The 115343-nt window shown below is 39.9% G+C and carries 114 protein-coding genes, 1 tRNA gene, 1 pseudogene, 2 riboswitches and 1 other annotated feature (2 of these 119 only partly in view); of the genes and pseudogenes, 23 read left to right on the top strand and 93 right to left on the bottom strand.

Annotated elements, in window-relative coordinates:
• A protein-coding gene (locus tag ACWODM_RS00995) for a cation:proton antiporter (protein ID WP_455319492.1) crosses the window boundary here: on the bottom strand, window positions 1-284 show its 5' portion. 916 nt of this gene lie to the left of the window's left edge; 284 of the gene's 1200 nt are visible here — the first part of the coding sequence; the start codon lies at window positions 282-284; the stop codon falls past the left edge of the window.
• A 118-nt stretch (window positions 285-402) separates the two neighbouring features.
• A riboswitch (Fluoride riboswitch) is annotated at window positions 403-464 on the bottom strand.
• A 290-nt stretch (window positions 465-754) separates the two neighbouring features.
• Complete coding sequence (locus tag ACWODM_RS01000; RefSeq protein ID WP_455319493.1) at window positions 755-1246, bottom strand: AAA family ATPase; 492 nt, start codon at window positions 1244-1246, stop codon at window positions 755-757.
• Window positions 1247-1893: 647 nt separating this feature from the next.
• Between ACWODM_RS01000 and hemW the strand changes: the two genes are divergently transcribed.
• The 4 genes from hemW to ACWODM_RS01020 all read left to right on the top strand — a co-directional run bounded on the left by hemW (window position 1894) and on the right by ACWODM_RS01020 (window position 5946).
• Complete coding sequence (gene hemW / locus ACWODM_RS01005) at window positions 1894-3051, top strand: radical SAM family heme chaperone HemW (RefSeq protein ID WP_455319494.1); 1158 nt, start codon at window positions 1894-1896, stop codon at window positions 3049-3051.
• A 74-nt stretch (window positions 3052-3125) separates the two neighbouring features.
• Window positions 3126-3902 (top strand): HAD family hydrolase, encoded by a 777-nt coding sequence (locus ACWODM_RS01010; RefSeq protein WP_455319495.1) that lies wholly within the window; start codon window positions 3126-3128, stop codon window positions 3900-3902.
• Between the two features lie 156 nt (window positions 3903-4058).
• Complete coding sequence (locus ACWODM_RS01015; RefSeq protein ID WP_455319496.1) at window positions 4059-5120, top strand: CAP-associated domain-containing protein; 1062 nt, start codon at window positions 4059-4061, stop codon at window positions 5118-5120.
• Between the two features lie 13 nt (window positions 5121-5133).
• A complete protein-coding gene (locus ACWODM_RS01020) occupies window positions 5134-5946 on the top strand; it encodes a DUF2785 domain-containing protein (protein WP_455319497.1) in 813 nt (270 codons plus the stop codon).
• A gap of 65 nt (window positions 5947-6011) precedes the next feature.
• Here the strand turns inward: ACWODM_RS01020 and ribF are convergent, their stop codons facing one another.
• From ribF to ACWODM_RS01110, 18 genes are all read right to left on the bottom strand, one after another.
• Window positions 6012-6947, bottom strand: a complete 936-nt coding sequence (gene ribF, locus ACWODM_RS01025) for a riboflavin biosynthesis protein RibF (protein ID WP_455319498.1) — start codon at window positions 6945-6947, stop codon at window positions 6012-6014.
• 7 nt (window positions 6948-6954) lie between these two features.
• Entirely contained in the window at window positions 6955-7884 is a 930-nt protein-coding gene (truB, locus tag ACWODM_RS01030; protein ID WP_455319499.1) for a tRNA pseudouridine(55) synthase TruB, read from the bottom strand.
• Between the two features lie 293 nt (window positions 7885-8177).
• Window positions 8178-8525 carry a 30S ribosome-binding factor RbfA gene (gene rbfA / locus ACWODM_RS01035; RefSeq protein WP_455319500.1) on the bottom strand — a complete coding sequence of 116 codons (348 nt, stop codon included), beginning with the start codon at window positions 8523-8525 and terminating at the stop codon, window positions 8178-8180.
• Window positions 8526-8564: 39 nt separating this feature from the next.
• Window positions 8565-11135: a translation initiation factor IF-2 gene (gene infB, locus ACWODM_RS01040; RefSeq protein ID WP_455319501.1), complete on the bottom strand. Its 2571-nt coding sequence runs from the start codon at window positions 11133-11135 to the stop codon at window positions 8565-8567.
• Between the two features lie 12 nt (window positions 11136-11147).
• A complete protein-coding gene (locus ACWODM_RS01045) occupies window positions 11148-11450 on the bottom strand; it encodes a YlxQ-related RNA-binding protein (protein ID WP_455319502.1) in 303 nt (100 codons plus the stop codon).
• Complete coding sequence (gene rnpM / locus ACWODM_RS01050) at window positions 11443-11739, bottom strand: RNase P modulator RnpM (protein ID WP_455319503.1); 297 nt, start codon at window positions 11737-11739, stop codon at window positions 11443-11445. Before rnpM ends, ACWODM_RS01045 begins: the two co-directional genes overlap by 8 nt.
• 16 nt (window positions 11740-11755) lie before the next feature.
• Window positions 11756-12880 (bottom strand): transcription termination factor NusA, encoded by a 1125-nt coding sequence (nusA, locus tag ACWODM_RS01055; protein WP_455319504.1) that lies wholly within the window; start codon window positions 12878-12880, stop codon window positions 11756-11758.
• A gap of 20 nt (window positions 12881-12900) precedes the next feature.
• A complete protein-coding gene (rimP, locus tag ACWODM_RS01060; RefSeq protein ID WP_455319505.1) occupies window positions 12901-13374 on the bottom strand; it encodes a ribosome maturation factor RimP in 474 nt (157 codons plus the stop codon).
• A 162-nt stretch (window positions 13375-13536) separates the two neighbouring features.
• Complete coding sequence (locus ACWODM_RS01065; protein WP_455319506.1) at window positions 13537-13878, bottom strand: DUF2752 domain-containing protein; 342 nt, start codon at window positions 13876-13878, stop codon at window positions 13537-13539.
• Window positions 13863-14312: a DUF4234 domain-containing protein gene (locus tag ACWODM_RS01070; RefSeq protein ID WP_455319507.1), complete on the bottom strand. Its 450-nt coding sequence runs from the start codon at window positions 14310-14312 to the stop codon at window positions 13863-13865. Before ACWODM_RS01070 ends, ACWODM_RS01065 begins: the two co-directional genes overlap by 16 nt.
• Window positions 14313-14895: 583 nt before the next feature.
• Window positions 14896-15093: a helix-turn-helix transcriptional regulator gene (locus tag ACWODM_RS01075; protein WP_455319508.1), complete on the bottom strand. Its 198-nt coding sequence runs from the start codon at window positions 15091-15093 to the stop codon at window positions 14896-14898.
• A 93-nt stretch (window positions 15094-15186) separates the two neighbouring features.
• The gene (locus tag ACWODM_RS01080) at window positions 15187-15642 is read right to left on the bottom strand and encodes a pyridoxamine 5'-phosphate oxidase family protein (protein WP_455319509.1); all 456 of its coding nucleotides are present in this window, start codon (window positions 15640-15642) and stop codon (window positions 15187-15189) included.
• On the bottom strand, window positions 15632-16243 hold the full coding sequence (locus ACWODM_RS01085; RefSeq protein ID WP_455319510.1) for an ECF transporter S component: 612 nt from the start codon (window positions 16241-16243) through the stop codon (window positions 15632-15634). The genes ACWODM_RS01080 and ACWODM_RS01085 overlap by 11 nt, the downstream gene beginning before the upstream one ends.
• A gap of 143 nt (window positions 16244-16386) precedes the next feature.
• Window positions 16387-16513: riboswitch (FMN riboswitch) on the bottom strand.
• 210 nt (window positions 16514-16723) lie between these two features.
• Window positions 16724-17422, bottom strand: a complete 699-nt coding sequence (locus ACWODM_RS01090) for a TIGR00266 family protein (protein ID WP_455319511.1) — start codon at window positions 17420-17422, stop codon at window positions 16724-16726.
• Between the two features lie 107 nt (window positions 17423-17529).
• Window positions 17530-19464, bottom strand: a complete 1935-nt coding sequence (thrS, locus tag ACWODM_RS01095; RefSeq protein ID WP_455319512.1) for a threonine--tRNA ligase — start codon at window positions 19462-19464, stop codon at window positions 17530-17532.
• 360 nt (window positions 19465-19824) lie between these two features.
• Complete coding sequence (locus tag ACWODM_RS01100; RefSeq protein ID WP_455319513.1) at window positions 19825-20001, bottom strand: 2-hydroxymuconate tautomerase; 177 nt, start codon at window positions 19999-20001, stop codon at window positions 19825-19827.
• 74 nt (window positions 20002-20075) lie between these two features.
• The gene (locus tag ACWODM_RS01105; protein WP_455319514.1) at window positions 20076-20483 is read right to left on the bottom strand and encodes a GNAT family N-acetyltransferase; all 408 of its coding nucleotides are present in this window, start codon (window positions 20481-20483) and stop codon (window positions 20076-20078) included.
• Window positions 20484-20494: 11 nt separating this feature from the next.
• Window positions 20495-20863, bottom strand: a complete 369-nt coding sequence (locus ACWODM_RS01110) for a DUF488 domain-containing protein (RefSeq protein ID WP_455319515.1) — start codon at window positions 20861-20863, stop codon at window positions 20495-20497.
• Between the two features lie 75 nt (window positions 20864-20938).
• On the opposite strand from ACWODM_RS01110, the gene ACWODM_RS01115 reads away from it, so the two are divergent.
• Complete coding sequence (locus tag ACWODM_RS01115) at window positions 20939-21544, top strand: NUDIX hydrolase (protein ID WP_455319516.1); 606 nt, start codon at window positions 20939-20941, stop codon at window positions 21542-21544.
• Between the two features lie 18 nt (window positions 21545-21562).
• On the opposite strand, the gene ACWODM_RS01120 is transcribed toward ACWODM_RS01115, so the two are convergent.
• From ACWODM_RS01120 to ACWODM_RS01170, 11 genes are all read right to left on the bottom strand, one after another.
• Window positions 21563-22162, bottom strand: a complete 600-nt coding sequence (locus ACWODM_RS01120) for a DJ-1/PfpI family protein (RefSeq protein ID WP_455319517.1) — start codon at window positions 22160-22162, stop codon at window positions 21563-21565.
• A 54-nt stretch (window positions 22163-22216) separates the two neighbouring features.
• Window positions 22217-23680: a UDP-N-acetylmuramoyl-L-alanyl-D-glutamate--2,6-diaminopimelate ligase gene (locus ACWODM_RS01125; RefSeq protein WP_455319518.1), complete on the bottom strand. Its 1464-nt coding sequence runs from the start codon at window positions 23678-23680 to the stop codon at window positions 22217-22219.
• Window positions 23681-23848: 168 nt separating this feature from the next.
• Window positions 23849-24379 (bottom strand): GNAT family N-acetyltransferase, encoded by a 531-nt coding sequence (locus tag ACWODM_RS01130; protein ID WP_455319519.1) that lies wholly within the window; start codon window positions 24377-24379, stop codon window positions 23849-23851.
• 16 nt (window positions 24380-24395) lie between these two features.
• Window positions 24396-25322 (bottom strand): 3-oxoacyl-[acyl-carrier-protein] synthase III C-terminal domain-containing protein, encoded by a 927-nt coding sequence (locus ACWODM_RS01135; protein ID WP_455319520.1) that lies wholly within the window; start codon window positions 25320-25322, stop codon window positions 24396-24398.
• Window positions 25309-26607 carry a F390 synthetase-related protein gene (locus ACWODM_RS01140; protein WP_455319521.1) on the bottom strand — a complete coding sequence of 433 codons (1299 nt, stop codon included), beginning with the start codon at window positions 26605-26607 and terminating at the stop codon, window positions 25309-25311. The genes ACWODM_RS01135 and ACWODM_RS01140 overlap by 14 nt, the downstream gene beginning before the upstream one ends.
• The gene (locus tag ACWODM_RS01145) at window positions 26600-27403 is read right to left on the bottom strand and encodes an MBL fold metallo-hydrolase (protein ID WP_455319522.1); all 804 of its coding nucleotides are present in this window, start codon (window positions 27401-27403) and stop codon (window positions 26600-26602) included. The genes ACWODM_RS01140 and ACWODM_RS01145 overlap by 8 nt, the downstream gene beginning before the upstream one ends.
• Window positions 27378-28355 (bottom strand): NAD-dependent epimerase/dehydratase family protein, encoded by a 978-nt coding sequence (locus ACWODM_RS01150; protein WP_455319523.1) that lies wholly within the window; start codon window positions 28353-28355, stop codon window positions 27378-27380. Before ACWODM_RS01150 ends, ACWODM_RS01145 begins: the two co-directional genes overlap by 26 nt.
• A 4-nt stretch (window positions 28356-28359) precedes the next feature.
• A complete protein-coding gene (locus tag ACWODM_RS01155; RefSeq protein ID WP_455319524.1) occupies window positions 28360-29610 on the bottom strand; it encodes a glycosyltransferase in 1251 nt (416 codons plus the stop codon).
• The gene (locus tag ACWODM_RS01160) at window positions 29561-30208 is read right to left on the bottom strand and encodes a hypothetical protein (RefSeq protein WP_455319525.1); all 648 of its coding nucleotides are present in this window, start codon (window positions 30206-30208) and stop codon (window positions 29561-29563) included. Before ACWODM_RS01160 ends, ACWODM_RS01155 begins: the two co-directional genes overlap by 50 nt.
• Complete coding sequence (locus tag ACWODM_RS01165) at window positions 30201-31346, bottom strand: glycosyltransferase (protein WP_455319526.1); 1146 nt, start codon at window positions 31344-31346, stop codon at window positions 30201-30203. Before ACWODM_RS01165 ends, ACWODM_RS01160 begins: the two co-directional genes overlap by 8 nt.
• Window positions 31347-32123, bottom strand: a complete 777-nt coding sequence (locus ACWODM_RS01170) for an SDR family NAD(P)-dependent oxidoreductase (RefSeq protein WP_455319527.1) — start codon at window positions 32121-32123, stop codon at window positions 31347-31349.
• A 194-nt stretch (window positions 32124-32317) separates the two neighbouring features.
• Here ACWODM_RS01170 and helD point away from each other — a divergent pair, with 194 nt between their 5' ends.
• Window positions 32318-34588, top strand: a complete 2271-nt coding sequence (gene helD, locus ACWODM_RS01175) for an RNA polymerase recycling motor HelD (protein WP_455319528.1) — start codon at window positions 32318-32320, stop codon at window positions 34586-34588.
• A 36-nt stretch (window positions 34589-34624) separates the two neighbouring features.
• On the opposite strand, the gene cls is transcribed toward helD, so the two are convergent.
• The 3 genes from cls to ACWODM_RS01190 form a co-directional block, all read right to left on the bottom strand.
• Window positions 34625-36193: a cardiolipin synthase gene (cls, locus tag ACWODM_RS01180; RefSeq protein ID WP_455319529.1), complete on the bottom strand. Its 1569-nt coding sequence runs from the start codon at window positions 36191-36193 to the stop codon at window positions 34625-34627.
• Between the two features lie 89 nt (window positions 36194-36282).
• Complete coding sequence (locus tag ACWODM_RS01185; protein WP_455319530.1) at window positions 36283-36921, bottom strand: hypothetical protein; 639 nt, start codon at window positions 36919-36921, stop codon at window positions 36283-36285.
• Window positions 36922-36973: 52 nt separating this feature from the next.
• Window positions 36974-37840 carry an aminoglycoside 6-adenylyltransferase gene (locus ACWODM_RS01190; RefSeq protein WP_455319531.1) on the bottom strand — a complete coding sequence of 289 codons (867 nt, stop codon included), beginning with the start codon at window positions 37838-37840 and terminating at the stop codon, window positions 36974-36976.
• Window positions 37841-38019: 179 nt separating this feature from the next.
• Here ACWODM_RS01190 and ACWODM_RS01195 point away from each other — a divergent pair, with 179 nt between their 5' ends.
• Window positions 38020-38400, top strand: coding sequence for a hypothetical protein (locus ACWODM_RS01195; protein WP_455319532.1), 381 nt, complete (start codon window positions 38020-38022; stop codon window positions 38398-38400).
• Here ACWODM_RS01195 and ACWODM_RS01200 read toward each other — a convergent pair.
• The 12 genes from ACWODM_RS01200 to ACWODM_RS01255 form a co-directional block, all read right to left on the bottom strand.
• Window positions 38389-41151, bottom strand: coding sequence for an HD domain-containing phosphohydrolase (locus tag ACWODM_RS01200; protein WP_455319533.1), 2763 nt, complete (start codon window positions 41149-41151; stop codon window positions 38389-38391). The genes ACWODM_RS01195 and ACWODM_RS01200 overlap by 12 nt on opposite strands.
• Window positions 41152-41438: 287 nt before the next feature.
• Window positions 41439-41840 (bottom strand): GNAT family N-acetyltransferase, encoded by a 402-nt coding sequence (locus ACWODM_RS01205; RefSeq protein WP_455319534.1) that lies wholly within the window; start codon window positions 41838-41840, stop codon window positions 41439-41441.
• Between the two features lie 124 nt (window positions 41841-41964).
• Window positions 41965-42684, bottom strand: a complete 720-nt coding sequence (locus ACWODM_RS01210) for a YebC/PmpR family DNA-binding transcriptional regulator (RefSeq protein ID WP_455319535.1) — start codon at window positions 42682-42684, stop codon at window positions 41965-41967.
• A 96-nt stretch (window positions 42685-42780) separates the two neighbouring features.
• On the bottom strand, window positions 42781-43947 hold the full coding sequence (locus ACWODM_RS01215; protein WP_455319536.1) for a nucleotidyltransferase: 1167 nt from the start codon (window positions 43945-43947) through the stop codon (window positions 42781-42783).
• Window positions 43948-44301: 354 nt separating this feature from the next.
• The gene (locus ACWODM_RS01220; protein WP_455319537.1) at window positions 44302-45030 is read right to left on the bottom strand and encodes a class I SAM-dependent DNA methyltransferase; all 729 of its coding nucleotides are present in this window, start codon (window positions 45028-45030) and stop codon (window positions 44302-44304) included.
• A gap of 2 nt (window positions 45031-45032) precedes the next feature.
• Window positions 45033-45374 carry a ribosome silencing factor gene (gene rsfS, locus ACWODM_RS01225; protein WP_455319706.1) on the bottom strand — a complete coding sequence of 114 codons (342 nt, stop codon included), beginning with the start codon at window positions 45372-45374 and terminating at the stop codon, window positions 45033-45035.
• A gap of 32 nt (window positions 45375-45406) precedes the next feature.
• Entirely contained in the window at window positions 45407-45994 is a 588-nt protein-coding gene (gene yqeK, locus ACWODM_RS01230) for a bis(5'-nucleosyl)-tetraphosphatase (symmetrical) YqeK (RefSeq protein ID WP_455319538.1), read from the bottom strand.
• Entirely contained in the window at window positions 45984-46610 is a 627-nt protein-coding gene (locus tag ACWODM_RS01235; RefSeq protein WP_455319707.1) for a nicotinate-nucleotide adenylyltransferase, read from the bottom strand. Before ACWODM_RS01235 ends, yqeK begins: the two co-directional genes overlap by 11 nt.
• Before the next feature lie 30 nt (window positions 46611-46640).
• Entirely contained in the window at window positions 46641-46952 is a 312-nt protein-coding gene (gene yhbY / locus ACWODM_RS01240; RefSeq protein WP_455319539.1) for a ribosome assembly RNA-binding protein YhbY, read from the bottom strand.
• A 49-nt stretch (window positions 46953-47001) separates the two neighbouring features.
• On the bottom strand, window positions 47002-48111 hold the full coding sequence (gene yqeH, locus ACWODM_RS01245; RefSeq protein WP_455319540.1) for a ribosome biogenesis GTPase YqeH: 1110 nt from the start codon (window positions 48109-48111) through the stop codon (window positions 47002-47004).
• Window positions 48111-48635, bottom strand: coding sequence for a YqeG family HAD IIIA-type phosphatase (locus ACWODM_RS01250; protein ID WP_455319541.1), 525 nt, complete (start codon window positions 48633-48635; stop codon window positions 48111-48113). Before ACWODM_RS01250 ends, yqeH begins: the two co-directional genes overlap by 1 nt.
• Before the next feature lie 243 nt (window positions 48636-48878).
• Window positions 48879-50339, bottom strand: a complete 1461-nt coding sequence (locus ACWODM_RS01255; protein WP_455319542.1) for an amidase — start codon at window positions 50337-50339, stop codon at window positions 48879-48881.
• 203 nt (window positions 50340-50542) lie between these two features.
• On the opposite strand from ACWODM_RS01255, the gene ACWODM_RS01260 reads away from it, so the two are divergent.
• Window positions 50543-51742 (top strand): argininosuccinate synthase, encoded by a 1200-nt coding sequence (locus tag ACWODM_RS01260; RefSeq protein WP_455319543.1) that lies wholly within the window; start codon window positions 50543-50545, stop codon window positions 51740-51742.
• A gap of 18 nt (window positions 51743-51760) precedes the next feature.
• Window positions 51761-53134, top strand: coding sequence for an argininosuccinate lyase (gene argH, locus ACWODM_RS01265; protein WP_455319544.1), 1374 nt, complete (start codon window positions 51761-51763; stop codon window positions 53132-53134).
• 38 nt (window positions 53135-53172) lie between these two features.
• Here the strand turns inward: argH and ACWODM_RS01270 are convergent, their stop codons facing one another.
• The 17 genes from ACWODM_RS01270 to fabT all read right to left on the bottom strand — a co-directional run bounded on the left by ACWODM_RS01270 (window position 53173) and on the right by fabT (window position 69122).
• Window positions 53173-53694: an acyl-CoA thioesterase gene (locus tag ACWODM_RS01270; RefSeq protein WP_455319545.1), complete on the bottom strand. Its 522-nt coding sequence runs from the start codon at window positions 53692-53694 to the stop codon at window positions 53173-53175.
• Window positions 53695-53841: 147 nt separating this feature from the next.
• Complete coding sequence (locus tag ACWODM_RS01275) at window positions 53842-55539, bottom strand: methyl-accepting chemotaxis protein (protein WP_455319546.1); 1698 nt, start codon at window positions 55537-55539, stop codon at window positions 53842-53844.
• Between the two features lie 292 nt (window positions 55540-55831).
• Window positions 55832-57814, bottom strand: a complete 1983-nt coding sequence (locus ACWODM_RS01280) for an alpha-amylase family glycosyl hydrolase (RefSeq protein ID WP_455319547.1) — start codon at window positions 57812-57814, stop codon at window positions 55832-55834.
• Window positions 57815-57898: 84 nt separating this feature from the next.
• The gene (locus ACWODM_RS01285; protein ID WP_455319548.1) at window positions 57899-58486 is read right to left on the bottom strand and encodes a DUF1349 domain-containing protein; all 588 of its coding nucleotides are present in this window, start codon (window positions 58484-58486) and stop codon (window positions 57899-57901) included.
• 120 nt (window positions 58487-58606) lie between these two features.
• Window positions 58607-59296: an amino acid ABC transporter permease gene (locus ACWODM_RS01290; protein ID WP_455319549.1), complete on the bottom strand. Its 690-nt coding sequence runs from the start codon at window positions 59294-59296 to the stop codon at window positions 58607-58609.
• An 11-nt stretch (window positions 59297-59307) separates the two neighbouring features.
• Window positions 59308-60156: a transporter substrate-binding domain-containing protein gene (locus ACWODM_RS01295; protein ID WP_455319550.1), complete on the bottom strand. Its 849-nt coding sequence runs from the start codon at window positions 60154-60156 to the stop codon at window positions 59308-59310.
• A gap of 192 nt (window positions 60157-60348) precedes the next feature.
• Entirely contained in the window at window positions 60349-61134 is a 786-nt protein-coding gene (locus ACWODM_RS01300; protein WP_455319551.1) for an acetyl-CoA carboxylase carboxyl transferase subunit alpha, read from the bottom strand.
• Window positions 61127-61999 carry an acetyl-CoA carboxylase, carboxyltransferase subunit beta gene (gene accD / locus ACWODM_RS01305; protein WP_455319552.1) on the bottom strand — a complete coding sequence of 291 codons (873 nt, stop codon included), beginning with the start codon at window positions 61997-61999 and terminating at the stop codon, window positions 61127-61129. Before accD ends, ACWODM_RS01300 begins: the two co-directional genes overlap by 8 nt.
• Window positions 62000-62010: 11 nt before the next feature.
• Complete coding sequence (locus ACWODM_RS01310) at window positions 62011-63375, bottom strand: acetyl-CoA carboxylase biotin carboxylase subunit (RefSeq protein WP_455319553.1); 1365 nt, start codon at window positions 63373-63375, stop codon at window positions 62011-62013.
• A 7-nt stretch (window positions 63376-63382) separates the two neighbouring features.
• Window positions 63383-63802, bottom strand: coding sequence for a 3-hydroxyacyl-ACP dehydratase FabZ (gene fabZ / locus ACWODM_RS01315; RefSeq protein ID WP_455319708.1), 420 nt, complete (start codon window positions 63800-63802; stop codon window positions 63383-63385).
• Window positions 63803-63813: 11 nt separating this feature from the next.
• The gene (gene accB / locus ACWODM_RS01320; protein WP_455319554.1) at window positions 63814-64290 is read right to left on the bottom strand and encodes an acetyl-CoA carboxylase biotin carboxyl carrier protein; all 477 of its coding nucleotides are present in this window, start codon (window positions 64288-64290) and stop codon (window positions 63814-63816) included.
• A gap of 2 nt (window positions 64291-64292) precedes the next feature.
• Window positions 64293-65528 carry a beta-ketoacyl-ACP synthase II gene (gene fabF / locus ACWODM_RS01325; protein ID WP_455319555.1) on the bottom strand — a complete coding sequence of 412 codons (1236 nt, stop codon included), beginning with the start codon at window positions 65526-65528 and terminating at the stop codon, window positions 64293-64295.
• 15 nt (window positions 65529-65543) lie between these two features.
• Window positions 65544-66281: a 3-oxoacyl-[acyl-carrier-protein] reductase gene (gene fabG, locus ACWODM_RS01330; protein WP_455319556.1), complete on the bottom strand. Its 738-nt coding sequence runs from the start codon at window positions 66279-66281 to the stop codon at window positions 65544-65546.
• An 80-nt stretch (window positions 66282-66361) separates the two neighbouring features.
• Window positions 66362-67285: an ACP S-malonyltransferase gene (gene fabD / locus ACWODM_RS01335; RefSeq protein WP_455319557.1), complete on the bottom strand. Its 924-nt coding sequence runs from the start codon at window positions 67283-67285 to the stop codon at window positions 66362-66364.
• 143 nt (window positions 67286-67428) lie between these two features.
• Window positions 67429-67653 (bottom strand): acyl carrier protein, encoded by a 225-nt coding sequence (locus ACWODM_RS01340; RefSeq protein ID WP_455319558.1) that lies wholly within the window; start codon window positions 67651-67653, stop codon window positions 67429-67431.
• A 49-nt stretch (window positions 67654-67702) separates the two neighbouring features.
• Window positions 67703-68671 (bottom strand): beta-ketoacyl-ACP synthase III, encoded by a 969-nt coding sequence (locus ACWODM_RS01345; RefSeq protein ID WP_455319559.1) that lies wholly within the window; start codon window positions 68669-68671, stop codon window positions 67703-67705.
• A gap of 10 nt (window positions 68672-68681) precedes the next feature.
• Window positions 68682-69122: a fatty acid biosynthesis transcriptional regulator FabT gene (gene fabT / locus ACWODM_RS01350; RefSeq protein WP_455319560.1), complete on the bottom strand. Its 441-nt coding sequence runs from the start codon at window positions 69120-69122 to the stop codon at window positions 68682-68684.
• A gap of 278 nt (window positions 69123-69400) precedes the next feature.
• Between fabT and ACWODM_RS01355 the strand changes: the two genes are divergently transcribed.
• Window positions 69401-70321: a GIY-YIG nuclease family protein gene (locus tag ACWODM_RS01355; protein ID WP_455319561.1), complete on the top strand. Its 921-nt coding sequence runs from the start codon at window positions 69401-69403 to the stop codon at window positions 70319-70321.
• Window positions 70322-70353: 32 nt separating this feature from the next.
• Here the strand turns inward: ACWODM_RS01355 and ACWODM_RS01360 are convergent, their stop codons facing one another.
• From ACWODM_RS01360 to ACWODM_RS01375, 4 genes are all read right to left on the bottom strand, one after another.
• On the bottom strand, window positions 70354-70584 hold the full coding sequence (locus ACWODM_RS01360; protein WP_455319562.1) for a YkuJ family protein: 231 nt from the start codon (window positions 70582-70584) through the stop codon (window positions 70354-70356).
• Window positions 70585-70668: 84 nt separating this feature from the next.
• Window positions 70669-71547, bottom strand: a complete 879-nt coding sequence (locus tag ACWODM_RS01365; RefSeq protein WP_455319563.1) for an NAD(P)-dependent oxidoreductase — start codon at window positions 71545-71547, stop codon at window positions 70669-70671.
• Window positions 71548-71619: 72 nt separating this feature from the next.
• Window positions 71620-72849 carry a glycosyltransferase family 4 protein gene (locus ACWODM_RS01370; RefSeq protein WP_455319564.1) on the bottom strand — a complete coding sequence of 410 codons (1230 nt, stop codon included), beginning with the start codon at window positions 72847-72849 and terminating at the stop codon, window positions 71620-71622.
• A 298-nt stretch (window positions 72850-73147) separates the two neighbouring features.
• A complete protein-coding gene (locus ACWODM_RS01375; RefSeq protein ID WP_455319565.1) occupies window positions 73148-74188 on the bottom strand; it encodes a linear amide C-N hydrolase in 1041 nt (346 codons plus the stop codon).
• Between the two features lie 163 nt (window positions 74189-74351).
• Between ACWODM_RS01375 and ACWODM_RS01380 the strand changes: the two genes are divergently transcribed.
• Window positions 74352-74942 (top strand): TetR/AcrR family transcriptional regulator, encoded by a 591-nt coding sequence (locus ACWODM_RS01380; RefSeq protein ID WP_455319566.1) that lies wholly within the window; start codon window positions 74352-74354, stop codon window positions 74940-74942.
• 27 nt (window positions 74943-74969) lie between these two features.
• Here the strand turns inward: ACWODM_RS01380 and ptsP are convergent, their stop codons facing one another.
• From ptsP to ACWODM_RS01395, 3 genes are all read right to left on the bottom strand, one after another.
• Window positions 74970-76697, bottom strand: a complete 1728-nt coding sequence (gene ptsP / locus ACWODM_RS01385) for a phosphoenolpyruvate--protein phosphotransferase (protein WP_455319567.1) — start codon at window positions 76695-76697, stop codon at window positions 74970-74972.
• Window positions 76697-76963, bottom strand: coding sequence for a phosphocarrier protein HPr (locus ACWODM_RS01390; protein ID WP_455319568.1), 267 nt, complete (start codon window positions 76961-76963; stop codon window positions 76697-76699). The genes ptsP and ACWODM_RS01390 overlap by 1 nt, the downstream gene beginning before the upstream one ends.
• Window positions 76964-77135: 172 nt before the next feature.
• Complete coding sequence (locus tag ACWODM_RS01395) at window positions 77136-77324, bottom strand: hypothetical protein (RefSeq protein ID WP_455319569.1); 189 nt, start codon at window positions 77322-77324, stop codon at window positions 77136-77138.
• A 217-nt stretch (window positions 77325-77541) separates the two neighbouring features.
• Here ACWODM_RS01395 and ACWODM_RS01400 point away from each other — a divergent pair, with 217 nt between their 5' ends.
• The 3 genes from ACWODM_RS01400 to ACWODM_RS01410 all read left to right on the top strand — a co-directional run bounded on the left by ACWODM_RS01400 (window position 77542) and on the right by ACWODM_RS01410 (window position 80603).
• Window positions 77542-79764 carry an AAA family ATPase gene (locus tag ACWODM_RS01400; protein ID WP_455319570.1) on the top strand — a complete coding sequence of 741 codons (2223 nt, stop codon included), beginning with the start codon at window positions 77542-77544 and terminating at the stop codon, window positions 79762-79764.
• 136 nt (window positions 79765-79900) lie between these two features.
• Window positions 79901-80206, top strand: a complete 306-nt coding sequence (locus ACWODM_RS01405; RefSeq protein WP_455319571.1) for a DUF1827 family protein — start codon at window positions 79901-79903, stop codon at window positions 80204-80206.
• A gap of 160 nt (window positions 80207-80366) precedes the next feature.
• Entirely contained in the window at window positions 80367-80603 is a 237-nt protein-coding gene (locus tag ACWODM_RS01410) for a hypothetical protein (protein WP_455319572.1), read from the top strand.
• A gap of 22 nt (window positions 80604-80625) precedes the next feature.
• On the opposite strand, the gene ACWODM_RS01415 is transcribed toward ACWODM_RS01410, so the two are convergent.
• The 9 genes and pseudogenes from ACWODM_RS01415 to ACWODM_RS01455 all read right to left on the bottom strand — a co-directional run bounded on the left by ACWODM_RS01415 (window position 80626) and on the right by ACWODM_RS01455 (window position 88862).
• Complete coding sequence (locus ACWODM_RS01415) at window positions 80626-81231, bottom strand: DUF3885 domain-containing protein (protein WP_455319573.1); 606 nt, start codon at window positions 81229-81231, stop codon at window positions 80626-80628.
• Between the two features lie 158 nt (window positions 81232-81389).
• The gene (locus tag ACWODM_RS01420) at window positions 81390-82970 is read right to left on the bottom strand and encodes a peptide chain release factor 3 (RefSeq protein WP_455319574.1); all 1581 of its coding nucleotides are present in this window, start codon (window positions 82968-82970) and stop codon (window positions 81390-81392) included.
• A 160-nt stretch (window positions 82971-83130) separates the two neighbouring features.
• On the bottom strand, window positions 83131-84072 hold the full coding sequence (locus ACWODM_RS01425; RefSeq protein WP_455319575.1) for a threonine ammonia-lyase: 942 nt from the start codon (window positions 84070-84072) through the stop codon (window positions 83131-83133).
• A gap of 12 nt (window positions 84073-84084) precedes the next feature.
• Window positions 84085-84471, bottom strand: coding sequence for a hypothetical protein (locus ACWODM_RS01430; RefSeq protein WP_455319709.1), 387 nt, complete (start codon window positions 84469-84471; stop codon window positions 84085-84087).
• A 4-nt stretch (window positions 84472-84475) separates the two neighbouring features.
• The gene (locus ACWODM_RS01435; protein ID WP_455319576.1) at window positions 84476-85090 is read right to left on the bottom strand and encodes a hypothetical protein; all 615 of its coding nucleotides are present in this window, start codon (window positions 85088-85090) and stop codon (window positions 84476-84478) included.
• Window positions 85091-85104: 14 nt separating this feature from the next.
• Window positions 85105-85558, bottom strand: a pseudogene (locus ACWODM_RS01440) (MarR family winged helix-turn-helix transcriptional regulator).
• Window positions 85559-86038 (bottom strand): YbaK/EbsC family protein, encoded by a 480-nt coding sequence (locus ACWODM_RS01445; RefSeq protein WP_455319577.1) that lies wholly within the window; start codon window positions 86036-86038, stop codon window positions 85559-85561.
• A gap of 197 nt (window positions 86039-86235) precedes the next feature.
• Entirely contained in the window at window positions 86236-87609 is a 1374-nt protein-coding gene (locus tag ACWODM_RS01450; RefSeq protein ID WP_455319578.1) for a hemolysin family protein, read from the bottom strand.
• A 122-nt stretch (window positions 87610-87731) separates the two neighbouring features.
• Window positions 87732-88862, bottom strand: a complete 1131-nt coding sequence (locus ACWODM_RS01455; protein WP_455319579.1) for an AI-2E family transporter — start codon at window positions 88860-88862, stop codon at window positions 87732-87734.
• A 111-nt stretch (window positions 88863-88973) separates the two neighbouring features.
• Between ACWODM_RS01455 and ACWODM_RS01460 the strand changes: the two genes are divergently transcribed.
• The 5 genes from ACWODM_RS01460 to ACWODM_RS01480 all read left to right on the top strand — a co-directional run bounded on the left by ACWODM_RS01460 (window position 88974) and on the right by ACWODM_RS01480 (window position 93980).
• Window positions 88974-89414: a GNAT family N-acetyltransferase gene (locus tag ACWODM_RS01460; protein WP_455319710.1), complete on the top strand. Its 441-nt coding sequence runs from the start codon at window positions 88974-88976 to the stop codon at window positions 89412-89414.
• A 68-nt stretch (window positions 89415-89482) separates the two neighbouring features.
• Window positions 89483-89714 (top strand) — a binding site (T-box leader).
• Window positions 89715-89759: 45 nt separating this feature from the next.
• The gene (locus tag ACWODM_RS01465; protein WP_455319580.1) at window positions 89760-90959 is read left to right on the top strand and encodes an MFS transporter; all 1200 of its coding nucleotides are present in this window, start codon (window positions 89760-89762) and stop codon (window positions 90957-90959) included.
• A 540-nt stretch (window positions 90960-91499) separates the two neighbouring features.
• Window positions 91500-91586: transfer RNA gene (locus ACWODM_RS01470), tRNA-Ser, on the top strand.
• Between the two features lie 301 nt (window positions 91587-91887).
• Window positions 91888-92673, top strand: a complete 786-nt coding sequence (locus tag ACWODM_RS01475; RefSeq protein ID WP_455319581.1) for a hypothetical protein — start codon at window positions 91888-91890, stop codon at window positions 92671-92673.
• Between the two features lie 26 nt (window positions 92674-92699).
• Complete coding sequence (locus ACWODM_RS01480; protein WP_455319582.1) at window positions 92700-93980, top strand: DNA/RNA non-specific endonuclease; 1281 nt, start codon at window positions 92700-92702, stop codon at window positions 93978-93980.
• Window positions 93981-94088: 108 nt separating this feature from the next.
• Here ACWODM_RS01480 and ntdP read toward each other — a convergent pair whose 3' ends face one another.
• The 3 genes from ntdP to recX form a co-directional block, all read right to left on the bottom strand.
• A complete protein-coding gene (ntdP, locus tag ACWODM_RS01485; RefSeq protein ID WP_455319583.1) occupies window positions 94089-94622 on the bottom strand; it encodes a nucleoside tri-diphosphate phosphatase in 534 nt (177 codons plus the stop codon).
• Between the two features lie 92 nt (window positions 94623-94714).
• Window positions 94715-95878 (bottom strand): A/G-specific adenine glycosylase, encoded by a 1164-nt coding sequence (gene mutY / locus ACWODM_RS01490; RefSeq protein ID WP_455319584.1) that lies wholly within the window; start codon window positions 95876-95878, stop codon window positions 94715-94717.
• Window positions 95868-96650, bottom strand: coding sequence for a recombination regulator RecX (gene recX, locus ACWODM_RS01495; RefSeq protein WP_455319585.1), 783 nt, complete (start codon window positions 96648-96650; stop codon window positions 95868-95870). Before recX ends, mutY begins: the two co-directional genes overlap by 11 nt.
• 102 nt (window positions 96651-96752) lie before the next feature.
• Between recX and rlmD the strand changes: the two genes are divergently transcribed.
• Window positions 96753-98132, top strand: a complete 1380-nt coding sequence (gene rlmD, locus ACWODM_RS01500) for a 23S rRNA (uracil(1939)-C(5))-methyltransferase RlmD (protein ID WP_455319586.1) — start codon at window positions 96753-96755, stop codon at window positions 98130-98132.
• Window positions 98133-98161: 29 nt separating this feature from the next.
• Here rlmD and ACWODM_RS01505 read toward each other — a convergent pair whose 3' ends face one another.
• A complete protein-coding gene (locus tag ACWODM_RS01505) occupies window positions 98162-99007 on the bottom strand; it encodes an Rgg family transcriptional regulator (RefSeq protein ID WP_455319587.1) in 846 nt (281 codons plus the stop codon).
• A gap of 85 nt (window positions 99008-99092) precedes the next feature.
• On the opposite strand from ACWODM_RS01505, the gene ACWODM_RS01510 reads away from it, so the two are divergent.
• Window positions 99093-100673 carry an ATP-binding cassette domain-containing protein gene (locus ACWODM_RS01510; protein ID WP_455319588.1) on the top strand — a complete coding sequence of 527 codons (1581 nt, stop codon included), beginning with the start codon at window positions 99093-99095 and terminating at the stop codon, window positions 100671-100673.
• Between the two features lie 57 nt (window positions 100674-100730).
• On the opposite strand, the gene ACWODM_RS01515 is transcribed toward ACWODM_RS01510, so the two are convergent.
• The 9 genes from ACWODM_RS01515 to rpsB form a co-directional block, all read right to left on the bottom strand.
• Window positions 100731-105068 (bottom strand): PolC-type DNA polymerase III, encoded by a 4338-nt coding sequence (locus tag ACWODM_RS01515; protein WP_455319589.1) that lies wholly within the window; start codon window positions 105066-105068, stop codon window positions 100731-100733.
• Window positions 105069-105176: 108 nt separating this feature from the next.
• Window positions 105177-106883 (bottom strand): proline--tRNA ligase, encoded by a 1707-nt coding sequence (locus ACWODM_RS01520; RefSeq protein ID WP_455319590.1) that lies wholly within the window; start codon window positions 106881-106883, stop codon window positions 105177-105179.
• Between the two features lie 43 nt (window positions 106884-106926).
• Complete coding sequence (rseP, locus tag ACWODM_RS01525) at window positions 106927-108192, bottom strand: RIP metalloprotease RseP (RefSeq protein WP_455319591.1); 1266 nt, start codon at window positions 108190-108192, stop codon at window positions 106927-106929.
• A 237-nt stretch (window positions 108193-108429) separates the two neighbouring features.
• Window positions 108430-109233 (bottom strand): phosphatidate cytidylyltransferase, encoded by an 804-nt coding sequence (locus ACWODM_RS01530; RefSeq protein WP_455319592.1) that lies wholly within the window; start codon window positions 109231-109233, stop codon window positions 108430-108432.
• Window positions 109230-110030 (bottom strand): isoprenyl transferase, encoded by an 801-nt coding sequence (locus tag ACWODM_RS01535; RefSeq protein ID WP_455319593.1) that lies wholly within the window; start codon window positions 110028-110030, stop codon window positions 109230-109232. The genes ACWODM_RS01530 and ACWODM_RS01535 overlap by 4 nt, the downstream gene beginning before the upstream one ends.
• 188 nt (window positions 110031-110218) lie before the next feature.
• Window positions 110219-110776 (bottom strand): ribosome recycling factor, encoded by a 558-nt coding sequence (frr, locus tag ACWODM_RS01540; RefSeq protein ID WP_455319594.1) that lies wholly within the window; start codon window positions 110774-110776, stop codon window positions 110219-110221.
• A gap of 1 nt (window position 110777) precedes the next feature.
• Complete coding sequence (gene pyrH / locus ACWODM_RS01545; RefSeq protein ID WP_455319595.1) at window positions 110778-111500, bottom strand: UMP kinase; 723 nt, start codon at window positions 111498-111500, stop codon at window positions 110778-110780.
• A 144-nt stretch (window positions 111501-111644) separates the two neighbouring features.
• Window positions 111645-112526, bottom strand: a complete 882-nt coding sequence (gene tsf / locus ACWODM_RS01550; protein ID WP_455319596.1) for a translation elongation factor Ts — start codon at window positions 112524-112526, stop codon at window positions 111645-111647.
• Between the two features lie 105 nt (window positions 112527-112631).
• Complete coding sequence (gene rpsB / locus ACWODM_RS01555) at window positions 112632-113414, bottom strand: 30S ribosomal protein S2 (RefSeq protein ID WP_455319597.1); 783 nt, start codon at window positions 113412-113414, stop codon at window positions 112632-112634.
• A gap of 267 nt (window positions 113415-113681) precedes the next feature.
• On the opposite strand from rpsB, the gene ACWODM_RS01560 reads away from it, so the two are divergent.
• A complete protein-coding gene (locus ACWODM_RS01560; RefSeq protein WP_455319598.1) occupies window positions 113682-114152 on the top strand; it encodes a GNAT family N-acetyltransferase in 471 nt (156 codons plus the stop codon).
• 194 nt (window positions 114153-114346) lie between these two features.
• Window positions 114347-114811, top strand: a complete 465-nt coding sequence (locus ACWODM_RS01565; RefSeq protein WP_455319599.1) for an arginine repressor — start codon at window positions 114347-114349, stop codon at window positions 114809-114811.
• A 159-nt stretch (window positions 114812-114970) separates the two neighbouring features.
• Here the strand turns inward: ACWODM_RS01565 and ACWODM_RS01570 are convergent, their stop codons facing one another.
• Window positions 114971-115343 carry the 3' portion of a YfcC family protein gene (locus tag ACWODM_RS01570; RefSeq protein WP_455319600.1) on the bottom strand. The gene runs 1079 nt beyond the window's last position, so the window shows 373 of its 1452 coding nt (coding positions 1080-1452); its start codon lies beyond the right edge, outside the window; its stop codon occupies window positions 114971-114973.

Below are 115343 nucleotides of genomic sequence, written 5' to 3' on the forward strand. Positions count from 1 at the left end.
TCGAAAGTAGCTGGTACAAAGCTGAGCAACGCAGCTGGTCGCCCGACTTTTTTCAACTCTCGAAGATTCAGTGACAAGCCGGCTCTAGTCAGAATAATGATCAAAATGATCTGTCTGATATCTCCAGAGATCTCAAGAAGGGCTGGCTGCAATATATTGAAGGCCGATGGTCCCATAATAATTCCTGCAAAAATAAATCCAATCAAGCTGGGAACATTTATTTTTTTGCTTATCCAGTCAATAATAACTCCTGTAAAAATAATAAGGGCAATACTTGTTAACATATAAAAACCACGATCCTTCCGTTCATCTAATTGATGTTCTCTGTAAAAGAAAGTACAAAAAAAGCCTGCAGCATACAGCAGTCTATTTCAGTAGAAAAGCTCACTAAATAAACTATTGTATACAGCAGGCGCCATCAGCCCTTTCAGGCAGTTATAGGGAGCACCCTCCCTTTTAGCTATCTTAGCATTTTCAGCTGATGAACTCAATAACAAATCCTCTGACAAATTAACCACGCATAAGATCTATAATACTTTTATTCTATCTTCTTAACTGTTCCATTACGTGAACGTAGCTTTTCTCTATAATATGCATTTCGTCACCTAGTTGTTCAGCAATATACTCCATTGTTGCTCCTTCAAGAAGCAATCGACTTGCATGGATATAACTTAATAGCCGATGTATATTTATATTTCAATATTGTTGGATTAAAAATTGAAAGTAAAAATAAATTTTCTAGTGTACATTATTTCTATTGATCAAAAGATTCTAATATAAATGAGAAGCTTTCCTCAATAGTCATCTCTTCGTGGATAATTTTTTCATTCTTAATGTCTAAAATATCATTTGTTTTCCACCATCGTTTCATGTCTTCTATGCTAAAATCTTTGTGGTTAGATTTTGTTTGATGTCTCTTTAAAGTTTCTTCAAATGAAACATCATAATAAAAGGCATGTACGGACTCGAAGTTTATAAATAATTCTGAAAGCATTTTTCCGTACCATTCCGTGTACAAAATTCCTTCAATAATAACGACTTCACAGTGTTGCGAACCATATTCAGCCATTTTTTTAATTAAATCAATAGCTAAATTATTTTGACCATCCTTAACTCGTACAATTTCACGTCGAATGACATCTTGAGCGAGTAACATTGTTTTTAATCCAAAGTGCTGTTGAAGTTTACTCGCTATAGTCGATTTTCCGCTTCCAGAGTTTCCACGGATAATAATTAATTTTGCCAAAATATCCCTCCTTATTTTTCTAATGTTCCATAACCGTATCTTTTCAGTAAATATTTGGCTTCTAAAGATAGATTTTTTCAAAAATTTAAATTTACTATTTTTTTCATTAGTTTAACAGTTAATCGCATGTTTTTAACAAGTGAAAGATAATTTTCATCTCAAATTTTAGAGAGAATATTGTCATCTTAAATAATTCATAGTATATCTTGTAGCAACATTTTTTTCTTATTATTACTAGATATTGTTTGTCATTCCTTTAATTTTATAAATATTGTGCCAAACTTCTTCATTTATCATTACTATTTGACCTTTCTATAAACTAATAATTAATACTCCAATACTTTTTATGATAAGGTAGGCGTCACAGGTTCAAATCCCGTCGTTGACTTAAATATAATCATGAAAAATCGTACTGCCGTTCTTTGGTGGTGCAATTTTAATGACAAACTTGAGACAAATCAAGAGGTGAAAAGCAAAAAAAAAGTGTCAATCTTTCATTTTTATATTATAGAAACAATTCCCGTTACTAAAGGAATTTCTTCAATTTCTATAAAATTTACTTTATCAAACAAAACCTTCTTCACACTAGCTTATTTCATTTATTTCTGCCTATCCTTTGTGTTACACTGTGATTCGGAGGTTACTAGATGCAAACAAAAAATTCAACCAATGTTTCTGCTTATATCCACATCCCTTTTTGTGAGCATATTTGCTATTATTGTGATTTCAATAAAGTCTTTTTGGAAGGACAGCCAGTCGATGAGTATATCCAATGCTTATTGAAGGAAATTGAACTTACGCTGGCGAATCATCCAGCCGATACTTCAGAAACAATTTATATTGGTGGGGGTACACCAACCTCACTTTCCGCCTCACAACTAGATGTTTTGTTAGAGGGAATCCATCGATTGATGCCTACGGATACCACAAAGGAATTTACCGTAGAAGCAAATCCTGGTGATTTAACCGAAGAGAAACTACATGTGATGAAATATCATGGAGTTAATCGTCTATCTATGGGGGTGCAGACTTTCAATAATCGTCTGCTAAAAAAAATTGGACGCAAACACTCTGCTGAAGATGTCTACGAAACCGTTCATTTATTAGAAAAAAATCAATTTGACAATGTCAGCATCGATCTAATCTATGCATTGCCTGGTCAAACACTGGAAGACTTTCGTGACACTCTCCATCGGGCGATCGACCTAGGTCTCCCCCATTACTCGATGTATTCTTTGATCTTAGAGAACAAAACCATGTTTATGAACTGGGTTCGTCAAGGTCGCATAGAGCTTCCTTCTCAGGAAATCGAATCACAAATGTTCGAAGAGGCGATCGAAGCAATGACAAAATCTGGACACATCCAATATGAAGTCAGTAACTTTGCTCTCCCTGGTAAAGAGTCACAGCATAATTTGGTCTACTGGAACAATGAGAATTATTATGGATTTGGTGCCGGAGCGAGTGGGTACTTAAACAATATTCGCTATAAAAATTTTGGTCCGATCCAACATTACTTGAAGCCACTGCGTAACAATCAGCTACCCGTCATCGAGACAGAAAAACTGACAGTCGAAAACCAAATCGAAGAAGAAATGTTTCTTGGTCTACGAAAACTGGAAGGCATTTCTCAACAACATTTTTTGAAAAAATTTGATCGAAACTTTATGGATGTTTACAAAGATGTTCTTCCTTACTTGATCGAACAGGACTGGCTGCAGATCAATGGTGACCGGATTCAATTGACGCAAAAAGGTTTGTTCATTGGCAATGATGTTTTTGAAAAATTTCTACTTTCAAAATAAATCTCTCTACAAAGCTAGGATCGACCACTGAACTTTGCTATACTGAAAAAAATACCGTAAAAAGGAGCAATTCAATGATCACGACTATCTTTTTTGACTTGGACGATACCCTGTTATGGGACAAAAAAAGTATTAAAACAGCCTTTGAAGAAACCTGTAAAAAAGTTTCTGACGTAGATGGAGCTCTGCTTGAAGCAGCTGTCCGTGAAGAAGCGACCCAGCTTTATCAAAGCTACTCCACCTATCCCTTTACTCAAATGATTGGAATCAATCCTTTTGAAGGTCTTTGGGGAACATTTGATGATCCAGGAGAAGATTTTCAAACAATGCATCAATTGATCCAAAATTACCAGATTGCTTCATGGACTAAGGGCTTATTAGCGTGTGGTATCAACGATCCTGAATTAGGTGAAAAATTAGCTCAGACCTTCGTCATCGAACGGAAAAAGTATCCGATCGTTTATTCAGATACTTATCCTGTTTTGGATAAGTTGAAAGATAACTATCAGCTATTACTATTGACAAACGGTTCCCCTTCATTACAGCAAACAAAACTAACGATCACTCCAGAAATCGCAGCATATTTTGACCATATCATCATTTCAGGAGATGTCGGTGTCGGCAAACCCGATCCGAAAATTTTCGATTATGCATTGAACAAGGCCCAAGTTGCTGCTGAAGAAGTCGTGATGATCGGCGATAATTTAATGACAGATATTCTAGGAGCGAATCGGACAGGCATCCAAAACATTTGGATCAACCATCATCAACAGACAATCACTGACGTTCAGCCTACTTTTGAGGTCGCTTCACTCAAAGAAATCCTACCAATTATTGAAAAAATCAGCTGAATAACAACCGGACTCACAAGGTAACTATCCTCGTGAGTCCTTTCTTTTTTTCCTAACCGCCCTTTTTCAATTTATTTCTAAACAAACTGACAAGTTACTATCTTTTTTCTTTATATATAAGGTATAGTTAAATCAAAGAAGTGCAGATGAAAGGGGTTGATCCATATCAAAACATTTAAAAAATGGCTGGTAAGACTGTTGCTGATAGGTCTGCTTGTTTTTACTTTCCCTCTATGGAAACAGCCCTTCATCTCTGGCTGGACATTTGTAAAGAAAAGTGCCACAGAAGCCTTACTTACGGCTTTAGATGAAGGTTCAGACACCGACTCTACGGAAATAAAGACCGCGTTGGAAATCCCAGAATCGCAACTGTTTTCCATCGCAAATATCGAGATCGGTGAAAGTCGTGGAAAAGTAGAGGACACTTACGGTTCTGCTGTCAGAGAAACTCTCAACGAATACAATGTTTCTTGGTCTACCTATCATCAAAACTATCAGGAATTCTTTCTTGCAGCTTACGACGAAAACAATGTCGTTCGAGGTCTCTATACCAATCAGGACTTACTCGCTTCTCAAACACAACTCAAATTAGGCAGTACAAAAGCTGAAGTCAGAGCTGAACTGGGCGAACCAGAGACAGCCATCCGTAAAGGTTTGTTCAACTATTTAATTTCTAGCGAAGGTGAATACGATGTTTTCCATCTGGACAATAATTTTGTGACCTTCTTCTATGATCTGTACGATGAAGAAAAAGTAACCGCAGTCCAGATCATCGAAGAACAGCTAGAAATAAATAAAAATCAGCTTTATACCTCTTCCTCTGCCGAGTTGATCTCAGGTTTTGAATGGCAGTTGTTTGACTTGACCAATGCCACACGCGTAAAACACGGACTCTCTATCTTGGACTGGTCGGAACAAGCACAGCACACTGCGCAAAAACACAGCGAAGATATGGCCACCAACAACTTTTTCGATCACACCAACCTCAACGGTCAGTCTCCATTTGATCGTATGGCAGAAGACGGAATCACATATGTATTGGCAGCTGAAAATTTGGCCTACGGACAACCTAGCAGTATTTTTGCTCATCAAGGTTTATTAAATTCAAGTGGGCATCGAAAAAATATTTTAAATGGAGATTTCTCAAAACTAGGGATTGGTGTTCGTTTCAATCAAGAGGATCAGCCATTTTTCACTGAATTATTTTATCTGGAATAGAAAAGGAGTTTACATGAAAAAACAATTATTGGAGAAGCAACAGGACGTAACCCCCTGTTTTTCAAACGAGGAAGTCTATTGGCTTCTTGAGCATATCGGACATCCAGATCCCAGCATTAGAGATAGTCTGATCTACAGTACGATTGCTAGAGGAATTTCAAGTGATCTTTTTACAGAAGAGCAGTACCAGCTGATGGCAGTAGTAAGTATGGATAAACATCTTGTAGGACATCAGTCAAATAAACGATTGCCTGCCACACTAGTACGTAGCTTTTCAGCATTGTTGAATACTCTTCTTGTCTATGCGGACGCCACTTCTGATTCTCGCTACTATCAACTTCTGTCCACCGAACAGCGCCAGTATTTCTTTGACTGTTCCCTGACGTTTTTAAAGCAGGAACAGGATTTCACCGATCACAGTCCAGAATATGGCTGGGTACACGCTTTTGCTCATGGAGCAGATTTTCTTGCTCAGACAGTCGCACATCCTTTATTCCCCAAAGAAAATATCTCGTCTGCTTTTGATCTGTTGCTGCAAATTTTAAAAACACTCCCTCATGCTTTTGCTGCTGGCGAAGAACGGCGACTTGCAACTCCCGTATACATTGCACTTCAACAAGAGAAAATCTCTTCTGAGGAATTGGCTCACTGGCTGGATCAAGTCGATTTTCCGACTGACGCAGATACGGGAAACGTGCTTGACTATGATCGTTTTCGTTGTTTTAAAAATTTTCTGGCAGCTATCTATTTCCAACTGGAATCTTCTGACCAAATGTCAAACGCAGTAAAAACTGCGCTTATGGAGCGCTTAAAAAATTATTTTTAAGACAACAAAAAGTAGCTCTAGTTGAAATTAGAGCTACTTTTTGTTTCTTCGCTTCGATTAGTTGACTATTCAAAATACTTACGGGTATCTTCTTCATCCTGTTTCAACTGCTGAATGAGTGCTTCGGCTCCATTAAAAGCTACTTGACCTCTCAAAAAATGATTCCATCTGACCCGAACACGTTCTCCATAAATATCCTGATCAAAATTTAGAATATAGACTTCAACTGTCAGTTGACGCCCTTTTTCAAAAGTGTCATTGTGTCCGATTGATCCCATTGAAGGATACCACTTATCTCCGATCTGGATCTCAGTAACGTAGACACCCTCTTTAGGCAAACGCGTAGTTACTTTAGGCTTGATATTGGCTGTTGGAAATCCCAATGTCCGACCGCGTGCATCTCCGTGTACGACCGTACCATCGATCTCGTATACATAACCTAGCAATTCTGTGACAGCTTCCATCTGACCCGCATCCAAATTTTCTCGAATACGTGTGGAGCTGATTTTATGCCCGTCCATGCTCTCTTTAGGTACTGTTACGATCTCAAAGCGATCCTGACTATAGTCAGACAAGCAATTCATATTGGCGATTGCTTTGGGTCCGTAGGTATAATCAAAACCTGCCACAACATATTTTGCATGCAACCCTACCATATACTGATCAACGAATTCCTGTGGTTTAAGACTAGCAAAAGCAGAAGTAAATTCTACTACATATAAATAATCGACAGCTAGTTCTTCCATCAAACGTTTCTTCTGTTCCAAGCTCGTCAAGTATTTCATCATTTCAGGCTGAACCTTTTGAAAAACAATCGATGGATGCTGATTGAAGGTCATCACTGCCAATTTTAAATTCTTTTCTTCTGCTATTTCTTTTCCTACTTGAATCACTCGCTGATGTCCTTTGTGCACGCCATCAAAAAAACCTAAAACCAGTACGATTTCCTCTAAAGGAATCATGCTGACCTCGTAGGGATGATGAATTTCAATTATTTCCATAATCTAGTTATTCTCCTAACTCTGTCTGTAATACTTTCAAAGGTTTGACGATTCCTTCTTGTTTCTCATGAGGCTGATAGATACAGACAACTTTTTCCTGATAAAAAACAGCAAAGTGTTCTGTAGGCATTTGCTCAAAACCGAAAGCCTCATAAGGTAAACGCATCCCATTTTTTACTTTCTTCCAAATTTCTTCAGAAATGTCGACACGCAGAAAATCTTTCACCCCATGTTCTATCGGTAGTAAAACCTCTGTCAGTTTTTCATCAGCCATTGCTTCTGCTACTTCTGCTAAAGTCACTGCTTGTTCTTTAGAAAAACCGCCACTAGCCGTTCTGGTCAAATCAGACATATGCGCGGGGACACCCAACAGTTTTCCAGTATCAACAGAAAGGGTACGGACATAGGTCCCTTTTCCGCAGACGACCCGAAAATGCCAAGATTGCGTTCCCTCTGTTGGATTCCAAGTTGGTTCAGATAATCGTTCAAAAGAATCGATCTGAGCTTTACGTTGTGGTCGTTCTACTGTCTCACCTTTTCGAGCATACTCATACAAACGTTTACCATTGACTTTGACTGCTGAATACATTGGGGGAATCTGTGTGATCTCTCCAGTTAACTGCTGCATCGCCTGATCGATTTCTTCTTGTGAGAAAGGCTGAGTAAGTTGCTTAGACTCAACGATTTCACCAGAAGCATCTTCGGTAGTTGTACTAAAGCCCAAAGTGATCTCACCTTCATAGATTTTTCCAGAATCTGTCAAAAACTCGATGACCTTTGTTCCCTTACCGACACAAATAGGCAGAACGCCATCGACATCTGGATCAAGAGTACCGCCATGCCCCACTTTTTTTGTATGTAAGATTTTTCTTAATTTGAAGACACAGTCGTGACTGGTCATGCCACGTTCTTTCCATAAAGGTAAAATACCGTCCATTGTCACACCTCATCTATTTTTTCAACTCAATCATCTTACCATAAATACATGAAAAACGAAATATATAGAATTGTATGATCAGACACTATCCCAAGATTATTGAACAGTTTTCTTACCATCGCTTACCGATAGGTTTAGGCTTTGATCGACTATCACTAATGAATACTGAATTTTATTTTATAGATAACGGAATCTTCTGTTTCGTCAGGGAAACAGAAATCTTCAATCAGATACTATCTTGAATACACAAAACCAAAAAAAGGACAAAACTTGATCGTTTTGTCCTTCTTCGTCTACTCTTTATTTAAATTACGAATCATTTCATCGATTTTGTTTCCATATTCGACAGATTCGTCTAATTCAAAGGTAATTTCTGGTGTTTTGTAGAGTGTCAGCTCTCGTCCCAATTCGCGACGAATCAAGCCTGTCGCTTTCTCCAATCCACGTTGGGCTTTTTCTTTTTCAGATGCCAAGTCAGATAACAGGCTGTAGTAAATCGTTGCCTGTTGTAAATCTCCAGTCACATGCACATCCGTGATCGTCACATCTTGGACGCGAGGATCACGAATTTTTTTGCGAAGGATTTGATTGACTTCTTTTAAGATCTCCTGAGCTACTCTACGATCACGATAATTGGCCATTGAAAGACCTCCTAGAATATATTCATTTTAATTGAACGCTTAGTTTACTTTGACTTCTTCCATAACGAATCCTTCGATGACGTCATCTACTTTGATATCGTTGAATTTATCAACCATCGCACCACATTCAAAGCCTAATTTCACTTCTTTTGCATCATCTTTGAAGCGTTTCAAGCTTGCTAGTTCGCCTTCATAGATCACAATGTTGTCACGAATGACACGCACGCCACTGTCTCGACGAATCAAGCCTTCTGTTACATAGCAACCAGCGATCGTTCCAACTTTAGAAACTTTGTATGTTTCACGAACAACCATTTGTCCAGTGATTTTTTCTTCAAATTCCGGATCAAGCATCCCTTTCATCGCTGTTTCGATCTCTTCGATCGCTTTGTAGATGATACGGTGTAGACGGATATCAACTGATTCAGATTCAGCCTGTTGTTTAGCTTGAGGTGTTGGACGTACATTGAAACCAATGATGATCGCATTACTTGCTGCTGCAAGTGTAACATCACTCTCGTTGACTGCTCCGACTGCTGAATGGACGATATTGACACGAACTCCTTCTACATCAATTTTCTGCAAGGATGCTGCCAAGGCTTCCGCAGAACCCTGAACGTCGGCTTTGATGATTACATTAACGTCTTTCAATTCGCCTTCCTTCAGACTTTCAAACAAGTTGTCCAAAGTAACACGAGAATTTGATGAACGTTGCTCCATCAAGGCACGTTTGGCACGTTCTTCCCCTGCTGCACGCGCTGTTTTCTCATCTTCAAAGACAACAAAACGGTCGCCGGCTTGAGGGACATCATTCAATCCAGTGATTTCAACTGGTGTTGCTGGGCCTGCTTCTTTGTCACGGCGTCCCAAGTCATTGGTCATGACACGGACACGTCCGTAAGTATTCCCAACAACGATTGGATCACCGACATGCAGTGTTCCCTGTTGGACTAATAATGTAGCAACTGGTCCTTTTCCTTTATCTAAACGAGCTTCGATCACTGTTCCGATCGAGTTCTGCGTTGGATCAGCTTTCAAATCTTCTACTTCAGCGACCAAAAGGATCATTTCAAGTAATTCCTCGATATTTTGACCAAATTTAGCTGAGATCTCAACAAAAATCGTATCTCCACCCCAAGATTCAGGAATCAATTCATATTCACTTAGCTCCTGCATCACGTGCTGTGGATTAGCAGCTGGTTTGTCCACTTTATTAACGGCAACGATAATTGGAACTTTTGCTGCCTTCGCGTGGTTGATCGCCTCAATTGTTTGCGGCATCACACCATCATCTGCTGCAACAACTAAGATCGTGATGTCTGTGATACTTGCTCCACGAGCACGCATACTTGTAAAGGCCGCGTGTCCTGGTGTATCCAAGAAAGTGATTGGTTTTCCATCGATATCGATTTGGTAAGCTCCGATATGCTGAGTGATTCCACCCGCTTCTCCGCTTGTTACACTTACACGGGAATTACGAAGTGTATCTAGTAACGTTGTTTTCCCGTGGTCAACGTGTCCCATGATCGTTACGACTGGTGGACGAGAAACAAGATTTGCTTCTTTTAATTCTTCTGGTTCAAAGAATTTATCGATATCAGCAATATCTACTTGAACTTTCTCTTGTGCTTCAATTCCATAATCCGTTGCCAACAATTCAATGGTATCTTTATCTAATGGTTGGTTTTGATTGACCATTACACCCATCATAAAGAGTTTCTTGATGATTTCAGCAGGCTCACGATAGATTTTTTTAGAAATCTCCGCTACATTCATCCCGTCTGTGTATTCAAGAATTTCAGGTAATTCACGGAATTTACGTGCCGGTACAGCAGGCTTGTTAGATTGTTGTTGCTGTCTACCTTTTTTCCCTTTTTTATTGTATCTGTTACGGTTTTGATTGCCACCGAAATTATTACGATTGTTAAAGTTGTTTCGGTTGCGATTTTGGTTACCTTGTCCACCTTGATTTGAACGCTGTTGATTGTTGTTTTGGTTCGCATTTTGGTTTGGACGGTTTTGTCCTTGTGCTGGGCGATTTTGTTGTTGTCCCTGTGTACCTTGATTTGGACGCTGTTGATTTTGTTGATTATTTTGACGTTGTGGACGATTTTGATTTTGCTGTCCTTGATTTGGACGGTTTTGATTTTGCCCTTGGTTTGGGCGATTTTGACTTTGTCCTTGTGCTGGACGGTTTTGATTTTGTCCTTGGTTTGGACGGTTTTGGTTCTGTCCTTGATTCGGACGATTTTGATTATTTTGTCCACGTTGTTCTTGGTTGCCACGACGATTGTCTTGTTGGTTCGAACGTTTTTGTCCTTGTTGATGGCCACTTTGCTGTTGACGATTTTGGAAGTTAGGGTTGTTTCTTTGTGTTTGATATTTCTTCTCGCCTTTGGCATTTCCTTGGTTAACTGGTTTTTGGGATGCTGGTTTTTTCGATTGTGGTGCAGCTCCGCCTAACGTTTGACGTAATTTTTTTTCCTCACCGTCTGAGATCACTCCCATGTGATTTTTCACATCAAATCCTAGTGTTTGTGCTTTTTCAACAATCTCTTTACTTGATTTGTTTATTTCTTTTGCAAGTTCGTATACTCTTTTTTTCCCCATGCAATCACCTTCCTAACCTAATATTAATTCCTCGATCCTCTTGGCGAATCCACTATCCAGAATACCAACCACCATTCGTTGTTTCCCAATGGCTTGGCTCAGTTCTTCTGAGTGGAAGACGTCAAGACAAGGAACTTGATAAAAAGAACTTTTGTCCTTTACTTTCTTCTGTGTATTTTTTCCGGCATCGTGAGCAACTAGAACAAGTTTTGCTTTTTGCTTTTTAACTTCTCTAACTGTCATTTCTTCACCGGTCACCAGTTTACCAGCACGCATTGCCAGTCCTAACATATTTAATGCTTTTTGCTTATTCATTGCCAAACAACTCTCGACGAGCTTTTTGATGGGTCACATAGTCTAACAATTCTTGATAAAATTCATCTGTCAATTTCACTTCTAGCACACGGTCTAAAATGCGTTTATCCCATGCCAACTGCGCCTCTGCCGGATCGATTGCAATGTAGGCTCCACGTCCTGGCTTTTTGCCAGTTGGATCAATGGAAACCTCCCCTTCTTTAGAACGGGCAATTCTCAACAGCTCTTTTTTTGGAAACAGTTCTCCAGAAGCAACGGATTTTCTTAAAGGAATCTTTCTCTTTTTCATTCTGACTTCCTCCAAATTATTCGTCTGCGGACTCGATTTCATCGTTCAAAAATTCATCTGTTTCAAAAGCTTCTGACTCTTCACTGTCTAATTGTGCATAAAAATCTTCCATGTCTGATTCAGACTTGATATCGATCTTGTAGCCAGTTAATTTCGCAGCCAGACGCGCATTTTGACCTCTTTTACCGATAGCTAAAGACAATTGATAGTCTGGCACAACAACTGTGCAGGCCTTCGGATTTTCCAAATCAAAAATAACATCACTGACTTCTGCCGGATTTAATGCGTTAGCGATAAATACTGCTGGATCTTCGTTCCATTCAACGATATCCATGTTCTCACCCTTCAATTCATTGACCAATGCTTGGACACGTTGCCCTTTTGGTCCGACACAAGTACCAACAGGATCGATGTTCTCATCGTGAGAACGCACAGCGATCTTCGAACGGTCGCCTGCTTCACGTGCGATGCTGACGATTTCTACAATTCCATCATACACTTCAGGCACTTCTTGTTCAAATAATCGGCGCAACAAGTCTGGATGGCTACGGCTTACGAACACCTGTGGACCTTTAGAAGTATTCTCAACGCGAGAAACGTATACTTTGATACGATCGTGAGGTTGATAAAATTCATTGAGCATTTGATCTTGTTTTGACAATACTGCTTCAATCTTGCCAAGATTGACATAGATATAACGATTGTCCTGACGTTCAACGATTCCTTGCATGATATCTTTTTCATAAGCACTGAATTCGTTATAGATGATGTTGCGTTCTGCTTCTCTAACACGTTGCAAAATGACTTGTTTAGCCGTTTGGGCAGCGATTCGTCCAAAATCTTTTGGTGTGACTTCAAAACGAATCTTATCACCGATCTCATAAGCTGGATTGATCGTCATTGCTTCTTTTAAAGAAACCTCCAATTGCGAGTCCATGACTTCTTCAGAAACTTCTTTGACAGCATACACATGAATGTTGCCTTTTTTCTGATCAAATTCTACTTCAACGTTCTGTGATTGTCCGTAGTGACGTTTGTAAGCAGAAATCAGTGCTGCTTCCAATGCTTCAATAACGATTTCTTTAGAAACTCCTTTTTCAGCCTCCAAAGCATCCAACGCGTTCAACATTTCTTTACTCATTGTCTTTGATTCCTCCGTATTTAAAATTGAATAGCTAGACGAGCTTTCGCGATATTTTTGCGATCAACGATTAGTTCTTTTTCTCTTGTCTTGATTCTGATTTTAAGTACAAGCTCATTTTCATCACAAGACTGTAAAAAACCTTCATACATTTTTTCTCCATCTAACGGCTGATAAAGAGAAACATGGATATAGTCTCCTAACGCTCGCTGATAATCGGCTTCTTTCTTCAATGGTCGTTCTGCACCAGGAGAAGAAACCTCCAAAAAGTATGCCTGAGGAATTGGATCAGGATCAATAGTATCTAGTTTTTCACTTAGCTGTTCACTGACAAATGCACATTCTTCAATGTCGATACCGCCTTCTTTGTCAATAAACAATCGAAGGAACCAGTTCTTGCCTTCTTTTACAAATTCTATTTCCACTAACTCAAAACGTTGTTCCTCCAAAATGGGAGTCACTAAGCCTGTCACCGTTTCTACAACAGTACTCAAATTTTATCGCCTCCTTCTAGTCTACTAATGAAACCAAGTTTTATGCCATTAAAAAGAGTGAGGGAAATATCTGCCCTCACTCACCTCTAGTATCATTACCTTAATGAATATAACATATCTGTTCTGCAAATTCAAGTTCTCTGCGTTTTCATCCCAGTGTTTTCATCGATTTGCCAAAAACAAACGAGGCAGGACTGCGTTGAAATCAAAATCCATAGGAGTCTGATTCGGAAAAAAGCCAACCATTCGATACACATAGACACCAATCAAAAGAACCAACAGACTTGTCCAAAAAGACTGCGATCGATAAAACTTAGCTACAATCGGATGTTTTCTAAACAAAAGAATGCCAAACACGATTGGGACCACCCAAAACAAAGGGTGATAGAAAAAGGCTTCTTCTAAATGTCCTTCAAACAAATGCAGAAAAGAACGAGTCATTCCGCAACCCGGACAAGGGAGTCCGGTCAATGCTTTAAAGATACACATCAGTAATCCGTCCACTCATCATCCACTGTCTCCTGTGATTGATAGGTTTCTTCCATCGGCTCTTCTACCACTTCCATCAGTGAAGCACGTTCCCACAAAGTATTCAAGTCGGATTGTAAAATAGCCATATTGATGAAGCTTACACCGAAAACGGTAAAGAGCAGGAACAAGAGCTTATTGTCTGAAATCACATTGTAACCTGTTTTAAATTGAGCTTCCATCATTAATTGATTGATCCGGTACCACCAGTAAAACATGTACAATCCAAAGGTAAGAAAGACAAAGACAATCACTAAGGACGGATTGGTTCGATGATCGCCTGTATATTCATTCAATTCTTTGGTTACTTGATACATCCAGAAAAAAGAATAGATACCGCAAGTAATAAAAGCTAAAAATAGGACCATGAATATCGAACGATGTGGTCCATAAAATCGTCTGTTTTCCATAAAAGATTCTCCTTTATTATTGTGTAATCAGTATACAACGAAAAAGAAAAAATGATAAGGAAAATACTTTTCATTGTACTGATAAAATTGGACTTCCTCTCAGAAAGCTCTAAACTTAAATCAAAAGAAAACAGAGCATCCGACGAAGCTATTTATTTATGATGTTGAAGATATTTATACCCGCTGCATAAGCCGATCGTCATGAAAAAGACTACAAATGATAGATAGCTAACTATACTTTCTGATAGTTGTCCGTTTACTACAAATCCTTGATACTGGATATTTCTATAAACAAGATAGATACAAGCTAATCCCATAACAATACACAACAGGCTATACCAGCCAACTTTACTGAATTCATTCCACCGATAATAGGCATCGTTTAAAATGAAATAGCCTATCGTAAATGAACCCGAAAGAAACATTTGAATATGGAATATAGCCCAATGAGAAAAGAAGCTTTCTCCTAAAAAAAACAGTACTAAGCTGTAATAAAAAAATCAGCCCCAACACTAAAAAATAGCCATACATAAAACCTTTCTGCCTCGTGAGCACTTGTCGTTCATCAAAATTTTGATTCATCTTATCCTTCCTCCCAAAATAATTCGTCCAACGTTTTTCCCAGAGCTTTACAAATACTCACACACAACTTGATCGTAGGATTGTATTCGCCTTTTTCGATGGCTCCGATCGTTTGACGAGTGACTCCGATTTGTTTAGCTAAGTCCGCTTGAGTGAGATCTTTTTCTATCCGGGCTGCTTTTAATTTCAAATTTTTCATCGAATCACCTCGGGTTTATTGTAATCTATAATTAACTAAAAGTAAATTATATTTGTCATTTGTAAAATGAAAAAGGACGTTCAAAACGTCCTCTTAATCATATCCCTGTATCTCCACTGTCTGCGCTTCACAATCAATAATAACCTGAAAGCCTCGATCCTCTTTGTCCTGATCCCAAATTTCGATTTTTCGAGGAAGGATCTCAATCAGAATCTCTGCTTCTTCATGGGCATAGGCCGTATAACTTCGCTTCCAGTATTTATCATACATTTCTTGAAAGGTCGTATCAGATTGTTCTCTGACTAGTCCATGATTGACCGCCTGTCCCTCGATCTGGACACCCCAATAACAAATCGCCACATTCGGATTGATCAACAATTGTTGGGTCTTCGGAAAATTCTTATCGGTCTTGAAAAAAATTCGATCATCATAAATGATCGCACTGATATTGCGAATCGTCACATGATCATTGACACTGGTTGCAATCGCCATGATTTTTTTGCGTCCAAGTTTCTTAAAACAAAGTGCTAGAGCCTGTTTATATTCCATCTTTTTCTTCCCACCTTCTAAAAATCACTTTCAAACGATCGATCGACAAAAAGATTACCAAGGAAGTGACACCGTATTTGATCAAATTAAACGGCACAATTCCAATCATTACTAATTTTGTGATGCTGTCAACATACGGATTGACTGCTTGAGTCATACTGATGATAGCATCCATCGAAAGATTGTAGAGCCTTGAATAGAATGGAATGATCAAATAAATGTTCGTAAAACAAGCCATGATCGTCACCACGATCGTTCCTGTCATTAAAGCCAGCAACAATCGCGTTTTGCTTTTTTTCTTACGGTAAACAAACCAGGCTGGGAGTAGATAACTGACACTCAATAAAAAGTTTTGCAGTTCTCCTGTAAACATCGAGCTTGAACCAGTTGTGACAATCTTTATCAATAATTTTATTGTGACAATAAACATCCCAGAGATCGGTCCGAGAATAAATGTTCCTAATATTTCCGGTACACCAGCTAAATCAAAATCCATAAACGGTGGCATAAATGGTAGCGGAAAGCGCAGTAGCATCAACACATATGCTAGCGTTCCCATTACAGCAATCAATACCATTCTTTTGGCAGTGAGTTTTTTCATGTTTATCTCCCCTTTTTTTTAAAAAATAAAAAACCTTCTGATAACATCACAAGGCAGCAAAAAAAGCAGATACAAAAAAGAGTTTCAAAAAAAGTTTTTTTGAAAAAACATTCACTAAGTAACCAGTGAAACTTCTTATGTATTTCTATCTTCTTCCATCCAGACTTTACTGTCGGTTCCAGAATTTCACTGAATCAGCCATTTTCAAAAGAAAACGGGTCGTGGACTATCACCACCGGTCGGGAATCTCACCCTGCCCTGAAGAACTATCATTTGTATTTATTTTCACATTAATAGAGAGAAAAGTCAACATTTTTCAATAAAATGATTGATTGCAAATAATTTTTGTATAAAATCTGTCCTATTTAACGTCTTTCATACGATGACAGCACAGTAACCAGAATCAATTCGAAGATCATTCTTCAAACCAAAAAAGCAAACATCCTTTGATTGGACATTTGCTCTCGATAATCGTTTCAATCAGCTACTACTTTTCGGGATAAATCCTTGGATCGCTTCCGCCAGATTTCTAACATTCCGGGTTTGCACGTATACTTTTCCGGCGCCGTTGAACTCATTGACGATCCCTTCCCCAGAAGTAAAGCCAAACATACCGGAAGCAATACGAATTTGATAATCTAAACTGGAAGTCCAAGCCAAGACATGCTCATTATCAACGGTAAGTGGTTTTCCTGGTTCAACCGTCAATTCCACGATATCTCCAAAACTTGAGATCAACAAATCACCCGTTCCAGAGGTTTCCATCACGAACAGACCACCTGTACCAGCAAATAGAGCTTTTCCAATATCTTGACGAACCATATTGTACCGAACAGAAGCATCCGAAGCCAAGTAGGCACCAGTGTTTAAATGATAATGTTCAAAGCCAATATCCAATTTTTGGATTTTCCCAATATTGCTAGGAGCAACTGCTAATTCTGCATCATGATCAGTGGCTGTCGCTTCAGTGATGAACATCGATTCTCCTGATGTGATCGAACGACCGATCGCAGACATCAGACCTCCCAGACCTGAACGATTGTTGCTATTCATTCTCCCTTTGATCTCAACATTACGATAATAAGCCATGGCTCCCCGCTCAATATTGAGGACCTCTCCGCGTGCCATATGGATCACAGCCATCGGATAGGCGGTTCCTCCAGTCAATTCAAATTCCATTGTTTTCCCTCCCTGTTCTCTTTTTTACTATTATAGCTCATAAGCTTTTTGAACAGTCATAAAAAGTCTTGGATATGGCAGTTATCCAAGACTTTTCTTATTCGTTGTTAACGACTAAAATTATTCACATCAGCAACAATAGCTTCCACAAATTCTGGTAATAGTTGAACCGCAGTTTCTTTGCTACCGTAGCGTCGAATATTGACAGTGCCATCGTTCACTTCTTGGTCACCGACAACGATTTGGTAAGGAATTTTTTGTGTTTGTGAGCCACGAATCTTGTAGCCCATCTTTTCATTCCGATCATCTACTTCGACACGAATACCTTTTGTTTGAAGCATTTCTTTCACTTGATATGCATAATCACTGTGAGCTTCAACAGATACTGGAATGATGGTTGCTTGAATTGGTGCTAACCAAGTTGGGAACGCGCCTTTGTACATTTCTGTTAAATAAGCGACAAAACGTTCCATCGTTGAGACGATCCCACGGTGAATAACGACTGGACGATGCGTATTTTCCCCGTCTTCACCCACGTATGTTAAGTCAAAACGTTCTGGAAGCAAGAAGTCCAACTGGATAGTAGACAATGTTTCTTCCATTCCTAAAGCAGTTTTTACTTGTACATCCAATTTCGGTCCGTAAAAGGCTGCTTCGCCCTCGGCTTCAAAGTAATCCAGTTCCAATTCATCCATAGCTTCTTTCAATACTGCTTGCGCATGGTTCCACATCGCATCATCATCAAAGTATTTTTCCGTGTTTTTTGGATCACGATAGCTTAAACGGAAACGATAATCCGTCAAATTGAAATCTGCATAGACAGAAGTCATCAAGTCTAAGGTGCGTTTGAATTCATCCTTGATTTGGTCTGGACGTACAAAAGTATGCCCATCATTTAAGGTCATTTCACGCACACGTTGTAAGCCAGATAAAGCACCCGATTTTTCATAACGATGCATCATTCCTAATTCTGCAATACGAATTGGCAACTCACGATAAGAATGGATGTCATTTTTGTAGACCATCATGTGATGAGGACAGTTCATTGGACGTAAGACCAGCATTTCACCATCTCCCATATCCATTGGTGGGAACATGTCTTCATGGTAATGATCCCAGTGTCCTGAACGTTTGTAGAATTCCACATTCGCCATCACGGGTGTATAGACGTGTTGATAACCTAAACTGATTTCTTTATCTGTAATATAGCGTTCAATGGTCCGACGAATAGTCGCACCCTTTGGCAACCAGAATGGCAGACCAGAACCAACTTCCGGTGACAGCATAAATAAATCAAGTTCTTTCCCTAATTTACGGTGGTCACGTTCTTTGGCTTCTTCACGCATCCGGATAAATTCTTTCAATGCTTTTTTATCAAAGAAGGCTGTTCCATACACACGTTGCATCATATGATTGTCAGAACTTCCTCGCCAATAAGCACCAGCAACTGATAATAATTTGAAAATTTGGATGCGGCCAGTTGACGGTACGTGTGGACCACGACATAAGTCAACAAAATCTCCCTGCTCGTAAGCTGTAATCACTTCATCTTCTGGTAGTTCATTGATCAATTCTTCTTTGTAAGGATCTCCGGCGAATAGTTCCAAAGCCTCTTCTTTTGTTAGGACTCGACGTGTGATCGGATTGTTTTCCTTCACGATCTTCATCATTTCAGCTTCGATCGCAGGCAAATCTTCCGCAGTGACTGGCTGTTCTCCATTATCTGTGTCATAGTAAAAGCCAGTTTCAATTGCTGGACCAACCCCGAAATGGATACTAGGGTATAAACGACGCATCGCGTTTGCCATTAAATGGGCAGCTGAATGTCGCAACAAGCCTAGTGCGTCTTCGTGATCTGGTGTAACGATCTCAATTGAACCGTCTTCTTCAATGGCACGATCTAAGTCGACCAATTCTCCGTTGAATTTTCCTGCCAATGCTTTTTTAGCCAGGCTTTTAGAAATGCTGTCCGCAATTTCTTTCGTTGTGATCCCAGATTCAAATTCTTTTACTGCACCATCTGGAAAAGTGATTTTTAACATGGTATTTCCTCCTAATTCGTATAAATGTGGCATCGATGCTGTAAGTTCCTGTTCGTTCTCTAAAAAACGCCTTACAACAAAAAAAGTCCTAGTATCGCAATGCGACACTAGGACGAATACTCGTGGTTCCACCTAATTTTGAACACACTAAACAGGTGTTCCTCAAACGTGATAACGGTACGACCGCTTTTGTTTCAACAAAAGTTTCGAAAGTGGTCCTTCCTTGGTTTTCTCCTGGAAAAGTCTCAGCCTAGCTTTTCCTCTCTTTTCGAAGACTCTCAAGTACAGTTGTCTTTCTCATCAATCAATTATGTGTTTATTTAAACACTTCTTTCAGAAAATTGCAAGGAAGAAATTCAACTACTTCCAAGCACCGTTATTTCCATACGTTCCTTTTTTCATTTCATTGATAATGACATGGATATTTTCTTTTGGTGCTCCACTGGTTTTGTGAACAGCTTCCGTTACTTCTTTCATCATGGCTTCTAGCTGTTCGGGTTTTCTTCCTTCAAGTAACTCAATATGAACAAATGGCATCTACATGACCTCTTTCTTTTTAATTCGTCTGTTCTAACAGTATACCTTGATTCAAAAGATTCCGGCAACAAAAATCAATCATATTTGTAAAAAGCGACCGCTGCACCTTTATCCGCAGACTCAAATCCACATTTTTCATAGAAATGCCGAACATCTGGTGCATCATCAGTCATCAGAATCTTTTGGCGAACATTGGGATATAAATCCAGCAAACGATCCATTAGTTCTTTTCCAATTCCTTGATTTTGAAAATCTGGCAGTAGCAAGAGATCCTGAATATACAAAATCGTTGCACCATCGCCGACTCCTCGAATCAATCCAATCAATCGTTGATCCTGCCATGCAGTTACTACTGTTAGCGACTGCTTGATCCCGTGCTGTAACTTCTCCAAATCCTTCGTATAAGCTGTCCAACCGACACTGTTATACAAGGCCGCAAGCTGATTGGAATCAATCTCTTTACTTGGCTGGTAAATCACCATTTTTACACCTTCTACTCTGCTATATTCTCTAGTATATATTCTTTCAGGACAACTGCCTGATTGTGCTGCTTGTCTTTGGCACCATACACAAGCCACACCTTGTCTGTTTGAAGCCACTGACGGATTTGTTCGATAAATTTTTGGGTCTCAGTGTTCTGCTGTAGCTCTTTTCGATAGGCTGCGCGAAACCAATCAAATTTCTCTGGTTGGTGATTAAATTCTTTACGTAGTTGATTGCTAGGCGCGACTTCTTTTGCCCATAGATCCAATGCTAACTTTTCTTTGGAGATCCCTCTTGGCCAAATTCGATCCACTAACACGCGTTTGGCCTCTACTTTTTGTAAGTCTTCGTAGACTCTTTTGATCATTAAATTTTCCATAAAAACACCTTCTATTGTTATTATACTCAAAGTTAGTGATAGAATAAATGAAGACACATTTTCAAGGAGGTATTTATGGACTATTTAGCTACTTATAAGCGCTTGTTGTCGATCGCTCAGGCTGGTTTAACTTACGGCAAGGATCCGTTTGATCAGGAACGCTACACGGACTTGAAACAAATTGCCTTACAATTGATTCAAACACTTGGAAACGAACCGACAGAAAAAATCCAAGAACTGTTTTCCCAAGAAACGGGCTATCAAACACCCAAGGTTGATGTGCGCGCATTGATCGTCAAAGGAGATCAGATCCTTCTTGTCCAAGATACTCAGACAAAAGATTGGGCACTGCCTGGCGGATATGCCGAAGTTGGACTAACACCTAGAGAAAATATCGCTAAAGAGGTACTGGAAGAGACCGGATTGACGGTTGATGTCTCCAAATTACTGACTATTTTCGATACCAATCTACGCAAAGATATTCCTCAAACCTTTCAGTATTACAAGTTGGTATTTGCCTGCGAGGTTCTTTCCAAAGAAACAGCTTTTGAAGAGAATATCGAAACCAGTCAAGCTGCCTATTTTGACATGGATCATTTGCCAAAATTATCTGTCAAACGAACAACAGTCGAACAACTCAATCAGCTGCTTGAGTTACAGAATGACTGTTACGTTGAATAAAAAGTCTGAATGTTTGATTCAGGCTTTTTTTTGATAGAATGGATCCTCTGTTTGGTCCTCGTTCCATAGATATTCGATCTCAAAAGCGATTTTTCTAGCTTGGCTTCTGCCGAATTGATCAACAACAAAACCTAGAGCCATATCCATCCCTGCAGAAACACCTGAAGAAGTATAGTATTTGCCATCAACGACCCATCTTGCCTCTTCAACCCATTCGATTTCTTCATTCAACGAACGAACCCAATCAAAGGCTAGTTTGTTGCTGGTCGCTTGCCGATGGTTAAGCAAATCTGTTTTTGCCAACAAGGCTGTTCCGGTACAGACACTGAGAACGTAGCTTGATTGCTGACAAAGTTTTTCCAATTTTTGGATGAAGGCCTGATCCTTGATCAAGGATCGAGTCCCCAGTCCACCTGGAATCAAAAGAACTTCTGCCGCTTTCGCCTCTTCAAAGGACTGGACCGCCACAGGAACTCCTTGTCGACTCGTAACGATCCCTCCTGCTTCTGACAAACAACAGATCTGATAGTCATTGGACATTTTTCCTAGAATTTCAACAGGACCAAAAGCATCCAATGTTTCAAAGTCATCAAACAATACGACATTGATATTTTTCATCGCTTCTCCTTAGTCAAAAGCACATTTGAGAACAGCTCCCAAATGTGCTTGTTTTTATTTTGAATAATTCATTAGAACTTCCCCATCATCAAAATGTATTTTTTCTTTTCCAATGATTTGATAATTCTCATGTCCTTTACCAGCAACCACGATCACATCCTCTTCTTCGGCAATCGCTAAAGCCTGATGGATCGCTTTTTCTCGATCGATTTCCACTATAAAAGAATCGCCTTTCAAGTGATCAGTCATATCTTTCAGGATTTGTTCTGGATCTTCAGTTCGTGGATTGTCCGAAGTAAATACGGAAATGTCTGCATTGTCCATCGCAATATCCGCCATGATCGGACGTTTTTTCCGGTCACGATCGCCGCCGCAGCCAACAACGCAAATCGTTTTCCCTTTGACAAATTTCTTGACTGTCTGTAAAACATTGGCTAAAGCATCGGGGGTATGGGCATAGTCAACGATCGCTGTTACGCCTGCTTTAGAAGGAATCACTTCAAAACGTCCCTTGACGCCTTTCACTGTTTCCAAGGCTTCAATGATTGAGTCCATAGCAAAGCCCAAAGCATAGCAGGATGCCGCCGCCGCTAAAATATTGTAAACATTGAAGTCACCAATCAAAGCGGTCGTCAATGGGTATTCCTTATCAAAGACTTGCAAGGTGAAACTAGTTCCCCGTGGTGTGATCTGAATATTTGTCGCCTGAATATCACCTTTGCCTTTACAACCGTAACTCAATACATTGGCAGTCACCAACGGCATCAATTTTTCACCATAAGGATCGTCATAATTGATAATTGCGGTTTTAGGACGTGTCGGATACATATTGCCTAATTTAGTGAATAACAAGCTTTTTGCCAAAAAATAATCATCCATAGTAGGGTGAAAATCCAAGTGATCCTGTGTCAAGTTCGTAAACACGGCCACATCAAAATCAATGCCCCAGGTACGTCCTAATTGGAGACCATGAGACGAGACTTCCATTCCACAAACAGCAACCTCTTCTTCGTTCATTTCTGCAAAAAGCTTTTGCAAGGTCAAATTGTCTGGGGTTGTATTCACAGTAGGAATTTTTTGTTCATGGATCTGATTGTACATCGTCCCAATGATCCCCGCTTTTTGTCCGCAAAACTCAACGATCGAGTGAATCAAATGTGTCGTCGTTGTTTTTCCATTTGTCCCTGTGATCCCCACTAATTTCAATTTTTCACTTGGGTCTTTGTAGAAAGAATTGCCGATCTGTGCCAATGCTTTTTGCGTATCTTTTACTAAAATATAAGGTAACTGCTCATTTTTAGGCTTTCTTTCTACAACAACCGCCGCAGCGCCTTGTGCGATAATTTCTTCTACTTTGTCATGACTATCAAAGCTAGCTCCTTTGATACAGACAAAAAGGGTCCCTGCTTGTACCTCTCTCGTATCATTTGAGACTGCCGTCACTTCATTTTCTAAAAAAGAAGCCTCAGAAATTTCTTCTAATACAAGACAATTTTTAATTAACTCTTTTACTTTCACCTGTCAGATCCTCCGCTCTAAGATACTTTCTTCTCAAATAATAGACCATGTTTTGTTCTTTGTCTACTTTACATATCATTTGATCGATCCGTTCTTTTCAATGTCTTAGACTGCTACAATTTGATCAACAAGCTAGCTGAAATTGTCTGATCGTTTGAAGTTCCACCACTAATTGTAGCTTGTTATCCAGTAACGACGAACAAGTGAATCATCCGACGTATCGATGACTTTGCTCTCTAAACGTCCCTGATTGTCTTCAATGATTTTTGCAGAAGCGACATTGGTTTCTTTGCAAGTGATCAGCACTTGAGGGATACCTAGCTGTTCCGCCTTTTTCAAGGTTTTCTTCAAAATAATTTTTCCATAGCCTTTTTTTCGCTCATCTGGATGGACGGAATAACCAATATGCCCGCCAAAATCTCGTAAATAAGGATTGGATAGCTCGAAACGCAGGTTTGTCATCCCTACCAAAGCCTGATCCTCTTCTCTCACCACCAACCAAGTAGCTGCGAGTGCGAATCCTTCTGGAAGAGTCGCTGGGTCTTTCATCAGCTCCAAGCTTTCCAGCCATTCCTCTATTGTTGGAAGTTGACCTAAGAATGAGGTGCCATCCATCAAATCTCCATTTTCTTGAAAAGCTTTTTTATAAGCTAAAATTTGTTCCTTTTCTTTGATAGAGGGCTCAATCAAGCGCAACATTTCCCACCAACTCTCTTTAAATTTTCATGGCTAGCATATTGGTTGTCAGTCCTGCAGCGGTTCCCAGCATTAGGATCGTGTCTCCGGAAGAAACTATTCCTTCATCCAGTGCTGTACACAAGGCAAAAGGGATCGATACAGAAACCATATTGCCAAAATCATCGACCAAATCAATATACTTTTCTGGTGAGAAGCCGATTTTTTTCATCAGTAAAGGCATCGCACGACTCGCTTGATGAGGGATCACCTGATCAATATCAGCTCTAGTCAAACCACTGCCGCTCAAAAAATCGTCAAACATCTTCGGTAGCTTTTTGATCGTTAATGAAAGGATTTTCGGACCAGACATGTCGAACATATACTCTGCCTTCGCGGCCTCGCTAAAATGATTCGGATGGAAATGAGTCAGTCCCCCACGAATTTCCGTCGCATGGGCTCCTTCAGACCAGGTACGCTGCATGCTGTAGAGAATCCCTTTGTCTTTGGAGCTAGAAAATACAAAAGCAGCCGCGCCATCACTGAACAACTCATAACTTTCTGTTTGATCGGGATTCAATCCTAGGGAACCTGTTTCACTGGAAACAACCAATACCGTCTGGTAACGTCCGGCTTCGATCAAATAGGAGCTTGTATCTAAAGCAGTGACGAAGCTGGTACACGTCGTGTTGATATCCATCGCAGGAATCTCGGTCCCTTTAGCTATTTGTTCGTGGATCAAGGCTGCCGTACAAGGAATCGGCTGGATTCCCACAGCACTCGCAGCAACAATGCAGTCGATCTCCTGAATCGAAAGATCGGCCTTTTCTAAGGCTTTCAAGCTGGCTGTAACTGCCAAAGTTAGCTGTGATTCTTCTCCTGAGATACGGTAACGCGTTTGATCTCCAAAATGAACGGTTCCTTTCGGCAGACTAGTGCCGTAGCCTTTGATTTCAATATGGTTCATGACTCCTCACCTCTTCTGAAAATTTACGTGCAATACGCTTTAGTTTTGTTGACTGATCCCATTGATAGGAAACGAAAGTAATTTTCGGTGCGATAAAGCAAAGATCTCTTGCTAATCGCTGAAATTCCAGTAAGAGCTGCTTTTTCTGCTCCGAGGTCAGCTCATCAACAGCTATCTCTACGGATTGTTTACTAAGCTGACTTACTTGATATTCATGTATATCTGAAACGAATAACAGACATCTGCGAATAAAATCTGGAAAAACAGAGACTGTTTCACCTGATTCATTCTCAAATAAAAAAATATCATCGGAGCGCCCCTCAATTTTTTCAATTCGTTGAAAGACTGAACCGCATGGACAGACTTCCTTTGATTCAACCAAAATATCATTCAATCGATACTTAATGATTGGCTGTGATGTTCGCTTAAAATCCGTGATGATTGGATAAAAGCGCTGTTCATCAATGTATTCCTTTTCGATCAGGACCAAATCTTCATTCAAATGAAGATGACCATATTCACAAGTACAGCCTAAAAAACCTTCCGTGCATTGGTAGATTTGATGAATGACTGACAAATCAAAACTTGATTTTAAATATTCTCGATCGGTTTCTTCCAAGATTTCAGCGACAGAGATGACCTGCTGAGGTTGGATTTGCAAGGTTCCCTGCTCTATTTCTTTTGCCAATGCTACTAGCATTGAGGCCGGAGCGATCAAAATCGTTGGCTGATAGTCGTTTAAACGAGCAAGATGATTTTCCAAAGGCAAATACATGTCAAAATAGGAAAGCTCGATCATTCGAGAGTTGATCGTTTGATACAATTGATTGTCCGCCCGCAGAAAAAAGGCCAGCTTGTGTCCTAAGAGTTTTCCTTTAGGGAGCATTTTTCCAAGAATCGTGCCTGCCCACAGTGCTTGCTCTTCTTCATTCGTAATAAACATTCCTCGATGACCGGATGTCCCTGAAGACAAGCCCACGGAGATTCCTTTGTAGTCTTGCGTGAACTCCCGATTTTTTTCACTGGCCAAGGCAATCGATAAGGCCGTTTCTTTATCGATGCCACGGGTATTCAGTTCGTCAAAATGGGTCATCATAAAAGACTTATCCATTTGAGGAAAGGGCGCATTCTCCGCTAGCTTTTGATAATAGGGGGAGTGTTTTCGCATATAACTGTATTGCTTGCTCAACTCTTTTTCTTGATAGTCTCTTAATTTTTCAATGCTCTTCCATCGACGTAGCCATCTTGCTTGTACAAACGGCCACACTAATTTTAGTTTATTCATCCAGTACCTCCCTCACTCTGGTTTCGGGATCATGACTGACGATCACCTTGATCCCAGCTTGTTGAATTTCCTGCAGTTTTTCCAAACTTTCAAAATAAGCGTCTAAACTGTTTTGAATCCATCCTGGAATGCTTTTGATTCTTCTAGAAAAAGGCAGCAGATCGATTCCCCAAACAATGTCAGCCGCCAAAAATAAATTTTTTTCAGAAATATACAAACAGCCCTGGCCTTTCGCATGCCCATCAAAAGAAGACAGCAGTAGACTACCATCAGCAAAAATATCCGAAACATTTTTATAAAGAAAACTCGAATTTGATTCATTTGTGGATAACTCCACGACTCGACTTTCGAAATCTTTTGGCAACAATTCTTTGAATATCAAGTCCTTCACGGTGTTCTTTCGATAATTTTGCATCGCGGCTTCCGTTAAAATAAATCGTGCTTGCGGAAATTGTTTCACAGCACCTATATGATCTGGATGTAAATGAGACAAGATGATCCAGCGAATCTCTTCTGCTCGTATTCCTTTTGCGTGTAACTGCTGATCGATCATCTGCTCTTTTTCCAATTGAATCGGCGTGACGAAACGATACAGAGAGTACTTGAATTTATTGCGTTTCAACTCAGTCGTGTAACCTGTATCATAGAGAATGTATCCTTCCGTCCGGTGTTTGATCAAAAAAACACCGGCAGGAAAAGTCAGTTGTTTTTTCTCACCGCCTTTGAACATCCAGTTCAAATGATTCGTACATGTTCCACAAGCAAAATAATCAACTTTCTGGATAATTGGCTGCATATTTTTTGATCCCTTCACTAATGGTCATTTTGGGACGATATCCCAGTTCGCGCTTGGCTCTTTCGATAGAGAGTGTCTGACTGTAACGTAATAAATACAAGGTATACTTGGTAAAGATCGGTTCTTTAGTGATCCGCAACGTCTGGTAAAGTTTTTCCAGACTTGCCGAAATGCCGTACATCACAGGATAAGGCAGCGAAATATATTTTTGCTCCAGCTGAAGCTCTTGCAACAATTCATCCAAGATCTGTTTGAAAGGCTGAGGTTCATCGTTGGTAATATTATAGGTTTGTCCTGTAGCCAAGGGGCTTTCTAAACTAAGGCGAATTGCTAAGGCGACATTTTCGACACAAGTGACATCCACTAACTGCTGTCCGCCGTTGAACAAAGGCATACCAATTTTTTGATGGACTCGAAGCAGTCGCGGAATAATGCTAGTATCCCCTACCCCAAACAAGCCTCTTGGACGCAGCACAACGGATGGAACATCTCGGTATTGCTTTATTTTGTTTTCTGCTAATATCTTGCTTTTGATATAAAAATTCAAGTCGTTTTTGGTAGGTGCTTCCGTCTCTTCAATGGACAATTGATCTTTGGCCGCCGCATAGATACTGGGTGAAGAGATAAAAACTAATTTTTGAATAGCATGCTTTCGACATGCTTTCAAGACGTTCTCAGTCCCAACCACATTGGTTTGATAAAAGTCCTCCCACTTCCCCCAAACAGTTGAGAGTGCTCCGGCATGAACCACCGCATCGACTCCCGCCAAAGCTTGCTCGATCTCTGGATAAGAAACAAAGTCGCCCTGCACAAAACGAACCTGATCGTTTTCCAGCGTCCGACCAATCCTTTCATTCCTACCAAAAGCGACGACTTGATATTGGTGTGCCGTCAATTCTTCCACGATATATTTTCCCAGAAAACCTGTTGCTCCTGTCACTAAGACCTTCATTTTTTCACCTTCCTGTCAGACGTTCGATTTCTTTTTCCAGTAATTTATCTGGTTGATATTCCTGCCACTTCGAACTCAAGTTTATTAGTGCTGGCCAATCTTTTGTGACCAGTTTTTGAAAATTTTTCAGAATCTGCTGAGTATTGTTTCGATTCGCAACCAGAGCAACACCAGCCCATTCGGCTCTAGCCGCATAATCGAACTGATCATAATCATGGGGCAGGATCAACGCTGGTAGCTGTTCTTTGATACAATGGTACAAAATTCCTGCTCCACCATGATGGATCACATAGTCCACCTGAGGCAATACCTGCGAATAAGGCAAATAACCATAAACTGTCACATTTTCTTTTATCTTCGAAATTACTGCTTCTTGCTGAGTATCTCCAAGCGAAACTAAAAATTGTAGCTGAGGATGCTTTTCTGCCAAGCTACTGACCAATTGCAGCAGTTCATCTTTTCCCCACAATAAATGCGTACCAATCGTCACCAGAACATAATGTTTCTTTGAATCTAAATTAATTTTCGCTGTTTCAAAGGATGCACAACAAGGTCCAGCCCATTGAAATTGCGCAGGAAAGTCTGTCCGAAACTCCATCTCTTTCATTCCTAAACCTAAAATAGAATAAGGAGAATAAATCGTTTCCTCGTCCTTGTCATTGTAAAGTTGAAAATCATAAGGTGCCAAAGGCTTTTTCAATAGCCAAACCACTAGTTTTTTAAAAGTCCGAACTGTTTTTCTGCCAAAATAATCTCGACGTTTTCCCAAAGAAGTCTTCTTTGGTCGCCAGCCACCTAAATAACTGGGCGTTTCACTTCGGCTTTCAATAGCAAAAGGAGTGGGAATCGTCGTGATCCAGGGAATATCCAATTGTTTGCAGACGATCCCCGCAGGTACCGCTACAAAATCCGCAATGACAAGATCCGTCTGATTCTCTTTTATTTCTTTGTTTAGAAACTCAATGACCTCCGGAATGATCGTCATATTTTGTTTCAGCTGCTGATACATACCCAAAGGACTGATCTGTGTTGATGTATTAGCGATCGTCTCCATTTTGGTCGGTTCATCCGGAAAAAGCGGGATCACTTTCAAGCCAAGCTTTGAAGCAATCTCAACTTTTTGCATGCCTGTAAAAAGCCGGAATTCATATTTTTCATTCTTTAATAAAGGTTTGACTAGCTCAAGTAACGGATAAAGATGACCGCTAAAGGGAACAGCGACCAGATCGATCTTGATTTTTTTGGATGTTTGCATGAAGTACCTCCTTCACTTGAGGATTCGTCAAATAATCATGGTGTCCACAGGGGACAAGAGCATCTGGTATATGACGATCCAATATTCGTGAATAACAGTCATTTTTCCCTTTGATAATGCAGCTGTTAGCGATTTGGATTTTCTGATAAGAAACTGGTCCTAACGAAAATACCTGTAGACTTGGATGCTGTAAAAGTGGTGAAATCTGCGTCAGCATGTTAAGTCCCGAACTTTGCGTGACAATGATTACATCTTCTAATGCTAGCAGTGGTTGTAAATGTCTAATCAACTCTGCTTTAAATTCCTTGTTCCACAAAGTATGACGATAGTAATCAATATTACTTAAACTGGCAGAGAACAAATCAGGAAATTGCGTCTCCCGATGAGCAAACTCACTATTGTAAGGAAAATTAGAGGGCACGACCTGATAACCATAGGCAACAAAGGTCTCTAAAAATCGGCTTTGTTCTTGCGTCAAACTTGCATGACTATAATGACTGCTCCCACTCAGTAAAAGTATCGAACGAGAGTTTTTCAACAAGGTATTTTCTACCTGTAATTCTTTTAAACTGCTCAAATAATTTTGAAAGCTAGACATAGCGGATCTTCCCATCGGTTACCTTGATTTTTTTATTGCGCCATTGAATGATGGGCGGTGTCATGATCGTATAAATGAACAATACTGGCAAAAGCAAATCATTCAGCACTTCATAAAAGATCGCTCGATTCTTTTCTTTTTGTTCGAGTACCTTGTTTCTAAACTGACTTAGCAACAGAGCTTTTCCAATAAATAGCAAAAGACTCGTTACTAGAAATTTCCAACCCAAAAACAGGCTAAACAACAGCAAAAGCCCTGGCAGAAAAGATGGGACGATAACCAATAGGAACAAGGCCAGTGACGGAAAAGTTTTCATATAGATAGCAGCGAACAGCAGCCAGCGTTTCATCAGTAACACATATTTTTTTGGTTCCAGAACCGTGTTTCTGACATTACAGGGAATCCGACTTTGGATGATTTTCACTCCTTGTCGCTGTAGAAAAGCTGCAACGGCTAAATCATCACACAATTCATATTGAACCCTTTCAAAAACATTTAGTCGGCAAAAAGTCTCCGTCCGGCTGATGTAAAACATGCCGTTGATCGTTTGATTGGCCTGAACTCTGGCCATCGAAAAATAGGTCAGCAACGAATTACTATTGACAAAAGCCGCCACTAGCTTTGACCAGATTCCTGTTTGCCCATCATTATAGGGAATCCCTGTCACGATCCATTCGTCTGTCCGTTTTTCATAGTGAGACATCTCATCCAAGCGTTTGCGATTGAAGACGGAATCATCATCTAACACAATAAAATACTCCGTTTGGATCTCTCGTATAACTTGCTTCAGCTTATAAACCTTTGGATTGACCTCCTGAGGCACATCGTCCAGTAAAACGACTCTAACTCTTCTCGCATGATCGGCTTCCTTTAAAATAGTTGCCGTAATCTCCTGAGCAACCGGATCGCTCTTATCCACGAGCCAAATAAAAAACATCTCACTGGTTTGTAGCAAATTGGCTCTCAGGTCCTCTTCCAAACGCGGATCACCAGATAGAATCGGCTGCAACACTGTATAATTTTTCTCATTGATTCTCTGACTTGTCCCCGTCTGCTTCACATAAAGATCCGCCAATCGCCAGCGAAGAAGAAAGAAGAAGACAAAACTAACAAGAATAATCCAATAAAATGTAAGCATCTACAACACTCCTTTTCGAAGGTAACTACCGACTACTCGCAAACGAATTTTGGTAGGCAACATTTCTAACATTTTAGTCAGCCACCAATTTCGGTAGCCGATGATCACATAGCTTTTATTCTTACGCGATACTTTTCGGATTCGTCGAGCAACGGTTTCTGGAGACATTTGAAACAGTCTCGCCCAAGATCCCTGTTGAAACTCTGTCGTCATTTTTTCTTCAAAAAAATGGGTTTTAGTGGGACCTGGACAAACGGTGACCACGCGAACCTTTCCATCGATCCGCCGTAATTCCTCATATAGTCCCAGAGAATAATGAAAAAGTCCGGCTTTACTAACTCCATAGACGGTCATGTAGGGATGTGTATAAAAAGCCGAAGTCGAACAAACATTCAGGATCATTCCTGATTTTTGGGAAAGAAATTGCTGGGCAAAGGCTTTGGCTAAAATCAGCGGCGCCATCAAATCAACCTGAATCTCCGCTATTTCCTGATCCAAGGTTGTTTTTTGAAAATCACCGGTCTCACCTACACCGGCACAATTGATCAAACAATCGATGGTGTATTTCTGTGGGATTTTTTTTACAGCTTCCAAATCTCTCAGATCAATCTCAAGAATCTCGCAGGAAGTCTCTAAGCTGCAGATTTCATCAAAAACAGCATTGAGCTTTTGACGATTTCGTCCAGCTAAAATCAGGTGGGTATATTCTTTGGCAAACTCTTTGGCCAGAGCTCTGCCAATCCCTGAAGAAGCGCCTGTGATCAAAACTGTTGTCAAAACCTCCACCCCCGTTCTTTTCGTTACATTGATTATCTCAAAAAAAGCAAAGGCATTCAATTGTACAGTCCTAAAGCAAAAAAATGTAAAAGCAAAAACAAATTTGTAAAGAAGATAAAAAGAAGCAATTACTCCCCTAACTGCTCGTTTATATGCTATAATTTTATGGCTATATTTTTTAGGAGGTCGACTGAATGAACGAGCGTCAACTCGAACAACAGCATGTGGAAATGACAATTCAAATCATTGAACATGAAGAAACAATGATCAAAAAGCAACAAGAAAACATCCAGGAATCCTTCCAATCTCAACTAAAGGAAATTTCTGAAAAAAAGATCAATACTGGTTCTGAAGAGGCTTTTTACGAGTCTGTTCTAGAATATCAACAACACGAGCAAGAGCTATTGATGCGTTACCAGACCGCAGAATCACAAGAAAAAAGATTAAAGACCTTGTCGACTATGTCTGGCAATCCATATTTTGCCCGCATTGACTTTACTGAAGGCAATGAACCGAAAGAAACTCTCTATTTGGGGATCGCCTCTTTGAGAGACACCAAAGAAGAAGCGCTGGTTATCGACTGGCGTGCACCGATCGCTAACCTGTACTACGAAGGGGAGCTCGGAACTACCTTTTATCAAACGGACACGGATCGATTTGAGGTCGATTTACTATTGAAGCGTCAGTTCAAGATCCAGGATGGCGAATTGCTATCGATGGTCGATACCTCAGAAGTGATCAATGATGAATTTTTATTGGAGATTTTGGATGAAGCTTCTTCTTCACAAATGAAAAACATCGTGTCAACGATTCAAAAATCCCAAAATCAGATCATTCGCGACACGACCAGCAAAGTTATGCTGATCGAAGGGATCGCCGGCAGTGGAAAAACATCGGCTTTGCTACAACGTGTGGCTTTTCTATTGTATCGAAATCGCCGTTGGCTGGATGATGAGCAGGTCTTACTGTTTTCTCCCAATCATCTGTTCTCAGATTATATTGCGATGGTTTTGCCTTCATTAGGAGAAAGTGAAGTACCTACCCGTACCTTCCGTTCTTTTCTTCAACAGCTCTTGCCCACTTATGAGATTACTAAAGAAGAACAACAGGAAGAAAATTTTCTGACAGGCATAGATGATCGTGTGGAAAAACTAAAAAGCGGTTTGTCACTGATCAATAAAATTCCAGAATATATTGAAGGTATCACCGCTTTTGGTCCTCTGTTCCGCGATTTGAAAATCATGGGTGAAACCTATATCACTAAGAAACAATTACGAACCTGGTATCAAGACACTAATCCGCAGTTGCCTTTGTATCAACGAAGCCAGCTACTACAGACGAAGGTCTTGAAAAAAATAGGTGGTCTTGAAAGAGACGAAGCCAAAAAACAATGGGTCAAGGAAGCCACCCGCGAAAAAGTGCAGGAGATCTTCGAAAATGATCCTCACTTGGAAGATTCAGAAGAAAAGGAGCGCCAATTGTTCAACAAAGTACGCCGACAAATCGTTCGCAAGAAGTTTCGGGCAATGACTCGCGGCGTCCATCGCTTCCAATTCATCCATTTTCCTAAACAGTATTTGCATTTTCTTCAACAAATAGATCCAGAATTGTTGAACAGTGCCGGCATTTCTCAGGAAAAATGGTCAGAAGCAGCCAATCAAACACGCACGAACTTTACACGTAAACAACTGACACAAGAAGATGCCTTGTTATACACGGTTCTGCTTCGTGGTCTGTATCCTTTACCGGTAGAACAAAAAGCGCGTTTTATCTTTGTCGATGAAATGCAAGATTTTCCACCTGCGCAGGTTGCGTTGCTACGTTCTTTGTATCCAAAAGCTGGTTTGACCTTATGTGGAGACCTCAATCAAAAGGTCTTTGGTAACGAAACGATCGTTCACTCCTTGGAGCAACTTTTTCCAGATCAAGAAGTGACCCGTTATCAGTTGACAACAAGCTATCGTTCTACAGAGGAGATTACTACTTTTGCCAATCAGTTTCTTGCTCAAGAAGAACAGGTACAAACAACGGCGCGCAGAGGAGATCTACCACGAATCATAGAAACAAGACAACAGTCAGAAGCCTTGGATTGGTTGGAAAACCAATTGGCAGATACTGAAAAAAATCGTCGCTGGCGGACAGCCATCATTTGTAAAACGGCGAAAGAATGTGAAGAGCTTTATGCGGCCCTTTCTGAAGAGATGCAAAGAAATATTCAGCTGATTGTTTCAGAAGAAAACTTCATGAAACGTCCGATCTTGATTATCCCAGCATTTTTAGCAAAAGGCTTAGAATTTGACCGCGTGTTCGCTTGGAATATTAGCGATAATTTCCAAAACGCTCAGGATCAGCTGATTCTTTACACGATTGCTACTCGGGCAATGCATGAATTATCAATTCTTTCTATTCAAAGTAAGAGTCCTTTATTGCAAGCTATTGATAGTCACAGTTATATGAAAGAATAGAAAAAAGGTTCTGATGTCTCAACATCAGAACCTTTTTTACATCAGTGGTGCAAAAACTTTCAGCAACCAACCAGCTATTTTGACCCAGCCGGATATTTTTTTGACATCACTCATTTCTACTCGCTGAGATTGCTTCAGCGTTGCTTGGAAATCGTTTTCGATCTCTTTTAAGACGGGGGGGTTCTCCATATACAATCCACATTCAAAATGATGGTAAAAACTTCGGTAATCAAGATTAACTGTGCCAACAGTTGCTCTTTTATCATCACAGACAAAAACTTTGGCATGAATAAATCCCGGCGTGTATTCATAGAGCTGAACACCTGCTTCCAACAAGAGCTTATAATGGCTTTTAGCAAGAGAAAAAGCCGTTTTTTTATCTGGTATATGCGGTAAAATGATCTGAACTTCGACACCTCTTTTGGCAGCTAGACATACAGCCGTCTCCATTTCAGAATCTAAAATCAGATACGGTGTCATGATGTGAACATACTCTGTCGCTTTGTTCAAAATATCGAAATAAACAAATTCCCCTGCTCGGTCCTCATCCAAAGGATCATCCCCATATGGAATCACGAACCCTTCTGTCTCAAAGATTTCCTGAGGTCGATGAAGCCACTTCGCAAAGTCAACTACCCCATCATCCATTGCCCACATTTGTAGAAACATCAACGTAAAGCTATCGACAGCCTGTCCTTGGATTTTGATTGCCGTATCTTTCCAATAGCCGAAACGTTCGATTGCGTTAATGTACTCATCCGCCAGATTGATTCCACCAGTAAAAGCCGTTTTTCCATCGATCACGCAGATTTTACGATGATCTCTGAAATTGTAGGCAGTCGAGACAAAGGGACGAATCGGTGCAAAAACTTTACATTTGATCCCTAATTTTTCCAGTTGTTTAGGATAATTGTGAGGAAGCTGGGAAAACTCATTGAAGCCATCATACAAAAAACGGATTTCCACGCCCTCTTCAGCTTTTTCAATCAAAATATCTAAGATTGTGTTCCACATTTTTCCTTCGCTCACAATAAAATATTCCATGAAAATAAAGGACTTCGCACACTTCAATTCTTTCAGCAGATCTTCGTATTTTGCCTCACCAGTCGGATAATACTCTAGGTGAGCATTGGCATAGATCGGATACGAACCCGTACGGGATAAATAGTTGGCGATCCCCAGCAAATCCTTTTCCTCACTCAGCTGATCATGCAATCCGGGAGTCTCCTGAATCAGATGATTACTCTCCTGTTTGATATGGATCAATCGCCTCTTCTCTAAACGATGGCCTAATTCCAATTTCATATAAAAATACAAAAAAATCCCAATGATCGGCAATACGGTGAACAGAACCATCCAGGTTAGCTTGACACTTCCGTCACTGCGACTATTGATCAAATAAATATAGCCAAAAATGTTGACGACGATTGCGCCTCCATAAAAGACATGCACATAATTCGTCGACACATATTGAAAAATAGCAAACAACAGCAGAATCTGCAGCAATAAAAACAGCAACGCTATACCAAGTCGGCTGAAAATAAGCTGTAGCAAGCCTTTCTTTCCTTTGTGGATCAGATACGGTGATTCTTTTCTTTTATCCATGTTTTTCTCCTACGCTCATTCATTTCTTTCCTATCATACCAAAAAGACGAAAAGAAAAAAGCTGAACCGACTCAGCTTTTCCTTTAAAATCAAATAAAGAATGTTGTGTTGGGATATTTTAGTTGAATCACTTTTAAAATCATCTGTAATTCTTCCACATTTTCTTTTCTATTCGCGTCAAAAATCTTACTGTGACGACCGATCTGCTTGTTTTTGATCAGTCTGTGCTGACGATTCCAATACATAAACTCTTCTAGTGTTTGAAACTGACTGATTGGAAAACCTGCCCCATCAACAATCTCAGACAGACGGAAAGCTACATAAGGACTATCGATAATGTGATAGTCGCCTCTCTCCTTCTTCTTATTATAATCCATGATGACCTTCTTTGGTCTAAATTTCAGCAGCCAATCCAACAGATAAAAAAATCCTGTCATACGAGTCAATTCTTCAAATAACAAATTTGATTCAGGTGAGGTTCTAAAAACCAATGGAATAAGATATTCGTCTTTATAAATCAACATGGGTGCTCTAGAAACAGAGCAACCTAAATAACGATTCAGATAACTTGCTCCTCGATAATCCCCTAATCGATAGCCTTGAACCCCTAAAGATTCATACATCCGGCAAAGTCTTGAACAGTCTGCAACTGAAACAGCCATTTCAGACTGCTTCTCGTAACCGCTTAAAATTCGATCAAAGGGTTGTAAAACAATTCGTTCTGCCATTTTTCATCCCCCTGTTTATCAAATTCAATTTTTCTTTTATCATACCATAATTTCAAATAACAAACGATGGATTTGCTAGTTCAAAAAATATTTTTTTCGTATAATCTATGACCTTCTCAGCCATCGCAAGATCATACACAAATCCGGCACTTTTTGCTAGCGCTTGTGCTTCTTCATGAAAAAATCGCTGTGTTTCAAGCAAAGACTCTTTGATCTGTTCCTCATTGGAAAAATTAAGTATTCCAGAAAAGCGCTGAACTTTTTCAGGAGCTAACTTAGGAAAAAGAAATTTGTAATTTTTTCCTAGATCCATACTTCCTTTTTTCTGTACTAGCTGCCAACCAAGTACACGCAATAGCTCCTGCTGACAAATTCCATAAAGATGATCGATTGCATAGTTCTGCTCTCTTCGTGCAAGACCTTTTACGACATAGGTCGAGACCCACCAAAATTTATTGCAGCAATCTTGAAAAACGGTATTTGTTGCAGCTACTGTCTGATAGCTTTTATGGGACAATCCTGTTTTTCCTGCAAGTATTTTTTCTGGATCTGACAGAACCTTGATCATTGGTTCTTCTTGTAGCCACACAGAAAGCTCCGAAAGTGGACACAAGGTCAAATCGATTCGAACACCGTCTTCAAATAACATCAAGAAAGTAAAACGCTCCCCTAGAGAAGGTGGGAACAAGGTCATTTCTTCTGGTGTCTGCATGATTAAGCGCGGACCAAATTTTTCCAACCAGCTTCGATTGTTTACTAACGATTCTTTGTCCTCGATCAGATAAACGATATCATAGTCCTGAAATCGGTCTTTGGCTAGCTTTTTATTAGCTCTTGAACCGCTCATAGCCACTGCTCGGACATCCAACTCCTTGGCAACGCTCAAGATCAATGAAATCATCTCTTTTTCTGTTCTCAAAAAAATGCCCCCTTTTTCGTTCATTCTATCACATAAGAAGATAAATTCGTCTGTTTTTCAGACAAAAAACAATCATAAAACTAAAAATAGCAAAAATAAAATAATATTTTTATTTTATACTAAAAAATAACTAAAAGCGGCCGATAAAAATAGTAAATAAGCAGAGGAGTGTGTGTAAATTGAAAATACCGCCAAGTAGTACATCTTCTTTTTATTCTCAACCAACTGTTCCAAAACCTGAATCGAAAGAAAATGAGCCTAAAAAAGAACAAGAAACCAAAGTTGAACAAGTTCCTAAGCCAAAAGTGAAAAAGGTTCAAAAATATCCCGAAGGTGCACAACACTGGGCTGAACAGATTCGCTTGCATCATCCAGAAAAATACGCTGAATGGGTGGCGCGGCACAAAAAAAAAAAGTCAATCTGGCTATCCAGACGTTTCAATCCTGCCTCATGGCTTTTCGATCAAAGATTACTACGCAGAACAATTTCCCGAGGAAAAAGAGGAACACTAAAGGAGAGGCCTTCAATCGGCTTCTCCTTTAGTGTTTTATTCATCTGAAAGTGTAATGATATCGATCATCAATCTGGCAATTTGAGGATCAAATTGCTTACCGATATTTCTTTCGATTTCTTCGATCGCTTCCTCAACTGTCATCGCCTTGCGATAGACCCGATCATTTGTCATTGCATCAAAGGAATCTACCACAGCAAGTATTCGGCAAGCCAACGGAATATTCTCCCCAGAAAGTCCATGAGGATAGCCTTTACCATCCCAACGTTCATGGTGTAGCAAAATCAAATCTGCAATTCCAGCCAATTCTGGCGTCTCACGAGCAATCCGATAGCCTATCTCTGGATGGCGACGCATCTCGTCCCATTCCTCTGCAGTCAAGGCTCCTGGTTTCTTCAAAATATTCGGATCGATCCCGACTTTCCCAATATCATGTAATAGCGCCAATAAAGCCAGCTCGTCCATTTCTTTGGAAGACAAACGCAATTTCTTTCCGATCAGGTGGCAGAAATGTTCCAAACGTTTGGAATGTTCCTCTGCCTCATTGCTCTTTTCATAAAGTGTTGCTAACAATGTACTAATGAACGAATTTCTAAAGCTCTTGCCATTCAAGAGTTTTTGTTGATACATATATTTTTCTGCCTGCTGTATCGCAGCTGAGATGCTGCCTTTTTCTCCATGAGCATAGGCACAGCCTAGTGAAAGACTAAGTGGCAGATTACTACCTTCGATCGTGACTTGGGCATCTTTGATCTCTTGAATGATTTGTTCTGCTTCTTCCAAATTTTTATTAGGCATTAGAATAACAAACTCATCACCGCCCATCCGCACGATGATATCCTTCTCACTACAATATAACTGCATCAGCTGGGCGGTATTTTTCAACAAGTCATCTCCCGCTTTATGTCCAAAAACATCATTGGTGATTTTTAATCCGTTGACATCGATCATAATTACTGAAACGGCCTCCAGACCGGACCTTTCAAGCTTGGGAATCTTTTCATCTAAATAACGACGATTGAAAACACCCGTCAAAGCATCGTGATAACTTAAAAATTCAATTTTTTGATTTCTGGCTTTTTCTTCACTTACATCGCGAAACACCATGACTACACCAAGAATCTCAGAAAGATTGGATTGGATCGGTGCCGCACTGTCAGCAATCGAGACGGTCTCCCCTTTTTTATTGATCAATTGCGTGTGTGCATCTAAACCAACAACTGTTTCCGTCTCTAACACCTGCTGAATCGGATTTCTTGCAGGAAGCCCAGTCTCTTCATTCTCTAATACAAAGATCTTGGTGAACGGCTGACCAATCGCTTCCTTACTGGTCCAGCCTGTCAATTTCTCTGCGACATTGTTTAAACTAGTGATCATGCCCTGGTTGTCGGTGGTCACTACGCCATCACCGATCGATCGCAAAGTCGTCCGCAAAAGTTCTTTTTCTCGAAGCAGTTCATTTCGAAAACGCTCCCGGTCGGTCGTATCGAACAAAATAGAATAGATCAATTTTTCCTCGCCATCGTCAATGACTGAAGCATAAACGTCTAGGATCTTGATCTCACCATTCTTCATTTTATGAGGAGCGGCAAGAAAGCTGATCTTGCTTTTATCGGTTTCATTAAATCCTTTTTTCAGATATTTTTCTGGTAATTGATTGAATTCATGGATCGATTTACCGACAAGATCTTCCTTGGTTCCACCATAATAACTACAGGCAGCGTTATTAACATCCACGATTGTGTTTGTTTTCATATCGATCAGCACCTTCAATGCACTATGCTGGTCAAACATCGCTTGTAAACGATCCGTTAAATTTTGATTGCGAGACTTTTCTGCTCGCAATTCTTTTTTATTGAATAAAAATTGATAAAACAAAACAAACGCTAACAGAGAAGTTAAGAAGATCGTAATGATACTGACTCGAACAACATCTCTAAAAATATTCGTCGAACGGAAAAGAACATCTGGTTCACGAACAAAGGACAGTAAAAACCACTGATTGTATCCCACTGGCACAGCTGAAACATAATAGGTCTGATTCGCCCGTTCAAAAGTAGTACTGTTGATCTCATTAGAACGAATGATTCCAGCGATCTTTCTAATATCTTCTTTCTCCAAATTGAAATCACTCAACGCATTGAAGAGATTCCCTTTTTCTTCAGGAACAAAGCTATTAAAAATCAGTGTGCCATTACTTTCAACAATACTGCTTTTGACATCCTGATAGACTGCGCTATCGTGCTGATCAGGAAGAATATCGTCAACGTAGATCACTGTATAGAGCACACCAGTGGTTACACCATTTTCGATAAGGGGAACAATCACATAAAGAAAATATTCCTGCTCTTCTTCACTGTAACAAATCTTGCTGATCACCGTCTCTCCACGAAACAACTGCTGCAGTTCCTCCTGTTCACGAGAGCGAATGAAAGAAGACAATTCTCCTGTACGAATATCTTCCATCGTTGTGTAGTCGATTTTATAGGTTGGATTGGTTTCATTGCGTCGTTTGATAAAGGATTCTACCGATTCATTCTCTGCATGTCTCAACATCGTCTCAGTTGTCTGAATCGACCTTTTGGCTCCATCGATCGAATTTTTGATTGCCTCCCCATCACTTTCTGTATGGATATTCAATGCTGTAGAGATCATTCCTTCGTATTCTGCATTCAACTTTGCTCTTTCTCTCGAAAAAAGCAAGACGATAGAAGTAATAAACAATAGAACACATAGAAGCAGAATCAACACCGATCGCATATTTGTAAACGAAACAAATTTATTCTTGATTATTTTCACACTAGTGACCTCACTATCACGCTAAGGTAAATTGGAACAACTAAAAAACAAAGACCGTCCTTTGACAGCCTATATCCAGTCAAAACAACGGTCTATCGCACTCCATCATAGCAGAAAAAAAGTCAGAAAGATAGAAAAAAAGAACGGCGATCGTGTCCTTCTATCGCTACAGATTAGATAGCTATATTTGGGCTTGATCACAACAGCATTCTCTCATTCTTCAGCTGAAGCAATTGGAAATCATCTATAACTATTTTTACTTGCTTTCTTCATCTTCTGGCTCTTTTTCAAGATTTCCGATAATACATTCCTATCGAGTCAGGTGCCGTCTCGACAAAGCCAAATTGTTTATATAAATATTTCGCCTTACCATCTGCAATTAGACTAATATAGGCTTTTTTCGGAATAGATTGTTCAATATAGGTCTGCAGTTCTTCCATGATAACTTTTCCAAACCCTTGCCCTTGATGGGCCGGATGAACAGCAATATCGACAATTTGAAAAGCTGTTCCACCATCACCGATGATTCTCCCCATACCAACTAATTGATCACCTTCTCGTAAGTAGACTCCGTAGATGCTATTTTCTAAAGCCTGCTCAACGTAGGCTTCGTCTCGCGCAGACAATCCTGCTACTTGTCTTAACTGTAAATATTCTTCTACACTAGGTAAAATCGTTGTCCCTTCCATTCAATATTCCTCCTAAAAAAACAGCCTTTCAAGCAATTTCTCAAAAGACTGTCTAATTATTTACTAAGCTAAATATCCCATTGGGGTCTATGATTTGCTCGTCTATTCTTTGTTTATGCTACGGTTATTCGCCTAAATCAACATTATGGAAGATTTTTTGAACATCTTCTAGATCATCTAATACGTCGATCATTTTTTCGAATTTTTCCAAATCTTCTCCGTTTAGAGCGACCTCGTTTTGAGGTACCATTTCCATTTCAGCGACACTGAATTCTTCGATGCCTTTTTCTTTTAAGGCTTCTTGAATCGCATGGAAATCTTCTGGCTCACCATGAACGATAATCTGTCCTTCTTCTTCTTCCACATCACGAACATCGATGTCTTTGTCCATCAAGTATTCTAGAATCTCATCTGCATCTTCTCCTGCAAACCCAAACAAAGCTGTGTTATCGAACATGTAAGAAACAGCACCAGAAACACCCATGTTCCCACCGTTTTTACCAAATGCCGCTCGAACATCTGCTGCGGTACGATTCACATTGTTCGTCAACGTATCTACGATGACCATTGAACCATTTGGACCAAAGCCTTCGTAGCGCAGTTCAGAAAATTGTTCATCCCCAGAACCCTTAGCTTTTTCGATGGCACGATCAATAATATGTTTTGGCACATTATAGGTTTTCGCACGGTCAATAACAAATTTTAATTTTTGGTTTGAGTGTGGGTCAGGATCACCTGATTTCGCTGCCGCATAAATCTCAATCCCAAATTTAGCGTAAATTTTACTGTTGTTTGCATCTTTCGCAGTTTTCTTTGCTACGATATTTGCCCATTTACGACCCATAATCTCACTTCGCTTTCTATTTTTTCTTTTCACTTTCAGTGTGAAAATCGTCCTTTACCATTATACTTTGCAGAAACGAATCTGTGAAGTATTTTCTTACATGCTTTTGATTCGAATCGGAATTTTTCCAAAGTTTTGTTCCTCGATCCGGGAATTACCCATTTGATACAGCTTGTCTGTTCGAATGGCCAGCGGGTACATTTGTTCCTCGGTCTTGCCAATCTTTGAGATCCATGGTAGCTGAAAATCGGGTTTTTTCTCTTTCAAATATTGCTGTCCTTTTTCATTAAAACCTAGGACATGTAGGAAATTCTTTTGCCAAGCTGCTTCGATCTCTGCTGTTTTGATATTTAACAAAACATAACTCAGTAAGCGTTGGATCCTTGTTTGAGTATATCTTTTTGTCTTTACTGAATCTACAAATTCAGTAAAGCTCTCCGCTTCATGGATCAATTGTTTCAATCGATATTCCAATCCCTCAACCATTTGATAGATTTCCTGCAGTTCTTCCACAGTACTAGAAAGAATGCGATATTTCAGTAGTGGCCAATAATTTTCCCAAGTAATTTGATAATTTTCCAAGTCTTTTTTTGTTTGCATCGGAACGACCGACTCAATCCTTTCTCCTCTAGCAACTGCCCGGCGAATCGCCGTTGCACTGGCAATTCCCTCATTGATAGTTGTCGAATGGTATTCGGCGCCCACTCTTTTCACAGGGATCGCTCTCATCGGCCTGGAGAACTTAGCATTTTCCTGCGCATAGCTCAAAGCTAAAACATGATTCGGCTGATCCTCCTGCAATATCAACTTCGGATAGACTTGGCGAAAGACCTCTGTCATTTTTTGTGCATAGGTCATCGCAGGATCATCCAATTGCTGAAAGGTTTGATTGATTACTCTCTGATTATTGGTCACAAAATCTCCAAAAGCTTGATAATCAAAAGCATCTGAAGCATCCGTACCAAAACAATAGCTGTCACACTGCAGGGCTTGCAACAACAAGATCCCTCCCCGTGCAAAATAATCAGCAGACTGTAGCGACCAATGGACAGGGAGTTCGATCACCAAATCAACACCATTTTGCAAGGCTTCCTTCGCCCGAGCCCATTTGTCAATCACAGCCGGTTCACCCCGTTGTAAAAAATTGCCACTCATGACAGCAATCACGACATCGGCTCCTGACTGCTTGCGAGCACTCTCCGCATGGTATTTATGTCCGTTGTGAAAGGGATTGTATTCTACGATAATTCCACATGCTCTCATTGATCTTCACCTTCTTTGACCCTCGTATTTACTGTCTAGACTTCTTTCAAAACGTATTCAGCATAGAAAACTTTGATTCGCTGGTTTCTAAACATAAAAAATAGTTGCTTCAGGCAATTCTGCTTTAATCAGTTGATACATCTGCAAAAGATGTGGTTGGTGTGCTTCTGTTGCCTGGAATATGTATTCTTCAAACATGGTTATCCTCCTTCAAAAAAAGACAAAAATATCCGAACAAGCTAGAATGACTTTCACTAAAACTAGGTGAATTTGCGACGAGGATCCCTTGGACCACAGAAGCAATCTTCTATATGTTCGGATATTATACTGTTGAACGCCTTATATCACAGCATCTTACTTGTGACAAACAAAAAACCAGCGACGACTTTTTTCATTTGGCTCACTGTCAATAAAATCTGCATAGGCTTCTACACGACTGAAGCCAGCATTCTCTAAAAGCATCAAGTAAGTATCCAATGAGTAGGTTCTTTCTTGATGAAGTTCGTCTTCTCGAATGAAGTGCCCTTCTTTGTCTTCCACAAAAAAAGTCAAAAAGTGTTCAATACTATGGGGCTCTTCTCCCAGATAACTGTCCCATAGAAAAGCGAATTCCTCCGTTTGATAATGATAGCTGTAAGAAGGAAAGACTTCATCGATCTGATAAGTAGAATGAACATCAAAAATAAAACAGCCTTCATCGTCCAATATTTGATGGACACCATCAAATACCTGTTGGACATCCATTTCGTTTTGCATGTAGCAGATCGAATCAGAGAAACAGGTGACTGCCTGATAGCTTCCCACTTCAGTCAAATCCAGCATGTCTCCTGCTACAAACTGAACATCCACTTCGGCCTCCTGTGCACGACCACTAGCGATCATCAGCATTTCCTCTGAAAGATCGAGGGCTGTCACATCGAAGCCGACTTTGGCAAATTCGACTGCCAAAGCCCCTGTACCACAGGCTAATTCAAGAACTTCTCTGCGTTCGCCTAAATGACGCAAGGAAAAATCCAGCCATCGTTGATATAAGCTAGTATCCATAACCTCATCGTAGACGAAGGCAAATGTTTCATAAGCCATAATTACTCAACAGTCCATTCTGTAAGATCGACAAGTGGTGCATCCGACCAAAGTTTTTCAAGATTGTAAAAGTCACGTTCAGAATTGCTAAAGACATGGACGATTACTTCGCCTAGATCGATCAAGACCCACTTGCCTCCATCTTTTCCTTCTACCCGTTTGATTTCCACTTGTGCTTCTTCTTCTTTTTCAATGACTTCATCAATGATCGCATTGATCTGACGTTCACTGTTTGCTGAACAAATGACAAAATAATCCGCCAATAGCGAGATTTCTCGCACATCTAGTGCCATAATGTCTTCTGCGTGTTTTGAATCTGCTGCTCGAACAGCGATCTCTAAAATTTGTTTACTTTCTATGATGATTCCCTCCTCGGTCACTTTTTAGCGACCCATCTATTATACGTTTCAATTGTTTTTGGATAAATGGTGGCTTCTTTTTTTACTAGATAGCTCAAAGTATGCTTGGTTTCATAAGACACTGCCATGTCTAGATCTTCAAAAGCGATTTTTCTGGCTTCCTCCACTTTAGGAAAACTGCGACCAGGCTCAATGTAATCAGCTACATAGATCACTTTGTCCAGCAAGGTCATCTCTGCGGCGCCCGTCGTGTGCAACCGAATCGCTTGTAAAATTTCTTCGTCCGTGATACCCAATTCTCTTTGCACCAAATTAGCTCCAACAATGCCATGCCAGATCTCATTGCCCCAATTCAAGAGCTCCGGATCCAAACCGTCATGACGAATAGTCTCTTGAAATTCTGCGTCTTTCCGCTCTTTTGCATAATCATGTGTGAGAGCAGCAATACTAGCTTTTTCCATCGAAGCCCCGTATTTTTCTGCCAGTTGCAGGGCAGCCTGTTCTACACCCAGAACGTGCCGAAAACGTTTCTCACTCATCTGAGCTTGAACTTTGCTAACTAGCTCTTCTCGACTGATATCAATGTATTTTTCACTATAATCCATCTAGGTACAGCCCCTTTTCCTGAATATAGTTTATCACATTTTGCGGAAGGAAGTAATTGACCGAACATCCTTGCGCGATTTTTTTCCTTAGGCTTGTCGAACCAACTTCCATCAAGGGAACATCGATCCAAATGATCGGATAAGGCGTTTCCGTTGCGTAGTTTGGACGCTTGACGCCAACAAAATTTACCAACTGCATCAATTCATCGATCTTGTACCACTTCGGTAAATATTCAACCATGTCTCCTCCGATGATGAAAAAGTAATCCGTATCTGGATGCTTTTCCTTTAATAATTTCATCGTATCAAAGGTATAGCTTTTACCTTCTCGATCAAGTTCGATCGGTTCAATATCCAGCAATGGATTGTCTGCAACAGCCAACTCTAGCATCCGCAGACGATGTTCGGAAGCGATCGTCTTTTTTTCATCGATATGAGGGGGCTGATTTGATGGCATCAGCAACACTTTTTCCAATCCCAGTGCATTTCCCACTTGGTCGGCGGTGATGAGATGCGCGATATGAACAGGATTAAACGTTCCGCCAAGAATTCCTACTTGTTTTCTTGGTGCAGTTACAAGTGGTTCTTCTTTCAAGATCGTTTGACTCCCGCTGATTCGTTCGCTTAGCAACTCAAAGCCCTCCCTTTAGATTTCTCGAACGTTTGCTGAGATTTTTCGGTATTTTTCTTGTGACGATGGCTTGTAAACAACCAGTACGCGTCCAATGATCTGTACGATGTGACACTTTAGAGTTGCTTCCAATTCTGAAGCTACATCTTCAGCGATCTCGTCTGTGTTTTGCAGTAGCGAAACTTTGATCAATTCACGTTTTTCCAACGCTTCACCGATCTGAACGATCATTGCATCGTTCACGCCACCTTTACCAATTTGAAAAATCGGTTGTAAATGATGGGCTTCACTTCTTAAATAGCGTTTTTGTTTTCCTCTTAATTCCATTTATTTTCTCCTCTGTCTCTCTTGTTCTATACTACTTGTTGCGATTGGCTTAGATCAGTGCCTTTCTTCTCAATACGTCGACTCCCTTTGGTGCCCAGCCAGCTACGACACCAGGCTTCGTCACAGTGATCCAGCCAAGTCCGGCAAAAACGATATCGGTTTTTTCTTTGACTGAGAACTCAAAACGAACCAATTCAGGAAAATCAGTGACCTCTTCAGCACGTGGTGGCTGTAACAAGCCTCCTGCATGCTTTTCATAAAAATCAGTGGCCTTCTCCAATTTTGTTCGATGAATCTCCACATCATTCGACACATAGGCAATAAATGAACTGCGCTCTCCCTGAATAAAGTCAAATCTCGCTAAGCCACCTAAAAACAACGTCTGTTCAGGATTCAATTGGTAGGATTTCGGCTTGATCTCTTTATGCGGTGCGACGATCTTCAAATCCTTTTTGCCTAAGTAATGAGCCATCTGGTGTCGATGAATGATTCCCGGGGTGTCAATCAAAGCCTGCCCATCCTCTAGAGGAATCTCAATCTTATCCAGCGTAGTACCCGGGAAACGGGAAGTCGTGATCAATTCCTGAACACCTGCCGTTTGACGAATGATCTGATTGATCAAAGTCGATTTGCCGACATTGGTCACACCGACCACATACACATCCCGTCCTTCACGAAAATGCTCGATTGTATCCAACAGAGCCGACATCTCATTGGGTTTCTTCGCACTTGTGAGCAAAACATCCACCGGACGAAGCCCCGCTTCATGTGCTCGCTCCCGCATCCACTGTGTCAATTTGGATTTTTTCAAAGATTTTGGCAAAATATCGACTTTGTTTCCGACTAACAATACAGGATTATCTCCCACAAAGCGGTGCAATCCTGGGATCAACGAACCATTAAAATCAAAAATATCCACCACATTGACGATCAGAGCCTCTTTTTGTCCTAATTCATTAAGCAAACGTAAAAAATCATCATCTGTTAATGAAACATCTTGGATCTCATTGTAATGACGCAATCTAAAACAACGCTGACAATAGATTTCACCGGTCTCAAGACCTTTTTCAAGCGCAGCTTTCGGTGTAAAGCCCAGTCCTTCTTTATTCTCGGTCTGAATTTCAACACCACAACCGATACATTGAATTGTTTCTGTCATTAAATTTCACCTTTCCATTTCATTTCAGGATGTTTGTTCAAAAGATGTTTCATAATTTTTCGTTCCAAAAACCGATTAAACTGTGTCTTCCAGCTGTCTGTTTCTATGACTGGTCGCACAAGAATACTGCGGATGCCTGCACTGTTGGCAGCTTTCACATCCGTCATGATCTGATCACCAATCATAACGATAGACCCTTTGTCTACATTTAGTTGTTTACAGGCGCGGTTGATCCCACTGGCTAATGGTTTTAAAGCACGCGCAACATAAGCAAGGTCAAAGTTTTTGAGCGCCCTTTCCACACGTTCAGAGTTATTATTGGAAACAACGATCACAGGAATGTTCGCCTGCCTCATTGATTCCAGCCAATGACGCAGTTCCTCCGTCCCATCTGGATTGTTCCAAGCGATCAATGTATTGTCTAAATCTGTCAAAACGGCTTTGATGCCGTGTTTTTGTAATTGTTCAGGAGTCACTTTATAAATAGCATCTACCATCCAAGTTGGTTTATAATTTGAAAACATAATTTCTCCTCATAGTCAAAAAATGAAGGAGTACCAAAATGCACTCCTCAACCCTTGATTATACAGTAAATCTAGTGAAATGAAAAGCGTTCTTATTTACAGATTTACTGATAGATAAACTGAATACGAGTATTCTTATCGCCTCTTTTAGATAGTCCGCCTTCACTACACAAAAAATCGATTGGTTCTGTTCCGACATTGACTCTTTTTGAACCGTTTTTCTCAAAGAATACATTCTGTCAATCATTGATAGAATGATGGCAAGTAAAATTTCTGATGCTCTTCAAATTCTTTGCCGATCTGCAGCAATAAATCTTCTCGTCCTTTCGCCGCCATGAACTGAATTCCCAAAGGCAATTTTTCTGCTGTAACAAAGGTTGGCAGACTGATTGCCGGCTGTCCCGTCAGATTAGCTAACTGTGTATAAGGAGAAAGTGCCAAGCTCTTCTCAAACATTTGATAAATCAACTCGGCAGCTTCTTCTTGAGACAGCTCTTCGATATGATCTAATCCTTCACGAATCATATCGCTTTGCAGATCATCCTCGATTTTGGGTGCTGTATATGCAGTGGCAGGCGATAAAAAGAGATCGTATTGTTGAAACAGGCTTTCCATTTGATAGGCAGCGATGTCCCAGCTTTGCAACGACTGGACATAACTTGCTGCTGAAAGTTTCCGACCATACTGATAAATCCCCCAAGTCATTAACTCCATGTCTTCTTTGGTCACTTGCCGCTTCAACGATCCTGAGATTTCCTCGAACATTGCAGCCGTTTCGGCTCCATTCATCTGATAGTACTCGCGAATCAGTCGTTGTCCATCAACTGGATACGTAATTTCTAAGACTTCATGTCCCTGTTCAACCAAAAATTGAATAGCGTCTTCTGTTGCTTGGATCGCTGCTTGAGAAACAGTACTACCCACAGGCGATACAGTTGACACAGCAACCCGTAATCGTCTTTTATTCGCGGCCTGTTGATGCTGCCATTCACTTTGTGGTGCTTGATATGGGGCAGACGTTTCCGTTCCTCTCATCTTATAGAATAAGGCTTCGGTATCCCTCATCGAAACAGTCAAAGCAAAGGAAATCGATGCACCTTGCCAGCCCCGCCAACCAGATGGTCCCACCGGCATCGTTCCCCGACTTGGTTTCAGTCCTATGAGTCCGTTAAAGGATGCAGGAATACGAATCGAGCCACCGCCATCGCTGGCTGCTGCTAATGGAAACATCCCGGAAGCAACAGCTGCTGCTGCACCCCCACTCGATCCACCAGCGGAATAGGCTTCATTCCATGGATTCCGTGTCTTCCCATAGATCTCAGCATCTGTAACATTCTTAAATCCAAATTCCGGCGCTGCCGTCTGACCTAAAGGAACTAATCCACAGCTTTCCAATTTCTGAACAAAATGATTGCTGCGTTTCGCACGTTGCTCAACAAACAAACGACTGCCTGAAGTACTCAACCAACCTGCTTTTGACTGCCCCAACATTTTCAAGGGAATCGGCAGTCCGCCAAAAACACGTTCATTGATTTGGGAACTCGTAGCGTATTGCTGCAACGCACTCTCTTTCTCAAAGCTGACCATTGCGTTCCATTTAGGATTTTCTGCTTCTATTTTTTTTGCGACAGATTCAACATATTCTTCAAAAGAAAGCTGTCTTGTCTTCAGCTTCTCTGCCCAATACAAACCATCTTTTACCATATTTTCTCACCTCATCTCCTTTTTACCATAATTTTGGATGGTTGCCTATGTAAATGGATAAAAAAGCTTGAAAACTCTTACAAAATGTATATTTAACCTTTTAATTAATTTATTTTGCATATTTATACCTTTTTCTATTGCCTACCACTTTAATTTCTGATACTATAACTTCATAAAATCTTAAAGCGAGGGATTGTATAAATATGAAAGAAAAGGTTATTTTAGCTTATTCAGGAGGTCTAGATACTTCCGTTTCTGTAAAATGGTTGGTTGATGAAGGATATGATGTGATTGCTTGTTGCCTAGATGTTGGTGAAGGAAGAGACACCGAAGCGATTCGTCAAAAAGCATTGGACGTAGGAGCGAGCGAATCTTACGCGATTGATGCTCGTGAAGAGTTTGCACAGGATTTCGCATTGATTGCTTTACAAGGAAATACCTTCTACGAAAACTCTTATCCACTGGTTTCTGCCTTGTCAAGACCACTGATTTCTAAAAAATTAGTAGAACTTGCCCATGAGACCAAGGCGACAACGATCGCTCATGGTTGTACAGGTAAAGGAAATGATCAGGTTCGTTTTGAGGTGGCCATCGCCGCTCTTGATCCTCATCTGAAAGTAATCGCGCCAGTCCGCGAATGGAAATGGTCTAGAGAAGAAGAGATTATTTATGCAAAGGAAAAAGGGGTGCCTATTCCTGCCGATTTAGATAATCCTTACTCAATCGATCAAAATTTATGGGGACGTGCCTGCGAATGTGGGATTCTTGAAGATCCATGGGCAACACCGCCAAAAGGTGCTTATGCTCTGACGAAAGAATTAGAAGAAACACCTGATCAAGCAGATGTTATTGAGATTACGTTCAAAAAAGGGGTGCCAGTCGCTCTAGATGGAAAAGAAATGAACCTGTCTACCATCACAGCGGAATTGAATGCTTTGGCTGGCAACCATGGTGTCGGTAGAATCGATCATATTGAAAACCGTTTGGTAGGGATCAAATCAAGAGAAGTTTACGAATGTCCCGGAGCAATGACCTTGATGACTGCTCATAAAGAGCTAGAAGACCTAGTATTTGTACGTGAATTGGCACATTTCAAACCAATCATTGAACATCAATTAGCACAAGTCATTTATAACGGACTGTGGTTCAACCCACTGACAGATGCTCTAATTGCTTTTCTAAAAAGTACCCAGGAGTATGTGAACGGCGTCGTTCGTGTCAAATTGTTCAAAGGCAATATCATCTGTGAAGGGCGTAAGTCAGACAATAGTCTCTACGATGAAAATCTAGCAACCTACACTTCTGCCGATACGTTTGATCAAGATGCAGCTGTTGGTTTCATCAAATTATGGGGCTTACCAAGTAAGGTTCACGCGGAGATTCAAGCAAAACAAAAACAATAATACAACGGAGGAACCTCTATGAAGAAACTTTGGGGTGGCCGCTTCGATGGAAAAAATGAAGAATGGATCGATGCTTTTGGTGCATCGATCTCTTTTGATCAAGCCCTAGCAAAACAAGACATTCAAGGTAGCCTTGCTCATGTCAAAATGCTTGTCCATACACAAATCATTTCCAAAGAAGAAGGTCAAACAATCATCGATGGACTAATAAAAGTTCAGGAAAAACTAACAAACAACGAATTGATTTTTACCGTACAAAACGAAGATATTCATTTGAATATTGAAACATTCTTGCATGAAGAAATCGGTCCGGTCGCTGGAAAACTGCATACTGCTCGTTCAAGAAATGATCAGGTTGCGACCGACATGCATTTGTATTTAAAAGAAAAAGTTGAAGGTATCATTGAAAAAATCATTGAATTCCGCGAAGTACTAGTGGAAAAAGCTGAGGAAAACATTGAAACGATCATGCCTGGTTATACGCATCTTCAGCATGCCCAGCCCATCTCTTTTGGTCATCATCTGATGGCTTACTATCAAATGCTGACCAGAGATCAAGAGCGTATGGAGGAAAACCTGCCACGAATCGATCGCTCACCACTTGGTGCAGCCGCTCTGGCTGGTACAACTTTTCCAATCGATCGAAAATTTTCTGCTAAAGAACTAGGGTTTTCTTCTATTTATGAAAACAGTTTGGATGCTGTGAGTGACCGTGATTTTATTTTAGAATTTCTAAGCAATTCTTCAATCCTAATGATGCATCTCTCACGTTTCTGTGAAGAGCTCATTTTATGGTGCAGTCATGAGTTCCAATTTGTGCAATTGTCGGATACTTTTTCAACAGGCAGTTCGATTATGCCACAAAAGAAAAATCCTGATATGGCTGAATTGATCCGTGGAAAAACAGGACGTGTCTACGGCGATTTGATTGGCTTATTGACAGTCACTAAAGGACTGCCTCTAGCCTATAACAAAGACTTTCAGGAAGATAAAGAAGGCATGTTTGACACCGTTGAAACAGTTGAGAAAAGTCTGGCGATCATGGCAGGGATGATTGCCACGATGCAGGTCAATAAAGAACACATGCTGGAGTCTACAGAAAAAGATTTTTCCAATGCGACTGAGTTGGCTGATTATTTGGCAACCAAAGGTATTCCATTTAGAGAAGCACATGAAATTGTTGGCAAATTAGTCCTCAGCTGCATCCAAAATGGCAATTATCTACAAGATATTCCTTTGAAAGAATATCAGGAGATCGTTCCTGTCGTTGAAGAAGATTTGTATGACAAGCTGAGCTCATACACAGCAGTCAAAAATCGCCACTCACTTGGGGGAACCGGCTTTGATCAAGTCAAGCATCAGATTGAACAAGCGAAAAAAGCGTTGAACTAAAAAAATGTCTGACGAGAAAATTCTCGTCAGACATTTTTTTAGGACCAAGGCAAGTCGATCGACAAACTCGCTGCAAATCCTTTGTATTCTGAGCGCTCCTTCAAGCGTTGATCACGTCTTTTTTCATAACCTGCACAAACCATTTGCTCTTCCTCTGTTTCGGGAACAACTTTAGGTACGGTAAATTCCGTCTCTTCATTCATATGGGATGGCACTGCGACAAAGGTAGTAAAGCAAGTAGCTGCCAAATAACGCTCACTTGTCACTAGGTCTTCACCGATGACTTTCACAAAAACCTCCATCGATTTGTTATGTGTCCCAGAAATATAGGTCTCGACACAGACCGAATGGTTGCCATGCAACGGTTTAAGGAAATTCAACTGGTCTAATGACGCAGTTACTGCACCTCTTCGACAATGTCTGCTCACAGAGATCGATGCAGCATCATCAATCCAGCTCATTAATTTCCCTCCGAATAAAAACCCAAATGGATTCAAATCAAAAGGAAAGATTCGATGCGTCTGAATCACTTTCGACAGTCGACAAAAATTCTCTTGCAATCTAATCACCTCAACATTTTCTCTCTTTTTTCATTTTAACACAGATACAGAAAAACAAGACTACTTTTTCTGAAGTGTCCCATAAAATCTTGCTTTGGAACAACCTCTTTTAGTCGTCTTGTTTCACGGACCTATTGTGGTCTTTGATTATAATTGAAATTCTTCAATGCTTGTTTTTAATTGGTCAGCAATTTCAGAAAGTACTTTAGCCACCGTTACAAACTCCTGCATGATCGAGCTTTGTTGTTCACTTGCATGCATAATCGTGTCTGTACTTGTGGAAACTTGATCAGACAATACTGCCACTGCTTCAATTTCTTCCACTAATTGCCGCATACTTTCTTTGATATTCCTTGTTTCGTTGGTCAATGCTACCGCTTCTTCAGCAGTATTTGTGGCATTTTGAGAAAGTCCATCAAAAGAGTGATGTGTCTGACGAATATAAAGCAGACCTTCCTCTACTGCCAGTTGTCCTTGTTCTGCTTTAAGAACGGAAGATTCAGATTCTTTTTGGATCTCCGTAATCAAAGAACCTACTTCCTGTGTTGCTGCTTTCGTTTCCTCCGCCAGCTTTCTTACCTCGTCAGATACAACCAGAAAACCGGCTCCATGCTTACCCGCTCTGGCAGCTTCGATCGCCGCATTCAAGGCTAATAAATTGGTTTGACTAGAAATACTATTGATCAAAGCAATAATTTGATCAATTTCTTTTAATTTTTGGTTCAAACGATGAGTGATTTGATTCGCATCGTTCGTTGTTGTTTGGATCCGATCCATTTGTTTGATTGTTTGATCAACAATTTTTTGTCCTTCTCTAGATAAATCATTAGCCTGACGAGAAGAGTCAGAGACATCTTCGATATGTTGACTGATTTTTTCAATACTGTCAGCAATCATCTTTAAATCACCGTTCGCTTTTTGCGTCAGATCACTTTGCTGCATAATGTGTTCAGCTACTCGCTGGATCGAAACCGTCATTGTTTCCGTATCTTCCTGAACACTCTCTGCACTGGCGTAGACTTCTTGCGAATTATCTCCAATACGATTGGAAGTTTGCCCCACTTGAATAATCAGTGATCGTAAGCCCGAGACCATCGAGTTGAATCGATTAGAAAGCATGCCTAGCTCGTCTTCTGTATGGATCGGAAGTGGCTCGATCGACAAATTTCCTTTTGCCAGTTCCTCCACATTGACATTGATTGCTTGGATTGGCTTCAATAAGCCTCGAGTAAAGAACGATGTCAGTAAAGCCGCAAAGAAAGGTAGGATCAAACTGATCAAGATCGTCAGTTTATTCGATTCCCAAGTTCTTTCACTAACAATGTTTCCATCAAAATCAATGGCATTGATTGCAATAACCGCCTCATGCGGATCGTGATTGCGAAAAATCGGTGCATAGCCGGTAATTTTTTTTCGGCCGTCTTGTGTATAGACTGCAGTGGCTACTACCTCTCCTTTTTTCAACTGCTCAATCGCAGCTGGTGTAATAGGAAAGAGATCCCCTGCTTCGTATCCTTGTTGTTTCAAATGAGAATCTGAAGCAACTAGTGTTCCTTCCAAAGACAAAATATATTCAGCGGAAAAAATATGCTTATGAGCAATCGTCCACTCCAGTTGTTCTTCGATTCCTGTTAAACGTTCTTTCTCTCCTTCCAACAATCGGGACAGCTCATCAATGTTCAGTATTCCCGTCGTTATATTGGCACAGCCTGTCAACTCGATTCCTGCTGATTTTAACGTCTCTTTGTAGCTAAAATAGTAGTTCACACTTCCTATGATTGCTGCACTAATAAACACGGTCAAGGTGGCAATCATAGTGATTTTCTTTATAATGCTACTTTTCATCTTTCCTCCTATGTTTAACGACATGAAAAAAATCACAATACAAGACATACATCGGTTATTTTCTATATTATTAAATAGAAAATAAGTTTTTTTAACACATATAATGACTAATATATCAATATTATATAATAAACTAACGTTTTTTAATTAAATGGAATCAGTCTGTTCATTTTTTTACATGAAAAACTGATCAAGCATACTTTTTTGAATATTTTTCAAAAAAAAGAAACAGAGTCTTCCTCATTGATTGGAAGATTCTGTTTCTCGATGATTTTATCTTTGAATAAAAAATTTAAGAAATTTTATAGACGACGACAGATCGACGATTGATCGGTATACTTATCCGATGATTATTATCCACGACTAAATGATTTTCATCATTTTTTTCATCCAAATAGCCACCAAATTTTTGCCATTCGGAATGCAAGACAACTTCTGCTCTTGAGAAATCATTTGTACCGAACTCGACTGTCTGTCTTTCAACTGGATGGAAATTAAAGACAAATAGGAAATCGTCCTTCTTGTAAGCCAGTAATTTATTGTCTTCATGATGATATAGCAATTGTGACGTCTTGTTCAGTAGCTGGCTTTCTTTGACAAACTGGATCATTTCCTGATCTAAGCACTGTAAGAAACGATATCTAAGATTCGTATCATCCGCCAGATCCCATCGACGTCTTGCATGAGAATAGCTCCAGCCATTGTCTTCACTTGGGAAATCGATCCATTCTGGATGTCCAAACTCATTACCCATAAAGTTCAAATACCCTTCTCCTGCACAGGTACAAGTGATCAGACGAATCATTTTATGCAGAGCGACTGCTCGATCAATACTGTCACTTTGCGAGAATACATCCATTTTCCAGTACATTTCCTGATCTGCCAAACGGAACATGATCGTTTTGTCTCCAACTAATGCTTGGTCATGAGACTCACAATAGCCGATAACCTTTTCCTGAGGTCTTCTTTGTGCTAACTCATGCCAAATTCCACCTAAATCCCAATCATAGTCAGAAACATTTTTTAAGGTATTGATCCAAAAATCAGGGATCCCCATTCCCAATCGATAATCAAAGCCAATACCACCGATCGCTACTGGCAGGCACATGCCTGGCATACCGCTCATATCTTCAGCGATCAAAAGACAGTTCGGATCCACCTCTTTAGCAACTTCTGATGCCAACTGTAGATAGGTGACTGCTTCTGTATCCGTCGCCATTGAAAAATATTTGTCATAGTGATCAAAGGAAACACCTAAACCATGATGATGGTAGAGCATCGAAGTAACTGCATCAAATCGAAAACCGTCAAAATGATATTCTTCCAACCAGTATTTGATATTCGACAGTAAAAAATGAATGACTTCTGTCTTGCCATAATTAAACAATTTCGAACCCCATTCAGGATGCGTACCTCTCTCCCCCGTATGGAAAAATTGTCCTTCCGTTCCGTCAAAGGCTGCCAGTCCCTCTACAACATTCGTAGCGGCATGCGAATGTACGATATCTAGTAAAACACTGATTCCCATATTATGAGCGGCATCTATCAGTAACTTCAGTTCCTCTGGTGTTCCAAATTTAGAAGAAACAGCAAAAAAATTAGAAACCTGATAACCAAAGGATCCGTAGTAAGGATGTTCGGCAATCGCCATTAGCTGAATCGTATTGTAACCTAACTTTTTGACTCTTGGTAAAACAGTTTCAATATACTCTGTAAAAGTTGAGATTCCTTCTTTGATTCCGGCCATTCCAACATGACTTTCATAAATCAAGACTGGCTCCTCCTGATTACGCTTGAAATTTCCATCCGTCCATTCAAAAGGTTCAGAAGGAGACCACACGACTCCATCAAAGTCGATACTTTCTTCCTTTTGAACAACACGTCTGCAATAAGTAGGGATACGCTCAAACACATCCTCCCCAGTAGTGATCTCAATTCGCACCTTGGAACCATGGGTCAAATGATCCTCTTCCGTAAGTGTGATCTCCCAGATACCTTGCTCGATCGGTCTAAGAAAATGACTGTTGCGATCCCAATCATTGAATTCACCAATCAAAGCGATCTTTTCAGCATTTGGTGCCCATTCTCGATACACCCAGCCATTTTCTTGTTTTTGAAAGCCAAAATAATGATGACCGTTCGCAAAATCAGCAAGGCTTTCTTCATTTTGAAGTAATCGATCCTTTGTCTCTTCATAATTTCGGTTTCTTAATTGAATGTCAGATACATACGGTTTCAGAAACGGATCTACTTCTATTATTTGTTCGCTAACCATATTTCTACCTCCTAATTTACTGACAAAAGGGACGTAGCATCTATTTTTGTACTTTCGATTCAATGCTTTTCATAAAAATTTTACCTAAACATGTTCCTTCCAAAGACATTCCGTCAGCTCAAAGTCTGAGAATACGGCATCAAAACTTGAATCTTCTGGACTACAGGCATAGATTCCGAAAGCTATTTCTTGATCACCTTTAAATAAATGACAGATTCTCATTTGACTAAAAGATTCACCATCCAGCGAATAATCCAAGCGATAGTCAGCTTCCCGTCTGCTTAAACGATACCAGATCGTATTGATCGTCGCCGGTATATCGGAAGTTGCCCAATCCGAATATCCATTGTTTGTCACGACACTACCTAAACGTTGGACCAACTCGTTTTTGTACTCTGAAGAGGCCTTCAGCCAATTCTCACTGTCCAAATATAAAAGGATCCCCGCCTGGTCAAAACGCTTCTGTGTATCAAATTTCACCTTGACTGTGAATGAAAAATACGTCTCCTTCGTTTGGATCTGTAGTGCTGATGCATTATCATTTCGAAAACCATAGTAGGTTCGTTGCCAAAAATCGGTAGCTGGAACCGTTTTTAAATGGACACTTCCATCTATAAATTGATAGCTTGGTGGTTCATTCAACCAAAACCACTGCTCGTTGTTCACCTCCAATAAAATCTCCTCCTCCATTTTTCTTTCTAAAATTATTTTATCTCATAATAACCAAGAATACAATTATACAAAAAAACATCACTTTGTATCCTAAGAATACAAAGTGATGCACGCTTGTTTTTAACGACGGTAGCCTTTTCCCAGCTTTTTTTCCCAAATTTTTAGCAACTGTGAGGTACTAAAGGTCAGAATAAAATAAATCACTGCTGCTACGTACAAGGGTCTCATAGGAATAAAGGACGATGTAACAACGATCTGTGCGCTGTTCATCAACTCGTAGATTCCAATAACTGACAATAAAGACGAGTCCTTGATCAGAACGATAAATTCATTTCCCAAAGGAGGCAAAATATTACGCAAGGCTTGTGGAAGAATGACATAACGCATCGTTTGACCTCCACTTAACCCCAATGATCTGGAAGCTTCATTTTGACCGATATCAACCGCATTGATTCCTCCACGAATGATCTCTGCAACATAGGCAGCGGAATTTAACGAAAGAGCAACGATCCCTGCAGAAAGTCGACTAAAATCAATATCTAAGATCCCAATCGGAAAAGTGGGAAAAGAAATCAAATTATGGAGTAATCCTACACTGATGATAATTTGAACCAGCATTGGCGTTCCACGAAAAACTTCAATATAGACATTTGCGAACCATCGCAAAGGACGAAAAGAAGACAGTTTCATTAAAGCCAGCACGATCCCCAAAATCGTTCCCAAGATCACCGTAATGAAAGAAATGATCAATGTGACCAGGGTACCCGATAAAAAGTAATTATAATAAACCGTTAAAAAGGAATAATCCATGTCATCTCCTCCTAGTTAGAGGCATTTTCATTTGCTAAATCAGTATTTTCCTGAACAAATTCTTCAATTTGACCACTGTCGATCAATTGTTGTAAGGCATTATTTAGCGCTTCTTCCAACTCGACGCTACCTTTAGGCAAAGCAATCGCATAAGCTTCATCTTCAGATGTTTCTAAAAGAACCTCAGCAATCGCAACATCATCATTTTGACCTACATAAGAGTCAGCTACAGCACTTTCTAAAACAAGCGCATCGATCGAACCTTGTTTCAATTCAACAACCAAATTAGGAACCTTTGGAATAGAAACGATTTGCGAATCCGGTAGTTGATCAGCAACGATCATTTCTTGGATCGATCCCTTCTGAGCACCGACTTTTTTGCCTTCCAAGTCTGCAATTTCTTGATATGCCTCTAGATTGTCGATATGCACAACAACTTTTTGTTCAGGAAGGAAATAATTTTGAGTGAAGTCAAAAGACTGTTTTCTTTCTTCTGTGGCTGAGATCCCTGACACAGCAATATCTACCTGACCTTGATCCAATGCTGCCAGAATCGCATTGAATTCCATGTCAACGAACTCTACCTCTACACCCAGCTCTTCACCAATGGCATTCATCATGTCAATATCGGCACCAACGATCGTGTCTTTACCATCGATCATTGCGTGGAATTCAAACGGTGCAAAGTCAGCAGAAGTTGCTACTTTGATCACTCCTGCTTCTTGAATTTCCTCTAGCTGATTTCCTGCTTCACTGGCAGGTGCTGATCCAGAATCAGAGCTTGCTGTATTTCCTCCTCCACACGCTGTAAAAGCTAATAATCCAACAACCAATGTAGTCAATCCAACAATTTTTTTCATAAATAATAACTCCTTCTAAATATTTATACAAATAAATTCTATTTTTTTAACATATATGCATATTAACACATACAAAATAAAAAATAAACAACAAATATTCACTTTTACTACATTTTGATGATTTTTTATTCATCCTATTCAAATGAAAGAAAAAATCATTAAGAGAATCCTGATTCTCCTAATGATTTCTGACTAATATTTTCTAAAACGCTGATAACGCGTTTCTAATAATTCTGGAATTTCTTTTACAGACAATTCTTTTAACTTATGGATCAAATCCGCTCGCAAACGTTTGATGATCGCTTCATCTGTAATTTTTTCTCCACGGAAAGTCTCCGGGATCACACGTTCAATAATACCTAGTTCTTTGAGTTCACGGGCAGTGATTTTCATCAATTCTGCTGCCTCATTCGCTCGACTACCATCCTTCCAAAGAATCGAAGCAAAGCCTTCTGGAGACAAGACTGCATAGATTGAATGCTCTAACATCCATACTTCATCTCCTAGTGCCAGCGCCAATGCGCCACCACTTCCGCCTTCTCCGATGACGATCGCAATGATCGGTACCTTCAAATCGGACATTTCAAACAGATTTCGTGCGATTGCTTCGCCTTCGCCCCGTTCCTCTGCACCAATCCCACAAAAAGCTCCTGCAGTATTGATAAAGGTGATCACAGGTCGATTGAATTTTTCTGCTTGCTTCATTAAACGCAATGCTTTACGATAGCCTTCTGGATGAGGAGAGCCAAAGTTTCTTCTTAGATTCTCTGTCAGATTACGCCCCTTTTGAATCCCGATAACTGTAACTGGTTTATCGTCTAATAAAGCCACCCCACCAACGACAGCTTCGTCATCTGCAAACAAACGGTCACCATGAAATTCTTGATAACCTTCAAAGATGCGCTCAAAGTAGTCCAAAGCTGTTAAACGCTCTTTTGCTCGCGCTAATTGAACAATTTCATGTGCAGGTCTACTCATGTTTAAGCCATCCTTTCCTTGTATGTATATGGACGAGTTGATAAATTCGTTCTCGCAATTCAGTTCTTGGGACAATTTGATCGACAAAGCCATGCTCAAGCAGGAATTCTGCCTTTTGGAAATCTTCTGGAAGTTCTTGCTTGATCGTTTGCTCGATCACGCGACGACCGGCAAAACCGATCACTGCTTCCGGTTCCGCTAAAATAATATCGCCTTCCATCGCAAAGCTGGCAGTAACGCCACCGGTTGTCGGATCTGTTAGGATCGTCAAATAAAACAGCCCTTGATTGCTGTGTCGTTTGACCGCTGCTGAGATTTTCGCCATTTGCATCAGTGAAAAAATACCTTCCTGCATACGGGCTCCGCCAGAAGCTGTAAACAGCACGACTGGCAATTTTTTTTCTATTGCCTTTTCAAACAGACGAGTGATCTTCTCTCCGACCACAGTTCCCATGCTTCCCATAATAAAATGAGGATCCATGATCCCTAAAGCAATTTTTTCACCAGAAATTCTCGCCTCACCTGTCAAAACTGCTTCATGAAGCTTGGTTTTTTCACGCATTTGCTGGATCTTTTCTTTGTAATTCGGGAAATTCAACGGATCTTCTGTCTCGATGTCTGTATCCCATTCTTCAAAACTTTTTTCATCAATCGTCAATGCAATCCGTTCCCAAGCTGTGACACGAAAATTATAGCCACAATTAGGGCAGACTTTTTCTGCCCCGATCTCTTTTGTATAAAGTGTATGTTTACAGCTTGGACATTTTGCCCACATATTGTCTGGGACAGAAGGTTCATTCGTTGGCGTTGTATCACGATTTGGATTGATACGAATATAATCCTTTTTCTTTTTGAATAATGCCATGTTTTTCCCTCCTAAACTTCAGGCGTCCAATTTGGTAAAAAGTCCTCTTGTAAAAAGGCTGTACTGTAATCACCAGCAACCACATTTGGGTGGCTGATCAAGTCCAGCTGGAACTCGGCATTGGTTACGACACCATCTGTTACTAATTCACTTAAGGCACGCTGCATCTTCATCAGAGCTTCAAAACGATTGTTTCCATGTACGATGACTTTGGCAATCATTGAATCATAGTACGGTGGAATCGTATAGCCCGAATACATCGCACTGTCAACGCGCAGACCCATTCCCCCACTTGGTAGCAATAAGTTATTGATCGTACCAGGAGATGGTGCAAAGTTGAAGGCAGGATTTTCTGCATTGATCCGACATTCGATTGCATGCCCAGTCAAAACAATGTCTTCCTGTTTGATTCCCAAAGGCTCGCCACTGGCAATTTCTAATTGTTTCTTGACCAGATCGATCCCTGTGACCATTTCAGTGATTGGATGTTCTACTTGAATACGTGTATTCATTTCCATAAAGTAAAAGGATCCAGACTCGTCCATTAAAAATTCAATCGTACCTGCATTTTCATAATGAACTGCCTTGGCAGCACGGACTGCAGCCATCCCAATCTCCGCTCGCTTCTCTTCAGAGATCACCACAGACGGTGACTCTTCTAATACTTTTTGGTTATTGCGTTGTAGAGAACAGTCGCGTTCACCTAAATGGATCACATCACCAAAAGTATCTCCTAAGATCTGAACTTCGATGTGACGGGCAGGATAAACGATTTTTTCAATATACATGTCGTCATTGCCAAATGCAGCTTTTGCTTCCTGCTGCGCCGAAGAAAAATGCTGCGGAAGCTCCTCTTTGGCAAGAACCTTGCGGATACCCTTACCTCCGCCACCAGCGGCAGCTTTCAACATGACTGGATAACCAATCTCATCAGCGATCCGCAGGGCATCTTCAACATCTGCGATCGAGCCATCACTCCCTGGAATGACAGGGACATCGGCCTCGATCATCAATTTGCGTGCATTGATCTTGTTTCCCATATCATCGATCGTTTGACTTTTCGGACCGATAAAGACGATATTACATTCTTCACACATTGATGCAAAACGGCTATTTTCTGAAAGGAAACCGAATCCTGGATGAATCGCCTCAGCTTTTGTTACGATCGCAGCACTAAGAATCTGCTGTACATTCAAATAAGAATCTGTCGCTTTGGCAGGACCGATACAAACTGCTTCATCTGCTAGCTCAGTGTGTAATGCATTTTTATCTGCTTCGGAGTATACGGCTACTGTACGAACACCTAGTTCACGACAGGCACGGATGATCCGTACAGCAATTTCTCCGCGGTTTGCAATTAAAATCTTTGAAAACATAAGTCACCTATCCAATCATGAAGGTTAATTCAGCTTCGGCAACTTTCTTGCCATCCACTTTTGCAATTCCTTTACCAATTCCAGCATTTGCTTTCACTTTGATAATTTCCACCTCTAAGATCAGTGTATCACCAGGTGTCACTTTTTTACGGAATTTTGCTTTGTCGATACCGCCAAAATACGCTGTCTTTCCACGGAATTGTTCCAGTGACAACAAAGCCACTGCTCCAGCTTGAGCCATTGCTTCGACGATCAATACGCCGGGCATCACAGGTTCATGAGGAAAATGTCCTTGGAAAAATGGTTCATTGATCGTTACATTTTTTTTGGCAACGACACGTTTACCATCTACTAATTCCTCCACTCGGTCGATCAATAGCATCGGGTAACGGTGTGGAATGATTTCTTTGATTTGTTGAATATTCATTACAGTCATAATTAACCTTCTTTCACAAGGAACAACGGTTGATTGAATTCAACCACTTGTTCATTTTCTACTAAAACTTCGACGATTTCACCTGAGAGATCACTCGTGATCTCATTCATTACTTTCATGGCTTCAACGATACAAACGACCTCACCTTTTTCCACACGATCTCCAACTTCTTTAAAATTGGGTTTATCTGGACTTGGTTTTAGGTAGGTAACACCGACTAAAGGTGAAACAATTTCCGTTCCCTCTACAACAGGTACCGGAGCGACTTCTTGAGCAACTATGGGTGCTGCTTGCGGAGCGGACTCTGTTACAGTTTGTTGTACGACTGGTGCTACGCCCGCAGCAGGTGCTGAAGCGACCGGACGTGAAGTAGTATTCTTATTCAAATACAGCTCAAATGTCCCATCCTTTAGATTGAATTCAGTCAGTGTCGACTGGTTAAAAATGGAAAGTAAATCTTTTAACTCGCTTAATTGCATGCTTAAGCCTCCCAACGTTTCATCAAAATAACGGCATTATGGCCACCGAAGCCTAAAGAATTACTCATCGCATACGTTAGATCTGCTGATTTGCTTTCGTTGATCACAACATTCAAATCAATCTCTGGATCTTTTTCGGTCACGTTGATATTTGGTGGAATGAATTGATGCTGCAAGGCTAGTAACGTAGCTACAGCTTCGACTCCTCCGGCAGCTCCCAACAAGTGTCCAGTCATAGATTTTGTACTACTTACATAAGTGTCTTTATAGCTGTCACCTAAACCATATTGGATCGCTGTTGCTTCTGAAACATCGTTGGCAGGTGTACTTGTACCATGTGCGTTGATGTAACCCACTTCTGTCGGTTCGATTCCCGCTTCATTCATAGCCAATTTCATCGCTTTACCAGCACCAGAACCATCTGGATTTGGTGCAGTCATATGGTAGGCATCACAGTTTGCACCATAACCAACGACTTCACCTAGAATGTTTGCACCACGAGCTAAAGCATGATCTAAGGATTCTAGCAATAGCACACCGGCACCTTCTCCCATGACGAAACCACTACGGTTCTTGTCGAATGGCGTTGACGCCTTGTCAGGATCAGATTCAGTTGTCAGTGCAGTCAAAGAAGCAAAACCGGCAATCCCGATTTCACAAATTGTCGCTTCTGAACCACCAGCCAGCATCACATCTGCGTAACCATGCTTGATATTGCGGAAGGCTTCACCCACAGAGTGAGTACCAGAAGCACAAGCCGTTACAGTCGTCGTACAAATACCTCTCGCACCTACGCGCAAAGCGATATTCCCAGCAACCATGTTGACGATCGACATTGGCACGAACATTGGTGAAACGCGTTTAGCGCCTTTGGCATTCATACGCGTCACTTGATCCTGAATCGTTGGCAACCCACCGATTCCAGAACCTACCATCACACCAAAACGATCGGCATCGATCGCAGCTGTATCCAGTTTCGCCATTTCAAGTGCATCTAATGCTGCATGGATCCCAAAAATTGAAAATTGATCCATACGTTTCGTATCTTTTTTGACAAAATATTTTTCTAAAGGAAACTCTTTGACTTCTCCAGCGACAGAGATCCCTGTTGCTTCAGAATCAAATTTTGTGATCGGTCCGATCCCGTTTGTTCCTTCTTTTAAGCTTGTTAAAAATGTGTCCGCGTCATTTCCTATTGGAGAAACAACACCGTATCCTGTAACTACTACTCGATTCATAATTCTTCTCCTCTCTTAACCGTGCATGACCATACCACCGTCGACATTGATAACTTGTCCAGTGATATATGGGCTTTTTGCTAAGAAAATAGCTGTTTTTGCGACATCCTCTACCTTGCCAAAGCGTTGCAATGGAATTTTTTGGGTCACTTGGTCTTTCAATTTTTCTGATAAGACATCTGTCATGTCTGTTTGGATGAACCCTGGAGCAATCGCATTGCAGGTGATACCGCGAGGAGCCACTTCTCTGGCAACAGATTTTGTGAAACCTACGACTCCAGCTTTGCTTGCTGCATAGTTTGCCTGACCAGCATTTCCCATCAATCCAGAAACACTTGAAAGATTGATGATCACTCCTTCACGCTGTTTCAGCATCTTTTTCATGACTTGTTGTGTCATATTGAAGGTCCCTGTCAAATTGATCTTCAGAACCTGTTCAAAGTCTTCTTCAGTCATTCGTAGCAACAGCTTGTCATTGGTGATCCCAGCATTATTTACCAGTACGCTGACCGCACCTAGCTTCTCTTCAGCTTCTTTGATCATTGCACCAGCACTCTTAAAATCTGAGATATCGCCTGAAATACCGATACATTTCACGTCAAAAGCTTCAATAGAAGCAATCAACTCCTCTGAAATTTCTCGACGACCATTCAAGACAATATTTGCACCTTCCTTCGCAAAGGCTTTAGCGATCTCTAACCCAATTCCTCGGGTACTTCCTGTAACAAAAACCGTTTTATCTTTTAATTCCATTTTTTCCTCCTAGTATTAAGGTATTTCCTTTTTACCACGTCCATCGTTCCAATCCCTTGATTTACAGCAGAACTGATTTCCTAGGATAATAAAGCCTCTGTTTCACTCAATGTTTTCGAGTCTTCTACACGAGACATGACCAATGTCTTATCGATTTTTTTGATGAAGCCTGAAAGAACTTTTCCTGGACCAATTTCGATGACACGTTCGATCCCTAATTCTTTTAGCGTATCTACACTTTCATAAAAACGTACCGGCGACATCACTTGTCGTTCCAATAACGTTTTGATCTCATCTTGTGCCATTACTTTTGCAGTCGTATTACTGATGACAGAAATCTGCATCTCGTCAAAAGTAATTTCTTCCAAAGCTGTTTTCAACTGGTCTGCAGCTGGTTTCAACAAAGCCGTATGGAAGGGGCCACTTACGTTCAACGGAATCATTCGTTTGACGCCATTTTCCTTCAAAAGCTCCATTGCCTGATCTACAGCGGCTACTTCCCCACCGATCACGATTTGTTGAGGCGTATTGTAATTGGCCGGTGATACGATGCCTAGCGCACTTGCTTCTTCACACGCAGATTCGATCACGTCGATTGGTGCGTTCATGACTGCAACCATTTTCCCCGTTCCCTTAGGTGCAGCATTTGTCATGTAAGAGCCACGTTTGGCAACCAAAGCCACAGCTGTTTGGAAATCCAAAGCACCACTAGCAACTAAAGCTGTGTACTCTCCCAAACTCAATCCGGCAACAGCCTCTGCTTGAAAGCCTTTTGCTTTCAATAAACGCCAAAAAGCAACGCTAACTGTCAAGATCGCTGGTTGAGTGTATTCTGTCTGATTCAATTGTTCGTTCTCTGTGAAACAAAGTTCTGCCATATCATAGCCTAGAACCTCACTTGCTTCAGCAAATGTCTCACGAACGATTTCTTCTTGTTCAAAGAGTTCTTTTCCCATACCTGCGTATTGGGCACCTTGACCACTAAATAAAAAAGCTGTCTTCATGGTTTTCTCCTCGTTCATTCTATGTTTTATTCTATAACTTCTGATTGCTTCTTTTGGTTGATTGAGGATAAGTATTCGATGCACATCTAATCAACTTTTTGACACTAAAAGGAAAGGCTAGGCTTTTGGCCCAGCCTTAAAAATTAAGCTTGTTGTTGTTCTACGTATTTCACTAAATCTTCAACTGTTTTGATGCCGTCTTCAACTTCGATTTTCACGTCGAATTCGTCTTCGATCTCGTTGATGATTTGGAATAGATCCAAGCTGTCTGCTTCAAGATCTTCTTGGATGTTTGTTGTCAACTTGATCTCTTCTGTTTCTTTACCTAGTTCTTCTGCTACGATTTCTTGAATTTTTTCGAATACCATGTGTATATTCCTCCAATGTTAAATTTTCTTAATTTATATAACTACAGGTTTATAACGCGATGATCATGGTTCCCCATGTCAGTCCACCGCCAAAACCTGAAAGTACCAATTTTTGTTTGCTGCCCAATGTCAGCGTTCCTTCTGCAATTGCTTCATCTAAAAGAATCGGGATCGTTGCACCGGAAGTATTCCCGTACTTATCCATATTTTGTAAAAATTTTTCTCTCGGAACTTTGACTTTCCGAGCGATCTTATCTAAGATCCTCGAATTTGCTTGATGCAGCAGAAAGTAGTCAATCGTCTCTTTGTCTTCTTTTATTAATTCGTCAATTGACTTGGCCACATCTCGTGTAGCGAAATCAAAAATATCTCGGCCAGTCATTGTCAAACAAGACGTCTGTTCAACACCTGATCTACCATATGGATTTTTACTTCCTCGATAACCCGACGTTAGAGACATGCCTCTGGTTCCATCTGCCTGTAGACTCTCCTTCAACACATGCTGCTGATCCGTTGCTTCCAGCAATACACCGCCTGCTCCGTCACCGAATAAGACAGCCGTTGTCCGATCTTCCCAGTCCAAGACTTTTGAAAGTACTTCTCCACCGATGATCAGTCCCTTTTGAGAACCCGTACGGATCAACTTTTCTCCCATTGACAGTGCGTATACAAAACCTGCACATGCGGCACTAATATCAAAAGCAAAGGCCTTCGTTGCACCGATTGCTCCCTGTACCATACAAGCAACAGAAGGGGAATTATAATCCGGAGACATGGTTGCAACAAGAATAAAATCCAGTTCTTCCGGTGATAGATTCTTTTTTGCCAGAAGTTGTTCCGCAACATTGATGCAAAGATCTGAAGTATTCTCATTTGTTGCAATGTGTCTAGCTTTAATCCCTGTGCGAGAATAAATCCATTCATCGCTCGTATCCATGATTTCAGAAAGCTGATCATTGGTCACGATTTTCTCAGGAACATAGCTTGCTGTTGCAGTAACTTGTCCAAAATTTGTCATACATCTACGCTCACTTATATTCTTGTAGGAAAAGATGCAGATTATCCAAAGCTTTCAATAGTGCTGTCTGCTCATCGTTCTCCATGTTCAACAAAATTTCTTCAATCATTTGACTGTGAAAATGCTGATGGACACGGTACAATAATTTTCCTTTTTTTGTCAAACCTAATTTAACTACTCGGCGGTCGTCTTCACTTCGAATACGTTCTACATAACCTTTTTTTACTAATCGGTTGATAGCAATGGTGAGTGTTCCCACGGTAATCGAAAGTTCTTTAGCAACTTCAGAAGTTGTCTTTTTTTTGTACATACCAATCGCTTCGATCGTATGCATTTCAGTAATCGAAAGATCATTGAATTGTGATTTCTTTAGTTCTGATTCTTCGATAACTAAAATGTCATTAAAGACATCCACTAATAAGCTATTGATTCTTTCAAAATTTGGTTTCATTGTTCCACCATCCGAATAGTTTGATTATCAAATCATTTGACAATCAAACTATAATTTAAATTTTTAAAAAATGCAAGCTTATTTTTGGATTTTTTTAAATTTACACAGAATTTTCATAAATTCCAGAGCTTTTTCATGATTTTCAAAATAGTTTGAGTTTCAAACTATTTTACCATAAATCATCAGGAAATGTCTCCCCCTACCTCTTTTATCTTGTTTATCGAACAAATTTTTGCTATCGTCAAACCAACAGCTCTTAGAAACGTGGTGTTCTCAACATGGCAAAAGAAATGAACAAACTCAAAGAAAAAGTTAGAAATTTACCCACTACTCCTGGTATCTATTTAATGAAGGACCAGCATGATCAAATTATCTATGTAGGAAAAGCGAAGCAGCTGCGACAACGCGTCCGTTCCTATTTCCAAAAAAATTCCTCACACTCCAATAAAGTGCTGCGGATGATTTTTAATATTCATGACCTTGAGATTATCGAGGTCGATACCGAATTGGATGCACTTTTACTGGAATGTCAGTTAATCCAGCAACACCATCCAATGTACAATCGTCAGATGAATCAGTTTTCAAAATATAATTATGTCACAGTCTCCAAACAAGGTTTTTCTATTTCTTCAGAGCCTTCTGACAAAAGCTTTGGCCCGTTTCGCCTTTATAAAAAATTGCCAGTCATCTGCGAGATTCTAAGCGAATTGTATCAAATGCCTTGGATCAACTACATTAGTCGACTAAAGCTGGAAAATCAATTTTCGCTCATGTCAGAAATTTCACTGGAGATTCGTATCCAAGAAATAGCAGCTTTCTTCTCTGGAAAAGAGGCCACCTATCAATTGAGAATGCAACAGTGGCTGGATCAGTTGTTGTCAGAGACGCAATTTGAGCAGGCTCAAGTAGTCAGCCAACACGATCTACAATTGCAGCACTTTTTTAAACAGGTTCAAGACATTCAGCATTTTATTGAAAAAAAGAAAAAGATTTTTTCACTTCCTTTGTCTGAAGCTCCTGATAGATTAAAATACTACCAGCTTGCCTATGGACAGATCGTTCATACAGCCGTTCTAAACAAAACAGACACCTTTACACCCATCGAGTTTTCAGCACGAAGAACTCCTCTCACTTCTGAAAGGCTCGATCCGTTATTGATTTTGATCGCGTATATCAAAAAGACATCTGAAAAGGAATAGCCGAGGCTCGTTTCTTTTCAGACGTCTTTTTATTATTGAATCAAATCGTAAATTTCCATTGCAACGATATCAACGTTGTCAAATTGATAGGGCTGCTTCGTTTCAGCTTCTGTTAATTCAAAGGTTTCTGTTGAATTATCATAGGTTACCGTACATTTTTCAACGCCTTCTTTTTCAAATCGTCGAACTTGTACCTCGTTGTCTTGCGCTTCAATCATGGCTTCAAGACGTTTGATGATAGCGACTAGTTGTGAACTTTTCATTCGTAGTCCTCCTTTTTTCATTTCTGTTACATTGTATCAAATGACTGGTTCTCATGCATCGATTTTGCAAAATTTTTTTAAATTTTAAGATTTTTTCCCATCTTGCCACCAAAGTTTAATCAACGCTTGTGTACCATCATTTTCATAGCCGTTATTTTCCAGTTTTTCATACAAATCTTTGGCTAATTTTGTACTTGGTAATTCAAGATTCATTTTTTCCGCTTCATCCAAAGCAATTTTCAAATCTTTAACAAAATGTTTGACAAAGAAACCTGGAGAAAAATTTTCCGCTAAAATTCGAGGACTGTAATTGATCATTGACCAGTTCGACGCACTGCCACCTCCCAGTGTTTCCAATACTTTTTCAAGATCCAGCTGTGCTTTATTGGCATAAACTAGCATTTCTGTCATACCCGTCATCGTGCCGGCAATCATAATCTGATTTGCCATTTTAGCATGCTGTCCTTTTCCTGCCCCACCATGCAACATGTATGTTTTACCAAACTGCTGAAACACTGGCAGTACTTCTTGATAGGCTGACTCATCCCCACCTACCATAATCGTTAGTGTACCATTTTTCGCTCCCAGATCTCCTCCAGACACTGGTGCATCTAAACTCGTAGCGCCTTTTTCCTTTGCTGTCTGATAAATTTTTTCAGCCAAGGTTGGTGTGCTTGTTGTAAGATCAACAACGATCTTTCCTTCAATATCTGCTGCAAAGATTCCTTTTTCTGCTCCGTAATAAGTCTCCTCTACGTCTTGAGGATAACCAACCATCGTAAAGATCAATTCACTTGCTGCAGCAATTTCTTTTGGTGTGTCCTTCCAGGTCGCACCTTGTGCTACAAGATCGTCTGTTTTACTTTTCGTTCGATTGAAAACAAATAATTCATGTCCAGCACTCATCAAATGCCCTACAACTGCATGACCCATGACTCCTGTTCCAATAAATCCAATCTTCATTTGATTTCCCCCTTAAAATAAATAACGTTCACGTTTTTAGTATACGCTAAAAACGTGAACTTGAATATCATTTTAATCTAATGTTCCTTTTAGAGAACGTAGTCTCGTTTTGATTTTATCAACTGGAGCATCTTCTTTTAATCCAGAAAATTTATTGTGATAGTCTAACATTTCGTAATAGAAATTCAGCATCGTTTCGCCGAAGCATTCAGCTGAGATCTCGTACATTTTATTTGACAGAACCTCTTCATCTACGGCTATTTTTGATTCTACATAATGAATAAATGCGTCTGCGAAATCTTTGTCCGTTTCAAAGGTAGTTCCTAAAGACGGATGGCTGATCAAATGGTTAAGATAATCATTTCCCTCAACGATCATTTGCGTTCCTGCTGCCATTGTTTCTGTATAAGTCAATCCCTGCGTCTCTGAAGTGGAAGCACTCACGAAATAGTCTGCACTCTGATAATACAGTGCGACTTCGTCATTGGCTACTTCTCCAACAAATTGAACAGATTCCTTCAAACTCAACTCTTCGACCATTTCTTCCAACTGTTCTTTATAGGGACCTTTGCCCACGATAACGAATCGAGCATTTGGATAGTGATCAATAATCTTCGGTAAGCCTTGAATAATTGCTTGAATATTTTTTTCGTAAGACAAACGGCTTAAAGATAGAATCATTAGTTGATTTTCTTCGATCTCCAGTGAACGACGCAGCTCGCACTTCATCTCTGTCGTAATATCTGGACGACTAAAGCGCTCGATCTCGATCCCTGTTGGAATGATCTTCATAGGAACATCGACTCCATAGCTCTTCAATTTTTCAATCACACGTTCACTTGGACAAACGACTCCTGTCGAATGATTAGCAAAAAATCTTGAAAAGTATTTTACATGAGCTGGTTTCAATACCTTTCCTTTGGCAATATAATGCAAATAATCTTCATACATCGTGTGGTAGGTATGAATCACAGGTATATGCATTTTTTTCCCAACCATTTTTCCAAGCATACCTGCACCAAACTCAGTATGCGTATGGATAAGATCCAATTCCAATTCTTTGGCGATAAGATACGCATACCACATTCCTCTAACTACAATGCGGCGATCTTTAAAAGAAACAAAGGGCACGCTTGGCATACGTATGACTCCTTCTTCAAAGTCCGCTGCCTTTGGATCTGTTGTAGTAAAAATAAATACCTCATGCCCCTTTTTCTCAAGTTCATCCTTCAACGTTTTAATTGATGTTGCCACACCACTTACTTGAGGAAAGTAAGTATCTGTAAAGAATCCAATCTTCACAATATTCCCTCCAAACTACACTTGGTTCACAGCATCCCCATTTTACTGTCGCTGTATTTAAGAATAGAAATAAAAATCCCTCCTATTCTATTTACGCTCAGTATATCATAGACGACACTTAGAAGACTCCAACTATAGTCTTAGTTTTTTGTCTATTCTTTTTTCTTTCAACAAAATCCCATTCTATCAGCCTTTGTTAGGAAGCAAGTGACAAAACTGTTCGTTGAGTTTTCGGACATCAAAAACCCTTTTTAGAAATGAACAACCAGCAAATTTCGTTTTATTCGATTTATACCAACTATTTTTTATCTACATCTTTTGAAAAGTGATGCACCTGCTCGTAATTCATATCATTGCTGACAGCCACAGAAAAATCATCAAGATTATACACAACCGACCATTCCGTTGCCCAAGTACCGTTCCATTCGATTTTCACATCTTCTAGTAAATCCATTGCTTCTTCTTCTGAAATGACACCATTTTTTTCCTGAAGTGTTTCTTGAAGAATCTCGTAACGGTCATGACCAATGCCTACTTGATAGTCTTTTCCTTGAGATAGTTGAAAATTTGTTGCCATTTTAGTATCTACGACATTCATTTGTTGATCAGCCCAGTCGACAATGACTGTTTCACCAGAAGCGTCGCTAATAAAAAAGTGATAGGGCATTCCTGCAGAAGAATGCATATCATATTTTGCTAATAGATTAATTGCTTCTTCAGTACTCGCTGCTTTATCAAGTAACATCCGTACAGCAACGGTGGTGATAATATTGGTTTTTCCCGTCTCTTGATTGGTTGGTTCTGTCTGCAATTCCAATACAGAAACACTTAATCCTTTTTCGTTGACACCATCTACGCTCCCATACGGTGCAGCTAGTATGGAAAATTTCCCCATGAGTGTTTCTGGCATCGTTCCCTCTTCTTCTGATACACCTAAATGCGCCAAATTCACCATTGAATAGGCACGATAGCCATTTTTAGGAGCAGTATAAATCAGTAAAGATCTTGCTTTAGCATAATCAAAATTACGCCCAACAAGCTGCTGTCCCTCCGCTGTCTCCACAGCAAAGGCACTACAACCGAACAAATTTTCATTCGTTTTGATTGGATAACCAAAGAAAAGTTTTTTAGATAAAAGCGATTCCAATTCACTCACATCACGTACTCCTTGTTCTAACACTTCATCTAATTTATAATCGGCTGAATAATCCACCTGATAAAAGTCACCTTCGACTTTTTCAATACTGCTGATCGTTTTTAGTCTAGTAAACAAAACTCCTACTACTAAGATAATAATTGCAGCAACAATCAAACCGACACGTTTCATCATTTTTTTCATATTGTTCCTCTTTCCATAGTTATTGAGACAACTAGTCTTCCTTGCGTTCAACTTGTCTCTATTGTAATATGGCTCTATCATCACCTACAATGTTCAATATAACGATGGAATGTCGGTTAACCGACACTTCAGATATACATTGTCGGATTAAGGAGAAAAATTTATGCCCACTACTCAAAATGACCGTCGGGTGAGAAAAACAAAAAAAGGGTTACAAGATAGTCTTGCAACATTAGTTAGTGAAAAAGGATTGCATACTATCACCATCAAAGAATTAACGAATCAAGCCGATGTTCATCGTTCCACTTTTTATGCGCACTATGCAGATATTTACGATTTATATGAGGAAATAGAAAATATGGTTCTTTCGGAGTTAACTGAATTGATCGAAACTAATTTTTCTTTGGATTTTAACGTCTATTATCAAATCTTGTTTGATTATATTGATGAACACAAGTATATTTGTAAAATGCTTTTTAGCCAGCACGTAGCAAACAGCTTTTTTGATCAGTTGACCTTACTTTTTAAAAATGCTTACTTAAAAAGTTGGTGTATTGCTTTAAATACTGCACATGTATCTGAAGAATTGAATTATTTAGCCCAATACCATTTACAAGGTTGCTTTGCGATGATTCGCCAGTGGACAGAAACAGATTTTTCCTACCCGAAAGAAAAAACGACCGCCCTACTATCCACAGTTGATGTGACACTTACTGAAAATTTAGCAGCATATAAAAAAAGAGGATGTCCCTAAGGAGCATCCTCTTTCATGTTCATTTGATTAGCTTAGATATTCTTCAACCAATTCAACAACTTCTTCCATCGTATCACATTCATTCAATGCACGATCTGCAAGTTCTTTCATCTTAGTTGTATCCAAACGTTTCATTAAACTACGGGTTTTCAGTACAGAAGTCGCACTCATTGAGAACTCATCTAAACCAATTCCCATCAATAATGGAACAGCTGTTTGATCGCCGGCCATTTCTCCACACATACCTGCCCATTTTCCTTCAGCGTGAGCTGCATCAACTACGTTTTTGATCAAACGCAGAATTGACGGATTATATGGTTGGTACAAGTAAGAAACTTGTTCGTTCATACGGTCTGCTGCCATTGTGTATTGGATCAAATCATTGGTACCAATACTGAAGAAGTCAACTTCTTTTGCAAAACGATCAGCTAAAACGGCTGCTGCAGGGATCTCGATCATGATACCCACTTGGATATCCTCAGCCACTGCTACGCCTTCGTCGATCAATTTTTGACGTTCTTCATCGTAAAGTTTTTTCGCAGCGCGGAATTCTTTCAGCGTTGCAACCATTGGGAACATGATACGCAGTTGTCCATGAACAGAGGCACGCAACAATGCACGTAATTGCGTACGGAACATGTCGTCACCTAGCTCTGACAAGCTAATACGTAAGGCACGGTAACCCAAGAATGGATTCATTTCATGTGGTAATTTCAAGTATGGAAGTTCTTTATCCCCACCGATATCCATTGTACGTACAACAACTGGTTTGCCATCCATTCCTTCCAGTACAGCTTTATAAGCTTCATACTGGTCTTCTTCAGATGGAAAATCAGGTGCATCCATGTACAAGAATTCTGTACGGTAAAGTCCAATCGCTTCAGCACCATTGTTGTGTACACCAGTTAAATCTTTTGGCGTACCAATGTTAGCTGCTAATTCAAAGTGTTTGCCGTCGGCTGTAACAGTTTGGGCATTCTTTAGTTTTTCCCACTCTGCTTTTAATGCAGCGAAAGCTTCACCAGCTTTGTTGAATTGTGCTGCTTGGTCTTCTGTAGGATTGATGATCACATCCCCTTCAATACCATTGACAGCTAGAATATCACCTGCTTTTACTTTTGCAGTGATATCTTTTGTTCCAACGATAGCTGGAATCTCTAGAGAACGTGCCATGATCGCTGAATGCGAAGTACGGCCACCGATGTCTGTAACGAATGCTTTAACGAAATTACGGTCTAATTGCGCTGTATCACTCGGTGTCAAGTCATGAGCTACTACAACTACTTCTTCATCGATCATTGACGGATTTGGTAAAGTCACTTGCAATAGATGAGCCAACACACGTTTGGAAACGTCACGGATATCCGCTGCACGTTCTTGCATGTATGCGTTGTCTTCCATTGCTTCAAACATGCCAATATACATGTCTGTCACTTCTTTTAATCCTGCCTCAGCATTTACTTTATTATCTGAAAGATGTTGTTTGATTTGACCAATCATTTCTGGATCGCTAAGAACCATTAAATGAGCATCAAATACTTGTGCTTCTTCTTCGCCTAAAGCTTGAGCAGCTTTGTCGCGAATTTGTTTTAATTCCTCAGATGATTTAGCTAATGCTTCATCCAGACGAGCTTCTTCAGCAGATGTGTCTTCAACTGTAACTTTTTTGAAAGTCAAGTCAGGTTGAACTAATAGGTATGCCTTTGCAACTGCTACGCCATCGCTTGCCGCAATCCCTTTTAGCATTTGAACCATTATTCAGACAATCCTTCCTTTTTCATTGTTTCAACGATAGCCGCCATAGCGTCTTTTTCGTCAGCTCCCTCAGCAGAGATAGTAACGTCAGAACCTTGACCAACGCCTAGAGACATAACGCCCATGATTGATTTAAGGTTTACTGATTTACCTTTGTACTCCAAGTTGATATCAGAGTTAAATTTGCTTGCTGTTTGAACTAATAATGTAGCTGGACGTGCGTGGATCCCTGTCTCAGCAACTACGTGAAAATCTTTCTTTTCCATATTATCAATCTCCTTTTATGAAATCTATTTTTTGTGAGGGCTTTCTTCTGCTAAATTTATCTAGTAACAACAAAAGATAACAACCCTTTCAATTGTTAAGATTACCATTTTTTTGTTATTTAGACAACCGTTTTCCAAAAGAATTCGAACAAATACTTGTGAAAGTAGCAAATTACTTCTTTTTCTCAAGGTATCGGTAAATGATTTTACCATTCAATCCTGCTTCACCAACAAACTCTGTACGATCCGATCGTGCCAGCCAAGCTTCTCTAAACACAAAAAAATCATCACGTTCCACAACAATTTCCTGGATTTCACCAAGTTTCAGCTTTTCCAGAAAATCTGTATATTGATTTTCCAAATGATTCTCCTCCCTCTCTAGACGATGCTCTACAAAAAAGTATAAAGATTTTCTATTAAACTGCAAGACATCTTTTTCTCTCCAAGAAGTTCAAATACTTGCACAACTTAAAAATAATTGTATAATAAAGTTAAAGGTCAAAGTTGGTCAGTGTTTTACTGAACCCTTTTCCTTTTAATCTTATAATACAAAACAATTTATGAAAGGTAGTGAGACAATGCTTTGTCAAAACTGTGGAAAAAATGAAGCATCCATCCATTTATATGCAAATGTCGGTGGTGAAAGAAGACAAATAGATTATTGCCAAAGCTGTTATCAGAAAATCAAAGGACAGCAAACAAACAACATGCAGCAAGATCCTTTTGGTTTTGGAAACCTAGATGATTTTTTCAGACAAATGTCTCAACAAATGCAGCAAGGACCTTCTTCTGATAATCAAGTCCCTCCAACTCAAACAGGTGGGAATCGAAATAACTTTAACGGTGGCCAACAACCACCTGTTGGCAATCAACCATCTGGGATTCTTGGGGAGTACGGTATCAATATCACCCAACAGGCTCGAGAAGGTGAAATCGATCCGGTAGTCGGAAGAGATTCTGAAATCAAACGAGTCATCGAAATTCTCAATCGCCGGACAAAAAACAATCCGGTCTTGATCGGAGAACCGGGTGTTGGTAAAACAGCCGTTGTCGAAGGTCTAGCTCAAAAAATCGTCGACGGCGATGTTCCTCAAAAGCTTTTAGATAAAGAAGTCATTCGTCTTGATGTTGCTTCTCTAGTACAGGGTACAGGGATTCGAGGACAATTCGAAGAAAGAATCCAAAAATTGATCGAAGAAATCAAAACAGCTGAAAATATTATTCTCTTCATTGATGAAGTCCATGAAATTGTTGGTGCCGGTAACGCAGGTGAAGGAAATCTCGATGCAGGGAATATTTTGAAGCCCGCGTTAGCCCGTGGTGACTTGCAAATGGTCGGTGCAACAACACTGTCTGAATACCGAATCATTGAAAAGGATGCTGCACTAGAACGTCGGATGCAGCCTGTTCGGGTCGATGAACCTTCCGTAGAGGAAACAATCACGATCTTACAGGGCTTACAACCGCGTTATGAGGATTATCATCATGTGAAATATACAGATGAGGCCATTCGTGCGGCAGCTGTTCTTTCCAATCGCTATGTTCAAGATCGCTTCTTGCCAGATAAAGCGATCGACCTTCTAGATGAAGCTGGTTCTAAGGAAAATCTGACGATCCAGTTTGTTGATCCAAAAGTCATCGATAAAAAATTAGCTGATGCACAGCAACAAAAACAAGTGGCCTCTCAGGAAGAAGACTTCGAAAAAGCTGCTTATTATCGAGATCAAATCAACAAATTACAAAAAATGAAAGAACGCCAAATCACCGATGAAGAAACTCCGGTCATCAGTGAAAAGACTATGGAACAGATCGTTGAAGAACGAACCGGTATTCCAGTAGGTGAGCTAAAAGAAAAAGAACAGACTCAACTCAAAAACCTTGCCAATGATCTTAAAGCCAATGTTATTGGTCAAGATGAGGCTATTGAAAAAGTTTCCAAATCTATTCGACGCAATCGAGTGGGACTTGGCAAGAAAAATCGTCCAATCGGTTCTTTCCTCTTTGTGGGTCCAACTGGTGTTGGTAAAACTGAGTTAGCCAAACAGCTTGCTTACGAAATGTTTGGGTCTGAAGATGCGATGATTCGTTTCGATATGTCTGAATATATGGAAAAACACAGTATTTCGAAACTGATCGGTTCTCCTCCAGGCTATGTCGGTTACGAAGAAGCCGGACAATTGACTGAGAAAGTTCGCCGAAATCCTTATAGCCTGATTTTACTGGACGAAGTGGAGAAAGCACATCCAGATGTCCTTCATATGTTCTTACAAATATTAGACGATGGTCGCTTAACTGATGCCCAAGGCCGAACCGTCAGCTTCAAAGATTCCTTGATCATCATGACCAGTAATGCTGGTTCTGGAAAAGTGGAAGCCAATGTTGGTTTTGCTGCTGCTCGAGAAGGAATCACTCGTTCAGTCTTGAACCAACTACACAACTACTTCACGCCAGAATTTCTCAACCGCTTTGACAGTATCATCGAATTCAAGGCATTGACGAAAGAAAACTTGTTGGCAATCGTCTCTTTGATGTTGGATGAAGTCAATAGCTTATTAACGAGCCAAAATCTCCACATTGATGTAACAAAAGAGGTACAAGAAAAATTAGTAACGCTTGGTTACGACCCTGCGATGGGTGCTCGCCCCTTACGTCGAACGATCCAAGAACAAATCGAAGATGGCATTGCTGAATTTTATCTTGATCATCCACAAACAAAATCTCTTGAAGCAAGTTTGGATGAAGATGGTAAAATTATGATCTCCGCTAAAGAGCAAGTTGTTTCGACTGTAGAAAAAAAATAGATACTCAAATGAAAAGCTAGACAATCTTGAGCGTTTGTCTAGCTTCTCTTTCTAAAAAAACAAGATAAAATGCTTTTCATTTGCACAAAAAAAAAATATAATTGAATCAGATACAATAGAATGTGAGGTGAGTGTTATGAAGTTAGTCAATGTAACTAATAGCCACTCCGGATTAGTTCTGCAACAACTTGAAAACACTGATGCTTTTTTAGTTAAAGTTTACACAGCTGGTGATACACTTGTCATTTACACCGAGGCACCACTCCATAACGAGATTTTGATCGTTAACAATAATCGCTCCATCCGTCCTCAGGAAATCGATGAGATCAAACAGCGTCTCTTAAAAAAAATCGCTCCTGATTTTTATGAAGAACAGAGTATTGCCATTATCGAGAACGACAATATGGTTGAAATCTCGATCCCTAAAAAACAATTGCTTTAAGTTTTATAAATTTAGAAAGTTAGTACCGCAATTGCTGATTGCTGTCCTAGCTTTTTTATTTTCTAAAAAAAATAGTAAGTTTGTTTTTTCTTGTTATTTTGGTTAAAAATGTGTGTTATGTTTGTTCTAAAAATAAGATACTGAAAGGTGCTCATTTGCTATGTCAAAAAAAATTCCTCTTATTTTACAGGTGTTCTCGATCTTGAGTCTGCTCTTTGCGCTTGCTCTATTTAGCCTCTCAATGCCCGCAATCAAAACAGTGGCAACAGAGAACTTCGATCTAAGCCGTTGGTTGGATGCTGACATCTTTGTCTTAACATGGTCTTTTTATGGTGTTATCGTTGCTTTGATTTTGAATATTCTGTCACTGATTTTAAAGTTCGTGAAAAAAAGCTAGAGAGGAGCATATCACTTTTGGCTCACTTCCTAGCTTCTTTAATGGATAAAAACGCTTTTTGAATGGCTTCACTTGGGAAAAACAACTCGTATCCACGATCATCATAGATGTGCAGAATGCTTCCCTTCACTGGATCAAGGAAATAAACATCTGGATAATCATAGGAACACTTTGTTTTGAATCGCGGTTTTCTATCCGGAAAGTCTTGATTCAATAGCGAAAATAAGAGCTTCTGCCATTGGATATTCTTTCTTTTTGTTGTTACAGCCACCTGATCGATCAGCCATTCCTCTTCCTCTAAAACCACTAGAAAACGATTTCCTTCAAAGATTGCTCTCTTCGGATCTTTGATGATCCCTTTCAATACTTTGTCTGTGCTCGTTTTTCCAGGCAACAGGTATTTATTGACAACCAGCAACAGTTGCTGATTTGTTTCAAAAAGTTCGTGTAGCACACCCATGATTTCCTCGTAAGCCTGAGAAAAACGAACCTCGTTATATTCCCCATTTTCAAGAAACTGATACTCTTCTTTGGCTAAGTCGCGATGCTCTTTGTACGGCCATTTTTCCCAAAGTCGCAGATCTAAGTGGACCGAAGGATAATAAGTTTCCATAAATTCGTGAAGCATGTCTACCTCCTGCTCTGCCTTTTCTTGTTTTTCTCGCACTTATATTTATTTGAATCTCAAAGAGCCTTTTTTCACATTAATATGAAAAAAGGCTCTCTTCTGTCATTCATCGTTATTTTTTCTTGAAACTCCTGTTCGCTTATCCATGAAAATTCATGTTACATCAATGTTTTCAATTTAACATTTGGATATTTGTCAACGAACCAACGCTCAGCGAATTGATTTTCAAACAAGAATAATGGTTGATCAAAACGATCCTTCGCTAGGATGTTTCGGCTTGAACTCATTTTTTCGTCTAGATCTTCTGGTTCGATCCAACGGGCGATCTTATTCCCCATCGGTGTCATTACAACTTCTGAATTGTATTCATTCAACATCCGATGCTGGAATACTTCAAACTGTAACTGACCAACAGCACCAATAATATATTCGTCAGACAAGTAGGTTTTGTACAATTGGATCGCACCTTCTTGTACTAGCTGATAGATCCCCTTATGGAAAGATTTTTGTTTCATGACATTTTTAGCTGTAACTTTCATAAACAGTTCAGGTGTAAATGAAGGTAATTCTTCATAAGCCACTTTCAATTTTCCTTCATATAGAGTGTCACCGATTTGATAATTCCCAGTATCATACACACCAATGATGTCTCCAGCTACCGCCTCTTGGACATTTTCTCGAGAATCTGCCATAAACTGCGTCACATTGCTCAACTTCATTTTTTTGCTTGTACGTCCCAAAACAACATCCATTCCTCGCTCAAATGTTCCAGAGCAAATACGAACAAAGGCGATCCGGTCACGATGGGCAGGATTCATATTGGCTTGGATCTTAAAGACAAAGCCTGAAAATTCTTCTTCATAAGGACTAACAGTCTCTTCGTCCATCGTTTTATGCGCGTAAGGTGCTGGTGCAAATTGTAAAAAGGTTTCGAGGAAGGTCTGTACACCAAAGTTGGTCAAGGCAGATCCAAAGAAGACCGGTGTTTGTTCTCCGCGAGCAATTTTCTCTGTATCAAAGGCATCGCCAGCTTCCTTCAACAGCTCGACTTCCTCCAAAACTTGCGTATAAATGCTTTGTTGAGTCAAAGCGTGAGTCGCAGGAATTTCTCCATTTTCATCCAATTCAATTAGGCGTTCACCGTCGTAATTTTCTGGACGATACAACTCAACACGATTGTTGTAGATGTCGTAAAGACCTTCCATCCCTTTCCCCATACCGATCGGCCAGTTCATGGGATACGATTCGATATCCAGCAGCTCTTCCAGCTCTTCTAGAAGATCAAGGGGCTCACGTCCATCACGATCCAGCTTATTAATGAAAGTAAAGATCGGAATTCCACGACGTTTCACGACTTGGAAAAGTTTCTTTGTCTGTGCTTCGATCCCTTTGGCGCTGTCAATGACCATCACCGCACTATCAACGGCCATCAAGGTACGATAAGTATCCTCCGAGAAATCCTCATGTCCAGGAGTATCCAAAATATTGACCCGCTTGCCATCGTAATCGAACTGCATGACGGAACTCGTTACAGAGATTCCCCGCTGTTTCTCGATCTCCATCCAGTCTGATTTAGCAAAATTCCCTGTTTTCTTCCCTTTTACCGTTCCTGCTTGGCGAATCGCTCCACCAAACAACAGCAACTGTTCTGTGATCGTCGTTTTTCCGGCATCCGGATGGGAAATAATCGCAAACGTACGACGACTGTCTACTTGTTGTTTTAAATTTTGATTAGTCATTTTATTTGTACTATTAAAAAATAGTTACTCCTTTCAAACTCTAGTTGAACATGCTGACCATGTCCACGAACTTTTACAGTATACCATGAATCAGCCTATTGAAAAAGAGTCTGCATCTACAGATACAGACTCTCCACTGATTTTTTCTGACCGTCTTGATTCACTTCTTTGATAAGATCTCTGTGATGACTTCTCCATCGATATTACCGACAGAGATAACCAAAGCGATATTTTCCCCCCCGATGCGTTCTTTGAAATCCATTACTGCTGCAATTGTTGTACAGCTTCCTGCTTCTGCGACGAATTTTTCTTCCTTGATCATAAAACTTACGGCCTTTGCAATCGTTTCTTCTGATACTTCGATCAGATCGTCCACGTAGTCTCTCAACATTTCATAGCTTAATCTACCAACACCGCCGATCAGTGCATCGCAATAGGTTGGCTTACTGGGATACTCTTCATAGCACACGTTTTCTTCGTAAGCCTTGATCATCGCAGGACAAGCTTCCGTTTGAACGCCGACAATACGGACTGCGGGATTGATCGCCTTCGCCGTAACAGCAATACCTGTGATCAGTCCACCACCGCCAATCGGGACAACGATCGTATCGATCTCTGGATTTTGAGCAAGAAGTTCAATAGCGATCGTTCCCTGACCAATATAAATTTTGGGGTCGTCATAGTAGGCATCGATATACGCCATCCCTAAAGTATGTGCTTCATCATAGTCTTTCCCTAAACGTAAAACTTCGGCACCAAAATATTCAATTTTGTCCGTTTTACTTTTAGGCGTCGTCTCTGGAACGATGATCTTCGCTTTTTCAATTTCCAGTAAAGTTGCCGCATAGCTCACCGAACTGCCATGATTCCCTGAAGAAACGGTTGCTACTCCTTTGGCTTTTTCCACTTCTGTTAATGTCAGCATTTTATTCAAAGCACCACGAATCTTAAAACTTTTTGTCCGTTGCAAAGATTCCATTTTGAAAAAATATTGCTGATCCTCATCTCCAAGATAAAAAGACTCCACTAATGGTGTCTCAGGAACATAAGCTCGTATTCTTTCATATGCCTCTTGAACATCACGATAAGTAAATTTTTCCATGGTTTTTCCTCCTTAGAATTCAAAGGTATTTGTAGCATCACTCGTCGAATTGTCGATCGCTACCTTCGCCGTTGCAATATCCATCAAAGCCATCCCTGTCGCATCAAAAATGGTGATGCTTTCTTTGCTTGCTCTTCCCGCGATTTTTCGCAGAAGTACCTCCCCTATCTCACCATTTATTTCATCCATCGTAATGATTCCTTGCTTCAATGCTGCCTCCATTTCGCCCACTTGAGAGCTGTGATGCAGATCATCGGTAAAAATTTGCGCCTGTGCAAAAAGAGCTGCATCGATCTCTTGTTTTCCTTGCATATCTGCTCCCAAACAAGACAAATGCGTGCCTGGAGAAATCCAGTCTTTTTTGATGATCGGTGTTTTCGCAGGAGTGATCGTAATAATGACCTCACTCTCTGCAACATTTTTTTGCTAGCTCTTCTGCTGGAACCAATTTTGTTTCATGATCCAATATTCCCATCTCAATCAAAGTCGCTGGCAATTCTTTCACAGCTGTTTTTGCTTTGTGAAGATCTCGATCATAGATGGTAATTTTTTCCAGTGTTAGTAAAGCGGTCAGCAGACCTGCTACTTGAAATTTCAGCTGATTACCTGCACCAATGATCAGTGCCTTCCGAGCTTCAGGATTTGCCAAATATTTGGCACCGATCGCACCTGCTGCGCCTGTGCGCATACCCGTGATATAGGCACCATCCACCATCCCAATAGGAAATCCAGTCGTTGCATCAAATATACAAATCAATCCCGTCAAAGTCGGCAGATTTTTCTTTGTATTCTCACCAAACCAAGTCACTGTTTTATGTCCGAAAATCTTTTCCGACTTCAAATAGCCTGATTTGATGTCCATATCTGCTTTTCCTGGTTCGAAATCATAAAAAATCGTATCCCAGACTACTGCCTGCTTCTGACTTTTCTGTCGATAAACATTTTCAACAATCGAAAGAACATCTGACATTTTCAAACTTTTTTTCAAAGCTGCTTCGTTCAATAATTTTATTTCCATCCTCTTCCACCTTTCTAGTATATCCGTTTATTTCCTCGTTTAACCAAGTCCCATTCTTTCCCAACATTCCCACTGACTCTTCTTAATAAACGTAAAAGTTCTTTTTTTTTCAGTAGTTGTCAACTTATCCAAAGCTTGTTGTTCAGAATATTTTTCTTCCCTATCCAAATAATCATATAGCTCTGTGTCTTTTTCCGTTACGTACAGCCGATGGATCTTTTTATTTTCAGGATCTGCCGCTTTACGAACGACGCCAGTCTGTTCCAAATTTTTCACTGCTTTTGATACAACTGAACGATCCACTTTAACCATGTCTGCCAGCATCTCATTGATGATCCCGGGATTTTCATAAATTCTAGCTAAATAGAGGTATTGTCCTTTGTTCAGTTGAGTGTCCTTAAATTCAATATTACTGACACTTGATAAAGCACGGGAAATATTACCGATTTCTCTCAGAATTTCAGACATTTACTTGTTCACCTCATCTGAAAATAGTAGGGTTTCCATATTCAGCGTACTTAAAATTTTCTTCAGATCTTTGACTAAAACTACCATTGTCCGATCTGGTCTTCCAGGTGCAAAAACTAATTTTTCGTGATCAAGTAATTCTTCATCAATAATCAACAGTACATCGATATCATAGCCAAAGGGTGACACTGCACCAGACTTTTGTACAGTTTGCTGCTCCATTTCTTCAGCGGAAACTACGGACAAACGTGTGCCAACCAACTGGCTCAACTGTTTGAAGTTGGCTCGTTTCGTCGTAAAGGTCAAAAAAATATAATTACGTCCATTCTTGCCTTTTAAAAATAGACTTTTGGTCTCAGTTCCTTGAAACCCCTGTTCTGCCTTCACTACCAGTGCATCTTCATTCGTATAAATCGCCCGATGACGATACAATTCAAAATAGATGTCTTCTTCTGTAAACATTTCTGCTAAGTCCAGCATGCCATTACTCTTTTTGTTGAAAATGCAACATTATACAAAGCAAGAGTATCATCAGATTTTAAAAAAGTAAAGATATATTTGTTGAAAACGCAACATTTTATTCATTCTAACTTTTGACTAACATCCGGAAAATTTGACCAAAAAAAGCCGTGTCCCCAGAACTGAGGTCACAGCTTTTTTATCAATCAATTAACTATTTAACGTCTTGGTTCATCTTCTTCAAAGTCCTTGCGGAAAAATCGGCGTTCTTCTTCAGGTTCAACATGCGTTTCTTCTTCATGGAATTTTGCACGGAGTTTCAAGACACGTGTCCCTTCCATCTCTTCAGAAATCAAGGTGATATTGTCCACGTCAAAAGACAATGTCTCATCCTCATCTGGAATCGTACCCAAAGCAGTGATGAAATAGCCTGCCATTGTATCGACATCTGACATGTGTAGATTGGTCTTGAAGAGCTCGTTGAAATCATCAATTAGCATCCGTCCTTGGATGATATATTCATTATCTGAGATTTTTTCATATAGCGATTCAATCTCATCTGATTCATCATCGATCTCACCCACGATCTCCTCGAGTAGATCTTCCAAAGTGACCAAACCAACGACACCACCATATTCATCCAGCAGGATCGCCATTTGATTTTGAGTTTTCTTTAATTCATACAGTAAGTCATCAATAAAGACCGTTTCAGGTACAAACAAAGGTTCCTGAATCAGCATCTGCAGATCCAATTGATCAAAGCCAACTGTATAAGCACTCTTTAACAAGGTTTTAGTATGAAGAATACCAATTACTTTATCTTTATCCTCATTGTAAACCGGTATGCGGGAAAAGTTTTCAGATAAAATCTTTTCCAAATTTTCTTTGACTTCGTCATGGATATCGACCATAAAGGCATCCGTACGAGGCACCATGACTTCTCTAGCCACCTTTGTGTCTAAAGAAAAGATTCCTTGTAGCATTTCCAGCTCATCATCTTCAAAAACACCTTCTGTCTCCATCATGTAACGCATTTCATCACGAGTCATCTTATTATCTTCATCATCAAAAGTCATCGGGGTAAGCCGTGACAAAAGATTGGTAGATGCCGACAACAGCCAAACAAAGGGTTTGGCAATGATTCCGACGTAACGAATCGTCCCAGAAGTAAACTGAGCCACTTCTTCTGATTTGTTTAAAGCAATTCGTTTAGGATACAGTTCTCCAAAAACGATTGAGACAAAGGTCAAGATAGCTAAGACGATAACATTTGCTAAGCTTCTCGCTGCTGCACCCCCACCTAAAAGTGGAGCTAGATAAGCAGACAAGCTATTGGCTAACGAAGCCCCTGACAAAATATTGACTAAGGTAATCCCTACTTGGATCGTCGATAAAAAATTTGTTGGGTTCTCTATGATTTTTAGTAGTTTTTGTGATTTTATATTTCCTTCTTCAGCTTTTTGTTCCACTCTGTTTTTATTGATTGAAACAAGCGACATCTCTGAGGCTGCCAAAAAAGCATTCACCAGAGTTAAAACGATTAACAGCAATAGTTGCGCTAATAGCGACTGACTCTCGGGGTCAGCATTCATAGTTGCATTCTCTCCTTAGTATGTTGATGGATTCAATTTTTTTGAAAAAAAAGCGTGGCTTACGCCACGATAAAATGGTATCACAAAGGTGTTTTCTTTGCAATAAAAAGTATTTCTATTGCTCAATCTTCCAAAATCTTTTTTTGCTTGTGTTTGATGCGATCCTCTCGAACGATTTCTATGACGAACCGCACCAAGATACGACAGATCGCATAAAAAGGCACGCCCAAGAAGATACCTAGTAAACCGGCAATATTGCCAGCAACCAGTAAAATAATAATGATCGTCAAAGGGTGGATAGCTAAACTTTTTCCAATAACATTCGGATAGATCACATTACCATCTACCTGTTGAACGACTAAAACAACGACACAACATAGCAAGGCCTTGAATGGATCATTAAAAACTGTTACAAACAAAGCTGGCATCAATCCAAGATAAGGACCTAGATAAGGGATCAGATTTGTCACACCAGCGATCATCCCAAATAAGAAGGCATAATCCACACCAATAACCAAATAACCTAAAAAAGTAAAGGTCGCCACAAAAATACATTCGATCGCCTGACCACTAATATATTTGGATAAGGTTTTATTCATTTGGTTCAGCAAATCTTTGACTTGGTCTCTGCGCTTTTCAGGAAGGACCTTTTCAATATTCGGAACGATCTTGTCCCCATCTTTTAGCATATAAAACAAAATGAATGGTACAGTAACGACCGTCATTGTTGCTGCAGCAATCGAACCTACGATCGAACCCAAGCTACTGGATAGTCCACTAAGAAAACGCTGTAAGATCGAACCATACGAAAGATTCATCTTTTCCAGTTGTTCCGTCACATTGACTTGTTCAAACAGATTATTAAAAAAATCGCTAGTTGATACTCGATCAAACCAGGCTTCCACTTCTGTCACAAATGCAGGGATGTTTTCTGCCAGTTGTGTCAATTGAAGAATCAAATTAGGTATGATACTGCTGACGATCAATACTAATGCAATGACCAATAGTAAAAAGACAGCCATAATAGCAAAAATACGTTTCATTTTTAATCTTTTGGTCATCAATTCTACAATCGGATTTAAAAGATAAAATAAAAAGCCAGCGATCAACACTGGAGCAAACAATGTTGTAAAAAATGTCGCGATCGGCTGGAACAGAAAACCGATCTTCGTTAAAACCAAAATCAATGTAGCAACAACCAAAAATTCTAATGACCAAAAGAACAATTTTGATTGTTTGACTCGTTCAAACATAGATTCTCCTCCTTTGTTAGCATTCATTATATGCTATTTAAAGAAAAAAATCCTCTTTCAAACTATTCAATATTTAAGAAAACCGCTATACTGTTAACGAGGTGATAAATGTTGTTTACAGCACATACAAAAGATACGATGAGTAACGTCTATTTAGATGCATTAAAAATCAGACAAACCGTTTTTGTCAAAGAACAGAAAGTTCCTGAGAATCTTGAAATCGATGAAAATGAAGCACGTACTATTCATTTTGTTTTGTACGAAGAGACCGATCAGCCGATGGCGACACTTCGCCTACTTCCAGTCAATAAGAAAAAAATAAAAGTTCAACGCATGGCTGTTCTAAAGGAATTTCGCCAGCAAGGTCTAGGAAGAGTCCTCATGGAAGCTGCTGAACAATTTGCGAAAGAGCAAGGATTTGAAACGCTAGTTCTTGGGGCTCAATTGACTGCATTGCCTTTTTACGAAAGTTTGAATTACCAAAAAGACGGTGACGAATTTTTAGATGCTGGGATGCCCCATATGAACATGTATAAACGAATCAACGAATAACTTTATTTTAAAACTATTTTACAGCTTGCAATTTGGAATAGCATTTGCTAGAATAACGGAAATTATCAATAAACGCATTTGAAAAAGAAAAGTAGTGTCTTTACGTGTTGCAGAGAGCCTGTGTTTGCTGAGAACAGGTACACAAGAAAACATGAAACAAATCTTTTTAGCTGCTGCATGGATCCTTTGGTTGATATGCAGACGTATGCCCCCGTTAAAGGGCTAGGTATTATATGATACCGAAAAGAAAAGTTGTACACTTTGACAAGGATGGTACCGCGGTTAATTATCGCTCCTAAGAATTTGATTCTTAGGGGCTTTTTTTATTTTAAAGGAGGAAAAATCATGGCTAAAAGAAATGAAAACAAGATTGCTGCCGTCTTACTGACGAGTGTGGGACTGGCTAACATCGGTGAATGGATCTATTTTATTGGATTGAATTTAATAATCTTGAACAATGGGGGAACTGCTTGGTCTGTGGGTCTGCTCTATATCATTCGTCCCGTGGCGGGTATCTTGACCAACATCGCCTTCAGCTCGTCTGTCGACCGTTTAGCAAAAAGAACATGGATGATGTTGCTCAGCATTCTGAGAGGACTTCTAGTCGGTTCTTTATTGTTCAATCAAGATCTGTGGTATATCTATCTCGTTGTTTTCTGTATTCAAATCTGCAGTTCGATCTATGAACCGCTAAGTCTAGGGTACACCGTTTTAGCAATTTCCAAAAACAAACTCAAACGATTCAATTCCTGGAACAGCTTGGTCAACTCTGGTGGTTTTTTGCTTGGTCCTGCCATTGCTGGCTTGCTTTTGACACAAGGACCCCCCCTCTTGACCTTCTTCGTCAATGCCCTTGTTTTATTTCTTTCGGCATTGCTTATTTTTACATTACCAGAATACAATTTGAAGAAAGCCCCTCGGCAATCTTCTTTTTTCAAGACCAATCAACAAGCTTTCACTTATTTAAAAAGCTATTATTTAAAAAATAGAAAAATCGTATTTTTTTATCTGCTGGTCTCCTCTTTGTCTTTATTTGCAGCAGGATTGGATTCTGTCGAAGCTGCTTTCTCAAAAAATGTTCTCGCGATGGATGATAGTCAATACGGGATGATGGTCAGTATTTCTGGAGTTGGCTTCCTGATAGGATCATTGATCAACAATCTATTCGTTGAACGCTTGAATATCCATCAACTGATCAGCTTTGGCAGTATCGTATATGTATTGGGCTATTTGACACTTAGTACGTCGTTTCATTTGATTCCTGCTGCGATCGGCTTTTTCACGATATCTTTTGCTTTGGCCTTTATTCAAACTGGTTTTCGTACGTTTATCCAATGGGTCTTCCCAACAGAAAAGGTTGGACAGCTGACGACTGCCTTCAACAGTTTGAATGCACTCATTGAGATGAGCATCGTTGCTACAGTCAGCGGGCTGGCAAGTATCTTTAATATTCGACTCGTTTTGATTTCGACAGAACTATTGATGATCGTGATCGTTTTTCTGATCATCTTTTATTCTAAGAAACTGCAGGTGGCAAAAATCTAAGTGCATACAAAAAGAGCAGCACATCTTATCTAACGGATGTGCTGCTCCTTAAACGTTCAATAATCGATTTTTTCACCTAACAAGGATTTTCTACTATTTACGCATAGCTACAAGATGCTGGATCACTCTACCTTTCTCCGATTATCTCGGTGACTGGAGATCTTGATCCAATGATCTGGTGGTTTCTTGACTATTCCAATACTCATCAAAATCTTAGTAATTTTCCTTTTGTACAAGTTACTTCGGTTTACGTTTTCCATAACTGTCACATCCTTTGAATTAACTAAGAATATTTTCTGAAAAGAACCCTCTGCTCTTTTCACTTATACTATACTATGGAATCATACTAAAAGACAATCAAAGATAATTTTTTTTGAAAATGCGAAACTAAATACTTCTAGATTCTGTTTATTTTTCAACGATTCAGAGGACATTTACTTGGAACAGAAATAAAAAGTGAAAACCTATACAAAACTCAAATACCATATGGTTCTCTTGAATAATCACTCGAGTCTGCTATAATAATAACAGATTTTACACGGAGAGTTGGCAGAGTGGTAATGCACTGGACTCGAAATCCAGCGAGCCGCATTAAGTGGTGCACGGGTTCAAATCCCGTACTCTCCTTACAAAATAGCTATGTCCTTGAGTAGGTAGCTATAGCTCACAATTTAAAACAAGCTCATTTTGGTATCAGTATGTGCTAAAAGGAGCTTGTTTTTTTAGTTTTTTCATAGAAGTGAAGCAAATCTATAGGAATATCATCTAGACTTGATTTACCTAGATTGCTATACTTTTTGTAACACGTTGTTCTTTTTGTATAGAACATTCATTTTATCAATAAAAAGTAAGTTGATACATTAGATTAAAAGAATAATTCTAGCAACGAACAGCTTTGATTTATAAATATTAAAACAGGAGTGATGAAATGAAAAAAATGTTGGGAATCATATTATTAATCAGTGGAATCTTCACGCTTGGTTCATGCGGTACTTCAAACACTAGCGAATCAACAGGTCCTACTTACGCAGACGGGGAATTTTTAGAAGCTTTTTCTACGGGGCTTGAAAATCGATGGGAGTTTATCGACTCTAATGTAGAGCTGGGAGAAAAAGAAAGTTTAACAGAAGCAATAACTATCGAAAAAAATATACTAGAGGATTTTAAAAATCGACAATTTGAAGATTCTAAGCTCCAAGAGAAAGCGATTTCTTATATTAATCAATTGAACGAAGGTTTGGATCTGTTGGATACTTTTGGTGCCGACTCCTTCTATGAAAATTGGGATTCTTATTACGCAAAACGTACACAAACTATCTTAGATTTCACTGAAAACTATGATCTGTCATTTTCTGAAAAACATGCCTCTACCATCGCCGAAATGAGAGCTCATGGAAAAGAAGTGCAGCAAGTCGCAGATAACAAAGAAGCATTAGAAGCTCTATTTCAAAATGTAGTCTTTGAGTATGAGCCAACAGAATACGATGATGATTATAAAAACTATGTGGCTATTGTAGAAAATAATGCCGGATTTGACATTAGTACTTTCGATGCAACTATAAATATTATTGATTCAGATGAAGTTGTTGTTGATAATCAATATATTTTTGCTGACAACTGGAAAAATAGCCAAAAATTCAGATTCGAATTCATGACAGACAAGGAAGTTGCTAAGCAAGAAATCAAAATCAATTATTTTGAAATCAGTCAGTAAAAAGAGGCTTTTAAAGGAAGGTAATCATGGATATTTTATTTGTGCTATTATTTTTAGTAAGTATTGGCGGAATTGGTTATGGCTCGGTCCGATCGATCGCAAACAAGATGAGTAAAAAGAATCACAGGAAAGGTGATAATAAGCGAATCATTCTTTCCTCTGCCGCAGCTCTAATCGTCTCTTTTGTTGGCATTGGGATAACCGCTCCCCCATCTGAACAAGATATCAAGACAGAAGCTATAGAAATAGCTGCCGAATCTACCACTGATACAAGTGAGCAGGCAGAAGTCGCTAGAAGAAAAGCAGAGGAAGCTAGAGCAAAAGAAGAACAGGAAATTGCTCTTGCAGAGCAGGAAAAAAATACTCAAGAATTAAATGAACTACGTTTAGAGCTTTCTAAGCTTGAATATGAAGAAACTCAAACAATTGAAATAAACGATAATTCCCCTCATTTCTCCTCTTTAGACTTATCCTTGGATAATGGTAGCTGGGAAAAATATGGCGACTTAGATACACTAAATAGAGCAACATCAGCAGAAGCCATACTTAATCAAGATTTAATGCCAACCGAAAAGCGTGGCAATATTTCAAATGTCGAACCAACAGGTTGGGATAATAAAAAAATCGGTAATGGATATCTTTATAATCGATCTCATCTAATTGGATTTGCACTTTCTGGCGAGAACGATAACTGGAAGAATCTGATAACCGGAACAACCCAATTAAACAATCCAGAAATGCTTCGACATGAAATGGATGTTAAATATTATCTAGAACAAAGCGAAGACAATTACGTTCGTTACTCAGTGACACCTATTTTTAGAGAGGATGAACTTTTGGCACGCGGTGTCCATTTGATGGCACAGTCAATCAATGATGATGAAATCAGCTTTAATGTCTATATTTTTAATGTACAAAATGGGGCTAACTTGAACTACTCAGATGGCTCTAGCGAAACAGATGAAGAAATTGCTGCTGCTAAGAAAGCTGAAGAAGATAGAAAAGCTGCTGAAAAAGCAGAATATGAAAGAATTGAAGCCGAAAAGGTGGAACAAGAGCGTATAGCAGCCGAAAAAGCTGAACAACAACGCATTGCTGAAGAAGAAGCTGCTCAAGAACAACAAGCAAACCAGCATCAAGAAACTCAATACGTCGATGCAAATGGACAAGGAACGATCAAGGGTTCTAATAGTGGGATTTATCATGTTCCTGGCAGTACTTATTACAGTCGAACAACAAATGTGGCTCAATGGTTTAAAACAGTTAGTGAAGCAGAAAATGCTGGATATCGAGCACCTAAGCGATGACTATACTTTAAGGCAAAGATCTATTCAATGTTTTGATCATATTTATCAAGTAGAATACAAAAAGAGTTGAAAGCTTCAATTTAGAAGCTTTCAACTCTTTTTTCAATATTACTTTTGCGACAATTGCTTGTAGCGGTTATACCATATATCGACATAACCCTCAGAGAATGGTCCTTTTCCATTATTGATCCAGTCAACTAAAATTTTGACATTTTCCTTTAGGATAAAATCAATATCTTGTGGATAGTGCATGATTTTACTGTGTAACTCGTACTCATCAACATCCAACAGACGTTTTTCACCATCCGGAAATACTTTGATATCCAAGTCATAATCAATATATTTCAGTGCTTCTTCATCCATTAAAAATGGTGAAGCCAGGTTACAATAATAGGAAACCCCCTTTTCTCGAATCATTGCTATTACATTGAACCAGTATTTTTTATGAAAATACACAATAGCTGGTTCCCGGGTTACCCAGCGTCTCCCATCTGATTCTGTGACCAATGTATGATCATTGACACCAATCATGGAGTGTTCGCTAGTTTTCAATACCATAGTATCTCGCCACGTACGATGCAAATTGCCGTCATGTTTGTAGCTTTGAATGCTGACAAACTCGCCTTCTTTTGGAACTCGCATAGCAACCCTTCCCTCAGCGAACCTTTTCGCATTTGTTTGGGTGTTCATTACACCGACATCGTAAACATTATAGCAATAAAACACGCCCTTGCCTAGAAATGTTTATCAACTTTCTGATTTTTATTGAACTGTTCCACTAATTTTTGCTGCGGTTTAGGAAAAACAAAATGCTCAAACTGCTCTTGAGTTGCCCAACGACTGTTTTCCACCGTAAAATTTTTAGTCGCTCTGCCATAAAAAAGCAGTACATGCCATCTTAAATGACTGAACACATGGCGAATCTCACCAAAATGTCTTTTCTGCCAAACAACTGGCCACTCATCAAAAATTCGTGGTGACAAATCTTCTGCAACCAGATCGAGTGTCAGCTGATCATTGTCTTCTTTTTGCCATGTTTTTTGAAACTCTTCGTATTCTTCTTTAGAGATTTCTTGTAAAGGAAACTGCCACATTTTAGCCAGTAATCCCGTTTCAGGACGTTGCATCAGTAAAAATTCTTCTTTTGAATTTTCAATCGCCCCAGCGAGATAGTAAACATCTTTCGGTTTGATTTTCTTCGATTTCACGGGAAACTCTGTTTGTCGATCATTTTTGTAAGCCAGACAAAAATTCTGGATCGGGCACAGCTCACATTTTGGAGAAGTCGGTGTACAGATACTGGAGCCCAGATCCATAAAGGCTTGATTCATTTCTCCTGGCTGTTCAGGGGAAAGAATCGTCCGTGTGGCTGCATCGAAAATCTTCCGACTACTTGCTTTGGTAATATCGGCATCGATCTCAAACAAACGACTGACCACTCGCTGAATATTGCCATCGATCGCTGGTTCTGGTAAGCCAAACGAAATACTGCTGATTGCTCCTGTCGTATACGGACCAATCCCTTTTAATGTACTAATTTCATCTGGTGTTTCTGGGAACTCCCCATCAAAATCCTCCATGATCTGCTGGGCAGCAACTTTTAAATTTCGAGCACGGGAATAGTAACCCAGTCCTTCCCAGACTTTTAAAAGTTTTTGTTCATCGGCCTCTGCCAAGTCTTTGATCGTTGGAAATTCTTCCATAAAACGATAAAAATACGCAATGACCGTATCGACTCTCGTTTGCTGCAGCATAATCTCCGAGATCCAAATATTATATGGATTTGTATTTGCCCGCCAAGGGAGATTCCGTTTTTCCTGATGGTACCAATTTAAAAATATCCCCTGAAAAGAAGCAATTTCTGCTTCAGTCCAGCCTTGCCAAGTTTCATTCTTCATTCATTACTTCCTCATCAATAAATCGTTGGATCAAATCAAGATCGAAGCCTTTTTGATACAACTTTTGTTTTAATTTATAGTGGTCCTTACGATGTTTTCTTGCTAGCTTGGTGCCTTCTTTTACTAAAGCTTCCCATTCAAGCTCTTCGTTCTTCTCTTGAGGTAGCTCATTCATTGCCAATGAGATGATGTCGCTGGAAAAACCTTTTTGCATGAGTTTCAGACGCAGTTTTTGCAGCGTTTCCTTATGGCTTTTTCCGCGAATCGTTTTTAAGCTTTTTTTGGCTGTCCTTGTCGCAATCTCCAACTGATCTTCAGGCGTATACAACTGGATCACTTCTTGGATCACCGGATCTTTCAAGCCTTTTTTACGCAGTTGTTGCATCAATGTCTGCGGACCTTTATCGCTCAAACGTAGCTGTGTTCGAATATAACTTCTACCATAGTTCAGATCATCCACCAATTGCAGTTCTTTCAATCGCTGAATGATTCGGCGTGCATCCTCTATTGAAATTTCTTTATCCTTTAAATAGCGATACATTTCTTGTTCTGTGCGTAGTTGGTAACTGATATAATTCATCGCCAACTGTAAACCAATATCGTAGCCAGCACTTTTTTTAATTTCCACCAAAGTCTCTGGATCTAGTTCAGAGTCTTTTAAAAGACGAAAACGAACCAGTAAATCTTCTGAGACGCGCACTGTCTCCCTATTATCAAAACTTACCTGATAAAAATTGCCTTTATTTTTTACCACTTTGGTCACTTTTATCATCTTCTCACCTCACGAACGTACATTCTATTTTAACATACTTTTCACGCAAGTTGGTTGAAGTTGTGTTAAAATAGAAAAGATTAAGCAAGCAAAGGAGTACTTATGTCAACCACACGAGTAAACACTGGACAAACATTAAATTTAAAAATCAAACGGTTGGGTATCAATGGCGAAGGAATCGGTTATTATCGACGGTTGATCGTCTTTGTTCCCAGAGCCCTGCCTGGAGAAGATGTTCAAGTAAAAGTGACCAAGGCGACCCCAACTTTCGCTGAAGCTGCTTTGATAAAGATCAATAAAAAAAGCAAACATCGGATTCAACCCCCTTGTAAATTTTACGATCGTTGCGGAGGATGCCAGCTACAGCATCTCACTTATGAAAAGCAACTGGATTTTAAAAAGGATTTATTGTCTCAAGCATTAACCAAATTCAAGCCAAAAAATTATCAGGATTATGAGTTGCGTGATACGATCGGAATGGACGATCCTTGGCATTATCGCAACAAAGCCCAGTTTCAACTGCGCTATAATGCCAAACAAAAACGAGCTGAAGCTGGGCTTTACGAACCCGATTCTCATCGCTTAGTGGCAATCGACGACTGTTTGGTCCAAGAAGAAACGACACAAAAAGTGATCAATACGGTCATGCAACTAGTCAATAAATATCAGATTCCTATTTATGATGAACGTAAAAATTCCGGTATTCTTCGCACATTGATGGTTCGTGTCGGTATCGAGACAGGTGAAGTCCAGTTGGTTTTTATCACGAATTCACCAAAGCTACCGCAAAAAAATGCCCTGCTCCGTGAAATCAATCAGCGCTTACCGCAAGTCGTATCGATCATGCAAAACGTGCAAAGTAAAAAAACATCGCTGATTATGGGCGATGATACCCTACATCTATGGGGTAAAGAAGCCATCGAGGAACATCTGAACGGCTTGATCTTTGATCTGTCAGCTAGAGCCTTTTTCCAATTGAATCCCAAGCAAACCAGCATTTTGTATCAAGAAGCTGTCAAAGCAATGGATATTACAGAAAACGAGACCGTCGTAGATGCTTATTGTGGTGTAGGAACAATTGGTTTGAGTGTGGCTGACAAAGCCAAAGAAGTTCGCGGAATAGATATTATTCCACAAGCAATCGATGATGCCAAACGCAATGCCGAACGGATGGGTTATAGCAATACCCACTACGAAACTGGGACTGCTGAGGAGCTCCTACCTAAATGGCTGAATCAAGGTTTTGCACCTGACAGTATCGTTGTGGATCCTCCAAGAACTGGTTTGGATGATAAACTGTTGCAGGCTTTATTAAAGCATACACCAAAAAAACTGGTTTACGTTTCCTGTAATGTCTCTACACTAGCAAAGGATTTAAAAAAATTGACCAATGTTTTTCATGTTGAATACCTTCAGTCAGTGGATATGTTTCCTCAAACAGCCCGCTGTGAAGTTGTTGCCAAATTGACTAGGATTGGGTAATAAAAAGTAGGAGACTCATTGTGAGACTCCTACTTTTTTATCATCATTTGAGCATATTCCCGCAGATTGGCTTCGACAAATGGTGCATCCAGAATTTCTAAAACAGAGAGGACTTCCTGAATTTTCATCTCCCCCTCCGCATTTCCTCTCATGACTTCAAACAAACCTTGAAGATAAAGAAAATATAACTTTTCAAATAAAAACGTGTCATCTAATTGACAGCTTTCGAAAAAGGTCAACATTTTTTCTACCTGATCAAACGCTCTTTTTTCTAATAGAAAAAATGCGGCATTCTGCAGGATATTTAAAAAGGTTTCAAAATAAGTACGTTCCTGTTGAAAGTAGACTGTTCTTTTGATCAGCTCTTCTGAAAAAAGTAGCACTGTTTTCGTTTCGTACAAAGCAATCGTATTCCCAAAAAGAACCAATTCAAAGTAAGCCCAATTTTCGCAAGCAAACAAGTAATCGGTCAGTAGTGATACTTGCACTATGTCTAACGGAAATTTATCTGTCTGTGACAATTCATTGTACTGATGCTTTAACATGATCAACACAAGTTGTCGCTGCTTGTTGCTAGAATGCTGCTGCACTTCCACTCGTTTCTGTATCTCTTCTTCCAATCCAGCCAAGTTCTTCTCAACCATCATACGCGCAATTCGACCTTGATCATTCGATGGGCCTATCTCTAATGACAGATTGAACTCGACTAGTGAGACACCGATTTGTTCTAATATATGCAAGACCTTCGAGAAGGACAACTCTGCTTCATCTCTTTCAAAGCGTGAGATCGCTGTCCTTGAAACATAGTCGTCCGCAACTTCCTGAATCGTAAATCCCTTATCCTTTCGGAACTTTTTAAAAACTTTACCGTACATAAATTCTTCCTCCAAGTTCCCGATATCGAGATATTTATAATTTCATCCTATCCTATGCCATACTTGGAATCAAGGAGGAATTTTCATGAAAAACTATTTACAAAAAAATTTACGCCAAGTATCTTTTAACAGTCTTTGGATCATAGTAACCGTTCTGTTGCATGTCTCCACAGCAATTTTACTCACTTTTTCTACGAATGCAATCATTGCAAAAGACTTACAAACATTTTTAGGATTTCTTGTATTAGAGGTCTGTTTATGGATAGCGATGATCCTATCCAACAATTATCAGCAGATTTATCAGGAAAAATTGATTCAAAAAATAAGCAATCAAATGCGTGATGATTTCATCAATCAACTGACATTGCTCGATTATCAGCATTTTCATGCTAAAAGTACCGGACATTATCTCTCTAAGCTAAATAATGATATTCAGACAATCGAAAAATTAGGCTTTGCCAATTTGTTTAGTATTCTAAGCAATGGGGCAAACATCTTTTTTTCAGCGATTGCCTTGGCTATCTATGATTTCTCTTTGGTTCTACTTGTTGGAGTGCTACTGATCGTTCTTTCTCAAGTTCCCAAACTATTTCGACAAAAAATGCAAGTTGCAACCAATCTTCTATCTGAAGAAAATGCACGCTACACCGAACAAACCAAAGATTATTTAGAAGGCTACAATGTTTTCTATTATTTGAATCAATCAAAAAAATTGAAAGAATTACTCAAAAATACACAAAAAGATTTAGCAGCGAGGAAAATCCACTTTGCTAAAACAACAGCAAAAACAACTAGCTTGATTACACTTGTCAATATTTTCGGTCAGCTACTTGTTAATGCACTGACGAGTATTTTAGCGATTTTTGCTGTCGTAGAATTTGGAGCTATTGCTTCTACTGGAAACTTGGCAGGTGCAATCTTTAACGGTTTCTCACAAATCAGTACACAGTCTCTCCAACTACAATCTACCAAAGATCTGTTTGCTGCATTTTATCCATCGAATGATGAAACTACTCCCTTACCTTCACTCGAATTCAATAATTCAATTCGTTTTGAAGATGTTTCTTACCAAGTCAATGGAAAGAAAATTTTCAATCATTTGTCATTGGTGATCAAAAAAGATAACAAATATGCTTTGACAGGTAAAAGCGGCTCAGGCAAGAGTACACTGTTAAAAATTTTGAATGGACAAATCACTGATTATACAGGAAATATCTATATTGACGATCAAGAGCTTCGTCAGTTTTCAAAAGAGCAATTAACGGAAAGAATCCAATATGTTGACCAGACTGTCCATCTATTCAATACTACGGTCAAAAACAATTTAACCCTTTGGAACTGCTACTCTTATACCGAGTCTCTTCTACAGGACTTTCAACTAGATTTTATTCAAAACATTGATGAAACCATTCAAGAAAATGGCAAGAATTTGTCGGGTGGCCAACGACAACGTCTAGCGCTTGCACGAACTCTTCTCTCTCAAAAAGAAATGCTATGTATCGATGAAGGGACTTCGAGTTTGGACCAAGAGATGGCTCAAGAGATTGAAAGAAACTTATTGGATCTGCCCAATACGACGATCCTCATGACCACCCATCATCTGTCTGAAAAACTACGATCTAAATTTGACGGAATCATTGATATTACTGAAATCCAATCAATCTAATCCTGAAAAAAATACGACAAGCTGCCCAAAAAACAGCCTGTCGCATTTTTTAATTGATTACAACATATCAAACAAGGACAACTGATTCTCGTCCGGTAAATCTTTTAATACACCATTATCGGTCATATACTCGATCAGTGTTTTAGAGACTTTCCCACGATTCGCCAAGTCCTCTTTTGATAAGAAAGGACCATCCTTACGGGCCTCAACGATTTGCTTCGCCACGTTCAAACCTAAACTTGGAACGGCTCGGAATGGGGCAATCAGCTTATTGCCATCAATCACGAAGTTTTCTGCATCCGATTTATACAAATCGATCATGCCGAATTCAAAGCCTCGCTCAATCATCTCATTGCAAAGCTCCAAAACCGTCAGCAGATTTTTCTCTTTGGTCGAAGCATCCATTCCCTTGTCTGTGATTTCTTTCATACGTTCTTTGACAGCTTCTTTTCCTTTAGCCATCGCAACTAAATCAAAATCATCGGCACGAACAGAGAAATAGGCACAGTAATACAGAATTGGGAAATAAACTTTGAAATAGGCAACACGTAAGGCCATTAGCACGTAGGCCGCAGCATGGGCTTTCGGGAACATGTATTTGATCTTCAAGCAAGAATCGATATACCAGTTAGGAACATCTTGTTTTTTCATTTCTTCCTGCCAATCATCAGGAATCCCCTTCCCTTTACGAACACTTTCCATGATCTTAAAGGCTAAGCCATCGTCCAGTCCAGCATGCATCAGGTACACCATGATATCATCACGACAACCAATTACATGAGCCAAATCGGCAGTGCCTTGTCGAATCAGTTCTTCCGCATTCCCTAACCAAACGTCTGTCCCATGTGACAAACCAGAGATCTGTAGCAGTTCCGCAAAGGTTGATGGATGAGTCTGATCCAGCATTCCTCGAACAAAACGAGTCCCAAATTCCGGGATACCCAACGTTCCGGTTTTAGAATAAATCTGTTCCGGTGTAACTTCGAGCACATCGGTTCCTTCAAAAATCCTCATCACTTCTGGATCATCTGTCGGAATCGTTTTAGGATCGATCCCCGAAAGATCCTGCAGCATCCGAATCACTGTCGGATCATCATGTCCCAGAATATCTAGTTTTAAGATATTGTCATGGATCGAATGGAAATCAAAGTGGGTCGTCCGCCATTCCGCATCCAAATCATCGGCGGGAAATTGGATTGGCGTGAAATCATAGACATCCATATAATCAGGAATAACAATGATCCCCCCCGGATGCTGACCAGTCGTTCGTTTGACTCCAGTTGCTCCTTTCGCCAAACGATCGATCTCAGCGCTGCGGAAATGTAAATTGTTATCACGCTCATAGCCTTTTACAAAACCAAAAGCAGTTTTGTCGGCTACGGTACCGATCGTCCCTGCACGGAAAACATAATCCTCCCCGAACAGAACTTTCGTATAATTATGGGCTTCCGGCTGATATTCTCCGGAGAAGTTCAAATCAATATCGGGTACCTTGTCTCCATGGAAACCTAGGAAGGTCTCAAAGGGAATATCATGGCCATCTTTTTTCAGGCGGGTGCCACATTTCGGACAAGCTTTCTCAGGCATATCAAAGCCTGAACCATAGGAACCATCTTCATAAAACTCGGAATATTTACATTCAGGGCAATGATAATGCGGAGCCAATGGATTGACTTCCGTGATCCCTGTCATCGTAGCAACAAAACTTGAGCCGACTGATCCCCGAGAACCTACTAGATAACCGTCCTCGTTACTTTTGTGAACCAGTTTTTGAGAAATTAGATAGATCACTGAAAAACCATTTCCGATGATCGAATTCAATTCTTTTTTCAATCGTTTTTCAACGATATCCGGCAATGGATCGCCATAAAGTTCTTTGGCCCGATCGTAACTTAAATCCGTGATCTCTTGTTCCGATCCAGGAATTTTAGGTGTGTACAAATCATCTTTGACGGGAATAACCGTCTCACAAGACTCTGCAAGCTCGTTAGGATTAGTAACAACAATTTGTTTTGCTTCGTCACTACCTAAAAATTGGAACTCTGTCAACATTTCATCGGTCGTTCTAAAGTGAACCTTCGGCAAGGTGTGACGGTTCAACGGATTGGCTCCCCCCATTGAATTGACTAAGATTTTCCGATAGATCGCGTCTTCTTCATTCAGATAATGGACATTTCCGGTGGCTACAACTGGTTTGCCGAGCTCTTCGCCCATTTGGACTAGCTTTCGAATGATCTCTTCTAGATCCCGCTCGCTTTTCACTAGCTCTTGTTCTAGTAATGGCGCATAAACCGGTTTAGGCATGACTTCGATGTAGTCATAAAATTCAGCTCGCTCTTTGGCCGCTTCGTACCCTTTTTGCATCATGGCTACAAAAACTTCCCCTTTGTCACAAGCCGTTCCAACCAGTAACCCCTCACGTAATTTTGCTAATTCTGAACGGGGAATCCGTGGTGCCTTGTCATGAAAATAGGTGATATTGGACATTGAGATCAGTTTGAAGAGATTCTTCAAACCTGTCTGGGTCTTTACGAGAATCGTTGCATGAAACGGTCGTGCGGCTTTGATCGAATTCGCTCCACCTACATGTCGGTTCAAGTCTTCGTGCAGATACATTTCATGTTTTTCGATTGCTTCTTTGACAAATATCCAAGCCAAGTGACCGGTTGCCTCCGCATCAAAGATCGCCCGGTGATGTTGTTCCAAAGAAACACCGAATTTTTTAGAAAGAACCCCTAAACCAAATCGTTTATACTGCGGATATAGATATCGCGCCAATTCCAAAGTATCAATTACAGGATTGTCAGCTTCTGGAATCCCGTATTTTTTGTAACTCATATTTAAGAAGCCCATATCAAAGGAAGCATTGTGGGCTACTAAGATCGCACCTTCTGAAAATTCACGGAACAAACGTAGCACTTCTTCTTCTGATTTGGATCCACGAACCATCTCGTCTGTGATCCCTGTTAAATTGACGGTTGTGCTAGATAATGGATGGCCCGGATCGATGAACTCATCAAATGATGCTTCGACATTTCCCTTGTGCATCTTTACTGCTGCCAATTCAATGATCGTATCATAAACAGCCGACAATCCTGTAGTCTCCACGTCAAAAACGACATAAGTCGCATCAGTCAACGGAACGGGTTGTGCATTATAAGCCACCTCTACTCCGTCATCAACAACATTGGCTTCCACACCGTAAATAATTTTGACACCCGCTTTTTGTCCGGCCTGATGGGCATCAGGGAAAGCTTGCGCTCCGCCATGATCGGTGATTGCGATGGCTTTATGTCCCCATTTTCCGGCTTGAGCCACCAAATCAGCCACATTATTGGTGGCATCCATCGTGCTCATATTCGAGTGTAAATGTAGCTCAACTCGCTTCTCATTCTCCGCAGCATAATCTTTTCGAGAATCATGCTTCACTTCGATCAAATCCTGAGCATTCATCACTAAATCACGCATGAAGGTATCTTCTTGAATACTTCCGCGAGCTTTCATCCAACTGCCTTTAGAGATTGCATCGAAAATCTGCTCGTCTTTTTCGTTGGATGAAAATTTCTTGACAATAAAAGAAGAGGTATAATCAGTAATCTTTAAAATCAGTAGCTTACGTTTCGAACGCAACTCTCTAACTTCTTTATCAAAAATATATCCCTGAACAGTGACTCTGCGTTCTTCTTCTAGAATATTCCCCATCGGTGTGATCAGCTCATCTGACGGAATGTTTCGTCCCAGCATGATCGGACCATCCAACGCAGGCGCTGCTTGTTTCTTCTCTTTTCTACGTTGTCCATTGGAAGCGATACTTTCAGCAGCTTGCTGCATGAAGGCTTCCTGTTGTTCCTGTTGATGCTGTGCCAGGCTCTTCAAATCTTCTTCCGCTCGCTGTTTGTCTAGCATTGGTTGGATACGGATACGAGAAAAACCAAAGGCCTGATAATTTTTCTCAATCAAAGGTAAGTACTGCTGTTGTAGAATCGAAACAACTGCCTCATTGGTAACTGGCAAGATGTATTTTTTTTCCTGTAGTTTCGGAAATTGCTCCTTCAACACTTGCTTTACCAAAGGTGTATCACAGTTCTGATTGCCAATTGCTAACATCCAGTATTCCTGAAGCATTTTTTCATCAAATGAAGTATCTTCTGCAACGATCTTGAGTTGGACCTCAGCAATATCTTTGAAAGCTAGTACCAAATGTTGATAAAAGGCTTGATAAAGCATTACGGGTAGGATTTTTTCAAAGCCTAAAGTAAATGTCCAACATTTTGACTGTCTATGGACGACGACTTCAGTCATTTTTCCAGTTTGAATCAGTGGATGTTTTTGAAGCTCTGCATCTAAATTCATCTGATCCAGCAAAATTTCAAACTTTTCTCTTTCTTGTGACAAGTCTGCCCCTCCCTTTTATTTCGTATCTTCTAGTATACTCTTTTTTTCTTGGGTTTTCATTAAAGAAGTCCAGGACACTCAATATTTTTGACTGCCCCAGACCTCGATTTATTCTTCGTGTAACAGGATGTGTAGTGTTGATACAAGTTCTTCTTTACGAACTTCCAGCATCGCATCCGTTTTCTTGATTTTTATTTCAACAATTCCCTCAACTGCTTTTTTTCCAACGGTGATCCGAATAGGACAGCCGATCAGATCCGCTTCTACAAATTTTATTCCAGCACGTTCCTTTCGATCATCCACTAGAACTTCGTAACCAGATTTAGTCATCGTCTGTCGAATTTCTTCCGTCAATTGGCTTTGATACTCATCTTGCATATCCATCTGTAGTAAATGCAGATCAAAGGGTGCAATCTCCTTCGGCCAAGAAATTCCAGAATCGTCACTGTGCTGTTCTACGATTGCTGCCAATAGTCGGCTAATACTGATTTCATAGCTTCCCATCAAAACAGGGAATTGTTGGTCGTTCTCATCGGAAACTGTTGCTCCCAGTTTTTCACTGTAATAACTGCCCAGCTTTAAGATATGGCCAATCTCGATTCCTTTTTTAAAGACTATCTCTCCTTTTCCATCAGGAGATAGATCTCCTTCTTGAACCAAGCGAAAATCAGCATACAATTCGGGCTTGAAATCACGATTCGGATTGACATTGATCCAATGAAAATCTGTCTCGTTCGCTCCGCTGACAACATTGACTAGATCCTGAACATAGAGATCCGCATATACTTTGATCTTATCACTAATTCCGACTGGACCAATCGAACCAAATGATGCACCAAAAAAGATTTGCGCTTCCTCTTCTGTTCCTTCACGCAGTACCACGGTCTGCAAGAGGCTTCGTACTTTGACTAAATTGACTTCATGATCCCCTCTTAGCAATACTAAAATTGGTTGTTCATCCGCCATATAAAAAAGTGACTTGATGATTCTCTGAGGAAGAACATCTAGAAAATGAGCAACCTCTTGGATTGTCCGCTGATTGGGTGTCGCCACTTTTTCCAATTCTAAATAACTAGCATGTGATTTTTTTGAAGTATACAAACTTGTAGCCATGTCTCGGTTTGCAGCATAATCACTTTCATTCGACACACAGATTGTATGCTCACCAATTTCAGACATCGCAATAAATTCTTTGGAGTCTGTGCTTCCGATGGCTCTACTGCTACCTAGAACACTTTTGCAGTCTAGTTCACAGCGTTTAAAAATCTCTCGATATGTTTGTTCATACTGACGGTACTGCAGATCCAAACTTTCCTCTGTTGCATGAAAAGAATAGCTGTCACAACTGATCGATTCCCGACTACGAAGCAAACCGAAACGTGCTTTCTTCTCATCTTGATACTTTCTTTGAATTTGATAAAGATTCAAAGGTAACCGCTTATAAGAGGATATCTCACTACGAATCAGTTCTGTAAACAGCTCCTCGTGAGACGAGCTCAATAAATATTCTTTTTGATTGCGGTCCTGCAGTCGATAGAGAGAGTCCCCACATCGCTCATATCGTCCTGATGCTTCTAGCAATTCTTTTGGTATTAATGTCGGCATACTTAATTCGGCCGCATTGATTTTTTTAAATTCTTCCCGAATAATTCCCTTCATTTTTTCAATCACTCGATGAGCCAAAGGCAAATAGATATAGATTCCATTGGCAGCTTGGCGAATAAATCCGGCACGTATCAAAAGCTGATGACTGATCGCTTCTGCTTCGGCTGGTATTTCACGTAATGTAGGAATCAGCAGTTTCGACTGTTTCATTTTTTTCTCCTTTACTCTACCCTCTTCAACAGCTTTTTCTTATTTAAAAGAAAAATCGTTGAATATCGTTCCAAGTAACAAGTATCATCAACAACATCAACAAACCAAACCCCACCAATGTGATGATTCCTTCTTTTTCCTGACTTAGAGGCTTTCCCCGAATACCTTCAACAATATTCAAAAGCAACTTACCCCCATCCAGTCCTGGAATTGGTATTAAGTTAAAAATCCCGATACTCATTGAAATCATTGCTGTCAGTAATAAGACGGTCATTGGTCCTTGTCTCGCAGCCTCTGATGACATTTGGAAAATAGCTACTGGACCACCCAGCTGATTAAGACTAAAATCTGTCACAAGAGAACGCAACGCATTGAGCGTTCCCATCAATAAGTTGATACTTTCAGTGAAACCACCCTTGATGACATCAAAAAAACCATTCTTCATCGGTGGCATGATTCCGAGCTGTCCTACTTCTTCTCCTTCAATTTCCACGACACTAGGTGTGACTGCGATCGTCTGCTGTTGATCGTCACGACTGATCTCAACCTGTAGCTCTGTGTCAGGGTTCTCCTGGATAGTCTGTCTGATTTCGGGCCAGTTGTCTACCTCTACTTGATTGATCGTCAGGATCTTATCTCCTGTTTCTAATCCGGCTGAGACAGCAACACCATCCTCCATCACTTCGCCGATGACCGTTGAATTGTTATCAACGACACCACCTCGTAAAAAGACAATGACCATAAACAAAAGAATCGTCAAAATAAAATTATTCATCGGTCCTGCAAAGTTGGTCAACATCCTTTGCCATAGTTTAGCTGACTGAAACTGAACATCTCTTGGAGCAATCCGGACTTCTGTACCATCTTCTTCAATGATAAACGCATCATGATCAACCGGATAGGTGACGACTTCACTTTCATCTCCATTGATAAAACCACTGATTGTCAGCTCATCTACTAGATCATACTTGGAGACTTCCAATGGGATAGCGTTGGCTAGCTGAACTTTTTTACTTGTATTGATTTTAACGACTTTCCCTGATTCATCTACCAACAAGCCAATCTGCATTCCTGCCTGGATCTCGTCTTCTTCTTCATAACCAGCCATCCGTACATAACCGCCCATCGGCAGCGCACGAATTGTGTAGGTCGTTCCATCTTTTCCTTGATGATTGTATATTTTGGGACCCATTCCAATTGCAAATTCTCGGACTAGGATGCCGGCACGCTTGGCAAAATAAAAATGTCCAAACTCATGAATAACGACAACCACCGAGAAGACAATCAAAAATACTAAAACAGTCTGCATCTGTTGATTCCTCTCTTTCCTAATTCCTTGCTCTAAAGCAAGACAAATACTCCATTATTTTATCATATCTGGAAGGATTCACAATTAATCCCCCACTTTGTAACAAGAACTTAACTTAAAGTACGTCTATCCACACCACTTCTTGCTACTTTTTCTGTTATTTTTATTTAAAAAATCAACAAATCAGATTCACGAAAAAAAGTTATTTCAATAGCACGCTACTGAAATAACTTTTTCTTAAAAGACACCTAACAAATGCATGATTGGAAAAACAAAGAGTAAACTGTCAAATCGGTCTAAGATTCCTCCATGTCCAGGTAAGATATTTCCCGAATCTTTGACACCATAGTGACGTTTGATCGCTGATTCTACCAAATCTCCAAACTGCCCAACGACCGAAAAGATGATCGTCAATAGTAGCATTACGAATGTTCCATGACCGAAATAGTCATTTCCTGGAAAGACTAAAAGATAGAAGAACGCTACCACTACTGCACTCAGGATTCCTCCTGCAGCGCCTTCGATCGTTTTGTTGGGAGAGATATCTGGCCAAAGTTTTCTTTGTCCGTAGTGTCTTCCAAACATATAGGCTCCAATATCTGTCGCCCAGACGACGAAGAGTCCAAAACATAAAATAATCAGGCTTTCCACTCGAGCGCTGACAAAATTCTGGAAGCCGACACCCACGTACAAGCTGACGATCACTGGAAAAGCCGCTTCGTCGATCGTATACGTATTTTTTGAGATCACTGAGATTCCCAACAATAGCATAACTACTAAATAAAAGAGCATAAATCTGTCTGTTCCTTCAGGTAAAAAAAGAAACCAACCTTCGGGCAAAACCAGTAAAACGGCTCCTAGCGCGGAAAGGACGCCTTCAAAGCTCAGCATTGCCAATCCCTTCATACGAAATAATTCATAGACTCCTACCACAGCCATTGCCGCTCCTAATAGCGCAACAGATACTCCACCAAAGTCAAAATAGATGACTGGCAAAAAGAGCGCTAAAGCAACCACTGCTGTGATTACACGTTGTCTCATTTGTTTTCCTCCTTGTTTTTCAAGCCGCCAAAACGACGGTCTCTGTTTTGAAAGCTGGCAATAGATATCTCCAGTAACTCTTCATTGAAATCCGGCCAAAGTGCATCGGTAAAGAAAAGTTCACTGTAGGCAATCTGCCACAATAAAAAATTACTGATCCGTTCTTCACCGCTGGTACGAATCAACAACTCGGGATCTCGCAATTCTTCTGGTAAAAAACCCGTCATTAAATGCTTAGAGATCATCGCTTCATCAATCATGTCACCGTCGCCACCTGTTTCTAAAACCTCTTGATACACTTCTTTAACAGCTGACACGATCTCAGCACGACTGCCATAATTTAAGGCAAAATTCAATACCATACCCGTATTGTCTTTTGTCTGCTCGATCGCACGTGCAACCGCATCTTGCGTATGCGCAGGCAAAAATTCCTTGTAGCCCATCACATGAATCCGCACGTTTTCTTTGACCAATTCAGGTACAAAGGCATCAAAAAAATCGACTGGCAGCTGCATCAGAAAATCGACTTCCTCTGTGGGACGTTTCCAATTTTCCGTAGAAAATGCATACAATGTCAGCACCTTCACACCTAGCTTTGATGCATGTTTAGTAATTTTTTTTACTGTTTCCATGCCTTCTTTATGACCGGCAACCCGAGGTAAACGTCTGTTTTGTGCCCAACGTCCGTTTCCATCCATAATGACCGCGATATGTTTGGGAACTGGCCCTTCTTGTGAAAACTCAAATTCCCCTTCTTCTTGGATGTACTTGTTCTTTTGTGGAAAAAAACGTAACATATTGTTCTCCCCTTATCATCCCGATTTAAAAAATTTATCCTTTATATTATAACAATAATCAGAAATCTTGCCTATAAAAAAACCGATATTCAATAATTTATTAATAGATTCAAAAGATTTTTACGCCCTTCGGAACATAAAAACAGGAGCTGTTGATTTGGACCAACAGCTCCCTGATCAATATCAAATTATACTTCTAAAAGTTCTTTTTCTTTTTCAGCTGCGATTTCGTCCAGTTTTTTAATGCTGGCATCTGTTGCTGCTTGAATTTCTTTTTCAGAATCTTTCAAGTCATCTTCTGTGATCTCGCTAGCTTTTTCTTGTTTCTTGTAAGCATCCATTGCATCACGACGTGCATTACGCACAGCGATTTTTGCATTTTCAGCTGATTTTTTCACGTCTTTTGCTAGTTCTTTACGACGCTCTTCTGTTAATTGAGGTAAAACTAAACGAATTACTGATCCATCATTAGTTGGTGTGATTCCTAGATCAGAAGCTAAAAGTGATTTTTCAACTTCTTTCAGCATTGTTTTGTCAAATGGTGTAACCATCAAAACACGCGCTTCAGGAATAGTGATCGAAGCCATTTGGTTCAAAGGTGTTGGTACCCCGTAATACACAACTGAAATACGATCTAAAAGACTTGCATTCGCGCGTCCTGCACGGATTTGACCTAATTCACGCTGTAAACTTTCAGCTGCTTTTTCCATTTTTTCTTGTGCTTCTGTTAAGACTTGATCTGCCATGTTATTTCCCCCTTACAGTTGTTCCAATATTTTCTCCTAAAATTGCACGTTGAATGTTTCCTGGTTCGTTCAAATTGAATACCACCAATGGAATATCATTGTCCATGCTTAAAGAACTTGCGGTAGAATCCATCACTTGTAATCCTTTAGAGATCACATCTAAGTGTGTCAGTTCTTCAAATTTCACTGCACTTTGATCTACTTTAGGATCTGCAGAATATACACCGTCAACGTTGTTTTTAGCCATTAAAATAACATCTGCATTGACCTCAGCCGCACGTAGCGCAGCAGTCGTATCAGTTGAGAAGTATGGGTTTCCGGTACCGCCAGCAAAAATAACTACCCGCCCTTTTTCCAAATGACGTTCTGCACGACGACGAATATATGGTTCCGCGATCTGTCTCATATCGATCGATGTTTGAACCCGTGTTGGTACACCAGCATTTTCCAAAGTATCTTGCAATGCTAGAGCATTCATAACCGTTGCAAGCATCCCCATATAGTCAGCCTGCGCTCGTTCCATACCCATTTGGGCACCGATTTGTCCACGCCAAATGTTTCCTCCGCCGACAACGATAGCTAGCTCCACACCTAAGTCATGTATATCTTTCAATTCTTTGACGATTTCTTGAATAGTTGGCGGTTTGATTCCAAAACCTTCTTCACCAGCTAATGCTTCCCCACTTAATTTTAAAACAACGCGTTGATATTTTGGTTTGTCCATGCCGATTCCTCCGTAAATTCTCTATTCCTATTGTAGCATATTCGCTAAGTTATAACAGTTATGAACCGTAACTTTGCTAAATAATTTTTACTTAAAAAAAGGGGAGCGCATGTACATGCGTTCCCACCTGTTCAAGGAACAGAATTATTTTTTGACTTGGCTCATAACTTCTTCTACAAAGTTATCTTCACGTTTTTCAATACCTTCGCCGACTTCAAAACGAGTGAATGATTTAACTGTTGCACCTTTTGAAGCAACATATTTTGCAACTGTTACGTCTGGATCTTTAACAAATGGTTGGTCTACCAATGAGATCTCAGCTTTGAATTTGTTTAAGCGACCAACAACCATTTTTTCTACGATGTTTGCAGGTTTGCCTTCATTCAATGCTTGTTCAGTCAAGACAGTTTTTTCATGTTCTAGTTCTGCTTCAGGAATTTGAGACTCATCTACGTAACGAGGATTGATTGCAGCTACGTGCATAGCAACATCTTTCGCAGCTTCTTCGTCAGTTGTTCCATCTAAAACAGTCAATACAGCGATACGTCCACCCATGTGTAAGTAGCCACCAAATGCTGCGTTGTCTTCTTTTTCAACTACTTCAAAACGACGGAAGCTGATTTTTTCACCAATAACTTGCGTTGCTTCGATCAAAGCATCTTTGATCACGCCAGTAGAGATTTCTAATTCCATTGCAGCATCCATGTCAGCTGGCTTGTTAGCAGCAACTGCTTCAGCAATGTCTTTTACTAATGTTTGGAATTTTTCATTTTTAGAAACGAAATCAGTTTCTGAGTTAACTTCTACAATTGCAGCAGCATTTCCGCTTACTGCAACAGCAGCTAAACCTTCAGCAGCGATACGGTCATTTTTCTTAGCCGCTTTTGCCATTCCTTTTTCACGTAAAAAGTCGACTGCTTTTTCGATGTCGCCTTCTACTTCTACCAATGCTTTTTTAGCATCCATCATACCTACGCCGGTCATGTCGCGTAATTCTTTTACTAATTTAGCTGAGATTTGAGCCATTTTTGAATTTCCTCCTGATTTATATGTTAGTTTTTTAAAAAAAGCTGTTTCAAAGGAGAGTGAGGCTTTTCGCCTAGCCTTTGAAACAGCTCCGTCGTTTAAAAATTATTCAGCTGATGCATTGTCGCCTTCTACAACATCAACGATTTCTTCAATTGAAGTTCCAGCTTCTTCAGCTACGAAATCTTCTTCAGCAACTTGATCTTCACCTTGGTTGCCTTCGATGAAAGCATCTGCCATTTTAGAAGTAATCAATTTAACGGCGCGGATCGCATCGTCATTTGAAGGGATTACTACGTCGATTTCGTCTGGGTCACAGTTTGTATCAACCATAGCAACGATTGGGATATTCAATTTATGCGCTTCTTGAATCGCAATACGTTCTTTACGAGGGTCAACCACGTACATTACGTCTGGGATTCTTGGCATATCAGCGATACCACCTAAGAATTTTTCCAAGCGTTCGCGTTCTTTGTTCAAACCAGAAACTTCTTTCTTAGGAAGAACTTCAAACGTACCGTCTTGTTCCATCGCATTGATTTTTTTCAAGCGAGAAATACGTTTTTGGATTGTTTCCCAGTTAGTCAAAGTTCCACCTAACCAACGATGGTTCACGTAAAATTGACCAGCGCGGACAGCTTCTTCTTTGATTGCTTCTTGTGCTTGTTTTTTAGTACCTACGAATAATGCGATACCGCCATCTTCAGCGACTTCTTTCATGTAATCGTATGCTGCATCTACTAATTTCACTGTTTTTTGTAAATCAATGATGTAGATACCGTTTCTTTCTGTGAAGATATATTTCTTCATTTTTGGGTTCCAGCGACGAGTTTGGTGACCAAAGTGTACGCCGGCTTCTAGCAATTGCTTCATGCTGATTACTGCCATGTTTGTTTCCTCCAATTTGGTTTTTATTTTTCCCTCTCCTAAGTTTTAATGCTCTCCTCTGGACTTAGATTGTCTAAGCACCCCACAGAAAATATACTTAGAATGTGGATTTATAGCGTGTTCTAAAAACTACTTCACACACCTTTGATAGTATATAACAGCCTGAAAAAATATGCAACCCATAAATTCTTTCTTTTTACGCTTCTACTAAATGATTGTCAATATGTTATACTTTTGATAAATAGTTTAAACACAGAAGGTGATGAAATGGATCAGATAGAAATTGTCTCTTATGAAGAAAAATATTTAGCGGATTTCAAACGTCTAGGATACGAATGGTTAGAAAAATATGTGAGAGTCGAACCAGAGGACGTCAAAATTTTAAATGCACCAAAAGAAATTATTTTAGATAATGGTGGCTTTATCTTTTTTGCAAAATACAAACAAGAGCTCGTTGGAACGGTTTCATTGATCCGAGTGGACGAACAGACATTTGAATTAGCTAAATTAGCGGTAACCGAGAAATACAAAGGATTAAAAATCGGTAATTTATTAATGGAAACTGCTATTCAAACAGCGAAAAAACACCAAGCTACCAAAATCATTTTGTACACAGACCACAAACTGCCAACTGCTTTGCTACTCTACCAAAAGTTTGGCTTTGAAGAAATTCCCATAGTGAATAACAAGTATCTTGATTCAGACATCATGATGTCACTTCCATTAGATGAATATTGATAATCTTACAAGAGCGTTTAATATCAGTGATCTGATTTATTGCAGGAACGAACTTTCTCTTTTTCGGATAGTTTCCTGTGAGATAGACTGCTATTACACGCTATTTTTTCTTTTTCTCAGCTTAAAGCTATCTATTTTAAACATCTTTTGCTATGATAATAAATGAATTTATATGCAAAAAGGAGCTGAAAAGTGTGCGAAAAGCTGACCGTCATGTATTAATCAAAGAACTTGTGAATAACCATACGATTCGTACCCAAGAAGAATTACTTCATTTGTTGGAGAAACAGGGTGTCACAGCTACACAGGCAACGATCTCCAGAGACATTCGTGATTTAAAAATCGTCAAATCTCCAGATGTTACTGGACAGGCACGATTTGAATTGTTTCAAGAAAATCAGGCACAACAAGAAGAAACTGAAAACCAGCGTTTGATTCAGATGATTCAAGATGTTGTTACAAAAGTTGATCGTGTGCAGTTCATGATCATCGTCAATACAATCTCCGATAATGCGCAGCTGTTGTCTGCCACATTGGATGAGGTTCCTATGACTGGGAGAGTTTGTTCCTTAGCTGGTTTTGATACAGTCATCATTATTTGTCGAACAGAAGATGATGCAGAAAAAATTGAAGATTACTTCAAAAAACACGCAGGATAATGGACGGCATACTTCTTGCGCGTCGATGGTTTGACTCGTTCCTCTGTTCCTTAATTCTTAAGATCTTTTGATCCTGGCATAAAAAAGTCATTCACTGCTTTGATGTGAATGACTTTTTCATTTATTTAACATAAGGAGTTTTCTAATAGGACATACTTTTTAACTGAATACCAGCATTGAAACAATCAAGATCACTAAATTCAACCCGGCTAATACTATGATTGGTTTGGACATGAATTTTGTCCACGTTGAGTAATTCACTTTGGAGATTGCCAAACCGCCCATCACGACACCTGAAGTTGGCGTGATCAAGTTGATTAATCCACAACCTGAGGCAAAAATCATGACCATCACATCCGGACTAAGACCAACTTCACTTGCCAAAGCTCCCATGACCGGAATCGATACATAGGCAAGACCTGAAGTCGATGGAATAAGGAAGGATAACCCTAAATAAAGAAGATACGCACCGATCACAAACAAGACAGGTGACAAGCCCTGTAAAACGTTTGCTGATTTATCCAAAATAAAT

Source organism: Enterococcus olivae (assembly GCF_053760925.1).

What these genes read in the sequence shown, in the direction of transcription:
- hemW (WP_455319494.1), top strand. Translation starts at nt 1,894, where the DNA reads ATGCAAACAAAAAATTCAACCAATGTTTCTGCTTATATCCACATCCCT.
- ACWODM_RS01010 (WP_455319495.1), top strand. Translation starts at nt 3,126, where the DNA reads ATGATCACGACTATCTTTTTTGACTTGGACGATACCCTGTTATGGGAC.
- ACWODM_RS01020 (WP_455319497.1), top strand. Translation starts at nt 5,134, where the DNA reads ATGAAAAAACAATTATTGGAGAAGCAACAGGACGTAACCCCCTGTTTT.
- ribF (WP_455319498.1), bottom strand. Translation starts at nt 6,947, where the DNA reads ATGGAAATAATTGAAATTCATCATCCCTACGAGGTCAGCATGATTCCT.
- truB (WP_455319499.1), bottom strand. Translation starts at nt 7,884, where the DNA reads ATGGACGGTATTTTACCTTTATGGAAAGAACGTGGCATGACCAGTCAC.
- rbfA (WP_455319500.1), bottom strand. Translation starts at nt 8,525, where the DNA reads ATGGCCAATTATCGTGATCGTAGAGTAGCTCAGGAGATCTTAAAAGAA.
- infB (WP_455319501.1), bottom strand. Translation starts at nt 11,135, where the DNA reads ATGGGGAAAAAAAGAGTATACGAACTTGCAAAAGAAATAAACAAATCA.
- ACWODM_RS01045 (WP_455319502.1), bottom strand. Translation starts at nt 11,450, where the DNA reads ATGAATAAGCAAAAAGCATTAAATATGTTAGGACTGGCAATGCGTGCT.
- rnpM (WP_455319503.1), bottom strand. Translation starts at nt 11,739, where the DNA reads ATGAAAAAGAGAAAGATTCCTTTAAGAAAATCCGTTGCTTCTGGAGAA.
- nusA (WP_455319504.1), bottom strand. Translation starts at nt 12,880, where the DNA reads ATGAGTAAAGAAATGTTGAACGCGTTGGATGCTTTGGAGGCTGAAAAA.
- ACWODM_RS01070 (WP_455319507.1), bottom strand. Translation starts at nt 14,312, where the DNA reads ATGGAAAACAGACGATTTTATGGACCACATCGTTCGATATTCATGGTC.
- ACWODM_RS01075 (WP_455319508.1), bottom strand. Translation starts at nt 15,093, where the DNA reads ATGAAAAATTTGAAATTAAAAGCAGCCCGGATAGAAAAAGATCTCACT.
- ACWODM_RS01080 (WP_455319509.1), bottom strand. Translation starts at nt 15,642, where the DNA reads ATGGAATATAAACAGGCTCTAGCACTTTGTTTTAAGAAACTTGGACGC.
- ACWODM_RS01085 (WP_455319510.1), bottom strand. Translation starts at nt 16,243, where the DNA reads ATGAAAAAACTCACTGCCAAAAGAATGGTATTGATTGCTGTAATGGGA.
- ACWODM_RS01090 (WP_455319511.1), bottom strand. Translation starts at nt 17,422, where the DNA reads ATGGAATTTGAATTGACTGGAGGAACCGCCTATCCGATGGCTGTGATC.
- thrS (WP_455319512.1), bottom strand. Translation starts at nt 19,464, where the DNA reads ATGTTAAAAATCACTTTTCCAGATGGTGCAGTAAAAGAATTTGAATCT.
- ACWODM_RS01100 (WP_455319513.1), bottom strand. Translation starts at nt 20,001, where the DNA reads ATGCCATTTGTTCATATTGAGTTACTTGAAGGAAGAAAACCCGAACAG.
- ACWODM_RS01105 (WP_455319514.1), bottom strand. Translation starts at nt 20,483, where the DNA reads ATGGTGATTTACCAGCCAAGTAAAGAGATTGATTCCAATCAGCTTGCG.
- ACWODM_RS01110 (WP_455319515.1), bottom strand. Translation starts at nt 20,863, where the DNA reads ATGGAAAATTTAATGATCAAAAGAGTCTACGAAGACTTACAAAAAGTA.
- ACWODM_RS01115 (WP_455319516.1), top strand. Translation starts at nt 20,939, where the DNA reads ATGGACTATTTAGCTACTTATAAGCGCTTGTTGTCGATCGCTCAGGCT.
- ACWODM_RS01120 (WP_455319517.1), bottom strand. Translation starts at nt 22,162, where the DNA reads ATGAAAAATATCAATGTCGTATTGTTTGATGACTTTGAAACATTGGAT.
- ACWODM_RS01130 (WP_455319519.1), bottom strand. Translation starts at nt 24,379, where the DNA reads ATGTTGCGCTTGATTGAGCCCTCTATCAAAGAAAAGGAACAAATTTTA.
- ACWODM_RS01135 (WP_455319520.1), bottom strand. Translation starts at nt 25,322, where the DNA reads ATGAACCATATTGAAATCAAAGGCTACGGCACTAGTCTGCCGAAAGGA.
- ACWODM_RS01140 (WP_455319521.1), bottom strand. Translation starts at nt 26,607, where the DNA reads ATGAATAAACTAAAATTAGTGTGGCCGTTTGTACAAGCAAGATGGCTA.
- ACWODM_RS01145 (WP_455319522.1), bottom strand. Translation starts at nt 27,403, where the DNA reads ATGCAGCCAATTATCCAGAAAGTTGATTATTTTGCTTGTGGAACATGT.
- ACWODM_RS01150 (WP_455319523.1), bottom strand. Translation starts at nt 28,355, where the DNA reads ATGAAGGTCTTAGTGACAGGAGCAACAGGTTTTCTGGGAAAATATATC.
- ACWODM_RS01155 (WP_455319524.1), bottom strand. Translation starts at nt 29,610, where the DNA reads ATGCAAACATCCAAAAAAATCAAGATCGATCTGGTCGCTGTTCCCTTT.
- ACWODM_RS01160 (WP_455319525.1), bottom strand. Translation starts at nt 30,208, where the DNA reads ATGTCTAGCTTTCAAAATTATTTGAGCAGTTTAAAAGAATTACAGGTA.
- ACWODM_RS01165 (WP_455319526.1), bottom strand. Translation starts at nt 31,346, where the DNA reads ATGCTTACATTTTATTGGATTATTCTTGTTAGTTTTGTCTTCTTCTTT.
- helD (WP_455319528.1), top strand. Translation starts at nt 32,318, where the DNA reads ATGAACGAGCGTCAACTCGAACAACAGCATGTGGAAATGACAATTCAA.
- cls (WP_455319529.1), bottom strand. Translation starts at nt 36,193, where the DNA reads ATGGATAAAAGAAAAGAATCACCGTATCTGATCCACAAAGGAAAGAAA.
- ACWODM_RS01185 (WP_455319530.1), bottom strand. Translation starts at nt 36,921, where the DNA reads ATGGCAGAACGAATTGTTTTACAACCCTTTGATCGAATTTTAAGCGGT.
- ACWODM_RS01205 (WP_455319534.1), bottom strand. Translation starts at nt 41,840, where the DNA reads ATGGAAGGGACAACGATTTTACCTAGTGTAGAAGAATATTTACAGTTA.
- ACWODM_RS01210 (WP_455319535.1), bottom strand. Translation starts at nt 42,684, where the DNA reads ATGGGTCGTAAATGGGCAAATATCGTAGCAAAGAAAACTGCGAAAGAT.
- ACWODM_RS01215 (WP_455319536.1), bottom strand. Translation starts at nt 43,947, where the DNA reads ATGAGAGCATGTGGAATTATCGTAGAATACAATCCCTTTCACAACGGA.
- ACWODM_RS01220 (WP_455319537.1), bottom strand. Translation starts at nt 45,030, where the DNA reads ATGGCTTATGAAACATTTGCCTTCGTCTACGATGAGGTTATGGATACT.
- yqeK (WP_455319538.1), bottom strand. Translation starts at nt 45,994, where the DNA reads ATGGATTATAGTGAAAAATACATTGATATCAGTCGAGAAGAGCTAGTT.
- yhbY (WP_455319539.1), bottom strand. Translation starts at nt 46,952, where the DNA reads ATGGAATTAAGAGGAAAACAAAAACGCTATTTAAGAAGTGAAGCCCAT.
- yqeH (WP_455319540.1), bottom strand. Translation starts at nt 48,111, where the DNA reads ATGACAGAAACAATTCAATGTATCGGTTGTGGTGTTGAAATTCAGACC.
- ACWODM_RS01250 (WP_455319541.1), bottom strand. Translation starts at nt 48,635, where the DNA reads ATGTTTTCAAATTATAAACCAACTTGGATGGTAGATGCTATTTATAAA.
- ACWODM_RS01255 (WP_455319542.1), bottom strand. Translation starts at nt 50,339, where the DNA reads ATGGTAAAAGATGGTTTGTATTGGGCAGAGAAGCTGAAGACAAGACAG.
- ACWODM_RS01260 (WP_455319543.1), top strand. Translation starts at nt 50,543, where the DNA reads ATGAAAGAAAAGGTTATTTTAGCTTATTCAGGAGGTCTAGATACTTCC.
- argH (WP_455319544.1), top strand. Translation starts at nt 51,761, where the DNA reads ATGAAGAAACTTTGGGGTGGCCGCTTCGATGGAAAAAATGAAGAATGG.
- ACWODM_RS01275 (WP_455319546.1), bottom strand. Translation starts at nt 55,539, where the DNA reads ATGAAAAGTAGCATTATAAAGAAAATCACTATGATTGCCACCTTGACC.
- ACWODM_RS01280 (WP_455319547.1), bottom strand. Translation starts at nt 57,814, where the DNA reads ATGGTTAGCGAACAAATAATAGAAGTAGATCCGTTTCTGAAACCGTAT.
- ACWODM_RS01290 (WP_455319549.1), bottom strand. Translation starts at nt 59,296, where the DNA reads ATGGATTATTCCTTTTTAACGGTTTATTATAATTACTTTTTATCGGGT.
- ACWODM_RS01295 (WP_455319550.1), bottom strand. Translation starts at nt 60,156, where the DNA reads ATGAAAAAAATTGTTGGATTGACTACATTGGTTGTTGGATTATTAGCT.
- ACWODM_RS01300 (WP_455319551.1), bottom strand. Translation starts at nt 61,134, where the DNA reads ATGAGTAGACCTGCACATGAAATTGTTCAATTAGCGCGAGCAAAAGAG.
- accD (WP_455319552.1), bottom strand. Translation starts at nt 61,999, where the DNA reads ATGGCATTATTCAAAAAGAAAAAGGATTATATTCGTATCAATCCAAAT.
- ACWODM_RS01310 (WP_455319553.1), bottom strand. Translation starts at nt 63,375, where the DNA reads ATGTTTTCAAAGATTTTAATTGCAAACCGCGGAGAAATTGCTGTACGG.
- fabZ (WP_455319708.1), bottom strand. Translation starts at nt 63,802, where the DNA reads ATGAATATTCAACAAATCAAAGAAATCATTCCACACCGTTACCCGATG.
- accB (WP_455319554.1), bottom strand. Translation starts at nt 64,290, where the DNA reads ATGCAATTAAGCGAGTTAAAAGATTTACTTTCCATTTTTAACCAGTCG.
- fabF (WP_455319555.1), bottom strand. Translation starts at nt 65,528, where the DNA reads ATGAATCGAGTAGTAGTTACAGGATACGGTGTTGTTTCTCCAATAGGA.
- fabG (WP_455319556.1), bottom strand. Translation starts at nt 66,281, where the DNA reads ATGGAATTAAAAGATAAAACGGTTTTTGTTACAGGAAGTACCCGAGGA.
- fabD (WP_455319557.1), bottom strand. Translation starts at nt 67,285, where the DNA reads ATGAAGACAGCTTTTTTATTTAGTGGTCAAGGTGCCCAATACGCAGGT.
- ACWODM_RS01340 (WP_455319558.1), bottom strand. Translation starts at nt 67,653, where the DNA reads ATGGTATTCGAAAAAATTCAAGAAATCGTAGCAGAAGAACTAGGTAAA.
- ACWODM_RS01345 (WP_455319559.1), bottom strand. Translation starts at nt 68,671, where the DNA reads ATGACAAATTTTGGACAAGTTACTGCAACAGCAAGCTATGTTCCTGAG.
- fabT (WP_455319560.1), bottom strand. Translation starts at nt 69,122, where the DNA reads ATGAAACCAAATTTTGAAAGAATCAATAGCTTATTAGTGGATGTCTTT.
- ACWODM_RS01355 (WP_455319561.1), top strand. Translation starts at nt 69,401, where the DNA reads ATGGCAAAAGAAATGAACAAACTCAAAGAAAAAGTTAGAAATTTACCC.
- ACWODM_RS01360 (WP_455319562.1), bottom strand. Translation starts at nt 70,584, where the DNA reads ATGAAAAGTTCACAACTAGTCGCTATCATCAAACGTCTTGAAGCCATG.
- ACWODM_RS01365 (WP_455319563.1), bottom strand. Translation starts at nt 71,547, where the DNA reads ATGAAGATTGGATTTATTGGAACAGGAGTCATGGGTCATGCAGTTGTA.
- ACWODM_RS01375 (WP_455319565.1), bottom strand. Translation starts at nt 74,188, where the DNA reads ATGAAAAAAATGATGAAACGTGTCGGTTTGATTGTTGCTGCAATTATT.
- ACWODM_RS01380 (WP_455319566.1), top strand. Translation starts at nt 74,352, where the DNA reads ATGCCCACTACTCAAAATGACCGTCGGGTGAGAAAAACAAAAAAAGGG.
- ptsP (WP_455319567.1), bottom strand. Translation starts at nt 76,697, where the DNA reads ATGGTTCAAATGCTAAAAGGGATTGCGGCAAGCGATGGCGTAGCAGTT.
- ACWODM_RS01390 (WP_455319568.1), bottom strand. Translation starts at nt 76,963, where the DNA reads ATGGAAAAGAAAGATTTTCACGTAGTTGCTGAGACAGGGATCCACGCA.
- ACWODM_RS01400 (WP_455319570.1), top strand. Translation starts at nt 77,542, where the DNA reads ATGCTTTGTCAAAACTGTGGAAAAAATGAAGCATCCATCCATTTATAT.
- ACWODM_RS01405 (WP_455319571.1), top strand. Translation starts at nt 79,901, where the DNA reads ATGAAGTTAGTCAATGTAACTAATAGCCACTCCGGATTAGTTCTGCAA.
- ACWODM_RS01410 (WP_455319572.1), top strand. Translation starts at nt 80,367, where the DNA reads ATGTCAAAAAAAATTCCTCTTATTTTACAGGTGTTCTCGATCTTGAGT.
- ACWODM_RS01415 (WP_455319573.1), bottom strand. Translation starts at nt 81,231, where the DNA reads ATGCTTCACGAATTTATGGAAACTTATTATCCTTCGGTCCACTTAGAT.
- ACWODM_RS01420 (WP_455319574.1), bottom strand. Translation starts at nt 82,970, where the DNA reads ATGACTAATCAAAATTTAAAACAACAAGTAGACAGTCGTCGTACGTTT.
- ACWODM_RS01425 (WP_455319575.1), bottom strand. Translation starts at nt 84,072, where the DNA reads ATGGAAAAATTTACTTATCGTGATGTTCAAGAGGCATATGAAAGAATA.
- ACWODM_RS01435 (WP_455319576.1), bottom strand. Translation starts at nt 85,090, where the DNA reads ATGGAAATAAAATTATTGAACGAAGCAGCTTTGAAAAAAAGTTTGAAA.
- ACWODM_RS01445 (WP_455319577.1), bottom strand. Translation starts at nt 86,038, where the DNA reads ATGCTGGACTTAGCAGAAATGTTTACAGAAGAAGACATCTATTTTGAA.
- ACWODM_RS01450 (WP_455319578.1), bottom strand. Translation starts at nt 87,609, where the DNA reads ATGAATGCTGACCCCGAGAGTCAGTCGCTATTAGCGCAACTATTGCTG.
- ACWODM_RS01455 (WP_455319579.1), bottom strand. Translation starts at nt 88,862, where the DNA reads ATGTTTGAACGAGTCAAACAATCAAAATTGTTCTTTTGGTCATTAGAA.
- ACWODM_RS01465 (WP_455319580.1), top strand. Translation starts at nt 89,760, where the DNA reads ATGGCTAAAAGAAATGAAAACAAGATTGCTGCCGTCTTACTGACGAGT.
- ACWODM_RS01475 (WP_455319581.1), top strand. Translation starts at nt 91,888, where the DNA reads ATGAAAAAAATGTTGGGAATCATATTATTAATCAGTGGAATCTTCACG.
- ACWODM_RS01480 (WP_455319582.1), top strand. Translation starts at nt 92,700, where the DNA reads ATGGATATTTTATTTGTGCTATTATTTTTAGTAAGTATTGGCGGAATT.
- ntdP (WP_455319583.1), bottom strand. Translation starts at nt 94,622, where the DNA reads ATGCGAGTTCCAAAAGAAGGCGAGTTTGTCAGCATTCAAAGCTACAAA.
- mutY (WP_455319584.1), bottom strand. Translation starts at nt 95,878, where the DNA reads ATGAAGAATGAAACTTGGCAAGGCTGGACTGAAGCAGAAATTGCTTCT.
- recX (WP_455319585.1), bottom strand. Translation starts at nt 96,650, where the DNA reads ATGATAAAAGTGACCAAAGTGGTAAAAAATAAAGGCAATTTTTATCAG.
- rlmD (WP_455319586.1), top strand. Translation starts at nt 96,753, where the DNA reads ATGTCAACCACACGAGTAAACACTGGACAAACATTAAATTTAAAAATC.
- ACWODM_RS01505 (WP_455319587.1), bottom strand. Translation starts at nt 99,007, where the DNA reads ATGTACGGTAAAGTTTTTAAAAAGTTCCGAAAGGATAAGGGATTTACG.
- ACWODM_RS01510 (WP_455319588.1), top strand. Translation starts at nt 99,093, where the DNA reads ATGAAAAACTATTTACAAAAAAATTTACGCCAAGTATCTTTTAACAGT.
- ACWODM_RS01520 (WP_455319590.1), bottom strand. Translation starts at nt 106,883, where the DNA reads ATGAAACAGTCGAAACTGCTGATTCCTACATTACGTGAAATACCAGCC.
- rseP (WP_455319591.1), bottom strand. Translation starts at nt 108,192, where the DNA reads ATGCAGACTGTTTTAGTATTTTTGATTGTCTTCTCGGTGGTTGTCGTT.
- ACWODM_RS01530 (WP_455319592.1), bottom strand. Translation starts at nt 109,233, where the DNA reads ATGAGACAACGTGTAATCACAGCAGTGGTTGCTTTAGCGCTCTTTTTG.
- ACWODM_RS01535 (WP_455319593.1), bottom strand. Translation starts at nt 110,030, where the DNA reads ATGTTACGTTTTTTTCCACAAAAGAACAAGTACATCCAAGAAGAAGGG.
- frr (WP_455319594.1), bottom strand. Translation starts at nt 110,776, where the DNA reads ATGGCAGATCAAGTCTTAACAGAAGCACAAGAAAAAATGGAAAAAGCA.
- pyrH (WP_455319595.1), bottom strand. Translation starts at nt 111,500, where the DNA reads ATGGACAAACCAAAATATCAACGCGTTGTTTTAAAATTAAGTGGGGAA.
- tsf (WP_455319596.1), bottom strand. Translation starts at nt 112,526, where the DNA reads ATGGCTCAAATCTCAGCTAAATTAGTAAAAGAATTACGCGACATGACC.
- rpsB (WP_455319597.1), bottom strand. Translation starts at nt 113,414, where the DNA reads ATGGCAGTAATCAGCATGAAGCAATTGCTAGAAGCCGGCGTACACTTT.
- ACWODM_RS01560 (WP_455319598.1), top strand. Translation starts at nt 113,682, where the DNA reads ATGGATCAGATAGAAATTGTCTCTTATGAAGAAAAATATTTAGCGGAT.